Annotated in this window: 88 protein-coding genes; 40 read left to right on the top strand and 48 right to left on the bottom strand. The window is 36.9% G+C overall.

The genetic code is table 11. The features are described 5' to 3' along the window. Positions 1 to 147: 147 nt before the first annotated feature. From H7U22_RS06850 to H7U22_RS06825, 6 genes are all read right to left on the bottom strand, one after another. Positions 148 to 582: a hypothetical protein gene (locus tag H7U22_RS06850; protein WP_187070609.1), complete on the bottom strand. Its 435-nt coding sequence runs from the start codon at positions 580 to 582 to the stop codon at positions 148 to 150. A gap of 246 nt (positions 583 to 828) precedes the next feature. Continuing rightward, complete coding sequence (locus H7U22_RS06845) at positions 829 to 1,077, bottom strand: DUF6952 family protein (RefSeq protein WP_187070608.1); 249 nt, start codon at positions 1,075 to 1,077, stop codon at positions 829 to 831. After that, entirely contained in the window at positions 1,077 to 1,385 is a 309-nt protein-coding gene (locus H7U22_RS06840; protein WP_109925589.1) for a thioredoxin family protein, read from the bottom strand. The genes H7U22_RS06845 and H7U22_RS06840 overlap by 1 nt, the downstream gene beginning before the upstream one ends. 14 nt (positions 1,386 to 1,399) lie before the next feature. Beyond that, positions 1,400 to 2,032: a peroxiredoxin gene (locus H7U22_RS06835; protein WP_131563058.1), complete on the bottom strand. Its 633-nt coding sequence runs from the start codon at positions 2,030 to 2,032 to the stop codon at positions 1,400 to 1,402. A 596-nt stretch (positions 2,033 to 2,628) separates the two neighbouring features. Beyond that, positions 2,629 to 5,022 (bottom strand): S9 family peptidase, encoded by a 2,394-nt coding sequence (locus H7U22_RS06830; RefSeq protein WP_187070607.1) that lies wholly within the window; start codon positions 5,020 to 5,022, stop codon positions 2,629 to 2,631. Positions 5,023 to 5,262: 240 nt separating this feature from the next. Further along, entirely contained in the window at positions 5,263 to 6,447 is a 1,185-nt protein-coding gene (locus H7U22_RS06825) for a hypothetical protein (RefSeq protein WP_187070606.1), read from the bottom strand. Positions 6,448 to 6,639: 192 nt separating this feature from the next. On the opposite strand from H7U22_RS06825, the gene H7U22_RS06820 reads away from it, so the two are divergent. Together H7U22_RS06820 and H7U22_RS06815 are read left to right on the top strand one after the other, a co-directional pair. After that, positions 6,640 to 8,037, top strand: coding sequence for an aldehyde dehydrogenase family protein (locus H7U22_RS06820; RefSeq protein ID WP_187070605.1), 1,398 nt, complete (start codon positions 6,640 to 6,642; stop codon positions 8,035 to 8,037). 201 nt (positions 8,038 to 8,238) lie between these two features. Then, positions 8,239 to 8,766, top strand: a complete 528-nt coding sequence (locus H7U22_RS06815) for a YfiT family bacillithiol transferase (RefSeq protein ID WP_187070604.1) — start codon at positions 8,239 to 8,241, stop codon at positions 8,764 to 8,766. A gap of 48 nt (positions 8,767 to 8,814) precedes the next feature. Here the strand turns inward: H7U22_RS06815 and H7U22_RS06810 are convergent, their stop codons facing one another. From H7U22_RS06810 to H7U22_RS06775, 8 genes are all read right to left on the bottom strand, one after another. After that, positions 8,815 to 9,534 (bottom strand): heavy-metal-associated domain-containing protein, encoded by a 720-nt coding sequence (locus tag H7U22_RS06810; RefSeq protein ID WP_187070603.1) that lies wholly within the window; start codon positions 9,532 to 9,534, stop codon positions 8,815 to 8,817. 487 nt (positions 9,535 to 10,021) lie between these two features. Beyond that, on the bottom strand, positions 10,022 to 10,846 hold the full coding sequence (gene ygiD, locus H7U22_RS06805; protein WP_187070602.1) for a 4,5-DOPA-extradiol-dioxygenase: 825 nt from the start codon (positions 10,844 to 10,846) through the stop codon (positions 10,022 to 10,024). Positions 10,847 to 10,960: 114 nt separating this feature from the next. Next, positions 10,961 to 11,533 (bottom strand): YceI family protein, encoded by a 573-nt coding sequence (locus H7U22_RS06800; RefSeq protein WP_187070601.1) that lies wholly within the window; start codon positions 11,531 to 11,533, stop codon positions 10,961 to 10,963. Positions 11,534 to 11,849: 316 nt separating this feature from the next. Then, positions 11,850 to 12,410, bottom strand: a complete 561-nt coding sequence (locus H7U22_RS06795) for a helix-turn-helix domain-containing protein (protein ID WP_187070600.1) — start codon at positions 12,408 to 12,410, stop codon at positions 11,850 to 11,852. Beyond that, the gene (locus tag H7U22_RS06790; RefSeq protein WP_187070599.1) at positions 12,410 to 12,913 is read right to left on the bottom strand and encodes a DUF3347 domain-containing protein; all 504 of its coding nucleotides are present in this window, start codon (positions 12,911 to 12,913) and stop codon (positions 12,410 to 12,412) included. Before H7U22_RS06790 ends, H7U22_RS06795 begins: the two co-directional genes overlap by 1 nt. 5 nt (positions 12,914 to 12,918) lie before the next feature. Continuing rightward, the gene (locus H7U22_RS06785; protein WP_187070598.1) at positions 12,919 to 13,728 is read right to left on the bottom strand and encodes a transporter family protein; all 810 of its coding nucleotides are present in this window, start codon (positions 13,726 to 13,728) and stop codon (positions 12,919 to 12,921) included. Between the two features lie 2 nt (positions 13,729 to 13,730). Next, positions 13,731 to 14,267, bottom strand: coding sequence for a heavy-metal-associated domain-containing protein (locus H7U22_RS06780; RefSeq protein ID WP_187070597.1), 537 nt, complete (start codon positions 14,265 to 14,267; stop codon positions 13,731 to 13,733). A 126-nt stretch (positions 14,268 to 14,393) separates the two neighbouring features. Continuing rightward, positions 14,394 to 14,798: an HYC_CC_PP family protein gene (locus tag H7U22_RS06775; RefSeq protein WP_187070596.1), complete on the bottom strand. Its 405-nt coding sequence runs from the start codon at positions 14,796 to 14,798 to the stop codon at positions 14,394 to 14,396. A gap of 94 nt (positions 14,799 to 14,892) precedes the next feature. On the opposite strand from H7U22_RS06775, the gene H7U22_RS06770 reads away from it, so the two are divergent. Beyond that, a complete protein-coding gene (locus H7U22_RS06770) occupies positions 14,893 to 15,606 on the top strand; it encodes a peptidylprolyl isomerase (RefSeq protein ID WP_187070595.1) in 714 nt (237 codons plus the stop codon). A 276-nt stretch (positions 15,607 to 15,882) separates the two neighbouring features. Here H7U22_RS06770 and H7U22_RS06765 read toward each other — a convergent pair whose 3' ends face one another. Beyond that, positions 15,883 to 16,110: a hypothetical protein gene (locus H7U22_RS06765; protein WP_187070594.1), complete on the bottom strand. Its 228-nt coding sequence runs from the start codon at positions 16,108 to 16,110 to the stop codon at positions 15,883 to 15,885. Between the two features lie 88 nt (positions 16,111 to 16,198). Between H7U22_RS06765 and H7U22_RS06760 the strand changes: the two genes are divergently transcribed. The 3 genes from H7U22_RS06760 to H7U22_RS06750 all read left to right on the top strand — a co-directional run bounded on the left by H7U22_RS06760 (position 16,199) and on the right by H7U22_RS06750 (position 19,273). Beyond that, entirely contained in the window at positions 16,199 to 16,966 is a 768-nt protein-coding gene (locus H7U22_RS06760; protein WP_187070593.1) for an exodeoxyribonuclease III, read from the top strand. A gap of 83 nt (positions 16,967 to 17,049) precedes the next feature. Beyond that, positions 17,050 to 18,288: an imidazolonepropionase gene (gene hutI, locus H7U22_RS06755; protein ID WP_187070592.1), complete on the top strand. Its 1,239-nt coding sequence runs from the start codon at positions 17,050 to 17,052 to the stop codon at positions 18,286 to 18,288. Next, on the top strand, positions 18,281 to 19,273 hold the full coding sequence (locus H7U22_RS06750) for a formimidoylglutamase (RefSeq protein ID WP_187070591.1): 993 nt from the start codon (positions 18,281 to 18,283) through the stop codon (positions 19,271 to 19,273). Before hutI ends, H7U22_RS06750 begins: the two co-directional genes overlap by 8 nt. Positions 19,274 to 19,594: 321 nt before the next feature. Here the strand turns inward: H7U22_RS06750 and H7U22_RS06745 are convergent, their stop codons facing one another. Then, positions 19,595 to 19,753 (bottom strand): hypothetical protein, encoded by a 159-nt coding sequence (locus H7U22_RS06745; protein ID WP_187070590.1) that lies wholly within the window; start codon positions 19,751 to 19,753, stop codon positions 19,595 to 19,597. 10 nt (positions 19,754 to 19,763) lie between these two features. After that, positions 19,764 to 20,324, bottom strand: coding sequence for a 5-formyltetrahydrofolate cyclo-ligase (locus H7U22_RS06740; protein ID WP_187070589.1), 561 nt, complete (start codon positions 20,322 to 20,324; stop codon positions 19,764 to 19,766). A 144-nt stretch (positions 20,325 to 20,468) separates the two neighbouring features. Between H7U22_RS06740 and H7U22_RS22830 the strand changes: the two genes are divergently transcribed. After that, positions 20,469 to 20,609, top strand: coding sequence for a hypothetical protein (locus H7U22_RS22830; protein WP_222621809.1), 141 nt, complete (start codon positions 20,469 to 20,471; stop codon positions 20,607 to 20,609). A gap of 221 nt (positions 20,610 to 20,830) precedes the next feature. On the opposite strand, the gene efp is transcribed toward H7U22_RS22830, so the two are convergent. The 7 genes from efp to H7U22_RS06700 all read right to left on the bottom strand — a co-directional run bounded on the left by efp (position 20,831) and on the right by H7U22_RS06700 (position 27,822). After that, positions 20,831 to 21,391 (bottom strand): elongation factor P, encoded by a 561-nt coding sequence (efp, locus tag H7U22_RS06730; RefSeq protein WP_187070587.1) that lies wholly within the window; start codon positions 21,389 to 21,391, stop codon positions 20,831 to 20,833. Positions 21,392 to 22,054: 663 nt separating this feature from the next. Next, on the bottom strand, positions 22,055 to 22,669 hold the full coding sequence (locus H7U22_RS06725; protein ID WP_187070586.1) for an ABC transporter ATP-binding protein: 615 nt from the start codon (positions 22,667 to 22,669) through the stop codon (positions 22,055 to 22,057). A gap of 22 nt (positions 22,670 to 22,691) precedes the next feature. Beyond that, positions 22,692 to 23,162 (bottom strand): GNAT family N-acetyltransferase, encoded by a 471-nt coding sequence (locus H7U22_RS06720; RefSeq protein ID WP_187070585.1) that lies wholly within the window; start codon positions 23,160 to 23,162, stop codon positions 22,692 to 22,694. A gap of 50 nt (positions 23,163 to 23,212) precedes the next feature. Further along, entirely contained in the window at positions 23,213 to 23,998 is a 786-nt protein-coding gene (lpxA, locus tag H7U22_RS06715) for an acyl-ACP--UDP-N-acetylglucosamine O-acyltransferase (RefSeq protein ID WP_025141731.1), read from the bottom strand. Then, the gene (locus tag H7U22_RS06710) at positions 23,998 to 25,410 is read right to left on the bottom strand and encodes a bifunctional UDP-3-O-[3-hydroxymyristoyl] N-acetylglucosamine deacetylase/3-hydroxyacyl-ACP dehydratase (RefSeq protein WP_187070584.1); all 1,413 of its coding nucleotides are present in this window, start codon (positions 25,408 to 25,410) and stop codon (positions 23,998 to 24,000) included. Before H7U22_RS06710 ends, lpxA begins: the two co-directional genes overlap by 1 nt. Continuing rightward, complete coding sequence (gene lpxD, locus H7U22_RS06705) at positions 25,400 to 26,476, bottom strand: UDP-3-O-(3-hydroxymyristoyl)glucosamine N-acyltransferase (RefSeq protein WP_187070583.1); 1,077 nt, start codon at positions 26,474 to 26,476, stop codon at positions 25,400 to 25,402. The genes H7U22_RS06710 and lpxD overlap by 11 nt, the downstream gene beginning before the upstream one ends. Before the next feature lie 122 nt (positions 26,477 to 26,598). Further along, positions 26,599 to 27,822: an HD domain-containing protein gene (locus H7U22_RS06700; protein ID WP_187070582.1), complete on the bottom strand. Its 1,224-nt coding sequence runs from the start codon at positions 27,820 to 27,822 to the stop codon at positions 26,599 to 26,601. 110 nt (positions 27,823 to 27,932) lie between these two features. Here H7U22_RS06700 and porX point away from each other — a divergent pair, with 110 nt between their 5' ends. From porX to H7U22_RS06680, 4 genes are all read left to right on the top strand, one after another. After that, entirely contained in the window at positions 27,933 to 29,486 is a 1,554-nt protein-coding gene (gene porX, locus H7U22_RS06695) for a T9SS response regulator signal transducer PorX (RefSeq protein ID WP_187070581.1), read from the top strand. Positions 29,487 to 29,670: 184 nt separating this feature from the next. After that, positions 29,671 to 30,087 carry a tRNA (adenosine(37)-N6)-threonylcarbamoyltransferase complex ATPase subunit type 1 TsaE gene (gene tsaE, locus H7U22_RS06690; RefSeq protein WP_187070580.1) on the top strand — a complete coding sequence of 139 codons (417 nt, stop codon included), beginning with the start codon at positions 29,671 to 29,673 and terminating at the stop codon, positions 30,085 to 30,087. 72 nt (positions 30,088 to 30,159) lie between these two features. Beyond that, positions 30,160 to 31,389: an alanine dehydrogenase gene (locus H7U22_RS06685; protein ID WP_187070579.1), complete on the top strand. Its 1,230-nt coding sequence runs from the start codon at positions 30,160 to 30,162 to the stop codon at positions 31,387 to 31,389. 97 nt (positions 31,390 to 31,486) lie between these two features. After that, a complete protein-coding gene (locus tag H7U22_RS06680; RefSeq protein WP_187070578.1) occupies positions 31,487 to 32,170 on the top strand; it encodes a M15 family metallopeptidase in 684 nt (227 codons plus the stop codon). On the opposite strand, the gene H7U22_RS06675 is transcribed toward H7U22_RS06680, so the two are convergent. From H7U22_RS06675 to H7U22_RS06635, 9 genes are all read right to left on the bottom strand, one after another. Next, positions 32,165 to 32,665 carry a phosphoglycerate mutase family protein gene (locus H7U22_RS06675; RefSeq protein ID WP_187070577.1) on the bottom strand — a complete coding sequence of 167 codons (501 nt, stop codon included), beginning with the start codon at positions 32,663 to 32,665 and terminating at the stop codon, positions 32,165 to 32,167. The genes H7U22_RS06680 and H7U22_RS06675 overlap by 6 nt on opposite strands. Before the next feature lie 122 nt (positions 32,666 to 32,787). Continuing rightward, positions 32,788 to 34,038, bottom strand: coding sequence for a YdcF family protein (locus tag H7U22_RS06670; RefSeq protein ID WP_187070576.1), 1,251 nt, complete (start codon positions 34,036 to 34,038; stop codon positions 32,788 to 32,790). 75 nt (positions 34,039 to 34,113) lie between these two features. Continuing rightward, complete coding sequence (locus H7U22_RS06665; RefSeq protein WP_187070575.1) at positions 34,114 to 35,484, bottom strand: RagB/SusD family nutrient uptake outer membrane protein; 1,371 nt, start codon at positions 35,482 to 35,484, stop codon at positions 34,114 to 34,116. 85 nt (positions 35,485 to 35,569) lie between these two features. Beyond that, positions 35,570 to 38,881, bottom strand: a complete 3,312-nt coding sequence (locus H7U22_RS06660; RefSeq protein ID WP_187070574.1) for a SusC/RagA family TonB-linked outer membrane protein — start codon at positions 38,879 to 38,881, stop codon at positions 35,570 to 35,572. An 89-nt stretch (positions 38,882 to 38,970) separates the two neighbouring features. Then, positions 38,971 to 39,993 (bottom strand): FecR family protein, encoded by a 1,023-nt coding sequence (locus H7U22_RS06655; protein ID WP_187070573.1) that lies wholly within the window; start codon positions 39,991 to 39,993, stop codon positions 38,971 to 38,973. Between the two features lie 33 nt (positions 39,994 to 40,026). After that, positions 40,027 to 40,581, bottom strand: a complete 555-nt coding sequence (locus tag H7U22_RS06650; RefSeq protein ID WP_187070572.1) for an RNA polymerase sigma factor — start codon at positions 40,579 to 40,581, stop codon at positions 40,027 to 40,029. A gap of 95 nt (positions 40,582 to 40,676) precedes the next feature. Beyond that, positions 40,677 to 41,717, bottom strand: coding sequence for an aminotransferase class I/II-fold pyridoxal phosphate-dependent enzyme (locus H7U22_RS06645; RefSeq protein ID WP_187070571.1), 1,041 nt, complete (start codon positions 41,715 to 41,717; stop codon positions 40,677 to 40,679). Then, positions 41,717 to 42,508, bottom strand: coding sequence for an alpha/beta hydrolase (locus H7U22_RS06640; protein ID WP_187070570.1), 792 nt, complete (start codon positions 42,506 to 42,508; stop codon positions 41,717 to 41,719). Before H7U22_RS06640 ends, H7U22_RS06645 begins: the two co-directional genes overlap by 1 nt. Positions 42,509 to 42,520: 12 nt before the next feature. Beyond that, positions 42,521 to 43,765 (bottom strand): D-alanyl-D-alanine carboxypeptidase/D-alanyl-D-alanine-endopeptidase, encoded by a 1,245-nt coding sequence (locus tag H7U22_RS06635; protein ID WP_248284693.1) that lies wholly within the window; start codon positions 43,763 to 43,765, stop codon positions 42,521 to 42,523. 179 nt (positions 43,766 to 43,944) lie between these two features. Between H7U22_RS06635 and H7U22_RS06630 the strand changes: the two genes are divergently transcribed. The 6 genes from H7U22_RS06630 (at position 43,945) to H7U22_RS06605 (ending at position 50,623) form a co-directional block, all read left to right on the top strand. Then, complete coding sequence (locus H7U22_RS06630) at positions 43,945 to 45,150, top strand: aspartyl protease family protein (protein WP_187070568.1); 1,206 nt, start codon at positions 43,945 to 43,947, stop codon at positions 45,148 to 45,150. A 93-nt stretch (positions 45,151 to 45,243) separates the two neighbouring features. Further along, a complete protein-coding gene (locus tag H7U22_RS06625) occupies positions 45,244 to 47,766 on the top strand; it encodes a zinc-dependent metalloprotease (protein WP_187070567.1) in 2,523 nt (840 codons plus the stop codon). A gap of 87 nt (positions 47,767 to 47,853) precedes the next feature. Further along, positions 47,854 to 48,723, top strand: a complete 870-nt coding sequence (locus tag H7U22_RS06620) for a phosphodiester glycosidase family protein (RefSeq protein WP_187070566.1) — start codon at positions 47,854 to 47,856, stop codon at positions 48,721 to 48,723. A gap of 71 nt (positions 48,724 to 48,794) precedes the next feature. Continuing rightward, a complete protein-coding gene (locus tag H7U22_RS06615) occupies positions 48,795 to 49,718 on the top strand; it encodes a hypothetical protein (RefSeq protein WP_187070565.1) in 924 nt (307 codons plus the stop codon). A 104-nt stretch (positions 49,719 to 49,822) separates the two neighbouring features. After that, positions 49,823 to 50,014, top strand: a complete 192-nt coding sequence (locus H7U22_RS06610; protein WP_025141747.1) for a cold-shock protein — start codon at positions 49,823 to 49,825, stop codon at positions 50,012 to 50,014. 81 nt (positions 50,015 to 50,095) lie between these two features. Continuing rightward, complete coding sequence (locus H7U22_RS06605) at positions 50,096 to 50,623, top strand: RBBP9/YdeN family alpha/beta hydrolase (RefSeq protein ID WP_187070564.1); 528 nt, start codon at positions 50,096 to 50,098, stop codon at positions 50,621 to 50,623. A gap of 292 nt (positions 50,624 to 50,915) precedes the next feature. On the opposite strand, the gene H7U22_RS06600 is transcribed toward H7U22_RS06605, so the two are convergent. The 3 genes from H7U22_RS06600 to H7U22_RS06590 all read right to left on the bottom strand — a co-directional run bounded on the left by H7U22_RS06600 (position 50,916) and on the right by H7U22_RS06590 (position 52,772). Further along, entirely contained in the window at positions 50,916 to 51,398 is a 483-nt protein-coding gene (locus tag H7U22_RS06600; protein WP_187070563.1) for an anti-sigma factor family protein, read from the bottom strand. After that, positions 51,395 to 51,976, bottom strand: a complete 582-nt coding sequence (locus H7U22_RS06595) for an RNA polymerase sigma factor (RefSeq protein WP_187070562.1) — start codon at positions 51,974 to 51,976, stop codon at positions 51,395 to 51,397. Before H7U22_RS06595 ends, H7U22_RS06600 begins: the two co-directional genes overlap by 4 nt. A gap of 475 nt (positions 51,977 to 52,451) precedes the next feature. Next, on the bottom strand, positions 52,452 to 52,772 hold the full coding sequence (locus tag H7U22_RS06590) for a DMT family transporter (protein WP_187070561.1): 321 nt from the start codon (positions 52,770 to 52,772) through the stop codon (positions 52,452 to 52,454). 163 nt (positions 52,773 to 52,935) lie between these two features. On the opposite strand from H7U22_RS06590, the gene H7U22_RS06585 reads away from it, so the two are divergent. Then, positions 52,936 to 53,304: a DUF6249 domain-containing protein gene (locus H7U22_RS06585; RefSeq protein WP_187070560.1), complete on the top strand. Its 369-nt coding sequence runs from the start codon at positions 52,936 to 52,938 to the stop codon at positions 53,302 to 53,304. 228 nt (positions 53,305 to 53,532) lie between these two features. Here H7U22_RS06585 and H7U22_RS06580 read toward each other — a convergent pair whose 3' ends face one another. From H7U22_RS06580 to H7U22_RS06570, 3 genes are read right to left on the bottom strand one after another with little or no spacing between them, the layout of a single operon-like run. Further along, positions 53,533 to 53,955 (bottom strand): hotdog fold thioesterase, encoded by a 423-nt coding sequence (locus H7U22_RS06580; protein WP_187070559.1) that lies wholly within the window; start codon positions 53,953 to 53,955, stop codon positions 53,533 to 53,535. Further along, the gene (locus H7U22_RS06575; RefSeq protein WP_187070558.1) at positions 53,945 to 54,454 is read right to left on the bottom strand and encodes a DinB family protein; all 510 of its coding nucleotides are present in this window, start codon (positions 54,452 to 54,454) and stop codon (positions 53,945 to 53,947) included. The genes H7U22_RS06580 and H7U22_RS06575 overlap by 11 nt, the downstream gene beginning before the upstream one ends. Beyond that, positions 54,435 to 55,640: a sensor histidine kinase gene (locus tag H7U22_RS06570; RefSeq protein ID WP_187070557.1), complete on the bottom strand. Its 1,206-nt coding sequence runs from the start codon at positions 55,638 to 55,640 to the stop codon at positions 54,435 to 54,437. Before H7U22_RS06570 ends, H7U22_RS06575 begins: the two co-directional genes overlap by 20 nt. A gap of 226 nt (positions 55,641 to 55,866) precedes the next feature. On the opposite strand from H7U22_RS06570, the gene gltX reads away from it, so the two are divergent. The 8 genes from gltX to H7U22_RS06530 all read left to right on the top strand — a co-directional run bounded on the left by gltX (position 55,867) and on the right by H7U22_RS06530 (position 65,423). Further along, positions 55,867 to 57,375 (top strand): glutamate--tRNA ligase, encoded by a 1,509-nt coding sequence (gene gltX, locus H7U22_RS06565; protein WP_187070556.1) that lies wholly within the window; start codon positions 55,867 to 55,869, stop codon positions 57,373 to 57,375. Positions 57,376 to 57,542: 167 nt separating this feature from the next. After that, positions 57,543 to 58,382: a KPN_02809 family neutral zinc metallopeptidase gene (gene ypfJ / locus H7U22_RS06560; protein ID WP_187070555.1), complete on the top strand. Its 840-nt coding sequence runs from the start codon at positions 57,543 to 57,545 to the stop codon at positions 58,380 to 58,382. A gap of 104 nt (positions 58,383 to 58,486) precedes the next feature. Continuing rightward, a complete protein-coding gene (locus H7U22_RS06555; RefSeq protein WP_187070554.1) occupies positions 58,487 to 59,620 on the top strand; it encodes a sensor histidine kinase in 1,134 nt (377 codons plus the stop codon). Between the two features lie 43 nt (positions 59,621 to 59,663). Then, positions 59,664 to 63,254, top strand: a complete 3,591-nt coding sequence (locus H7U22_RS06550; protein WP_187070553.1) for a response regulator — start codon at positions 59,664 to 59,666, stop codon at positions 63,252 to 63,254. A gap of 16 nt (positions 63,255 to 63,270) precedes the next feature. Beyond that, positions 63,271 to 63,642 carry a response regulator gene (locus tag H7U22_RS06545; protein ID WP_187070552.1) on the top strand — a complete coding sequence of 124 codons (372 nt, stop codon included), beginning with the start codon at positions 63,271 to 63,273 and terminating at the stop codon, positions 63,640 to 63,642. Positions 63,643 to 63,645: 3 nt separating this feature from the next. After that, complete coding sequence (locus H7U22_RS06540) at positions 63,646 to 64,464, top strand: CheR family methyltransferase (RefSeq protein WP_187070551.1); 819 nt, start codon at positions 63,646 to 63,648, stop codon at positions 64,462 to 64,464. Beyond that, positions 64,449 to 65,033 (top strand): chemotaxis protein CheB, encoded by a 585-nt coding sequence (locus H7U22_RS06535; RefSeq protein WP_187070550.1) that lies wholly within the window; start codon positions 64,449 to 64,451, stop codon positions 65,031 to 65,033. The genes H7U22_RS06540 and H7U22_RS06535 overlap by 16 nt, the downstream gene beginning before the upstream one ends. Positions 65,034 to 65,057: 24 nt before the next feature. After that, the gene (locus tag H7U22_RS06530) at positions 65,058 to 65,423 is read left to right on the top strand and encodes a response regulator (protein ID WP_187070549.1); all 366 of its coding nucleotides are present in this window, start codon (positions 65,058 to 65,060) and stop codon (positions 65,421 to 65,423) included. On the opposite strand, the gene H7U22_RS06525 is transcribed toward H7U22_RS06530, so the two are convergent. From H7U22_RS06525 to H7U22_RS06510, 4 genes are all read right to left on the bottom strand, one after another. Then, positions 65,420 to 66,376, bottom strand: coding sequence for a DUF3137 domain-containing protein (locus H7U22_RS06525; RefSeq protein WP_187070548.1), 957 nt, complete (start codon positions 66,374 to 66,376; stop codon positions 65,420 to 65,422). The genes H7U22_RS06530 and H7U22_RS06525 overlap by 4 nt on opposite strands. Further along, positions 66,376 to 66,933 (bottom strand): LemA family protein, encoded by a 558-nt coding sequence (locus tag H7U22_RS06520; RefSeq protein ID WP_187070547.1) that lies wholly within the window; start codon positions 66,931 to 66,933, stop codon positions 66,376 to 66,378. Before H7U22_RS06520 ends, H7U22_RS06525 begins: the two co-directional genes overlap by 1 nt. Positions 66,934 to 66,982: 49 nt before the next feature. After that, positions 66,983 to 68,800 (bottom strand): hypothetical protein, encoded by a 1,818-nt coding sequence (locus tag H7U22_RS06515; RefSeq protein WP_187070546.1) that lies wholly within the window; start codon positions 68,798 to 68,800, stop codon positions 66,983 to 66,985. Between the two features lie 102 nt (positions 68,801 to 68,902). Then, entirely contained in the window at positions 68,903 to 70,696 is a 1,794-nt protein-coding gene (locus tag H7U22_RS06510) for an AsmA family protein (RefSeq protein WP_187070545.1), read from the bottom strand. 376 nt (positions 70,697 to 71,072) lie between these two features. On the opposite strand from H7U22_RS06510, the gene miaB reads away from it, so the two are divergent. The 10 genes from miaB (at position 71,073) to H7U22_RS06460 (ending at position 86,122) form a co-directional block, all read left to right on the top strand. Continuing rightward, a complete protein-coding gene (gene miaB / locus H7U22_RS06505; RefSeq protein WP_187070544.1) occupies positions 71,073 to 72,488 on the top strand; it encodes a tRNA (N6-isopentenyl adenosine(37)-C2)-methylthiotransferase MiaB in 1,416 nt (471 codons plus the stop codon). 151 nt (positions 72,489 to 72,639) lie between these two features. Continuing rightward, positions 72,640 to 73,890, top strand: a complete 1,251-nt coding sequence (locus H7U22_RS06500) for a sigma 54-interacting transcriptional regulator (protein ID WP_187070543.1) — start codon at positions 72,640 to 72,642, stop codon at positions 73,888 to 73,890. Next, the gene (locus tag H7U22_RS06495) at positions 73,887 to 74,384 is read left to right on the top strand and encodes an LptE family protein (protein WP_187070542.1); all 498 of its coding nucleotides are present in this window, start codon (positions 73,887 to 73,889) and stop codon (positions 74,382 to 74,384) included. Before H7U22_RS06500 ends, H7U22_RS06495 begins: the two co-directional genes overlap by 4 nt. A gap of 91 nt (positions 74,385 to 74,475) precedes the next feature. After that, complete coding sequence (locus H7U22_RS06490) at positions 74,476 to 75,939, top strand: ICP22 family protein (protein WP_187070541.1); 1,464 nt, start codon at positions 74,476 to 74,478, stop codon at positions 75,937 to 75,939. A gap of 14 nt (positions 75,940 to 75,953) precedes the next feature. Then, positions 75,954 to 76,316 carry a preprotein translocase subunit SecG gene (gene secG, locus H7U22_RS06485; RefSeq protein ID WP_187070540.1) on the top strand — a complete coding sequence of 121 codons (363 nt, stop codon included), beginning with the start codon at positions 75,954 to 75,956 and terminating at the stop codon, positions 76,314 to 76,316. Between the two features lie 384 nt (positions 76,317 to 76,700). After that, positions 76,701 to 76,991 carry a co-chaperone GroES gene (locus tag H7U22_RS06480; RefSeq protein ID WP_056086646.1) on the top strand — a complete coding sequence of 97 codons (291 nt, stop codon included), beginning with the start codon at positions 76,701 to 76,703 and terminating at the stop codon, positions 76,989 to 76,991. A 73-nt stretch (positions 76,992 to 77,064) separates the two neighbouring features. Further along, positions 77,065 to 78,702, top strand: a complete 1,638-nt coding sequence (gene groL / locus H7U22_RS06475) for a chaperonin GroEL (RefSeq protein ID WP_187070539.1) — start codon at positions 77,065 to 77,067, stop codon at positions 78,700 to 78,702. A gap of 327 nt (positions 78,703 to 79,029) precedes the next feature. Next, complete coding sequence (locus tag H7U22_RS06470) at positions 79,030 to 84,417, top strand: PKD domain-containing protein (RefSeq protein ID WP_187070538.1); 5,388 nt, start codon at positions 79,030 to 79,032, stop codon at positions 84,415 to 84,417. Further along, positions 84,414 to 85,436, top strand: coding sequence for a PorP/SprF family type IX secretion system membrane protein (locus tag H7U22_RS06465; RefSeq protein ID WP_187070537.1), 1,023 nt, complete (start codon positions 84,414 to 84,416; stop codon positions 85,434 to 85,436). Before H7U22_RS06470 ends, H7U22_RS06465 begins: the two co-directional genes overlap by 4 nt. A 26-nt stretch (positions 85,437 to 85,462) precedes the next feature. Continuing rightward, positions 85,463 to 86,122 carry an MgtC/SapB family protein gene (locus H7U22_RS06460; RefSeq protein WP_187070536.1) on the top strand — a complete coding sequence of 220 codons (660 nt, stop codon included), beginning with the start codon at positions 85,463 to 85,465 and terminating at the stop codon, positions 86,120 to 86,122. Positions 86,123 to 86,129: 7 nt separating this feature from the next. Here the strand turns inward: H7U22_RS06460 and H7U22_RS06455 are convergent, their stop codons facing one another. Continuing rightward, on the bottom strand, positions 86,130 to 87,131 hold the full coding sequence (locus H7U22_RS06455) for an energy transducer TonB (RefSeq protein WP_187070535.1): 1,002 nt from the start codon (positions 87,129 to 87,131) through the stop codon (positions 86,130 to 86,132). Positions 87,132 to 87,257: 126 nt separating this feature from the next. On the opposite strand from H7U22_RS06455, the gene H7U22_RS06450 reads away from it, so the two are divergent. Then, on the top strand, positions 87,258 to 88,685 hold the full coding sequence (locus H7U22_RS06450; protein WP_187070534.1) for an L-serine ammonia-lyase: 1,428 nt from the start codon (positions 87,258 to 87,260) through the stop codon (positions 88,683 to 88,685). A 587-nt stretch (positions 88,686 to 89,272) separates the two neighbouring features. On the opposite strand, the gene H7U22_RS06445 is transcribed toward H7U22_RS06450, so the two are convergent. From H7U22_RS06445 to H7U22_RS06435, 3 genes are all read right to left on the bottom strand, one after another. Then, positions 89,273 to 90,184: an AEC family transporter gene (locus H7U22_RS06445; RefSeq protein WP_187070533.1), complete on the bottom strand. Its 912-nt coding sequence runs from the start codon at positions 90,182 to 90,184 to the stop codon at positions 89,273 to 89,275. 78 nt (positions 90,185 to 90,262) lie between these two features. Then, positions 90,263 to 90,733, bottom strand: a complete 471-nt coding sequence (locus H7U22_RS06440; protein WP_187070532.1) for a Dps family protein — start codon at positions 90,731 to 90,733, stop codon at positions 90,263 to 90,265. Positions 90,734 to 90,815: 82 nt separating this feature from the next. After that, a complete protein-coding gene (locus tag H7U22_RS06435; RefSeq protein ID WP_187070531.1) occupies positions 90,816 to 92,036 on the bottom strand; it encodes a DEAD/DEAH box helicase in 1,221 nt (406 codons plus the stop codon). A 372-nt stretch (positions 92,037 to 92,408) separates the two neighbouring features. On the opposite strand from H7U22_RS06435, the gene H7U22_RS06430 reads away from it, so the two are divergent. Both H7U22_RS06430 and H7U22_RS06425 read left to right on the top strand, forming a co-directional pair. Continuing rightward, on the top strand, positions 92,409 to 93,569 hold the full coding sequence (locus H7U22_RS06430; protein ID WP_187070530.1) for an acyltransferase family protein: 1,161 nt from the start codon (positions 92,409 to 92,411) through the stop codon (positions 93,567 to 93,569). Positions 93,570 to 93,611: 42 nt separating this feature from the next. Next, entirely contained in the window at positions 93,612 to 94,634 is a 1,023-nt protein-coding gene (locus tag H7U22_RS06425; protein WP_187070529.1) for a LacI family DNA-binding transcriptional regulator, read from the top strand. 2 nt (positions 94,635 to 94,636) lie between these two features. Here the strand turns inward: H7U22_RS06425 and uxuA are convergent, their stop codons facing one another. Further along, positions 94,637 to 95,806, bottom strand: a complete 1,170-nt coding sequence (gene uxuA, locus H7U22_RS06420; RefSeq protein WP_187070528.1) for a mannonate dehydratase — start codon at positions 95,804 to 95,806, stop codon at positions 94,637 to 94,639. Positions 95,807 to 96,055: 249 nt separating this feature from the next. Here uxuA and H7U22_RS06415 point away from each other — a divergent pair, with 249 nt between their 5' ends. Then, the gene (locus H7U22_RS06415; protein ID WP_187070527.1) at positions 96,056 to 99,049 is read left to right on the top strand and encodes a SusC/RagA family TonB-linked outer membrane protein; all 2,994 of its coding nucleotides are present in this window, start codon (positions 96,056 to 96,058) and stop codon (positions 99,047 to 99,049) included. Positions 99,050 to 99,082: the final 33 nt, after the last annotated feature.

Genomic DNA, 99,082 nt, shown 5'->3' with positions numbered 1-99,082 from the left:
TCGTTTCCCTCTCTTCAAGGAGAGGGATGCGATGCCAACCCAAAAACCACAAACTTTCATAGGGAGAGGTTAAGAAGTAGATGTAAAACAAAATTTTATTCTGTTTAACCGTAGCGATTTTTCTTTTTGAGACAGCCTCTTTTTTTATTATGTGTTTAAAATTTTCAAAGACGCATTCGATTTAAAATATTTATGTCTTACCGGTCTCGTCAAGAAGATAATCAACGTAAAAAAATAAAAAAATAATGGATTCACAGAAAGCCTAACAAGCGTACTTAAAGGGGATGCTATAAAAATAAGAGAAACTCCAAGACCAAAATCCATTTTTGTTGGACTGCTCGCTTGGGGTGCATAAGCAAATAAATCAAATAGGCCATACATGCACACAAATACCATAAAAAGCCAAGATAGCCAGTTACGATGAAAAATTAAAAGCACTATAAAAAGAAGTAGTGGAATATGTGAGTGATATACCCATCTTATGAGACTATTACGTTCAAATCCTTGTGTGATTTCTAGAACGGCAACAGCCATAAAAATTGTTATCCAATACCATTTTCCTATTTTGAGTAGCGTCTTCATTCCTAAAAGTAAAAATTTTATTTCTAAAATATTGCTATAGTCTTAATCATCAAAGGCCATTTTATACGCCAAATATGAACGCTCGTCACCTTGAATTTATTTCAGGGTCTTAATGGTATTATGGGCAAGCAGGAAAGATGCTGAAATAAATCCAGCAAGACGATGAAAAGAAAAAAATGCCAAAGAAAACCCTCGTAGATTCATCATCTACGAGGGTTTTCTATTGTAAAGCCTGATTAAAGAAAACTACCGATCAATCGAACCCATTACCTTTTGGCCGAAAGCATTTAGTGCATCTTTTTCAACCGCACCATCTTTAACCATTTGATGCACTTCAAGCGCACCGCAAATATTGGTAATCATTTCGCCTGCAACATCAACTTCATGCTCACTAACGCCTCTAAATTCGCAGAAAGCCTCTAAAACCTCTAAAGTTGTCTCCAATTGTGCTGGAGTTGTGTTTTGAAATAATTGTCTTATAACCGGAATCTTCATTACTTTATCTTGTTAAATAGTTCAATTAAACCTTCTGCTTTGTTGGTTTGCACTTGATCTACCAAATTACCGCCTTCAAAAGCTGCGAAGGTTGGTAAATTATCAACGTTTGCAAATTTGCGTGAGTTTGGAAGTTTCTCGGCATCAACAATTAAGAAAGCTACGTCTTCATTTTCTGAAGCCAATTTTTTAAACTTCGGTTTCATGATTCTGCAGTTACCGCACCAAGATGCAGCATACTGAACCATAACCTTAGAGTTATCGGCCAAATATTGTTGAAGATTATCTTCTGTCAATTCTAAAAACATAATGTTTTGTTTAATTAGTTAGCGGCTAAATATTCAGCAACGCCAGTTCTGTTTGCGTTCATTGCTTCTTTTCCTTCTTCCCAGTTTGCAGGACAAACTTCGCCATGTTTTTGCACGTGAGTATAAGCATCAATTAAACGTAAATATTCTTTAACATTTCTACCCAATGGCATATCGTTAACACTTTCGTGGAAAACTTTACCAGTTTCATCAATTAAGTATGTAGCTCTGAAAGAAACATTTGAACCAGAAAACGATTCATTTCCTTCTTCATCATAATTAACTTCTTGATCCAAAATATCTAAAATACCAGATAATTGTCTGTGTGTATCTGCTAAGATTGGATAAGTAACACCTTCAATACCACCGTTATCTTTTGGAGTATTTAACCATGCGAAGTGAACTTCGTTAGTATCACAAGATGCACCAATTACAATTGTATTTCTTTGTTCAAACTCTGGTAAAGCAGCTTGGAAAGCATGTAATTCTGTAGGGCAAACGAAAGTAAAATCTTTTGGATACCAGAATAATAAAACTTTACTGTTTTTATTTACAGCTTCTTCAAATACGTTGATTTTCAAATCATCACCCATGTCTGACATTGCATCTATACTAACACTCGGGAATTTTTTACCTACTATTGCCATAATTTTTTGTCTTTAATTTTGTGGCACAAAGGTACGGCGAAATCATTTCTCAATCAACCCAGTTTTATTAATAGTTAATTGTATTTATTGATAACGATATAGTTAAAAACTATAATTGTTTTGATATGTATAAAGTTTGACTATTTTAAGTATTTGGAAACAAATGGATGATGCTTTTGGATACTGAAGTCCCGCCATTCGTTGCAATCTTTTTGGCGTCCTATTATACTCAATTGTCGTCATTGCGAGGAGGAACGACGCGGCAATCTATTTTGTTTGCACAGCAAAAAGTATTTTCACTTCTGTCAGGTTTATTTAACTTAGGTTTAGGTTTCTTGGGATAAAACCACCCCCTTTAATTCCCCCGCCAGCGGGGGATACAGGATGCAAATAGCAACAAGTATAATAATGTTCCAAAATTATAAAGGTTCTTTGAATTTTATGGCGATCGCTATCCCTTTTTGGAGGGGGATAGAATTTAACTAAATAAAACCCCCCAATGCTTTGTTATACATCTCGGTTTTATTTCATTGCCATCGTGCTTCAGCCGACGAAAAAAATCCCTCTTAATTTTCATCAAGAGGGACTCTAAAATCCTATTTCTTCAACGTACTTTCATACAGTTTAAAAATCCTTTTGTATTCATCAGTCCAACTGCTCGGCTCAATAAATCCGTGGTCTTCAACAGGGAAAACAGCAAGCTCCCAATTATTTTTTCCGAGTTCTATAAAGCGTTGTGTTATGCGAACAATATCCTGAAAATGAACATTAACATCAACCATCCCGTGCGCCATCAATAAATTCCCTTTAAGCTTATCAGCAAAGTAAATAGGCGAACTTTGTTTGTAAGCAATTGGATCGTTAAAAGGTTCATTTAAAATATTCGAGGTATAACCATGATTATAATGAGCCCAATCGGTAACAGAGCGTAATGCGGCGCCACTCGTAAATACATCCGATTCGTTAAACATAGCCATTAAGGTAATAAAGCCACCATAAGAACCACCGTATAAACCAACATGCTTCGGATTAACGCCATACTTTTCAACCAAAAATTTAACACCATCGGCCTGATCGGTTAAGTCTTTTCCGCCCATGTGGCGATAAATTCCTGTACGGAAATCTCTACCATAGCCAGAACTTCCTGTATAATCGATATCTATAACCGTGTAACCATTATCTGCCAACAAATTATTAAACATAAACTCGCGGAAGTAAGTGCTCCAACCAAAGTGAACATTTTGCAAGTAACCTGCTCCATGAACAAAAACGACCGCTGGGTGATTTGGATGCGGATTATCAGATTTATAAACCCTCGCATAAACATCAGTTCCATAACGGTTTTTAAAAGTAACCATGTCGGGTTGGCGCCATTTGTAAGAATTAAATTCTGCCGATGTAGATTGTGTAATTTTTACCGCTTTTGCACCCGGTTTGTTTGCCTGTAAATACAATTCGGCAGGTTTATCCATAAAAGAATAATTTATGGTAACCCATTTTTCATCTGGAGAAAGCGTTATCTCATTCAAACCTTTCATGCTGGTTATTTGAACGGGCTCACCTCCATTAACTCCAATTTTAAAGAAGTTTGTAATACCCGGATGCTCTTTATTTGCTGTAAAATAAAATGTGCTTTTATCTTTAGAAAGCTTTAAAGTTTGTACTTCCCATTTGCCAGTGGTTAATTGCTTTTTATCTCCAGTTGCAATGTTCGCTATATAAAGATGAGAATATCCTGTGGCTTCGCTTTGATAGTAAATGCGATTATTATCTATCCAGCCTGTGCTGCCTTGAAAGAAGCCGCTAATGCCAGGGCCACCAATCCAAGCTTCATCATGCTGACGATCGATTAAGGAAAGTTTCCCGGTAGAAGCATCAAGTTTTAAAATCCAACGATCTTTATTGTCAATAGATGTGGCCACCAAAACTCCAGTAGTTCCGTTCTCATTCCAAACAGGACCAAAGAAATTTATAGGTCTATCTTCATTTTTCTTTTTAAGTGCTTCTAATTCCTTTGGATAATCTTTGTAAAAATCTGGCAAATCTTTTATCCCAGAGATGGTAGAAAACTGGATAGAATAAATAGAATCTTTCTGTGTATCGTAAATAAAACCTTCAGAAATATTTTCATTCTCACCAACTTTTGTACGACCAGGAATATCTTCGGTATAACCAGAAGAAGTTACATAATTTGGTACAATTGTACTGTGGTTGTTTAGTGCAGGAGTAGTGAGTTTATAAGTGATATAATGCCCATCAGGACTAATCGTTACCGCATTTAAAAATTTATCATCTGCATAAATTTCTTTAAGAGATTTGGTATCGCCAGTTGGAGCGCCGAAACGACCTCTTCCGCCTCCAGCACCTCTTGCACCACCTCGTCCTTCGGCATTTCTTTTCTTGATAATATCAAACAGTTCAGTTTGTTCGGCCCTTAACCATTTATCTTGATCCGTAACTGGTTTTGCATCTGTTCTGCCTGGCTTCTTTCCCTTTACAAAATTGGTAAGCTGTTTGGTTTCTGCCGATTTAAGATTTACTTCATAAAGATTATCGCCCAGTTGATAAACAATATCACCATTGGTTAAGAAAACAGGATTGCTTTCTCTTTCCATGGTATTGGTTATGCGGATTTCTTTATTAGTTTTAAAGTTTTGCAGGTAGATATCACCACTTTTTTCAACTAAGCCTAAAGAATTGTCTTTATTGTAACTGAAATTTGTGGCTAATAATTTCTCATCTTCCTTATCTATAGCTTTAACAGGCTTAGTAGAAGCAGTTGAAATTTTATATAATTCTTCTTTTGGCTTGTTTTCTGGATTCCAATTAAAGTAAACCGTTTTGCTATCAGCCGTCCAACGGTAATTTGTTGGTGCAATTCCCATCCATTTTGGGTCTCGCATAATTTTTTCTACAGTTAATGGAGCAATTTGTTGCGCAAAGGAGTATTCGACAGCAAAAACCGAAAGGAAAAGTAAATATTTCTTCATGAATTTTAGTTTGGATGCTGCAATTTAGAGAATGTAGGGGCTAAATTGGCAAGGAAATGGAAATGTTACAACTGGCGGTTTAACTAACCACAGGTGAAGAGGATTAACACTGATAATTACGTTAAAAAATTGCCACGGAAACGCGGAAGACACGGAAAAAAAGGTTAAACCCTATTCTGTGTAAATCTGTGTTTCCGTGGCAAAATATCCTCTTTAATCCGCGTTTATCTGTGGTTAAGACTAGCGAATTACTCGACCAGTTTTATCGACATTTATATCATCAAAAGGCTTCAAGTATTCATTTATGATAACTGAAAATTCTCTTCGAGTTAAGTTCTTTTTTAGATCGTATTTGGAAGGAAATTTATAGTTTTTGTTCCACTTTTTTTGCAACTCCGTTTTGGTAGCTTCTACTGATTTGTTGCCTACGTAAGAAACAAGAGAAACTGTGTTTTCTAAATTGATGGGAATATTTTGATGATCATCAAACCAGATTTGTGCTTTGTAATAGTAGTCTTTTAAAGGTTGCTTAATCTCCTTATAAGTAACCAATGCCTCTGGATTAAAATGAGCCTTGCCACTTTTGATTTCAGCTTTCAAAATGCCAGTAATACCAATTTTTTGAATGGCCAACCAGTTAGAATCTATAGGCTTAACATCATCAAAAGGCATTAAAGCCAATTTATAACTTAAAAGTTCACCTTGAATTCGTTTAAGGTTTGATAAGCTTGTTTTGGTTTCAAAAAATGCTGCATAAGCTGCGGTTGCACCGGCTGCCTGTCCAAGCTCAATATTTCCTGGAGGTATAAATAATAAATTTTCCTGATTTGGAATGAGCAAATTATATAAGGAAAGGTATCGAGGCTCTGAAGCCGAAATGCCCGCAAGCGTAGTTCTGTAAATGTTTTTATCATAGCTTAAAATTTCAGTTTCAGCAGAAGCTAGTGTTTTAATTTTTAATGCACTTAAAAGCTTCGCAGGATCATCAACTAAAACTAAAATTTTAGCTTTTAAACTTTGACCGTTGCCCAGTTTAAGTTCCCATCCATTCCCTGATCTGTTAATTTCTGCGTATTGTATGTTGTTAATTACATTTAAAAAAGTAGAGCTGTCTATTGTTTTTTTTGTGCCCTTCGTTTTAACTTTTGAATCTATTTCTCCTAATTGACCTAATTTTTTTTCCTCCCAAATGGACAAATTTTTATAAAGCTTTTGAATTTCTGTTGATTTTGTGGAATACGATTTTTGACTGGTAAATCCTTGATCTTGAGTTAAAACTATGGTTCTAACACCTGATTTATAAGATTGCATTCCAGCTGCAAGGGCGGCATCACCATTTCCAATAACCAGCACATCTGTTTTTAGGGTTTGGGCGTGAATAACAAGTGGAATTAAGAATGCGAAAACAAAAAACAATCTCTTCATTTGCGAAATTTAAATTTTAGTGCAATATGCTTTAAATGAATGAATTTTTAATGAAATGAGCTGATTTTAACTAAATTTAAACAGAAACATAGCGCATCTAACTGAGCACGTAAGACATTTATGATTTAAATAGCTCAACAGTCTAATGGTTTCTTACATTCCTTAAATGGTAAATAACGAGCATTGATAAACATGGAAGAGACAATAAAATCTGTTTTTGATTTACAACAGCAACACAAATTCGATTTACGTAAAACGGATGCAAAAACACGAATAGCAAAACTGAAAATACTTAAGCAAGCTCTAGAAAATTCTGAAGAAGAAATTTACGAAGCCCTGCAAATGGATTTGCGAAAAAGCAGATTTGAAACCGCTGTAACCGAACTGTTTTTTACTTATGCGGAAATAGATCATGCCGTTAAGAACTTAAGTAAATGGATGAAACCAAAATCGGTTAGAAGAACAATCAGCAATCTTTTTGCGAGCAATAAAATATACTATGAACCTAAAGGTGTCTGTTTGATTATTGCTCCATGGAATTATCCATTACAATTGATTATGAGCCCGCTGATCTCTGCAATTTCTGCTGGTAATTGTGCGATTTTAAAACCATCAGAATTGAGCAGTTCAACCGCCAATGTTATCAATAAAATTATTTCTGAAAATTTTGAGAAAAAAGAAATTGCTTGTTTTGAAGGTGATGCTGAAGTTTCAACCGCACTGTTAAAACTCCCTTTCGATCATATCTTTTTTACAGGAAGCACTGCAATTGGAAAAGTTGTAATGGAGGCCGCTTCCAAAAACCTAACTTCTGTAACTTTAGAATTAGGTGGTAAATCTCCTGTAATTGTAGATGAAACCGCCGACTTAAAAACATCAGCAGAAAAAATTGCTTGGGGCAAGTTGGTTAATGCCGGTCAAACTTGTATTGCGCCAGATTATGTTTTAATTGAAGAGAAACTTCAAAATAAATTTATTGAATATTATAAAGGAGCGGTACAAAAAATGTTTTTCAATGGAGCCGAAATCAATAAAGAAGTGTATGGAAAAATTATTAACGAAAAGCAATTTCAAAGGTTAAGCTCGCTTTTAAAAGATGCAATTAAAGATGGCGCAAAATTAGAATTTGGAGGAGAAACTATCGAAAAGGATTTAAGTATGTTGCCAACAGTTTTAACTTCTTTAAATGTAGAAAGTGCCATAATGCAAGAAGAAATTTTCGGGCCAATTCTGCCAATAATCACTTACAGAAATTTACAAGAAGCAATTGATTTTATCAATGCAAAAAGTAAACCTCTGGCGCTGTATATTTTCTCGAATAATTCTAAAAATCAAGATAAAATTATCAACGAAACCAGTTCTGGTGGAGCTTGTATTAATAATGTTTTAGTACACATTAGTAATCCTAATCTGCCTTTCGGTGGTGTAAACAATAGCGGGATGGGAAGTTGTCACGGCATTTTTGGATTCAAAGCATTCTCTCATGAAAGGGCTGTGGTTTTTCAATCGAAACTCGGTATGACGAAAATGATTTATCCGCCTTACAGCGAAAAGATGGGTTTATTAAAGTGGCTGAAAAAACTGATGTAGAGCAGGATTTAAAGATTTTATAATTCACAGGATTAAGGTTGCCACGGAAACACAGATTTACACGGAATATGGTTTCTATGTATAAATTTTTCTGTAGCGCAATAGATTTAAAAATCTGTGTGCATGTGGTTAATAATATATTTTCCGTGATTTCTGTGTTTCCGTGGCAAAGTATATGGCAAAAATGCCTAATTTGCTTTCATGGATTTAGAACAACTTAAATACCCAATTGGCCAATTTATGATGCCCGAAGTTTTCGATGAAAAGCAAGCAAAAGTCTGGATATCTGAAATTGAAAGTTTGCCCGAACAAATCAAAAACGCAACCGAAAACCTAAGCAAAGAGGAATTAAATCAAACTTATCGGCCAAAAGGTTGGACTTTAAGGCAGGTTATTCACCATATTCCAGATAGCCACATGAATGCGTATATCCGTTTCAAGCAGGCCATAACAGAAGAAATTCCAATCATCAGACCCTATTGCGAAGAACGCTGGGCAGAAACCGAAGAGGCAAAAAATGGTGATATTCAAATGTCTGTTGCGCTTTTAACAAGCTTACATCAGCGTTTGGTTGCATTCCTCAAGACACTAAAAATCGAAGATTTCCAACGTAAATATATCCATCCCGCACTAGGAAAAGAGCTTACTCTTGCAAATATGTTAGGCATGTATGCTTGGCATGGGAAACATCATTTGGCGCATATTACAAATACCATTTCGAAAACTTAGCCTTATATCTTCTTAAATTCCTTATATGGTAAAATTGAAATGAGGAACTTACATCAGCACCAACATCGTTGCGCTCATCGCAATCATAATCGCATCCTCAACAATGGTAACGGTGCTCATTGGTAAATTAAAAACAGCGCCAAGACAAGCACATTGAATTTTTTTCTTATTTAAAACACTTTCCAAAACCCCGAGAATACTCACCGTCATCACAATTAAAGTAATCCAATTTACAATGGCCGGCGATAAATTAAGCGCAAAACTTAGTCCTAATCCAAGTTCAATTAGTGCATAAATATAACCCCAGGCGCTAAATTTTTTGGCAACAATATCGTACATCGCATAACTTTCCGCAAAGCCTTTCAAATTTAAAAGCTTAAAAAATGAAAAGGTTAAGAAAAAGCCAGCCATAAATATTCGCATAAATATCATAAAATCTAGTGCATTTCCTTGCCATGAAGAGATTAGAGCAATTGCAGTAACATAGCCGAAAATTAATAGAATTGGTTTATAGGTTTCTACCCAAGATTTAGATTGCTCTATAACTTCGCTGTGCAATGTCGCCGAAATTTGATATTTACTCTCTTTGCCACCGAGTGCTTGTTGCAGTTTATCTAAGCCAATATGTTGATCCATACTAATCGTAGCGGAATTAGTATCTTTCGAAACCTCAACTGAAGTTACCTCAGGCAGAACCAATAAATTGCTTTTAACTTTATTTTCGCAACCACCGCAAGTCATGCCAGTGAGTTGATAAGTGTGTGTCATAATCAAAATTTATACAAATTTACTCCATCCTCAACGGAAAAACGTTACAGAATAATCAGAAAGTGTTATAGAATTTTGAGCACTACACCATAACGCAAGAACCTTGTTTATGAGAAGACCAGAAATTTTGCATCCAACTTTGTGTTCTTTGTGCCTAAGTGGTAAAAGGTTATGGAAATGAATGTTCAGTATTCCATCGGGAACAGTAGTCCCGCTTTCCTTACTGCCGAAGAAAAATCGGCATTCATCCAATCGGGTTTATGAACAAAAGAAATTCGTTCTGTCCCAATTAACCTGCTGTGTACCCAACTTTGTGCGCTCTAGTGTAAACCAGCCATTGAAATTGTGGGCTATATTTTTGATTCAACAATAATCACACGCAATTTAGCCCAGTCGTATAACCCACCATTTTAATCATGGCATAAACCTGTTATCAACCCAGCTTTGTGTCCTTCGCTTTAAACTCTGCGTACTTTGCGGTTAAATCTTACCCAACTAAAACTGAAGTCATGGTTAACGAACCGCCAACCGCTTTATCGTTAAAAAATGAAATTTCTTCCTTATCATTTGTAAGGCCCAACGTGTAAATTAAAGGCAAATAATGTTCTGGAGTAGGGATGGCCAACATTGCATCTGTACCTAAATTACGGTAATTTATCAATGGTTTATGATCGCCATTGGAAATTAGATTTTTGAATTTATCATTCATTTCATTCGCCCAATCGTAACCGCCACCATTAATCATTTCCCAGCTGATCATCCGCAGGTTATGAACCATATTGCCACTGCCAAGAACAAGAACCCCTTTCTTGCGTAAAGCGTAAATTTCTTTAGCAATTTCATAATGCTGTTCTGGCGATTTGGTGTAATCAATACTGAGCTGTAAAACCGGAATATTTGCATCAGGATACATATGTTTTACAACAGTCCAAGTTCCGTGATCTAATCCCCAATCGTGGTCTAGCCCTACGTGGGTAGAATGTACTAGACTAGGTATTTCGCTTGCCAATTTAGCATCGCCAGGCGCAGGATATTGTACATCAAAAAGTGCTTGAGGAAATCCTCCAAAATCGTGTATTGTGCTGGGGAAATCCATCGCAGTAACAAAAGTTCCGTGAGTGTACCAATGTGCGGAAACAACCAAAACAGCTTTAGGAACGGGAATGTTTTTTGCCAAATCGGCCCAACTCTGACTAAACTCATTGTTTTCAATCCCGTTCATTGGCGAACCATGACCAATAAAAAGAGTAGGCATTAGCTCTGTTTGGGCTAAGCCTTGAGTAAAGTTTCTGAATTGGGATAAAGTAGACATGATATTGGATTTTATTAAAAACCGTCATTTCGACCGAAGTGGAGAAATCTTTTAAATTAGGTTCAAAGATTTCTCGGTTTCACTACGCTTCACTCGAAATGACGGCTAATATTTTTATTTTGCTTGAACAAATTCCAAGTTTAATTTTATCATAACATCTTTTGCAACACCAGCACCAGTTGGATCGTATTTAATGTTATAATCTAAACGATTAATTGTTGTTGTTGCGCCAAAACCAGCTTTAGTATTTCCTTGTTGATCTTTGGCGGTTCCGCCATAAACAACCACGAATTTTACCTCTTTAGTTACATCACGAATAGTTAATTTACCATTTAGCTCGTAATTGTTTCCGCTTAATTTTTTGAAAGAAATACTCTCAAATTTCATTGTTGGGTAAGTTGCTACATTGAAAAAATCATCTGTTTTAAGGTGACCATCTCTCATATCAACCCCTGTTGTAATGCTATTTACATCCACAGTAAAAGTAATTTTAGCATCGGTTAAATCTGGTTTTGTTGCGGTAATTGTACCATCAAATTTTTTGAATGAACCATCCACAAACGAAATCCCCATGTGTTTAATAGAGAAATTAACAAAGGAGTGCATTGGATCTATTTTCCAACTTGTTTGTGCAAATGATGCCACGCTGATTGAAGTAGCGATAAGGAATAGGAATAATTTTTTCATGTCTTGCGAGTTTTTCTTTAAACAAAAGTACGCTGACAATCAAAATTAGGTCTTGATGTATGTTAAGAAAGTAGAATTAGGCTAAAGCCAATTATTTTCTACTGTTAACCGTTGACTAAAGTCAACGGCAATGAATAGGATGGTGTCAAAATGGTCATTATTATTTTATGTTGTTCGCTTTTGCTGTTCGTTGTCGTCGGTTTCTTAAGTTAATGGCAATGATAGGATTGCGCTAAGCCGACATTGATATTTAGTCGATTGGTATTTCCAACTCGCTATTCCTTGCCGTAACTTTTAACTGACGGAACTCGAAAAATCAAATCTCATCCAAAGTTTTTCGCTTATCGGAAGTTTCAGTTTTAAATCCTGATGGCGTTAAACCGGTAACTTTTTTAAACTGAGAAGAAAGGTGTGCAACACTGCTATAATTTAGTTGGAAAGCAATTTCGCTTAAAGTAAGTTCGCCGTAAGTAAGCATTTCTTTGGCCTTTTCTATTTTTTGTGCGATAAAATACTTTTCTATGGTTTGATTTTCAATCTCAGAAAAAACTGCGCTTAAACTCGAATATTCTAAATTTAACCGCTCACTCAAGTACAAAGAAAGATTAATTTTTAGTGGTTCTTTTGTATAATGAACCAAATCTATTATAGTAGTTTTTACCTGTTCGGCTATCTGCGTTTTCTTATCCTCCAGCAATTCAAAACCAAAAATATTTAGCTTTTCTGCAATTTTCAATTTATCGACTGCAGAAATGTTTTCCGCTATTGAAACTTCGCCTAATTCAACAGAAATAGGGTTAAAGCCGAGTTTTTCCAACTCAGCTTTAACCACCATTTTACAACGATTGCAAACCATATTTTTGATATGGAGTTTCATTATTTAGCTTTTATCGTTTCGGCAACATCGCCACATTCAAACATCATGCTTCCATAATAAGGATTTTCGATATTTTCTTTTTCATTTAACCAACTCGCTTTTGCCATTGGGCAATGTTGAACGTAAACTGTGCTGGTGTTAAACTTGATGGTTCTTAACGTTTTAATCATCGGATAAGAAATTCCTTCGAACGCTTTTCTTTGAACTTTAATGTCTTTCGCATTTGCCAATTCAGTTGCTTTAGCCTTGATAATAGAAGCCTGTTCCATCCAAAATTTGTGCTGATCTGCAGATAAATCTTTGTGTGGAACGGCATCAATTTTAACTAACAATGCTTTAGCCTTTTCTGAAGCAAGCTCTTTCTTATCAGTTGCTAATGCATTTTTTAAATCGAAATAAGCTGTCAAAACTTGGTTGAAAGCGCCATCAGTTTTACTTTGTGCAAAGCTGAATTTTGTTGTTGCAATCGAGATGATTGCTATAAATAAAAATATCTTTTTCATTACTATTATTTTAAAACGTTAAAAAAATTAAATTCTGCCCTAACCAGATACATATTTTTAGTGTATCGATTTTCAATATTACCTGTCGCTTGGAAGCGATATCCCAGATCGATCCGTGTTTTGCTATTCAAAATTACCTGTACTGCCGGCGCCAAATCTAAGTAAGACTGACCCGAACTGGGGTCGGTTTTGCCAAGTATTTCGAAGTACAAATTAAAATTTGGCTGTTTGTAATCTTTGTAAACAAAAGGTAAAACCAAATATCCCGAAGATAAGCTATACGATAGCATATTATTAGGGCGAGGCATTCCAACGATTTGCCGATCTTGATTTTCAAAAGCGTGGGCATAACCAAGTGTTGCCGAAAGGGCGAGTTTATGCAAAAGTTGCGTAAAAATTAAACCGCCTTGTAAGCCACTATTATCACCTTCAAGGTTAATATCTCTTGTGTAGGTTGGTCTTTTGCTTGTACTTACTCTCCCAAATGCCGAAGCCCTAAAATGGCTGTGTGCTTCATCAAGCGATAAGAATCGGTACTTTGCATATAAACTCCCACCTTCTAATCGATATTTTCCATCCATATCCGATAAAAAAGCCTGCGCATGCATCATCAAGTTTTTATTAAAGCCGATCATTACTTCAGGGATGGTTCTGCTCATAAAATCGGGATTATTCATTCCCTCATTTGTAATTCTTACACCAATTGATTTTGTGGGCATATTGCTTGCCGGTTCAGTAAAAACATAGAGTTCCTGACTATGAGCATTTATTTTGGCGCAGAAAATTATCAGCGCCAAAAAGAATAGTTTCTTCATCACTAAGAAATACTTAAGTGATAAATGCGTGTTTTCTTGCCGTTAACCAAGCCACTTCCGCTTGCATACGCATCAGAATTTGCTGTTGTTGCTTGTTTCTTAAAGGCCGAACCCGATATGAAATTCTTATCAACTACGCTTACTTTTACCGGTCCGTTTAAGGTTTTATTTTTTGCATTAACAAAGCGATAAACGTTTCCATCAACAATCGCCTGGCCTTTATCATCAACCTTTACCTGATTAAAATTGAAGTTGGCCGTTAATCCACCAACAGAAAAGCCTGCATCTTGAACTTTTTTACGAACCAGATCCAAGCTGATGTCTGCATCCTTTTTAAAGGTTAAAACGAAGATGTTTTTATTTAAATCTGGCTTTACAGAGCTAATAAAATCTAAAGTTTCTAAAGATTTTTGTGTCGCATTTGAACACATAGAGCAGGTTAATCCGGTTACCTGTAAATCTGCAGAAGTGATTTTTTGTGCCGATACATTAACGGCAAGGAAGAGCATAATAATGCTGAATAATTTTATAGTTTTCATGATTTTTTTGAATTAGAATAAACCTTACGCTATCGAACGCTGAATTTAATTCAGAGCCTTTACAGCAGAATAGTTGATGAATTAACCCCGATAATTATCAGGGCAGCAAAACAGATTTATTTAATCCTAATTCCTAAAAATACAATTGAAAATATGAAGGGGAATTTTGGCCGATAATGGTGGCGCTTTATTGGCAATCTTGCTTATAAAAGCTGGCGTGATGTTAGAAAGAAATTCTAAAACTGGAGGATGCAGGAAAAGCTGGATAGAAAACAACTTCGGCATCTGAATTTGCGCCTCAATTTGGTGACTATCTATTACTTTAACGGTTACCTGCGTGTTTTTGCAACAGCCATCATCTTTTTTCTTTTCAGCAGGAATGTCCTTGCAGAATTTACAGGAAACCTCGTTACTAAATAGCTGTACATTTTCTAGCTTGCCACCACAAAAATGTAAACTTAAAGCCAAACCCATAACACTAACCGCATAAAATACGGCCAAAGAAAGTGCTATTTTTTGTTTTAACTTCATCACTACAAAGGTAAAGCAAAAAAAATCTAATTACAGTGGTAAATATTTATTCAATTTCATTTTTTAACTTAAATTAGCCTCAAACACCAATCCGATGAAGAAACTATTCTTAATAATTTGCACATTTTCGATATTATCGGCATTTGCTGCGAAGCCAAAAAATCAATATATCCGCATCAAAACTGAGTTTGGAGAGTGTATAGTTAAGCTTTATAACCAAACTCCACTTCATCGGGATAACTTTTTAAAATTGACAAAGGAAGGTTTTTATAATGGAACTTTATTTCACAGAGTGATTAAAGATTTCATGATTCAAGGCGGCGATCCAGATTCTAGAAACGCCAAACCTGACTCCCTTTTAGGAGAAGGCGGATTAAAATATACTATTCCCGCAGAATTTAGAGATAGTTTATTTCACAAAAAGGGTGTGTTGGCGGCGGCAAGAGATAATAATCCTGAGAAAGCATCGAGCAGTTGCCAATTTTATTTGGTGCAGGGAAAGGTTTTTACAGATGAACAATTAAATAGTGTTGAAGAAAAACGGCTGAAATTTAAAATTCCCGAATGGCAAAGACAGGTTTACAGGACCATCGGTGGTGCTCCACATTTAGATCGGAATTATACGGTTTATGGCGAAATTGTTCAGGGATTAGATTTGGTTGATAAGATTGCTGCTCTTCCAACGGATAAAAATAACCGCCCAAAACAGGATGTAAAAATGGACATTACTATTTTGAAAAAAAGAGAGGCGAAGAGGTTGGAGAAAAAGTTGGCGGGCGACCCATTGGGGGATAAAAAAACTATGTAATTAACGGCTCTTGTCTATTATCCCAAAAATATAAAAGGCGTATTTGGTTGTCTTGAATCTCGTAAAACACAGAAGTTTGACTTGTAATTCTCCCTTTTCTAAATCGATTAGAGGAAAAAGCTTCAAAAATCTCTGGTTGGAATATTATAATAGCCACAACCTTATTGGTTTGCTTGATAAACTTTTTAGCTGATTTCTCTCCAAATTGATTAAAAATGAACTAAAAAATTGCGGCGAATGTTTCCTTTGCTTCATCACTCCAGAAAATCGGCAAGCTCATAAATAATTGCTATATAATTTCATTACTTCATCATGTGGTGTCAGTTTTCCCTCTTCTGCCTGTTTCATGCCCCTCTTAATGCCCTCTTGAACATGCTTTGGTAAATCTTCTAACACAACTTTTTCCTTGTTGCTTAAAAGCATATCTACTTCGGAGAGAAGATTCTCATCATCAATTTCGAAAACTTTTTTAGCGATTTCAATTTTTAATTCATCAATGCTCATAAACAAATTTAACGAAAGCAAATCTCAATAGCCAAGCATTTACTCAATTAATTTCTAAATTTACCGTACAACATAATGAAATTTTTGAATGAAAATCATCTCTTACAACGTTAACGGAATTCGGGCAGCAAGTACCAAAAACTTTTTCGGTTGGTTGCAGGCTACCAATGCCGATATGATTTGCCTGCAAGAAGTTAAGGCCTTGCCTATCCAAATTCCTGAAATTATCGCTTTAGTTGAGCAGTTGGGTTATCATCATTATTGGTTTCCAGCAGAAAAGAAAGGATATAGTGGTGTTGCAATTCTTACTAAAATAAAACCAAACCATGTAGAATATGGTTGCGGTGAAGAATGGATTGATCGGGAAGGAAGAATTTTACGAGTCGATTTTGATGATTTTTCGTTAATGAGCCTTTATATGCCTTCTGGATCTAGTGGTGATGAACGACAGGTTAAAAAATACGAATTCATGTCTTTTTTTGATACCTACATTGGAGCTTTAAGAAAGCAGTTCCCCAGCTTAATTGTGAGTGGCGATTACAACATTTGCCATACTTCCATTGATATTCACAATCCAAAATCCAATGCAAATTCATCAGGTTTTTTGCCTCAAGAAAGAGAATGGATGCAATTGTTTTTAGATAATGGATTTATTGATACTTTCAGGCATTTTAATAAGGATCCGCATCATTACACTTGGTGGAGTTACCGAGCAGGCTCAAGAGGTAAAAATTTGGGTTGGCGAATCGATTATCATTTGGCAACCAAACCAATGGAAAGCCGCTTAAAAAATGTGCGGATTTTGCCCGATGCGATTCACTCTGATCATTGCCCGGTATTGTTAGAGATGGAATAAAATTAAATGGAAAATGTAAGATGGAAGACGGATGAGGATGCAGGCGGTCTTGATAATTGATTCTCACTACTTAATACTAAAAAATGCTAATCACAAATATTAAAGGCCTCGTAGGCTTGCATCCTAAAGAAAAACTGGTTCTTCGCGGAAGTGAAATGAGCAATTTACCTGTTTTGGAAAACGCATGGCTTTTAATAGAAAATGATTTAATTAAGGATTTCGGCGAAATGGATTCAATTCCACCTTCCATTTCATGTCTTCCATCCACCGACGCAGTTGATAAATACGTTTTTCCTTCTTGGTGCGACAGCCATTCTCATATTGTTTTTGCAGCATCTCGGGAAGAAGAGTTTGTAATGAAAATTCAAGGGAAAAGCTATGAAGAAATAGCTTCAGCAGGCGGCGGAATTTTAAATTCAGCAACTAAATTAAGAGAAGCTACTGAAGATGATTTGTTTGAAAGTGCTTTAGTAAGATTAAATCGAATGATTTTAAATGGAACTGGAGCTTTAGAGATTAAAAGCGGTTACGGTTTATCGGTTGAGAGTGAGATTAAAATGTTAAAGGTAATTCGCAGATTAAAAGAGAACTTTCCAATCCCAATCAAAGCAACATTTTTAGCGGCGCACACTTATCCAATAGAATATAAGGGCAATCATCAGGGATATATTGATTTAATTATTGATGAAATGTTGCCTCAAATTGCAAAAGAAAATCTAGCCGATTACATAGATGTTTTTTGTGAGAAAGGCTTTTTCTCTGTGGAAGAAACCGACCAGATTTTAAAGGCTGGCGCTCATTATGGTTTAAAGCCAAAAGTTCACGCAAACCAGCTTTCCATTTCAGGAGCAGTAGAAATAGCCGTTAAAAATAACGCGGTTTCTGTCGATCATTTGGAAGAAACGAATGCCGAAACCATTCAATCTTTATTAAACAGCAACACAATTGTAACGTTATTGCCTTCTTGCTCGTTTTATTTAGGGATTCCATTTGGCAATGCAAAGGGCTTTATGGAAGCTAACTTGCCAGTTGCGCTGGCTTCCGATTACAATCCAGGCTCAACGCCATCTGGAAATATGAATTTTGTAGTTTCTTTAGGGTGCATAAAACTTAAAATGCTGCCTGAACAGGCTATTAATGCAGCTACGCTTAATGGTGCAGCAGCCTTGGAACTTAGTGGCGATTTTGGGAGCATTGCAATCGGGAAAAAGGCGAACTTATTTATCACCAAACCGATGCCTTCAATTGCTTATTTGCCATATAGTTTCGGTGAAACCCAAATAGAAACAGTTATTTTAAACGGCGAAATTTATAATGGATAAACTAAAAATATATTCGCAAAGCGAGATTAACAACTTGATTATTTATCGTGATGGCGAAACCAAGCTTGGGGAAAAGGTAGAAATATATCGTCATAGCGAGGGAGATTCTTCATCGACTGTGGCAATCTCATTCGAGAGTTTAATGAAAAGCAAAGCCAAGTTCGTGCTTTTAGGCATCCCAGAGGATATTGGAATTCGGGCAAATGCTGGTATTGCAGGCGCCTCTACAATATGGCGGCCGGCATTAATGGCTTTCCTTAATATCCAAAGTAATCGCTTCTTACATGGAGAAGAAATTTTGGTTCTGGGGCATTTTGAAATAGAAGAACCTGAAGATTCATCGATTGGTGGTCTGAGAAATAAAGTAGTTGATATTGATGATTTGGTTTTCCCTGTAATTGAAAAAATCGTGTCTGCAGGCAAAATCCCGATCGTTATCGGTGGCGGACATAACAATGCTTTCCCAATCATAAAAGGCACTTCGCTGGCGAAAAAGCAAGCCATTGATGTTTTGAATATCGATGCTCATGCCGATTTACGCAAGCAAGAGGGAAGACATAGTGGAAACGGGTTCACTTATGCTCTAGCTGAAAATTATTTGAATAATTATTTCATGTACGGTTTACATCAAAACTATAATAATGAGGAGATCTTGAATCAAAATGAAACCAATCCAAAGCTTAAAGCGGTGTTTTTTGATGAAATTTTAAAGTGTGCTAATGACAAAGATTTCTTTTTTGGAATTGGTTCAACGGCAGGTTTAGAAATTGATTTAGATTGCATTCAGAATGTGCTTTCGAGCGCAGAAACACCATCTGGTTTTGCTGTTAATGATATTCGAAAATTGATTTTAACGAGTAAAAGGGAATTCTCTTACTTACACATTAGTGAGGGCGCAACGAGGCTGCTTGATGGTAGAGTGAGTAAATTGACTTCGAAACTGATTGCATATTTGGTAAGTGATTTTATTAAGGCACAAGTTTAATGTTTTGACTGTACTTCTGAGCGTTAATTTATTTGGTATAATAAATATATAAGAGTGGCATTTAGGCCGGTCGTCATTGCGAGTTCCGATTTTTCATCGGGACGTGGCAAACTCATTTGTTTAAATAATCTCACGAATGAGATTGCTTCAATCGATGAAAAATCGATTTCGCAATGACGGAAAATAAAACAGCAATCATAGCGAAAGCTAAAAATTTCTAGACGATTGGCGACTAAAGAGTACTAATCAGTATACTGTATTTCATTGCTTGCGGATTCTATATTTCATTCAGAATGACAGAAACTCGAAAAACACAACTTCCTACAAATGCTCTTCCTCGTACTTTTCTCCAGCCTTTAGCATTAACTCAATTTGCTTTAAATCTTCAGCAGTAAGTTCTTCTTTTTCCTGTAATTCGAATACCGCAATCATGTTGTCTTCGTATTGTTTTTCGGTTTTGATAACGATTTCTTGTGGCATGATCTTGAGCTTAAAATTTAATAGTTTCTGTAGGTGTAATGCAAAAATCTAAACGAATATCATGTTGATTAACGTCATCGATTTTATCTATTGCAGGCGATAAAGATAAGCCTATTTTTTGAGCATTTATATTTTCAAGAAAGCGATCGTAAAAGCCTTTCCCATAACCTACGCGGAAACCTTGCGCATCAAAAGCCAGTAATGGAATTAAAACCAGATCCACTTCTCCATTATGAATAATCCCTTTTTGTGGTTCTAAGATATTGTACAAATTTTTCTGTAAATCAGCTACGCCCAAATATTCATGATGCGTCATTAAGGCCGTTTCAAAATCCGCTTTTGGAACAATAATTTTAATTTCGGGATGATTTTCTACTAGCCATTCGATTAACAAAAAAGTATTGGGTTCTTTCTTTTCCTTGATAGGCAAAAAAATATGGAGCGTTTTCACGGCGCTAAAATCCCGAGCTGCAAATTGATATAGCAACCCTTTGTTTAGCGATTCGTATTCTTCGTCACTTATTGCTAATCTATCCTTTAAGGCTGTTTTTCTGATTTCGGCTTTTAACATAATTTCAAATTTATGATTTTTATAACAATTTGAAATGGAGCTGGTTTTGGCGCTTAACTACTGAACATAGTTGTACTGACTTAATTTCTAAACCCGATAGCCGTGGAAATACTTTTTTATTGCAGCAACCCTGAATATGCTGTTATGCTGAGGCACGAAGCATCTGCAACCGATGAAACAGATGCTTCGTGCCTCAGCATGACAGTATCTTTAAAAAAGATTGGAACAAATAGCGGGGCTGCTGTTTCCGAAGAACTGCCGACATTCATTTTCAAAAGAAAATAATAATATCCCTTTTCTGTGTAAATCTGTTTTTCCGTGGCAATAGTAAAATAAACACCCCGTCCTGCGGACACCCCTCTGAAAGAGGGGAATATATGTCTCAAAACTAAAATATTGCAAGCAATTTGAATGCTTTTTTTAGAAGACTTGTATTTCAGTGGCAAAACCCAAAACAAAAAAGCCCTTGAAAACAAATTCAAGGGCTCCTTTTAAAATTTTATAAACTATTTTACACGCTCCACATATTCGCCAGTACGCGTATCAACTTTAATTTTATCGCCTTGGTTCACAAACATTGGAACTTTAACCTCAACGCCGTTTTCAAGCGTTGCAGCTTTCAGTGCATTTGTAGAAGTATCACCTTTAACAGCAGGCTCCGAATACGTAATTTCGAACTCTGCAAAGTTTGGTAACTGACCCATAATTGCTTCTTCGCTTTCCATAGAAACAATTACACTCATGCCTTCTTTTAAGAATTTGATCGCCGAACCAAACAACGTTTTTTCAACATTATATTGCTCGTACGTGGTGTTATCCATTACCACCAAATAATCGCCATCTTCGTATAGATATTGATAATCGCTGGTTTCCACGCGACAAATTTCAACAGCCTCGTCGGTACCCATACGAGCTTCAACAATTCTGCCCGATTTAATGTTCCGGAATTTACCAGTGTAAAAAGCGCCACCTTTACCCGGTGTACGGTGATTCCATTCGTCAACAGTAACCAATTCTCCATTTAAACGAAGGATGTTACCATTTTTAATTTCTGATGCTTTTGCCATATTATTTTATCCTATTTGGATTTTGTATTTCAGTTTTTCGTGACGGCAAAGGTAAAATTATTTTAGTAAAAAAGCATAAGGAAATATTGCAACTGAAGTCTGAAAAAAAAACCAGTCTATTAACATTAGGATTAAATAGGAAAATTGATTTGGAAAGCAATACCTGCATTAATCGGCTGCTGCGGCCTCGCTTTTACGCTCCCGATGAAACCTGTGAAACAAGCAAGCATACCATAAAATTAAACTACGGAGGCTTAAATCGGGATTTGTGCAATCGGGTTTATATCACTTGGGTTTGTGCAAGAAAGATAGGCCTGCTTTTGTAAAGCGCCTTAACTTCGTGCCTAGCAATAATAACTTTTCTAGCTAAAAACACCGTATAAAAGAAATGCCTTTGGGAACCACTCCAAAGGCATAATCAACCTAAACCTCAAACTAAACTATGAAAAAACTTTTTGCCTTTTAAGGGCTTATATTTTTGATTCCGCAATGCGGAAAATAAGATCATTTACTTGAAGAGATAAATTAAATAATTGTTTCTCTTTTTGGTGGTGCAAAGGTAAGAACTATTTATCAATTACCAAATGTTTTTTTAGATATTTATTTATAGTACAAATGCATGACAAATCAAGCTCGTTTGGAAACTGAAAATTTTAATTTAAACTACTTGTAATCAAATATTTGAATGTGTTCTGAACAAAATTCATATTCTTGAATCTGGTTAGAACCAATTATTGTAAGCTTCTCTTTGGTGAATTTTTCGATCAGTTCTTGATACCAATTTATTCCTTGAACGTCTAAATTGCTGGTTGGCTCATCTAAAAATAATATTGGTGAATCAGAACAGCAAGCCAAAGCTAGTTTGGTTCTTTGTTTCATTCCCGACGAAAAATACTTAATTTCCTTGTTAGCCGATTTTTCTAATCCTAATAGGGTAATCAAATTTTTAGCATCAATACCTGGGGCAAAGTTTTTAAATTTGAAGTGAAATTCTATAATTTCTTTCAACGTAAAAGTTTCGATTAGTTCAAGATATGGAGCCGCTAAGCTGATATATTGATAAATGTTTTCAACTGGGATTTCTTTGGAATCGGCAAAAGTAATTTCGCCTTCTGATGGGGTTAAACTACCGGTAAGCACACTCAGTAGTGTAGATTTTCCTGAACCGTTGGGCCCCAAGATCGCATAACTCTTACCAGAAACAAATTCAGTGCTTAGATTTTTAAAAATCCATTCTTTGTTAAATCTTCTACCAACGTTATTTAAAGCAATCTTCATTCTCCTATATCAATATTGTGGATCAGTTATCAAGACTTGATAGCACCTTAGCCATGCAAACGCTGTTTTCTACACCAATATACTGTCCGTAGTTTGGTGTAATTTGATAACCAACTTTTTGATATAAATGGATGGCTTCGGGTTGTTTTTTACCCGTCTCTAAAACACATTCAGAAAAGCCAAGTTCTGCAGCCCAACTTTCCAGCTCACTTAGGATTTTGGCTGCAATACCCTGCTTTCTAAAATCTGGATGAACAAACATGCGCTTAACTTCTGCCACAGATGCTGAGAAAGGTTTTATCGCTCCGCAAGCGACCGGAATTTCATTTTGATAAGCAACTACAACTTCTTTAATTGCATCAACTTTGTTAAATTGAGCATAAAAAGTATGTTCATCTCCATCTCTAACGGCTAAGTCCTTATCCAACAGTGTAACCAATTCTCTGAAATCGGTATTCTCTGAATTTGTTCTTTTTAGCGCTAAATCATTCATGAATTTATTTTGAAGTATAAGATTATAATACCTTTACCCTCTACCTAAAATTAGCTTCCCATTCCGAAGCCCTTCATTACACCACGGTTAGAGTTGCGGATAAAATCTACAATCTCATCACGAATTTCCGTTGGCTTAAATTCAGCTTCAATCATATCTAAAGCCTTGGTTACGTTATTGTGCTTAACAAAAAGTACGCGGTAAATTTCTTGGATCTCGTCAATCTGTTCGTTGGTAAAGCCTCTTCTACGTAAACCAACAGAGTTGATTCCGGCATAAGAAAGAGGCTCACGAGCAGCCTTAACATAAGGAGGAACATCTTTACGCACCAATGAACCACCGGTTACAAACGCATAAGAACCTACCTTAACAAACTGATGAATAGCCACCAAGCCAGCCAAAACAACATTGTTGCCAATAGTAATGTGACCAGCCAAAGTTGTGCTGTTAGAAAAAATACAGTTGTTACCAACTTCACAATCATGCGCAATGTGAGAATAAGCTTGGATTAAGCAATTGCTTCCAATTGTTGTTTTCCATTTATCTTTCGTGCCACGATTAATGGTTACACACTCTCTAATTGTAGTATTATCGCCAATTTCTGCGGTTGTAATTTCGCCAGCAAATTTCAAATCCTGAGGTTCGCCAGAAATAACAGCTCCAGGAAAAATACGACAATTTTTACCAATACGAGCGCCATCCATAATGGTTACGTTAGAACCAATCCATGTTCCTTCGCCAATCACAACATCTTTATGTATTACTACAAAAGGCTCGATTACCACGTTTTCGGCAATTTTTGCCTGAGGATGTATATATGCTAAAGGTTGTATCATTATTGGGCGGGTTCTGCTTGTTTAATTTTGGTAATTTGAGCCATCATCTCGGCTTCGACAACAATTTTTTCTCCAACCATTCCTACACCTTTCATCTGGGCAATGCCCCGTCTAATTGGTTCTAGTAAATCGCATCTGAAAACAATGGTATCGCCAGGTAAAACCTGAGCTCTAAAACGTACGTTATCTATCTTTAAAAAGTAAGTTAAGTAATTTCTTGGATCTGGTACAGTGCTTAATACAAGAATACCTCCAACCTGAGCCATCGCTTCAATTTGAATTACCCCCGGAAAAACAGGTGCGCCAGGAAAATGGCCTTTAAAAAACTCTTCATTCATGGTAACGTTTTTAACGCCAACCACATGGTTTTTTGAAAGTTCTAATATTTTATCTACAAATAAAAAAGGTTGGCGATGAGGCAAAATGTCCATTATCTGAACAACGTCGTATAATGGTTTTGCGCTTGGATCATACACCTTTTGAATTTTTTTATTTTTCTCTTTTTTTATTGCCGCCTTAATTTTTTTGGCAAAAGCAACATTTGCAGCGTGCCCAGGTCTAGCAGCCATAATGTGGCCTTTTAAGTGCATACCAACTAAAGCTAAATCGCCAATCATATCCAAAAGTTTATGGCGGGCGGGCTCGTTTTGATAACGCAGCTCCATATTATTTAAAATACCCTGAGGTGCTACATCAATATCGGCACGATTGAAAAGTTTAGCCAAATGGCTTAATTCATCTTTCGTTACTTCCTTATCAACAATAACTATAGCATTATTTAAATCGCCGCCTTTAATTAAATTGTGCGATAATTGGTATTCCAATTCGTGTAGGAAACAGAATGTGCGGCAAGAAGCAATTTCCTTTTTAAACTCGGCAATTGTGTTGATGCCTGCATGCTGGCTCCCCAAAACAGGAGAATTGTAGTCGATCATACAAGTGAAACGATAGTCATCCAAGGGCATGGCCACGATTTCTACTTTTCTATCTGCTTCTGTATAAGTAATGTTATGAGGGATGGTAAAATACTCGCGATCTGCATTTTGCTCAATGCTTCCTACTTCTTCAAGTAAATCTATAAACTGAATAGAACTACCATCCATAATTGGAGTTTCAGGCCCATCTAACTGAATTAGAACGTTATCAAGATCCATTCCGACCAACGAAGCCATAACATGCTCAACAGTACTCACACTTGCGCCATTTTGAGTAAGCGTTGTGCCACGAGAAGTATCGGTTACGTTATCTGCATCAGCATCAATCATCGGGTGACCATCTAAATCGACACGCTGAAATTTAAAGCCATGATTTTCTGGTGCAGGGCAAAAAGTAAGGGTAACATTTGCGCCGGTGTGTAAACCAACTCCAGATACAGATGTTTCTTTTTTAATCGTTTTTTGTCTAACGTTCATTTTGTATTGTATTCTTTTCCAACTCGGATGTAAGTCTTTTTATTTCTTCTTCGAGCGTATTTATTCTCTTTTCAACATCTGGGAGATGTTTAAAAATAACTGAAGCACGCATCCAGTTCCTTAAAGGTTGTGCTGGACTACCATGCCATTGTTTGTTTTCTTCGGTTATGTTGAAATTTAATCCAGCTTGGGCACCAATCTGAGTTCCTTTTGCCAACGTTAAATGACCAGCAATACCAACTTGCCCACCAATAACGCTATTAGGGCCCACTTTAGTACTTCCAGAAATTCCAGATTGAGCGGCTAACACCGTGTTTTCGCCAATTTCTACATTGTGTGCAATCTGAATCAGGTTATCAATTTTGGCGCCTTTTTTAACAATTGTCGATCCCATTGTAGCACGATCAACCGCTGTATTAGCACCAATTTCAACATCATCTTCTATAATTACGTTTCCGATTTGAGGGATTTTATTGTAAGTGCCATCTTTTTGAGGGGCAAAACCAAAGCCATCACTTCCAATAACAGTATTGGAGTGAATGATAACCCGAGCGCCAATTACAGAGTTGTGGTAAATTTTAACACCTGGATAAAACGTAGAATTCTCGCCAATTTTTGAATCTGCGCCAATAAATGTTTGAGTATTAATTTTACAGCCATCAGCGATTTCAACATTTTCGCCCACGTATGCAAAGGCATCAATAAAAACATTTTTACCAATTTTTGCTGAAGGATGAACGAATGCCAATTTATCAATTCCAGATTTTGCAGACTGCGCATTTACAGCTTCATTGTACTTATCCAAAAGAATGGTAAAAGAGCTATAAGGATTATCTACACGGATTAGTGTGCTGGTATAATTTTGAGTTGGATTAAAATCTTTTGAAACGATAACTACCGATGCCTGAGTAGAATACAAAAAGTTTTCGTACTTCGGATTGGAAAGAAAAGACAAAGAGCCTTCTTTCCCATCTTCTATTTTAGAGAGTTCGGTTACGGCTACATCAGGGTTACCATCAATGGTCCCGTTTAAAAACTCGCTTATCTGCTTGGCAGTAAATTGCATCGTACAAAGGTAAATGTTAAATTGATATGAACAAAAAAACCTACATAGGTTAATTAGTGTATATTCTACACAATAATAAGACTTAAAACGGCACTAAAAGTTAAATATTTTGTTAAAAAAACTTAAATCCCCCTTGGGTAGCAGAGGATGTATTTCTCAACGGTTTTTTGTAGCGATTCCAAGTTCGATAAATCTGATGCTTTTGCAATATCAACAATATCGTTATTTTTCATCAATATCTTAATATTCCCAACGCCTGCATTATAAGCCCGGTTTTGGATAGAATCTGTAAAAACAAAATACCTTGCTTCCTCAGGTTTAATATTTAAAAGGTTAACGGCTGCGGTCTGCAAGAACTCAATTCTATCTTGGTCGGCCATTTCGTTACCCATTTCTACCTTGTAAAGATTTCTTGAGGTAAGCATTTGGCAAAGTGTAGAGAGTATTTTATCGGGATGCTCTACCCAAACTTTTACCGCAGCGTAAATATCCTGATCATCCAGATTGGTAAAATGCTTTAAATGGATGTCTTTTTCAAAAAAATCAACCTCGTTTATATCGTTCTTTAAAAAATGATTTAAGGATGGAGATGCAAATAAATTTTCGCCTGCGGCGGATAACTGTTTCGCTCTTTCTAAAAGCTTAACTAAAATCATTTCGCCAGCAATTACTGTTTTGTGCAAATAAACCTGCCAATACATTAGCCTGCGGGCGATTAAAAATTTTTCGATTGAATAAATTCCCTTTTCTTCGATGACCAGATCATCATCGTAAACGTTAAACATTTTGATAATCCGATCAAAACTGATTACGCCTTCGCTTACTCCGGTAAAAAAACTATCCCGATTTAGATAATCCATTCGATCTAAATCCAGCTGACCAGAAATTAACTGATGAAGAAACTTTTTAGGATAGGTGCCATTAAAAATTTCTATTGCATGGGTGAGTTTTCCATCGAAATGCAAGTTCAGTTCCTGCATCAGCTTTGCTGAAATATCTTCGTGCTTAATACCGGTAACCAGCGAATGTTCTAGAGCATGCGAGAAAGGTCCGTGGCCAATATCGTGCAGTAAAATGGCCAAAATTGCAGATTCTTCTTCACCCTCGGTAATTACATGATCTTTACTTTTTAATAATCCAATGGCCAAGCTCATTAAATGCATGGCGCCTAAAGCATGGTGAAAACGAGTATGTAAAGCACCGGGATAAACCAAATGCGTCATCCCAAGTTGCTTAATGTAGCGCAAACGCTGAAAGTAGGGGTGCGAAATTACATCGTAAACCAATTCAGACGGGATGCTGATGAATCCGTAAACCGGATCATTTATTATTTTCTTCTTATTCAATCGTTAAAAATAGTTAAATACGCAGATACGGTACAAAAATTGCTATTTTTATTTATAGTTTGATTTACCTGCCAAAATATAATGGCAATCCTTATTTATTTTACAAAAACATGCAAGAAACTAAAATATTGTGGGCCGATGACGAGATCGACTTATTAAAACCTCATATATTATTACTGAACGATAAAGGTTACCACGTAACCACATTTACCAATGGTAATGACGCCCTCGAAGCTTTTGGAAAATCTCATTTCGATCTTGTTTTCTTAGATGAAAATATGCCAGGCATGAGTGGGATTGAAACCCTTTCGGCAATAAAAAATTTAAATCCAGAAGTTCCTGTGGTTTTAATTACCAAAAGCGAGGAAGAAAACCTAATGGAAGATGCTATTGGGAGCAAAATTGATGATTATCTGATTAAACCCGTAAATCCAAAACAGGTTTTGTTAACCATAAAAAAACTGATCGATAATAAACGTTTGGTGAGCGAAAAAACTTCGATGGCTTATCAACAAGATTTTAGACGCTTAGGAATGACTTTAAGCGACAGATTAAATTACGATGAGTGGATTGAGGTGTACAAAAAAATTGTTTTTTGGGAACTTGAGTTAGAAAAATTGGATGATCCACAGATGCATGAAATTTTAACCATGCAAAAGCAGGAAGCAAATACCCAGTTTTCGAAATTTATTGAAGAGCATTATTTAGGCTGGATTAAGGATAAAGATAAATCGCCTCTGCTTTCTAACGAGTTGCTTAGAAAAAAAGCGTTTCCACATATTAATGATACCACACCGGTATTTTTTATTCTGATTGATAATTTACGTTACGATCAATGGAAAATTATCAATCCATTAATTTCTGAATATTTCCGTATTGATGAGGAAGATATGTACACCAGTATTTTGCCGACTGCAACTCAGTATGCTCGTAATGCAATTTTCTCTGGCTTAATGCCTTTGGAAATGGAGAGGCGTTTTCCGCAACTGTGGCAGAATGATGATGATGAAGGTGGAAAAAATATGCACGAAGAAGCTTTCTTGGCCGATAACATTAAACGGAACATAAGGAAAGATTGCAAATTTAGTTACAATAAAATTTTAACTTTTGAGCAAGGAAAGGATTTGGTAGAACAAACCAATAACTTATTGCAAAATGATTTTAATGCAATTGTTTTCAACTTTGTTGATATGTTAAGTCATGCTCGTACCGATATGCAAATGATTCGTGAGCTTGCAAATGATGATGCCGCTTATCGTTCGTTAACCTTATCGTGGTTTGAACATTCGCCACTTTGGGAGCTGCTGAAAAAAATCTCGCAGAAAAAGGTTAAAGTGGTAATTACAACTGATCATGGAACCATCCGCGTTAAAAAACCAGTTAAGGTTATTGGCGATAGAAGTACCAATACAAACCTGCGTTACAAACAGGGAAGAAATCTTAATTTTAATGCGAAAGATGTTTTTGCTATTAAAAATCCGCATGATGCGATGTTGCCAAAAATTAACATCAGTAGCAGTTATATTTTTGCAAAAGAAGACAGCTATTTCGTTTATCCAAATAATTACAATCAGTTTGTAAATTACTATAATGAAACTTTCCAACATGGCGGAATTTCTTTGGAGGAAATGATTATTCCGGTAATTACATACTCGCCGAGGTAACCCCCAACCCCTAAAGGGGAGTGAAAGACATGTTGGCTTGGCGATGGACATAAGCGCAAAGACCAGAAAAAAATGTAGGGATAATGTGAACACTTTGCTATAAAATGCGAAGACAGTTCATGAAAATAAGGTTTAGGCAAAAGCGATACAATTATGTATTACTTTTGCCTTTATTCTTTTTAAAATGAAGATAGAAGTTAATAGTCTTGCAGATTTATCAAGTGTTGCAAAACAGCTAATTGAGTTTGCATCTACAGCAAAAATATTTGTTTTTGAAGGCGATATGGGCGCCGGTAAAACCACTTTTATTAAGAAGCTTTGCGGAGCTTTAGGCGTTACGGATGTTGTTTCTAGTCCGACGTATTCCATTGTAAATGAATACGAAAGCCCCAATGGACAAATTTTTCATTTTGATTTTTATCGGATAAAAGATATTCAGGAAGCTTATGATTTAGGTTACGAAGAATATTTTTATGGTGGTGGGATTTGCTTGATAGAATGGCCGGAAAGGGTAGAAGAACTCTTGCCCGAACACTACATTAAAGTAGAGATTTCTGTGATAGATGAAAACGAGAGATTATTCAATTTTTCGAAGGTATAACATTTAGTTATCAATATTTTAACAGAATTTCCGTATCTTGAACAACCTAAAACAAATACATTTTTAAGCATCATGGCTACAGGATTACGCGAAGGAATGGCCGATATAGCTCGCCAGGGTTTATTGCAAACACAGGAGGCGACGCTAGAAACCAGAAATAAAAAGAACAATTTAAATATTGGAATCCCAAAAGAAATTTCTTTTCAAGAAAATAGAATAGCACTTACGCCTTTATCTGTTGCGCTATTGGTAAACAATGGCCATAGGGTTATTTTGGAAAGCGGTGCAGGTATTGCAGCCAATTTTTCTGATTCTGAATATGCCGAACAAGGCGCTAAAATAGCTTACGATAAAAAGGAAGTTTTTGATTCTGATATCCTTGTGAAAATTGCACCACCGATGCTTGAGGAAATTGCAATGATGCATAAAGGGCAAACCTTAATTTCTTCACTTCAAACGGGAACGCTAAAGCAAGAATATTTAAAAGCTTTAATGCAGAAAAAAATTAATGCATTGTGTTTCGAAAACCTACGGGATGAAGGAAATGTGTTAAGTGTGGTTAGGGCAATGAGCGAAATTGTAGGCTCTACCTCTATACTAATTGCTGCAGAATATTTAAGCAATGTTACCGGCGGTAAAGGCTTAATGCTTGGTGGCTTTACAGGTGTGCCGCCAACCGAAATTGTAATTTTAGGGGCTGGAACGGTAGGGGAATATGCGGCCAGAACCGCTTTAGCTTTAGGTGCCGAAGTAAAGGTTTTTGATAGCTCAATTTATCGTTTACGTCGCTTACAAAATAACTTGGGAAATAGCAGGGTTTTTACTTCGGTAATGCAACCTATTGTTTTAAATAAAGCCATTGTAACCTGCGATGTGGTTATTGGCGCCATTCGTGCGAGTCATGGTAGAAGTCCATGCGTGGTAATGGAAGAAACCGTTGCAAGGATGAAACCGCATTCTGTTGTTATTGATGTAAGCATTGATCAAGGCGGATGTTTTGAAACATCGGAAGTAACCAATCACACCAACCCTGTTTTTAGAAAATACGATGTAATTCATTATTGCGTTCCAAATATTGCTTCTCGTGTTCCAAGAACAGCATCTTATGCATTAACCAATATTTTTGCTCCGATTTTGTTGGATATTGGTGAGTTCGGCGGGTTAATGAACATGGTTTGGAATAATCCGGGTATCCGTGAGGCGCTTTACATTTATCAAGGCAATGTAACCAATAAGGATTTGGCCGATATGTTTAATCTGCCTTTTAAAGATTTGGAACTTTTGGTGGTTTCCAATCAGTAATCTCATTTATCATCATTGCGAGGCACGAAGCAATCTCACTCGTTAAATAGATTGCTTCTTACCTCGCAAATAACGACCTACTTTTACAAATGCCTACATGAAAATCAAACTCCTCTTTTTATTCCTGATCATATCATTTTCAATCTGTGCTTTTGCTCAGACCAAACCAGCGAAAAAACTCGTAGTTATCAATTCTTACAATCAATACTTGGCTTCTATAAAAATAAACCCAAATAACGAATTAGTGGAGATTAAAAAAGCGATTCCGAGTATAAAACTTGATATTCGCTATGCAACCACAAATAATTTTATGAAGCAGGTAATGTATCAGCAGGCTAGAGCTTTTGCAAGGAAACCTGTTGTAGAATCGTTAAAGAAAATTCAAGCAGAGTTAAAAAAGAAAGGCTACGGATTAAAAATATTTGATGGCTACAGGCCTTATGCCGTTACTGTTGCATTTTACCAAAAAGCCAGCGATAAAAACTTCGTGGCAAACCCAGCCAAAGGCTCCAAACACAATAGAGGATGCGCTGTAGATTTAACTATAATTGATTTAAAGACAGGAAAAGATTTAGTTATGGCAACACCTTACGATAGTTTTTCAGCAGCAGCTGCGGCTAACTATATGCCTGTTTCATCAGCCGTAAAAAAGAATAGAGATTTCTTAATTGCTTCGATGCAAAAATACAATTTTACAGTGTTGGATAACGAATGGTGGCATTTCGATTTTAATGGCTGGCAATACTACGCTTTAATGGATATTCCTTTTGAGAAACTATAAATGATGTGGCCTCCCGTACTGATCCACCTTTACTTTGGCTTTGTCGCCTTTAACGGTTAAGTGAAAAATATAGTCGTAATCATCATCTGTTAATTCTTCTTTTGGTTTTTTGCCCCCAAAAGCCTCCATAATTTCAAGAACGGTATTGGAATGACCAGCTACAATAATGGTTTTGCCCACATAACTTTTATTAACCGAGTCAACCAATGATTTGGCGTCTTTATAATCGATAACTTTTTGAATGATTAACGAATCCAAAGTTTGATGTGTTCTTTTATAAGGTGTGCTAAAGGCTGCATCGAACTTTACTTTTTTAAGGTATTTAGCCAAATCTCCTGCTCTGATTTTTCCCTCTTCAGATAGGTTTGGATTTTTATCTTCTGGATTTGATTTATCCTTTTCTGCATGTCTAACAATCCAAATTTGAGTAGTTTGGGCAACAACAAATTGTGAGGCGAAAAACGTTAAGGATAAAATTAAGATCAGTTTTTTCATCTGTATATAATTGTTTTTTATAGGTGATGAAGCTCTCAAGATTTATTCATCCCATTGTGTGATTTGAAAATCATGATGGTTTCATGCGATAAAGATTAGAAAATATAGCGACTATACGAAATTTAAGGATCCATTGGCTCATCGAAATCAATTTGTAAAGAATTTACGTTCGGGTAAAACTCTAAAGCAGTATCTGAAAGCCGATTCCCATTTTTGTAAGGATCATAACCCAACTCCTTTATACAACGCAGATGCATGATCTCGCTAATATAAAAACTTTGCGATTTAACGGTAACAACAAGTCCTGGTTTATTAATCGGCATACCATAACGAAAAATTAAACGAGCGGCATTTCGCAAATTAGTTGTAGTATGGCGAGCATGAGGTTCCATAATAATCACACTCTCGGGTATTTGAAGTGTATTCATGAAAAATTTTTTCATTTCGTAAGCCTCACTATATTTGGTTTTATAAGGATGAACCCTGCCACCTGATACCATAATAAATGGCGCCAAACCTTTGTGAAATTGTTCTGCAGCTAATCTGCAGCGCAGCATTCCGCCGGCACTAAGTTCTACACCATTCTCTTCAGGGCCCTCACCAGGAACAAGTATTGTGGAGTACTTATAATTTGCAAAATTTGTTTTTTTTATGGATAAAAGAGCTGCTTTGTTTACCGTAGAAATCATGGGTTCGTAATCTGCCGCATCATTTCGCTCGTTAATTTCCAAAGCCACTAATGCAACCTGCATAGAAGGTTCAAAAAATAAATTATTGCTAGAATTTAGGCTTAAAATGGCATTTGTGGCCACTATTTCCGGATAGCTTTTATCCTTCACATTAAAGCTTATCGAATCTATTGCGGCATAATTTGGTTTTTGTCCTTCAACATAAACCGAAATAATATGGTTAATTGCTTTTGCATCTTGTTCCCATGCTTTTCTTAACGATTCACTTGCATTTAAATCAGCATAAAGATTATAGCATCCTGATGGAATAACATGGTTTTTAATCAGTAAACCAAGCGAATTATCTTTTGTATACAAAGTCGCCAACCTATTTCCAACCTGTTCGATTTCCGAATCGCTAAATTTTAAGGCTTTAGTAAAACAACCAATATCCTTGTTGCAGTTTTTAACTGCATCTGTAATATTTTCCTTTTTGGCTTGGAGTATTTTGCTTAGAATATCATCCTTTAATAGCAAGTTTTTTACCTGTGGTTCTTTTTGAAATAGTGTTAAAAGGTAAAAGTTTTTATACTGAACGGAATTATGCGTGGCAATAAGAACATAATCTTTTTTTGCACCAACTTGTTGTCCAAACGATATTGTTGTAAAAGATAGAAGCGCAAATATTATAAGTTTAATTTTCATAGCGATTTAAATATAAAAAACCGATACTGCATTTAAGCAATATCGGTTTAGATTTAATTTAAAGATATCATAAAATTAATATCCCTGATTTTGCCATCCGGTTTTATTCGTTACGTTATCAATTTCAGCCTGTGGAACAGGATAAATACTTCTAAACGCAGGAATTCCAGGAAATACTATCGGCATTTGAGACGTTCTTACAATATCAAACCAACGATCTGCTTCCAGAGCAAGTTCTAAGCGTCTTTCCAAATAAATAGCTGTTCTGAAATCTGCTTGCGAAACAAGTGTTGTAGCCGTTTTATTTGTTGCATTTGCATTAGTTCTAACTGCATTTAAGGCTTTAAATGCTTCGGTATTGCCATAAGCAACTTCGTTAAGTGCTTCAGCATACATTAATAAAACATCAGCACAACGGAGGATAGGGAAATCGCCACTAATTTCTGTTGAATTGGAAACTGCGCTATTAAATTTTCCTGGACGAAGCCCGATGTTGGTAGGGGCGACTAACGCTCTGCGATTATCGCCTGCTTCAAATATGGATTGAGGTATTGTTATCGTATTGGTGTTATTGTTATTTCTATAACGGTTATCTTGATTTACCGCTTCTTTGACACCACCATTTAAATATAACACCGCGAAGATAATATCCTTGCTTGTTTTTAAACCGCTAGGGAAAGTTGTAGTTTGCGGAACAACAGAAAGCGTAGTTCCGGCGTAAATTGCAGTCGCTATTGGCTGTAAGGTTGAAACAACCATAGGGTAATTCTTTTGATATAAGTATACTTTGGCCAGCAACGCTGATGCAGCATATGTTGTTGCCTTACCACGTTGAGCATCAGTCCAGGTTGTTGGAAGTTTTGAAGCTGCATCTGTTAAATCGCTTACAATTTGCTGGTAAACCTGCGCCGAAGTTGCACGGGTGTTTGCTCTTGCTTCGTCTGTTTTTTGAACAGTTAATATCAAAGGAACATTGCCCCATAAACGTGTTAAGTTGAAATAACTCAGCGCTCTGATAAACTTGGCCTGACCAATAATTTGATTTTTAGTCGCATCGGCCATGCTGATTGCCGGTGCCCGGTCTAAAATAATATTGGCTCTGTAAATTGCTTTATAGTGCCCTTGCCATGCACCTGATAATATGTTATTGGCAGATGTTTCAGAAAATACTTCGATAGAATTACGTACACCAGCACCAGAACCGGGATCATTATCGGTAACGTTATCGCCGCGAATTTCGCCCAAAGTAAGCATATTGTTTCCATACAAACTATCGGTTTGCAAAGCATCGTAACAACTTACTAAACCACCTTGTAAACCTTTTTCATCAACATAAAAAGTATTTTCTGTGTACGAATCAAGGGGTTTCAAATCTAAAAACTTCTTGCAAGATGTAGCCGTAATAATTAGGCCACATGTTAAGATTGATATAATATATTTTTTCATCTGATTATGATTTTTTTTAAGGTGATGAAGCTTGTAAAAGCTTTAAAATATAATGTTGTTGCTTTTATAGGTTTCATCGTCTTAATTATAAAGTAATGTTAATACCGATTGATGTTGTTTTTGCAGTAGGGTAAACGCCATAATCTTCCCCATTTGTAGTTGCTTCAGATCTGTTTGTTACCTCAGGATTGTAGCCTGTATATTTTGTAAAGGTGAAAGGGTTTTGCATGGAAAAGTAAAGCCTAACCTTAGTTAAAGTTAATTTTTTAACTATGGCTTCAGGGAGAGTATAACCCAGAGCAATATTACGAATGCGTAAATAAGAACCATTTTCGATATGCCATGTAGATGTTGTACCATTGCTCCCTTTGGCTACACGATTTGCCCTAACATCTTGTCCGCTGCCTGGATTGCTTTCAGAAACCCATCTATCTAAAGAGCTTATCATGTTGTTCATGTTTCCTTCTTTGTTGGCGAAATACCTGCGGGAAAGGTTCAGGATTTTATTACCATAAACACCTTGCATGGAAACATTTAAATCAATGCCTTTATATTCTGCCGATGTAGCAAAACCATAGGTAAATTTAGGAAGGTAATTACCCACAATTTCACGGTCTTTTGTTAAATCGATTACACCGTCACCATCAACATCTTTGTATTTAAAATCTCCAGGTTCAGACGTATTCAAATCATAATTACCTTGTGTATCAGTATAATGTGGGTACGCATTTACTTCAGCCTGGTTTTTGAAAACACCCAAAACAACAGGCAAGTAGTAAGAACCAATTGGCTCACCAACTCTGGTTAAGAAATATGCATTGGCCACAGAACCTGTTCTGATAATGTCTGCATTGCCAGGGCCTAACTCTACAACTTTATTTTTGTTTTTAGAGAAGTTAGCGTTTGCGCTCCATTTTACAGCACCAAATTGCTGTGTAGTACCCAAGTTTATGTCGATACCTTTATTGTTTACTTTACCTATGTTTTTAAGTTCTGTAGCAAAACCTGTAGATAATGGCACGGGGACATTTAACAATAAATCGGTGGTATTACTGTTGTAAGCATCAACAGATAATGTTAATTGGTTATTCCAAAAAGCAACATCCAAACCAACGTTTAACTGTGCTGTTTTTTCCCATCTCAAGTCATCATTTGGAGAAGCATAAGTTGCCGCACCATTAACAACAGAAGGCGTTGCGCCCCCGAAAACATAACCATAACTGGTCATCGATCCTTGCGAACCATAAGTTGGAATATTAAAGTTGCCTGTTAAACCATAACTGGCTCTTAATTTTAAATCAGAAATTGCTTTAACTTCTTTTAGGAAATTTTCTTCAGATAATCTCCAGCCTACAGAAGCAGACGGGAAGTAGCCCCATTTATTGTTTTTGCCAAATTTAGATGAACCATCCGCTCTTACCGAACCGGTAAATAAATATTTGCCTTTATAGCTGTACTGCAACCTTGCAATGCCCGAGGCTAAAGCCCATTGAGATCTGGTTGAACCGCCACTTGTAACAATACCTGCGTTTAGATATTCAATCTGATCACTAATAAAACCTCTTGATGCAATTGCGTAGTTGCCACTCAAATCGTCTTTTTGGTTAGACCAGCCTAATAGTGCCGTTAAACTATGATCACCAAAAGTTTTGGTATAGTTTAATGTTTGCTCCAATAACCAATTGGTTTCTTTTATCGTTCTCGAACTGCCTGAAGCATCCGTTAGGGGGTTGCCAGCCGTATTTGACTGAGGGAAAACAGAAGGCCGGAAAGTATCTTCCGAGCTGTTAAATAAATCGATGCCTAACTGAATTTTATATTTTAAATCTTTTAGAATAGTGGCTTCTACAAAGGCACTACCAGTCAACCTGTTCGAGCCTACATCATCTTTTTGAAGCATAGCAAGCGCTACCGGATTCCACGCCTGTGTTGCGCCATTTCCTGATATTAACGAACCATTAGGCAGTGCTGTAACCTGACCCGGACTCCAGGAGTTTTGTGCAAAACTGTAACTTCCATCATTGTTGTAAACAGGAAAGATAGGCGCATAATGTAAGGCGGAAGCAACTATTCCACCCTGATTAACACCTCCGGAATTAAATGCGGTATATGCACCATTTGCATTTACTCTTTTTTCTTTAATAACCGATGGAGTTAAATTTACACCGTACCTGAAATGACCTTTTGTTCCTTCAAGATTTAACCTAGCACTATAACGTTTAAAACCGCTGTTTAAAATCACACCATCCTGATCAAAATATTCCATGGAACCGTAATATTTCAAAGTTTCGCTACCGCCTGATGCAGAAACCGAATGGCTTTGAATTTTTGCAGTTCTGAAAATTTCATCCTGCCAATCGGTATTGGTTAAACCCTGCTGTCCTTGTAAATATGGCAATACTTCCGTTGGGATTACAGCACTCGTATTGTTTCCAGAATTTACTAAACGTTGGGCATTGCTATCATTAATATTGTAGGCTATAACTGGTAATCCGGTTGCTGCATTTTTACGATTAATTGCATCCATGGCATCAGAATATGTATTGTTTCTGGATTCTAAAACCATTTGAGAGTATTGGTACGCATCCATCATATCAATTTTATGGGCTAAACTTTGCCAGCCAGTATAGCTATTTACACTGATGGTTGCCGCACCGCTTTTCCCTTGCTTTGTTGTAATTAAAACAACACCATTTGAACCTCTCGACCCATAAATTGCGGCCGATGATGCATCTTTTAAAACCTCAATCGATGCGATGTCATTTGTATTAAGCGTATTAATATTGTCTCCCGAAATCGGCACACCATCAATTACATAAAGCGGGCTAGAGCCGGCAGTGATGGTGCCCACGCCACGAACTTTAATGGATAATGCAGCGCCAGGTGTTCCTGATCCTTGCGAAACCTGAACGCCTGCCATTTTACCAACCATTGCTTCTGCCGCATTATTAATCGGCTGGTTTTCTAAATCCGAAGCTTTTATACTCGCTATTGCTGTTGTAACATCTTTCTTTTTCTGACTGCCATAACCCACAATTACCACATCAGTTAAAGATGATGAAGCAGGAACAAGCTGAATCATTAAAGTTGCTTGCTCACCTGCTTTTAGCAGATAATTTTCAATTGTTTTGGTTGTATAACCGATAAAAGATGCACTAATGTTATAAGGAACATTTGCAGATAAGCCGGTAATTAAAAATTTACCATCTGCATTCACCATAATCCCTTTTTTCTCTTGAGTTTTGGTGTTCAGTAAAAGAATGGAAGAACCGATGAGTGGTTGTCCTGTTTCGTCTTTTACAATCCCGGTAATCTCCGATGTTTGAGCCCGAGCAGTTGCGGCGACTGTAATTAACAGCACGCAAAAGAACAAGTGTTTTGTAAGTTTTCTAAGCATAGTTATAATTATTAGTTTGTTTTTTTGGGCAAAAAAATCCCTGTTCGCTATTTTAAAGCAAGTTGAGATTGTAAAAATATATGGTGGTTTTATTTGCTTATGATATAGCCGTAAGTTGTTTTGGTTTGGTTCAGTTTGTTTAATTCGGTTATTTCTTTAAGTATTTTTTCTACTTTTTGATTTAGGTTAATGGTCCCAGTAAAAGAAATTTCATCCACATCCGCTTCGCTGTAAATAATTTCAATTTTATAATGTGTCTTCAATTTCTCAAAAACATCTTTTAACGATGCTTGTGTAAAGTTTAACTCATTTGATTTGGCCAGCTCTTTAGCAAGTAAAGTTTTGTCAATTACTTTAACCTGTTGTTTTACAATATTATAAACCAACTCGTTGCCAGGTGTCAAAATTTTACTGAATGATAAAATATTTTTTGATTCTGATATATTTTTAATCCAAACTTTACCGGTATGCAATTCAATTTTTATGAGCTTGCTTTTTTCTGGGGCTGTAATGGTAAAAGAAGTTCCCAATGCTGTTGTCGATATTCCTTTTGAATAAACGATAAACGGATGTTTCTTATCCTTTGCAACCTGAAAAAAACTTTTACCCTTTAAATAAATTTCCCGATTTTGCTTTATAAATGGTATTGCATAGCTTAATTCTCCTCCCGGATAAACTTTTACTTCAGAACCATCGGGCAATTCAAGCGATTGATTATTATCGGTGTAATTCACAAATGATTTCCAAACAATTGGTGCTTTATCTTCTTTCTTGTTTGTTTTAGCTTTTGCTACACTAAAATTTGGTTCGGCTTGGTTTAACATTAACAAACCAATGGTTAACATCACTAAAACAATGGCCGCGGCCGAAATTATTTTTAAGCGCTTTAATTTTAATGTTTTTGAAATGGTTTGCTTTTTTATTGCAGCAAATAATTCATCACTTTTTTCATCAGAGATTTTTGCATCCTCTGCATCATCCCAATCATCTTTACTAAGTAAATGATCTGGTAAGGCATCAATTCCATTTAAATAATTCACTACCGAAAGCCTTTCTTCCGGGGTACAATCACCTTTAAAATACCTGGCTAATAGCTCCTCAGATATACTCATATTTACTAATACGATTCAATTTGGCAATAACCCTTAATGGGAATGAAATAAATTTATCAGGACGATAAAGGTGGGTAAGTAGGCATAGCCATTAAGTTGTTTTATGGCAAGAGAAATGTGTTTTTCTACCGTTCTGGGCGATATTGAAAGTTGTTCGGCAATTTCTTTATAAGAATAGCCTTGAAGCCGGTTTAAAACGAAAACCTGTTTTCGGGTTGGAGGTAAGCAATTTAAAACAACTTCAAGCTGTTTATTTATATCAAACTGAAGACTTTGTTCGGTTGCTTTATTAGAGATCTCTTCGTAATAAAGGTTAAGATTACGCTCGTCGTTTGCCTGTTTTTTGAAATAATCAAGAAGCGTAGTCTTGGCAATTTTAAATAATTGCACATCCAAAGGATAATCTTCTGTAAGTGTATGTTTAAATCGCCAAAGCTTTACAAAAGCCATTTGAGTTAGCTCTTCGGCAATATCATCTGACGCAGTTTTCTTAAAAAAATAGCCATACACTTTCTTATGCCATAGTTTAAAAACTATTTCAAATGATTTATGGTTTCCCTGCCGTATATTTTGGATATAGTCTGACAATGGCTAAAAAATACTTGGTTAATGTAAGCTGTAAATAAATATAGCGTTATTTTTAGCATTTGTTCAATAATAAATTATAAGGAATAAAAATATTTTTAGGCAATGGCCGATGCAAGTTTCAGAATATCAGCTTCTTGATGCCAGCTGCTTAATACGATTCTGTTTATTGGCTTACTATTTTGAGTGGGATAGGGGAAAGAAGAAATGAGAATGTTCTGTTTTAAAAGCTTTTGATCAATTTCAGAATCATGGATTAAAAATGCTGGAAAATTGGGTGCAAAATTCCATCTCGAATCTAAATGATCAACCAGAAAAGAAATATTCTGCTGAAGCTTTTCCCATTCTTTTTGGTAAATTTCTGCTGCATGGATAAAAGCGTAAGCCCCGGCAGCTGCGGATGGCGATGCCCCGTTAAATTCGTTTGTGTTTTTAAGTTTATTGATCATTTCTTTTGATGCTAGGATTAAACCTGCATCAACACCGAGCGCTTTAGCCATAGAGGCAACTACGATTCGTTCTATATTTTCTTGCTGAGGTAGAAGATCATAAGCGCTCCTGCCAAAATTGTTCACGCCAATGCCGTGCGAATCATCGACAATTAAAGTTAATTTTTTGTCTTGATCAATCTGTTTTAAAAAGCCAAAATCATAAATCTCTGGGAATAGATTGTTCATAGAATTGCTAATCAATACCCAGTTTTTTTCGTCGGAAGTATTAATAAGCTGAAGAGTTTGTAGCGCCCAAGCTGTAAAGGAACGGGAATCTGATTCTTGATTTTTAAGCCACAGAGCGGGGTGGGTTGCAGGTGCATAAAGTACTTTTCCTTTTTGGCTCAAGGTTTTTACCGCAAGTTGTGCAGCTAAGTAACCACTGGATATAATCAAAGCCGATTCCGATTTAAATCTTCCGGCGGCAACCTGTTCCGCATCATTATAAATGCCAAGTTGAATATTATTGCTTCGGCTTGTGCCATTATTTAAGCCGTATTTTTTAATGCCTTTGAGATACAATTCTAAAAATTCGCGGTTTTGCGGAATGCCCAAATAGGCGGTGCCTCCAAAATACAAATAGGTTTTACCATCAATACTAATCTGATTAGAAAAAGGTTGATCAATCGAAGTAAAATCTGGAGACATTAATTAAGAATTTGTTTTTGAAAGAAATCAAACTGTTGCTGAATAGATTTTTTCCAATAGTTAGAATTGTGGCTGCCGGGTTGAGAAATGTAAGTCGCGTTAATTTTTAAGCTATCGCATTTTTTCTTCAAGGCATTGTTCGAAACGTAAAAGAAATCATCTGATCCACAATCGAAAATAATTGGTTTTTTATTTCCAGCAAGGTTTTCAATATTGGTAATTACCGAATATTTTAGCCAAATATCACTGTCTTTATCTGGGTTTCCTAACAATTCGGGCACGCCAAATTTTCCAATCGCATCGCGAAGATTAACACCTCCACTGGTACTACCGGCGCTTAAAAATAATTCTGGGTGTTTTAAAAATAAACTTAAAGCACCATGCCCGCCCATACTTAAGCCCGTTATGCAAATTTTTGAAGGATCTATAGGGAAATCGGTTTTCATTTTTGGCAATAGCTCATCAAAAAAGAAACTTTCATATTGCCAATCTGGCTTTGCCGGACTATTCATATACCAGCTTTTGTACAAACCGTCGGGACAAATCAAAATGTAACCATACGCATCTGCATATTTTTGAGCATCCATAATATTGTTCCATTGTTTGTAATTGCCACTAAAACCATGAAGTAAAATAACCGCAGGTAACTTTGCTTTCTTGCTTATTTTCTTTGGCGTAAATACCCAAACAGTATCTGCTTGAGGTAGGTTTTTCGAATTAAAAACAATTTGTTTTTGTGCAGAAGCTGAAAAGCAGAAAAATATAACTACGGAAATTAAAAAGAGTTTCATGCTTAAAAAGAGTTAAAAATTATCGTGAATATAAGTCACAATTCTGACCATTTCATTTCTAATATCTGCTGTTGGTCTAACAAAATTATTATTCATAAAAGAATAGATATAAATTTTTCCCTTTTTAGTGAGTACATAACCACTTTGATTGTGAACTCCACTTAAAGAACCGGTTTTTCCGTAAACAAATGGCGTATCCGTTTTTGGGTAGGCATTTCTCAAAGTACCACTTTTCCCACCGGCAGGCAACATATCAAATAATTTTTCTCTATTATTTACTTGCTTATAAATGGTATCCAGAAGAAAAACCAAATCTCTCGGCGTAAATAAATCTTTTCTCGATAAGCCAGATCCATCTACCCATCTTGGCTTATCGGGTAAAAAAGAAAGATAGTTTTTTACGGAATAATTTATGGCTTTATCTGTGCTAAGCGTATCGCCCAATTGATTAGAACAAACCAGTAATAAATGTTCAGCAATAAAATTATCACTTGGCAACATCATGTGCTTTAAAACTGAATCGCGTTTCGCTCCATAAAATGTTTTAGCGTCAGCCGGGATATTCATCTTAACTAAGCTTACCTGCTTATGCAAAGTATCCGTTAATACATCAACCGTGGTTTGTGCTGTCGTTTTATAAGGAATCTGTTGGTTATAATTTGGTTTTACGTTAATTAACGGCGTTACAAAACTGTTCGTTAAAAAATCTCTGACCACATAAAAATCACCTTTGGTTTTTGTAGAATCTGTTTTAAATAGCGGTGCAAACATTTTGGGTTCGATACTAATTTTGTTTGAGCCGATATACTTCGTTGCAACCATGTTATCGGTAATTGGAAATTCGTTTATTTCTGGTTGGTAGTAGGCGTTATAATCATCCCAAGCCCACCCATCGCCATAAAAATTTCCTTCGTAACGGCCAGGAGCAAAGAATAATTTTTTACTGCTTGAAGCTAAGAAATTGTACGCGTTTTTACTTTTTAAGGTACTGTGTAAGAACGATGGATCGCCTGTTCCCCAAAAAATTAAGGAGTCATTTCGTTCTATGTATTTAAGCGAAGGCATATCTTCTGGCAACATCTTTAAGCTGGTGTAAAAAGTAAAGAGCTTGGTGTTGGATGCTGGCGTAAAATATTTATCGGCATCTTGTTGATAGAGCATTTTTTTACTTTCCATATTGTAAAGCGCAAAACCAACCATATATTCTTTAATGATTTTTGAATTTTTAAATTGTTTTGCAACTTTTTTGGAGATCATTTTATCTGTGGAACAACCAGAAATAAAGACAGCGAGCATTAAAATGAACGAAAAGAAAAATTTTGGGGATATTGAACGAAACATGTTTTGAGGTTGTGGGTGATAATATCAACTAATTTATTAAATTTAATTTAATGTTAACCAAGTATAGGCCTGTAACACTTTTGTGCTGCCGCAAAATGTCATTTTGTGTAGGCCTAATATTGTTCTTTTCTACTTGGGCACTTGGGCAGGAATTCTTTTTTTCTGGGAATCAGGTTAAGCAATCCATGCCTTTTAAATGCATTAAAAACTTAATCGTTATCCCTGTTTTTATTAACGGAAAGGGACCTTTCGATTTTGTTTTAGATACAGGGGTTGGCCCTATGATTGTGACCGACCCATCCATTATAGATTCTCTAGATTTTAACCTACTCCGTAAAATTAAAGTAACAGGTTTAGGCGTAGAAACTGTAGAGGCTTATGTATCTCAAAATATAAATGCTAGTATAGGGCGGGCAAAAATTGAGCACATTCCAACGGCAATTTTAAAAGAAGATCTTTTTAACTTATCGGGGCATTTAGGGATCAAGGTTTATGGATTAATCGGCTTTAATTTCTTTAATAGTTTTATGGTTGATGTGCGCTATAGTGAAAGTAGAGTTATCTTTTCTTATCCTTATTCGAGAATTAAATATAGAGGCAAAAAAGTACCTATCGAAATTGAAAATCTTAAACCTTACATAACCGCTGAAGTGCAGGTTCAGGATAGCGGGGCCATTAGGGGCAAGTTTTTGATGGATACAGGTGCAAGTCATGCGCTTTCTATGGAGATGATAGGTGGCGGAGCGGTTACCGTTCCTGAGAAAAAAATTAAAGCTAATTTGGGCATGAGTTTGAGCGGACAGATTAAAGGCTATATTGCTCGGGTGCATCAAATTTCTGTAGGAGACCAAGTTTTTACAAATGTAGTTGCTGGTTTTCCTGATTATAAAAGTATTGCAGATAAGATAGATTTAACACAGCGAAATGGAAATTTGGGTGCAGATTTACTTCGAAAATTCGATATTCAATTTAATTATCAACAGCAATTTATTTATTTAAAACCTAATAAATATTCAAGACTACCATTTGAACACGATATGGTTGGAATGGTGGTTTACCTCGATCAAAATGAATACAAACGCTTTTTGATTGGCGAAATAGATGAAAATTCTCCAGCAGAACGTGCAGGTCTTTGTTCGCAGGATGAAATTATTGGTGTAAATTTTAAGCCAGTTGATTTTTATACGCTGAACGATTTAACAGAATTATTCAAGTCGACAAGTGCCAGAAATGTAATCTTCGAAATTTACAGAGATCAAAAAGTATTTTATGTAGTAGTTAAGTTGGAGAAAAGAATTTAATGCCCATGGGTAATTTTATAGTTACACGTAAACTATACTGTAACAAGGCCTTAACTTCGGCCTCTTATCATCATAAAAAACCAATAAACACACATGAACAAAAAAGTTAGCATACTTGCTTTTGCAGGTATTGTTGCATTTGGTGTGGCCGGTATAAATACGGCATACGCACAAAAATGGCCAAACAAAAAAACCACGAAAAAAACTACAGCCCCAGTTCAGTCTGCAGCAACCCCAGCAGCAGCAAAAAAGGAAGGAATTAAGCCTTTTTCTGAGGTAATTACGTCTAAAGCTAAAACCACAACCGGACTTTTCAAAACTCATAAAGTAGATGATAGATGGTATTTCGAGATACCAGATTCGATGATTAACCGCGAAATGTTAGTGGTTACCCGTTTGGCAAAAGTTCCAGCTGGTGTAAAAGTTGGAAACCAACAATATGGAGGCGAAGAACTAAATGAACAAGTTTGGAAATGGGAACGTAGAGGAAAGCAGATTTTTATCCGCGTACCGAGTTACGCTACCAAAGCTGATCCGAAAAGTGATATGTCCGAATCGGTAAAAAACTCAAACCTCGATCAAATTTTGGCAAGCTTTGACGTTAAGGCTTACAATAAAGATACAACAGGTGTTGTTATCGATGTTACCGACTTTTACAACGGCGATATTATGGCAATTGGCGCTACGGATCAAATTCGGAAAATGTATAAAGTTACCATGTATGATGCAACTCGCTCTTACATTGATACCGTAAAAACATTCCCTATTAATATCGAGGTTAAAACCGCCAAAACTTATCGTGCACTAGAATCTCCAACAGATAATAGCAATGCTGCGGTAACATTCGAATTTAATACTTCGATGTTGTTGTTGCCAAAAATCCCTGTAAAGGCAAGGATTATGGATAGCAGAGTAGGTTATTTTGGTCAATCTCAAATTGATTATGGAACCAATGCGCAAAAGGCAGAACGTACAGCATATATTCACAGGTGGAATTTAGTTCCGAAAGATACCAATGCCTACAAACGCGGCGAATTGGTAGAACCGGTAAAACCCATTATTATTTATATTGATCCGGCAACGCCGAAAAAATGGGTTCCTTATTTAATTGAGGGCATAAACGATTGGCAAGTCGCTTTCGAAGCCGCAGGCTTTAAAAATGCAATCATCGGAAAAGAAGCACCGACACTTCAACAAGATCCTCAGTTTAGTGTAGAAGATTCTAGATATTCGGTTGTGCGATATTTTGCCTCAGATATTGCGAATGCTTACGGTCCTCATGTGAGTGATCCACGAACTGGTCAGATTTTAGAAACCCACATCGGTTGGTATCATAATGTAATGAGCCTATTGCGCAACTGGTATTTCGTTCAAACGGCGGCTATTAACCCAGCTGTTCGTAAAGCGCAGTTTACAGATGATCAAATGGGCGAATTAATTCGTTTTGTATCATCGCATGAAATTGGGCATACTTTAGGTTTGCCACATAACTTTGGCTCAAGCTACGCTTATCCGGTAGATTCATTACGTTCTAAAACTTTTACAGATGCACACGGAACGGCACCATCTATTATGGATTATGCCCGTTTTAATTACATTGCTCAACCAGGTGATGGCGTTACTAAACTTCATCCTCAAATTGGCGAATACGATAAATGGTCTGTAAAATGGGGATATACTTGGTTCCCTGGAAATAAATCTTCAGAACAGGAAAAAGAAGTTTTAGATCAATGGACATTAAAAAATGCAGGTAATCCATTATATTTTTATGGTCGTCAGGGCACTACTTTAGATCCTCGTTTACAAAGTGAAGATTTAGGTGACAACGCAATGAAGGCAAGTAATTACGGTATTGCAAACCTAAAACGCATTTTGCCAAATGTAGAAAAATGGACCTATCAAAAAGGAAAAGACTACAGCGATTTAAAAGAAATTTATACTGAAATTGTTGGTCAATATAATCGTTATATGGGTCATGTTGCCACAAACGTTGGCGGGATGAGCGAAAACTTTAAAACCTACGATCAATCTGGCCCCGTTTATTCTTACTTGTCAAAAGCAAAGCAGAAAGAAGCAATTACTTTCTTTAATCAGCAGTTATTTACTACGCCACTTTGGTTAATCAGCAATGAGCAGTTGGGTAAATTTGATAATGGAGTTTTATTAAACAGAATAAAAGCCGTACAGTCAAACACTTTGGTAAGCCTTTTATCTGCATCGCGAATTGCTCGGTTGTTAGATAATGAAACAAAAAATGGCGCAGCTAAGGCATACACTTTGCCAGAATTATTTACAGATTTAAAAACTTCGGTTTTTGTAGCCGGCAGGGCCGATGGTTTTAAACGTAATCTGCAAAGAGCATACGTAGATCGCTTAGGTTCTTTAATGACAACTGAATCTGAATTGCCAGTAGGTTATCCTGTTGAGGCTGCTGCAAATTATGGCTTAACGCCGATTAACATAAGCCTATCGGATATTAGACCATTGGTTAGAGCAGAACTTAAATCGTTGTTGGCTACTGTAAAGGCAAGATCAGTTGGCGGAGATGCTATTACGAAAGCGCATTATGAAGATTTAAGTATCAGAATTAAAAATATTCTTGATCCAAAAAAATAAGGTTGTTTTCTTATTGTTACAAAAACGGAGCAGATCATTCAGTTGGTTTGCTCCGTTTTTTTTTAATTTTAATCCAAATCTGTTCCTATGTTTAAAAGACTATCATTCTTAACGTTACTGTGTATTTGGGCGTTTTCTGGCAATGCTCAAAACACCGATTCGATAACATTGGTTAAAACCAAGTGGCAAAAAACGCGAATAGCCAAACAAGTGCGCTTATTTCAATATCATTTTAATCAGAAAAATCTTTTTAATGCAAATGAGAATATCTCTTTTTTAGAAATTAAAAACACAGGAAGAAAGGCTGTTTTTGCATTGGGTGCCGAAGAAAGGGAATTAATAACAACGAGCAATTTTGGTTTAAGAGATACCGCTGTTGCTGCCGTTAATGGTAATTTCTTCGATGTTAAAAATGGAGGATCAGTTGATTTTGTGAAGGTAAATGGCAAAATTATCAATACAGTGAGGTTAGATAAAAACGGAATTAGAGCTCGGCATCAGCAAGCAGCAGTGGTGATCGAAAACGGAAAGCTTGCCGTAAAAAAATGGGATGGCGCCACCGATTGGGAAACTAAATTACCAGAACAAAACGTTTTGTTAAACGGACCATTATTAACTTTTAATGGCATAAACGAAATGTTGGATACAACCAGTTTTACCTATTTGCGCCACCCAAGAACCTGTTTGGGCGTTAAGCCCAATGGAAGGGTAATTTTATTAACTGTGGATGGTCGAAATGAAAACTCTGCAGGAATGAGTTTACAAGAGTTAACGAAGCTAATGAAATGGCTGGGTTGCACAAACGTACTCAACTTTGATGGCGGGGGTTCTACCACATTGTGGGTAAGTGGTTTTCCTGATGGCGGAGTGGTCAATTACCCTACAGATAACAAAAAATGGGATCACGCAGGGCAACGGAAAGTGGCCAACGTGGTTTTAATCAAAAGGAAAAAATAAATATTGTAGTACAAGGCATCTTTGGGGTGTGATTAAATTATTTATTTTAGCCGAAGATTTTAGTTTTAAAAATGATCAATAATATTATAAAGCTTTTCTTTTTAGTGATGCTCTTTTCTGCATGTACGAGAACCAAAAGCACAGATGCAACGCTAAGAGATTTTACTTTTGCACCGGTAAAAGGCATTCGTTATGTAGAAGTAAAAAGGCGTTTTAGCGATGGATTATCTTTTAATAAGGATGGCTTTATGCAGAAACCATCGTGGATAATAGAAGTTGCAGCAGAAGATACAATGATGGCTTGGAGTCCGCAGAAGCAGATTATGCAAAAGTTTTATCTTCAGTACGATCATGGAAACGTGTATAACTTTGCCGAAGAATTTTTTAAGGTTAAGCACATTAGCAAAGATAGTTTGGTTTTTCAACGCGTTCAGGTTGATGGAAAAGTAATCGCTGCGGATATCCGATCGGATGTTAACATGACTTTTTACGCCCAAAGCTATATTAAAAATCAATTAAAAGTTTCGGCAGCGGAATTGCAGAAAACGACTAAACAAGACACTCTATTTATTCAGAAAAGATCGGCACAGGTTAATTCGAATAGCGATAGTGCCTTTGCGGCTGTAAATCCGGTACAGTTTATTCCGAAAAGTAAAATTATAACGGTAGAGAAAATTAGCACAGTTGATAAACTATCTAAAAGGACGGAAGCTTACGATTATATGTACCCACAATACAAAATCGTGATAGATCGGGCTTATAAAGATTTTGCCTTCCAATGTTCTGCCGTGGTTGGATACAACGGATTAATTAGAATTCAGAATGCTTATGGTGTGCTCCCGGAAGATATGGAGCCACGTAAAAAATTGATCCAGGGCGTGGCGGATATTTACCTTCGAAACCTTTTTAAAGTAGTACCTGGAACCACCCTCGGAATACCACATAACAGCGAAATTACATTGAGTATAATTGGCAAGGCAATTAAAAAGCCTTAGTAATCTGCTGTTTACAAAATTTTAACGTTAAAAAAATGTTAAAATTTATTTTGATTTTAAAAATTAAAACTTACCTTGCACACTTAATTTTAATATTTAATACAATGCAAGAAGGCACAGTAAAATTCTTCAATGTAACTAAAGGTTTTGGCTTTATCGTACCAGCTAACGGCGATAGCGAAATTTTTGTTCATTCAACAGGTCTTATCGACGAAATCCGTGAAAACGACAAAGTTCAGTACGAAGTTGCTAACGGTAAAAAAGGCTTAAACGCCGTTAATGTGAAAGTAATTTAATTTATTTATCATATTTATGGAAAGGGTTGCTCTCGCAAGATGGCAACCCTTTTTATTTAAAAAAAATTTGAAAAACCTTTTATGACTAACTATTTCGTTGTTCCAGGTTTGGGTAATTCTGGCCCGAATCATTGGCAAACTTATTTCGAACAGCAAGAGCCAAATTTTAAGCGAATAGAACAAAGGGAATGGGATACTCCAGCCTCAGCAGATTGGATCGAGAATATAGATCAAGCATTGTCAGGTTATGATCTATCTACAGTGGTTTTAATTGGCCACAGTTTAGGCGTTACTGCAATTGCAAATTGGGCAAAGCACTATAAAAAAAGAATTAAAGGTGCTTTATTGGTTGCTCCAAGCGATTTAGAAGCACCAAAATATACTTTCTCAACAGAAGGCTTTGATAAAGTCCCTTTGGAAAAAATTGATTTTAAAACGATAGTTGTGGCAAGCGAAAACGATGAATGGGTAACTTTAGAGCGGGCAAAATATTTTGCAGATCATTGGGGAAGCAAGTTTGTCAACATCGGAAATGCTGGGCACATTAATACAGATTCTGGTTTTGGTGAATGGAAAGAGGGATTGGAAATTTTGAAAACTTTAGAGTAGAAAGGTTGGTATAATCACCAACCTAAAAATCAACTTATGTTTTCTTCAACGATTTCTTTCTCAAAAAATAATCGATAAAAAACAGCCCGATTGATGGTTTGTGTAAGAAAAAAACATCTGCGTGAATCCCTTTAATCTGCGGGAAAAACCTAAACTTGGTTCTAATCAGATTTCCCTTTTTCCCTATTATGTCGAAATAAAGCAGCGCTTTAATGGCTTCCGCAGATTTCGCTAATCTCGCAGAGTAAAAAATATTTATGTCAATCCCACAATCGCAGAGAGAAAATATCTCTTATAATTGTTTCTTCAACGATTTCTTTCTCAAAAAATAATCGATAAAAACCAACCCGATAATCAAATCTACAAACAAAAAAATGTTGATTGTTGTTGGAGTTATAATTTTACTGGTATCAAAAGCTAAATCAAAATTGAAACTAGGCATCGTAAACTTAGTATTATAGGCAATAAAACCTAAAATAGCCAAGATAGACAAAACAAAAAAGCCACCAATACCGTAGATAATTCGCGTGTCTACTTTGGTTTTTAGCGAAATTGGTGCAGGTAATAAGGCTACATCTTCCATCACATTTCTAGTGAAAGACATGGATGGTTCCTCTAATTCTAGGTTGCTAAAAGTGAGGTTAAACTGTAATAATTCCTCATACTGAAGCCTGATTGTGGGGTCTGTATTAATTTTTTCTTCAATGATATTTCTATGATTTTCATCTAAATTACCATCAATATAATCCCAAAGCTGTTGTTCTATTGTGTTCATAGTAACTCCTTTACTTCATCTTTTAATAAATATTGTAATTTTTCTTTAAGTCTTTGCCTAGCTCGGTGCAATTTTACTTTCACCGTATTTGGTTCTATATGTAAAGCCTCGCCAATTTCTTCTAAACTTTGCTCGCCTTGATAAAACATGGTAATAATCGTGGCATCATCAGGCGCCAAAAGTGTAATGGCCTGATTTAAAAAAGCATGACTGTTCTGTTTTTCATAACCATTTGCATTAAAGCTCGAGGTATGGTTTTCAAGCTGAATTAGCGTTTCTTCATCGTTAATGGATGATGTATCTAAACGCTTTTTTCGCAGAAAAGTCATGGCTGTGGTGTACGTAATGGTATAAAGCCAAGTGCTAAACTTTGCGGTTTGTTTAAAGGTTCCTAATGCTCTGTAGGCTTTTACAAAGCAATCTTGTGCAATTTCTTCCGCATCTTCTCTATTTTTTGCAAACCGCAGGGCAAGTGTAAATACAAATCGCTGATGCTGTTTCACCAACAATGCGTACTGTCCGGTTTCGCCGTTCAGTACATTTTGGATCAGCTCTAAATCTGTAAGTTTTTGCCCCATTCTAAATCTAAGACTACATTAAAGATAGACAGGTTACAGGCAAATAAAACTATTTGCATCTTTCATTTTGAAGATTTTGTTTGAACATCATTTTTTTGAAAACGAAAGGACAGCACATTTTGGAGGCCTGCAGTCCCGCTGTTCATTACAAGTCCTCGCTACGCTGTGGGCTTTTCATTGCCATCAGGTTTAGGAACAATGTTAGGCTTTTCAAAATGTCTAACTATTAAGATACAACATTTAGCTTTGACAACTCTCTTTCTAACACATTAGTAGAGTTGTCAAAACTACATTAAATGGTCTAGTTTTATGCTTTATGATGCTTCCAGATTATTACAGACCTTCCCATCTAGCCCCGGGTGAAGCGTTACCCTGCAGGGCAGAGGTACGATGTCCGAAGCGTATAAGCGAAACACGGGAACAAATTTGTTTGCTTACACAGGTTTTGCGCTTCAAAAAAATTAATCTCTATGATTTAGTGCGATGCAAAAAACTTTAGTCCGGCGATAGATCCAATAAGGGTACAGATAAAAAAGATGCGCCAGAAAGTTGCCGGCTCGTTAAAGTAAACAATCCCGATTATTACGGTTCCTACGGCGCCAATGCCTGTCCAAACTGCATAAGCGGTTCCCATTGGTAAAGTTTGGGTGGCTTTATTAAGTAAGATAAAGCTTAATGTAATGGAAATTAAAAAGCCGATGCTCCATTTTACGTTGGTAAAATTATTTGAAAGTTTTAGGCAAGTTGTAAAGCCAACTTCGAAAAAGCCAGCTATAATTAATATAATCCAGTTCATGCTCCAAAGTTAGAGAAGTTTTTTACCACGATTTGAAAATCGATTATTATTTATTAAATATTTTCTCTCTTGGGTGTAACCTGATTAAAAACCATGTCGTCATAATACTCAGAACACGGTTCAATACACAGAAACAAAAATATTAACAATAAAAATTATAATTATGGAAGGCATATTAGTACCCATATCAATGTTCTTAGGAGCATTCGCGATGGTATTTGGAATCAGATATTTATCGAACAAAGAAAAAATGGCGATGATTGAAAGAGGCATCGACCCTAGACTTAACCGCGCTTCGGTACCCAAACCTTATTTGAGTTTAAAATTCGGATTATTAATGGTTGGCGTAGGTTTAGGGTTATTGGTCGCTTTATTTACAGTTCGAGGCGTTTTTGGTGGCGACATGACACAAACAGAAGAAGGACAAGCGGTTGCAATTTACTTTGGTTTCGTTGGAATTTTCGGAGGCTTAGGTTTAATAACTTCATTCTTGATTGAAAAGAAGGCTATCGAAAAGGATTATAAAATTTAAGGAGCTTTAAAAAAATGACTTAGTTCAATGGTACGTGGAGACACGTACCATGGCTTCAGAGCTTTATAGAATACTAGTTAAATGGTATTTGGAGACACGTACCATGGCTGAGGCTAAGAAGTATTTTAAATTTAATACTCCGAGGCTCTGTTATTCTCGTTGAGTCTGTAGAAACGCCTTAATTATATGCGCCTTTGTAGGGCCAACATGACTTCTATATATCTTTCCTTATTGGGGTTTGTTAATTATTGCAACGGTAAGTCTGCTGATGCAGTTCATTTTTCCACGCTCATCGTAAATTTTAATTTCCCAAACCTGAGTTTTTGCACCAACGTGTAAAGGTTTACAAATGCCTTTAACCAAACCGCTTTTAACAGGACGCAAATGGTTGGCGTTAACTTCTAAACCTACGGCGACATATTTTTCTGGGTCGATGCACATATAGGAGGCAATACTCCCGAGCGTTTCTGCCAAAACAACCGATGCACCGCCATGTAAAATTCCGGCAGGTTGATGGGTTCTTTCATCAACTGGCATGGTTCCGGTAATAAAATCTTCGCCAATTTCAGTAAATTTAATATCAAGCAAAGCGCCCAAATGGTTTTTAGGACGGTTATTTAAATCATCAACGGTGAAGTTTCTAAACCACATGGTAGCGCTCTTTTAAAATGGAAACATGGTGAATAATGTGGCCTGCTGCGATAAATAAAATAGATTTCACAGTGATTTCTCTTGTCGAAGCAACTCCTTTTCTATTCAGTTCTTCTTCGTTAAGGCTTTTAAAAAAGTAAAGATTGGCTTTACGTAAGGCTGCAAATTCTTCAATCATATCTTCGTAATTACGCTCACCAAATCGGGCATTTGCAACATAATCGTCTTCTTCAAAACCAGGGAGATGTTGTTGCTCATTTCTTGCAAAGCAAGTCATGCGGTAAACAAAAATACGTTCACAATCGATAATATGGCCAAGCATTTCTTTCAGCGTCCATTTCCCATCCGCATAGGCGAAATTTTCTTTTTCCTTATTTGCTTCAAACATTGCGGGAATGCTAAAAACCTGTTCTTCCAGAATTTCGAGAATATCTCCTTCAACTTTACTGATGTAGGTTTCTCCCCAAATTGGATATTCGTTAGGCTGTGGTCGGTTCATATGTTAAACTGCTTTTTAATATTATTCTGAAAGTTGTGCCTTTGCCAAGTTCGGAGTCTTTAACAAAAATTTCTCCGCTGTGGTAGTTCTCTACAATCCGTTTGGTTAAAGATAACCCTAAGCCCCAACCACGTTTTCTGGTGGTATATCCAGGTTGAAAAACGGCATCAAATTTTGATCTTGGAATTCCTTTTCCGCTATCGGTTACATCGATAAATACCTGTTCTTTTGCCAAATTCTCGATAATGTTAATGGCAATTGAACCTTCATTTTCAATGGCGTTAGCCGCATTCTTTAAAAGATTTTCAATTACCCAATCAAACAACGGAATATTCAACATCGCCCTAACTTGATCATCGCCCGTGATGCTGAATTTAACTTTATCGGATGTTCTTACTTTAAAATAATCGATAAAATTGCTGATTACAATGTAAACCGTATGATCTTCTAAAATAGGTTTTGAGCCAATTTTGGAGAAACGATCGGTAATAATTTCCAGTCGCTTAATGTCGTTTTCCATTTCGGCAATCAGCGGATCATCTTCAGCATCAAACTTAGATTTCATTAACTCCGTCCAGGCCATGAGTGATGAGATTGGAGTGCCCAATTGGTGAGCAGTTTCCTTTGCCAAGCCCACCCAAACATGATCTTGTTCTGCTCTTCTGGAAGAACTAAACGCTGCATAAGCCGTTAGTAGAAAGAGAAAGATTACAATCATCTGGATGTATGGAAAATATCTCAACTGTGTTAGAATAAACGAATCTTTGTAGTAGGCTTTATATGATGTTCCAAGAATGTTCATTTCCAAAGGCATGTGCTGCGCTTTCATTTTGCTTAATTGATGAACAAAGTAGAGACTATCGTAGGTTAATTTGTTGTCTGTAGAGTAATTTGTTTTTGTAGAATCCAAACCAAAATAAGTAGTAATATGGCCAGAAGAATCTACTACTACTACAGGCGCTTTTGTGTTTTTTCGTACGCTTTCTACGATTTCTGTGAAATTGTCATTGTCCATCAAAAACATAGAGCGTTCTTGGATTTTAACCCAAAGTTGAATTTGATTCGCTTCTTCACGTTCCATTTTTTTAACAAATGAATCGGTGTAAAATACTGAGGCAATGCCAATTAAGATGGCAAAAATGAGGAGGAAAAATTTCCAGCGGCGTTTCTTTTCGTATGGATTCATGCTTTGGATAGGCAAAATACAATAACAAAACGGAAAAAACATAAAACGATTATGCTTTTTCAAAAACCATGAAGCAATAATTTTGAAAGCACAATAGATTCATAACTGATGTGAACAAGATAAAAACAGATGAAAAACATATCTTTGTGCCGAGCATAGTGCTTAGCGCAGGGCGCATGGATTGTACCAGACCCTTTGCCCTAAACTCCCTGCTCTTTGCCAAAACATGGATAAAAAAGTTAGAGTAAGATTTGCCCCAAGTCCAACTGGTGGCCTGCATTTAGGCGGTGTTCGTACCGCACTGTTCAATTATTTGTTTGCTAAAAAAAACAACGGAACTTTCGTTTTACGTGTTGAAGATACCGATCAAAACCGTTTTGTAGAAGGTGCTGAAGAATATATTGTAGATTGCTTAAACTGGTGTGGCATTACGCCAGATGAAAGCCCGAGCAAACCCGGAAATTATGGGCCATATCGCCAAAGCGAGCGTAAACCGAGTTATAGAAAGTTCGCTGAGCAATTAATTAGTGATGGATATGCCTATTATGCATTCGATACTACTGAAGAGCTGGATGCTAAAAGAAAGGAAATTCCAAACTTTCAATATGGGCAAGCAACGCGATTGCAAATGCGCAATTCCTTAACGCTTACTGTTAGCGAAGTTGAAGATCTTTTGGCATCGAAAACACCTCACGTAATTCGCATTAAAGTTCCAGAAAATGAGATTGTTCACTTTAACGATTTAATTCGTGGCGATGTAAGTTTTGAAACTGCACAGGTTGATGATAAAGTTTTATTAAAAGCCGATGGTATGCCAACTTATCATTTAGCAGTTGTTGTTGATGATAAGGCGATGGAAATTAGTCATGCTTTTAGAGGTGAAGAATGGTTGCCTTCTGCACCGATCCACATTTTACTTTGGAAATATTTGGGTTGGGAAAGCGATATGCCTCAATGGGCACATTTGCCATTGATTTTAAAACCCGATGGTCATGGAAAACTGAGCAAACGCGATGGCGATCGTTTAGGTTTCCCGGTGTATGCCATGAACTGGACAGACCCAAAAACCGGAGATATAACTAAGGGCTTTAATGAAATGGGATTTTTGCCAGAAGCTTTTGTAAATATGTTAGCCTTATTGGGTTGGAATGATGGAACTGATCAAGAATTATTTGCTTTGGCCGAACTAGAAGAAAAATTCTCTATCGAAAGAATCAGCAAAGCAGGCGCAAAATTCGATTTTGAGAAGGCCAAGTGGTATAATCACGAATGGATTAAAGTACAAACTGCTGAGCGTTTATCGCCAAGCGTTAAAGAAGAATTAAAAGGCGCAGGAATTGAAATTAAAGATGATGTTTTCTTAAATATCATAATCGATTTAATTAAAGATCGCTGTACTTTAATGCCAGATTTTGTTGCGCAAAGTGGCTACTTCTTTACAGCACCTGCTGAATATGATTTGGCATCTGTAAAACCAAAATGGACAGCAGAAAAGGCTGATTTCTTTAAAGTTTATGCAGAAAATATAAATTTAACCGATGCCGTTATTGCAGAAACTGCTTTTAAAGCATTGGCCGAAGAAAAGGGATTTAAACCGGGAGAATTAATGCTTCCATTCAGAATTATGCTTGTTGGCGGTAAGTTTGGTCCTGGTGTATTCGATATTGCCATTTTACTTGGCGCCGAAGAAACCAAAATGCGAATAGAAAAGGCAATTGCTGTTTTTAGCAGTTAGCTCTTTATAAACTTAAGTTAAAGCCCAAGTTAACCGCTTGGGTTTTTTTGTTTAAAGCGGATACAACTCAAAAGAATAAAATCATATTAATAAAATAAAATAATTTATACTTTAGTATAACAATTTCAAATAATAGAGGTTATTCATAAAACTAAAAATATATAAACATGCAGTGGTTTGGTAAAGGAAGTAATAATGTAGAAGATGGAAGAAGTGGAGGCGGAGGCAAAACCGTACTTGGCGGAGGTATAGGGATTATTATTGTTGTTTTAGGTTTGTTTTTTGGTAAAGATTTAAGCGGTTTGGTGAGCCAAATTCCTGCAACTGATAATACCGAAGTTAAGCAAGGTGTACCACAAAATGATCCTCAGGCACAGTTTGTTTCTGGTGTTTTAGAATCTACAGAACAGGTTTGGGATCAAGAATTTAAAGCTATGGGCAAGCAATACGAATATCCAAAATTGAGATTGTTTAGACAAGCTGTACAAACTGCATGTGGAAATGCCAGTGCCAACGTTGGTCCATTTTATTGTCCAGGCGATCAAAAGGTGTATATCGATTTATCATTCTACGATGAATTAAAAAACCGATTTGGCGCTGCTGGCGATTTTGCTCAAGCCTATGTAATTGCGCATGAGGTTGGTCATCATGTACAAAATCTTTTGGGAATTTCAGAAAAATTAGATCAAGCTCGCGGACAAGTGAGTGAAAAAGAATACAATCGCTTATCCGTAAAACTAGAACTTCAGGCGGATTTTTTTGCTGGCCTTTGGGCACATAATGCCCAAAATTTAAAAGATTTTAAACTAGACGAAGGAGATATAGAGGAGGCTTTAACTGCGGCTAATGCTATTGGTGATGATAAATTGCAAAAACAGGCAACAGGAGATGTACAGCCAGATTCTTTTACCCACGGAACTTCGCAACAACGCATGTATTGGTTTAAAAAGGGCTTTGAAACAGGAGATATTAAACAGGGCGACACCTTTAATTCGAACAATTTGTAAAAAGTTAAAACCTTTTTAAACTACTGCTGTTTGTTTACAGTTACCGAGAATTTTTTCTCTAAACCAAGCATAATTATCCCGGCTTCTTATTTGTTTTATCAAAGATGATCCTTATAGTTGATGACAGGCCCGAAAACCTGATCTCTTTATCAAAAGTACTCCAAGCACACAATTTTGAGGTTGATACCGCATCATCCGGCGAAGAAGCGTTAAAAAAAGTTTTAAAAAATAATTACGTTTTAATTATTCTGGATGTTCAAATGCCAGATATGGATGGCTTTGAAGTTGCAGAAGCAATCTCAGGATTTAGCAAAGCAAAAGATACAGCCATAATTTTCTTATCGGCTGTAAATACCGAGCTCAAATTTATTACCAAAGGCTATTTAAGTGGCGGGTTAGATTATATTACCAAGCCTGTTGATATTAATGTGCTTCTGCTCAAAATAAAAACCTTTTATCGCATTTACGAACAGAGCCGTAAGCTAAACGAAGTACAGGAAAAACTGCTCGAAGAAATTGAATTCCGAAAGCAGGCTGAGCATAAAAAAGATGAATTTATCAGCATTGCAAGCCATGAATTAAAAACACCTTTAACCAGTGTAAAGGGTTATATTCAGTTGCTTCAGCGGAGCATTAATAAGGATGATAAAGTAACTGCTCAAAATCATTTGAACAAGGCCAGCATCCAACTGGAAAAACTAAATGATTTGATTGTTGATTTACTCGACATCTCCAAAATTGAGAGCGGAAAGCTTAAGTTTAATATGCAATCATTTTGTGCAGATAATATGGTAAACAACGCCATAGAAATGTTGCAACAAAATTATTCAGATTTCAAAATTACCAAGCTCGGTAAAACAGAAGAAATGATTTTTGGCGATGAGGTTAGATTGGAACAGGTGGTGATTAACTTTATTACCAATGCCATTAAATATGCGCCAGGAACCAATCAGGTAAATGTGACGATAAACATTAAGGATGGTCAACTTTATTTGGCTGTTAAGGATTTCGGCATCGGAATTGGAGCTGAGCAGCAACAAAAAATATTCGATAAATTTTATCGCGTAGAAGAAAATAGCAATCGTTTTAATGGCTTAGGTATCGGATTGTACATCTGCTCTGAAATTATAAAAAGACATGGTGGAAAAATCGGCGTGAATAGTGTTCTAGATGAGGGATCTGAATTTTATTTCATCATCCCGATTACCGAAGAAGAAATTCTTAAGGCAGAAGATTAACCGATCAATTTTACCAATCATCAAAAAAAATACTTCCCAATAAATGAAAACAACTCTTAAAAATAATTTACGCTTAGGCTTGGGCTTATCGCTAATTATTCTTTTTATCAGTTCGCTGGCTTCTTATGTTAGCATCAGCAATCTTATTAAAAGCACCGAACTGGTAAAGCATAGTGATGAGGTTATCCTAAACGTAGAGGGAGTTATTTCTACGTTAAAAGATGCTGAGACTGGTCAGCGGGGATATCTTTTAACCGGAAACAAAATTTTTTTGGAGCCCTATAATGGCGCATCGGATAAAGCTTTAAAAACCCTAACCGATATTGAGGTAGAAACCAAAGATAACCCGGTTCAGCAAAAGGATATTGCAGAATTGCGAAATATAATGACGCAAAGGATGAACATCATTAAATCTACAATAGAGATTAAATCTTTAGGTGGACAGGTAGATCCAACGGTTCTGTTTCAGGGAAAAACTTATATGGATCAAGCCAGAGCCGTGGTTAACAGAATGGTTAAGGAAGAAAGAAGGTTGTTGGATGTTAGAACGATAGAGCTAAATAAATTAACCTCTTACACCCCAATGCTGATTTTAATTGCCGCGGTTTTGGCAATCTTAATCACCCTGTTTTTCTATAGAAAGGTGTCTGTAGATTTTGATGAGCGTGTTGGACTTCAAAAGGAGATTGAGGACAAAAAATACGAAATGGAAAAACGCATTGCTGCCATTAAGGAAATTGCCCAGCAAATTTCTAACGGTAACTATGGGGTTAAATTAAATGAGCAATCTAAAGATGATATTGGCGAGCTTTCTGAATCTTTAAACACGATGTCGCTTTCACTTAAAAAATCTTTTGATACCCTTGCTGAAAATGAGTGGTTGCAAACCGGGGTAGCCAACTTAAATGTTAAAATGGTTGGCGAAAAGGATGTTTTCCATTTAGCGGATGATATTATAGAGTTTTTGGTTTCTTACACAAAAAGCCAAATTGGAGCAGTTTATTTATTTAAGGATGATGGATATCTGCATTTAAAGGGTCAATACGCTTTGCACAAACAAGATTTAGCACAAACCATTGAGCTTGGACAGGGTTTAATTGGTCAGGTGGTAAAATCTGGAAAATCTATACTATTGGAAGATGTTCCGCAGGGCGAAATTACCATTAGTTATGCCACTGGAAATATTAAGCCTGCTCAGTTATTGGTGCTGCCAATTGTAAGAAACGGAATTTCTATTGGCGGTTTGGAGCTGGGTACCATTACCCATTTTTCAGATTTGCAATTACATTTTTTAAACCTAGTTTTAGGTGATGTTGGTACGGCTTTGTTGGGGGCACAAAACAGATTGAAACTTCAGCAGTTATTAGAGGAAACTCAAGCTCAATCTGAGGAGTTACAGGTACAGCATAACGAACTCGAAGGAATGAATGCCGAGTTGGAAGCACAATCACAAAAACTTCAGGCATCCGAAGAAGAGCTTCGTGTACAACAAGAAGAGCTGTTGCAAAGCAACCAAGAACTTGAAGAAAGAAGCAGTCTTTTAGAAGAGAAAAATGAACTTATTGAAGAACGGAATGTAGAAATTCAACAGAAAGCGGAAGCGCTGGAATTGAGCACGAAATATAAGTCGGAGTTTTTAGCCAATATGTCTCATGAGTTGCGCACCCCATTAAACTCCATTTTGCTTTTATCAAGATTAATGGCCGAAAATGAAGAGATAGAGAAAGAACATCAGGAATATGCAGAAGTTATTCAAAGCTCTGGTCAAGGTCTGCTAAGTTTAATTGATGAAATACTAGATCTTTCGAAAATTGAGGCCGGTAAAATGGAGCTTGATCGGGCAAATATTAAAATAGATGAGGTTATAGGGAACATGCGTTCGCTGTTTAACCCAGTAGCAAAAGATAAAAATCTAAAGCTTGTTCTCGAAAAAACAGAAGAGGTTCCAGAGTTTTTCCATACGGATAAAATGAGGCTAGAACAGATTCTGAAAAACCTTTTATCCAATGCAATCAAGTTTACAACTCAAGGTTCGGTAACACTAAACATCAATAAAAACGAAAAGTTAAACGCTTTAATTTTTAAAGTTACCGATACTGGCGTTGGCATTGCACCAGAGAAGCAGGCTATGGTTTTTGAAGCTTTCCAGCAGGCCGATGGATCTACCAGACGTAAGTTCGGTGGTACCGGTTTGGGCTTATCTATTAGTAGAGAATTGGCCAAGCTTTTAGGGGGGTATATAGATTTAAAAAGCACCGAAGGAGCAGGAAGTACCTTTACTTTAACATTGCCGATTGATAAGAACAAAGGCTTTGAAGGCGTCTCTAATCCTTGGGAAAAACAAATGGAAGTTGTGGTGCCAGAGGTATCAGTTAAAAAGACAAATAACTTAACGGTAGCCAATATTCCGAAAGAAATTGAAGATGACCGCGATAATATTCAGCCAGATGATAAGGTGATTTTAATTGTAGAAGATGATACGCCTTTCGCTAAAACCCTGCTTGATTTTACACGTAAAAGGAACTACAAAGGGCTTGTAGCCGTACGTGGTGATGTTGGGATTGAAATGGCTAAGGCTTACAAACCTGTTGCAATTTTATTGGATATTCAATTGCCGATTAAAGATGGCTGGCAGGTAATGGAAGAGTTAAAATCGAATCCCGATACTCGGCCAATTCCGGTTCACATTATGTCTTCATTGCAGGTAAAAAAGGAAAGCTTGCTAAAAGGAGCGGTAGATTTTATCAATAAACCTTTTGCTTTCGAGCACATGCAAGAGATTTTCCAAAAACTGGAGCATGCGTTAAGTCGCCACCCTAAAAAGGTTCTTATTGTTGAGGAAAATGAACAGCATGCAAAAGCTTTAAGTTATTTCTTAAGCAATTTTAATATTCAAACGGAAGTCGTAAATCAAGTTAATGAAGGGGTTTCTGCACTCAATAAACCAGAAATCAATTGCGTAATTTTAGACATGGGTATTCCGGATAAACACGCTTACGAAACTCTGGAAGTGGTTAAGAAAACCCCAGGTTTGGAGAACTTGCCCATTATAATTTTCACTGGTAAAAGTTTATCCAAAGGAGAAGAAAATAGAATTAAACAGTACGCAGATTCTATCGTTGTAAAAACCGCTCATTCTTACCAGCGCATTTTGGATGAGGCTGGCTTGTTCCTTCACCTTGTAGAAGAAAAAAGTAAAGACACCATAAAAGCGCCTAAAAAATTCTCTGAATTGCAGGATGTTTTAAAAGGAAAAACGGTATTGGTGGCAGATGATGATGTACGGAATATTTTTTCGTTGACCAAAGTGTTGGAACAGCACCAAATGAAAGTACTTACTGCTACAGATGGTAAAGAAGCCCTAAAATTATTGGCCGAAAATGCCGAAGTAGATGTGGTTTTAATGGATATGATGATGCCTGAGCTAGATGGTTATGAAACAACTACAGCCATTAGACAGGATTTTAAATACAGAAACTTACCAATTTTAGCCGTTACCGCAAAAGCGATGATGGGCGATCGGGAAAAATGCATCGCAGCAGGCGCATCAGATTATATTAGCAAACCGGTAGATATGGATCAGCTTGTTTCTCTTTTACGGGTATGGCTTTACGAAAATCATCATAACTCTTAACCTCTTTTTTAAAATTATGCCTAAAAAATTAATCCTCATAATTGATGATGACAACCGAAACATTTTCGCATTAAAAGCTGTTTTAAAAGCCAAAGGTTTCGATTGTGTATCTGCTACGAGTGCTAAAGAAGGTTTTTCCATCATGGAAGAAAACGAAAATATAGCAATCGTATTAATGGATATGATGATGCCGGATTTGGATGGATATCAAGCCATTTCGGTGATGAAGAAATCGGCGAAGATGCAGAATACGCCAGTTTTGGCTGTAACGGCTCAAGCCATGGTTGGAGATAAGGAGCGCTGTTTATCTGCAGGGGCTTCCGGATACATCTCTAAACCCATAAATGTAGATGAATTATTAATACAGATAGATAACTTTACAAAATAGCTGGTGATAAGTGATGCGATAGATAATGAACAGGTAGAGATTCTATTAAACGATGTTTTAGAAGCTCATGGATACGACTTTCTGGAATATTCTCATGCATCTATAAAACGAAGAATTACGCGTTTGTATGCCATAGATAACTTTGTAAGTTTTGCTGAGTTTAGGTACACCGTTAAAAGCGATAAACAATATTTTAAGCGGTTTTTAGAAGAAATTACGGTTAATGTTACGGAGATGTTTCGCGATCCATCTTTCTATAAGGCCCTTAGAAATGATGTTTTACCAGTATTGGGAACTTATCCGTTTATAAGAATTTGGGTTGCAGGCTGTTCAACCGGAGAAGAGGCTTATTCACTTGCGATAGTTTTAAAAGAACTTAACCTTTTAAATAAGGCACTAATTTATGCAACTGATATAAATCCTTCAGTTTTGGAAAAAGCTAAGAAAGGAATGTTCCCGTTAAATTATTTAAAGCAATACTCTGAAAATTATGTAAACTCTGGCGGGATTAAAGATTTTTCGAGTTATTACACGGCCAATTATTCGTTGGCAAAATTTGATGAAACTTTGGGGTCAAAGATGATTTTTTCTACTCACAATTTAGTTTCTGATCATTCTTTTAACGAGTTTCAGCTAATCTTATGTAGAAATGTGTTGATTTATTTTGATAAGGATCTTCAGCATAAAGTATTCAACTTGTTTGATAGCAGCATAGAAAAACTGGGTTATATTGCATTGGGTAGTAAGGAAAGTTTGGAGTTTTGGCCAAAAGCGAAAGAGTATAAAAGAGTTAAAACCGAAAAAATATGGCGGAAACTTTAACCTTCTCTTGTAATGCATTAATTATTGGAGGCTCTGCCGGAAGTTTAGATGTACTTTTAGAAATATTTCCAGCATTAAGAAGTGAAATTGATTTTCCAATTGTTTTGGTTATTCATCGCAAAGCGAATAACGAAAGTTTGCTAACCGATCTTTTGCAGGCAAGAACAAGTTTAAAAGTGAACGAGGCAGAAGAAAAAAAGGCTTTAGTGGCTGGTAATATATACATTGCGCCAGCAGATTATCATTTGTTGATAGAAGAAGATAAAACAATTTCATTGGATTACTCTGAAAAAGTAAATTATTCCAGACCTTCAATCGATGTTACCTATCAATCGGCAGCAGAGGTATATAAAGAGAGTTTAGTGTGTATTTTGCTCTCTGGCTCTAACGCCGATGGAGTAAATGGCCTGAAAATTGTAAACAATTACGGGGGTAGGGTGGTTATACAGAATCCAAGTACAGCAATTATGCCGTACATGCCTCAACAAGCCATTAATAATGTACATACAGATCAGGTTTTACATGGTAATGAAATGGCGGAATATATTAACAATTTAATTAAACGATAAAGATTGCCTTTCTGGAGATAGATTATGATGGTTACAAAGAAAGTATTTGTTTTTGATGATAATAGGGATATTCTGGATCTTTGCACTTTCATTTTGGAAGATGCAGGTTATCAAATTAAAACATCCGAAAACGCAAATAATATTGAGGAACAGGTTGCGGCTTATATGCCTGATTTAATTTTTATGGACAACTGGTTGCCAGATTTGGGCGGAATTCAAGCTACTAAAGCTTTGAAAAATCACCCAGATTTGAAACATATTCCGGTTATTTATTTTTCAGCAAATAACGATATCTCAGCCTTGGCCAACGAAGCTGGTGCAGATAGTTATTTATCAAAACCTTTTGATATTGCTGCTTTAGAAGAAATTGTTAGAAAGCATTTAAGTTAGTTTTTGCCCCAAATTCTGGTATTTAAATCCAGTTCTTTAATAATATCATACATGAAATTAATTGTGGAGATATCTTCATCTAGTAATTCTGGATTTAACAAGGTTTTAAATATAGGTGCTTCAAAATAATTTCTATCCAGGGGGAAACCAATGTACATTTTTGAGCTTATAAAAGACAGTGTAACGGTATATTTTGCCCGTCTGTTTAATTCCAAAATCCTTTCCATCATAGCAGGTGTTAGAATATATCTGGCCTCAACTTGGTCATTTGCATAAGTTATAAATTCTTTGCAAAATGTTGGGTTTTCAAGCTGTACCACATCATTATCTCCAAAGGAAAATAAATTTTTAGAGAACCATGCGCCAATGGAACTGCCGATATCTTTGGGTCTAACTATGGTTATGCCATTAAAGTTTTTGTTAAAATCGGCGACAAAAATAATTCCTTTAAAAATATCATGCCACTCGGTACGGGTTCCATTTTTGGTTTGTACTTCTGTTTTGTATTCTGCATGTACCTCTGCGAAATAGAAGCCTGTTTTGCCAGCTGTTCCACAAACTAAATCTTCGGTTTTATAACGATCTGGATCTGTTTTAAAAAGTTGAGCGTCGATAAATTCTTGTTCATAAATTCCTTTATATGGATCAATCGTTAAGCTTTGATCTAAGTTTTTTAGGGCAGAACCAATCACATCTCGTTTAAAAGAATCTTTATAAGCATTCAATTCATCACTGATGCGGTAAAGGGTAACCCCGCCAAAAATTATAGGAACTAAACCAGCTAGGATTGAGGGGATTGGAAAACCAAGAACTGAGCCCAAAATCCCCAATAAAATACCGCCACCAATAAAGAGATAGCCTTTGGTTTGTGTGGATGCAATTTTTTTACGCTCAATTTCTAATGTTGCCAGCACACTTTGCAAAGCAACATTACCATCAATCTCCAAACCCATTAACTATTAAAAAGATCTTTGGCACTTACGTTTTTGCGTTCTTCTTCGGCTGTGGCTAAAACAGAAATTTGTTGATATCCCAACATACCCGCAAACATGCTGCCTGGGAACATCATAATTGCATTGTTATATTCGGTTACAGAAGAATTATAGGTTCGTCTTGCTGCGGCAATTTGCTCTTCACTTTCTGTCCAAGTGGTTTGCAGATTAATGAAGTTGGTATTTGCTTTTAAATCAGGATAATTTTCTACGTTAACCATTAAGCCTTTTACGCTTGTGCTTAATTGAGCGTCTAACGAAGCTTTTTCGGCATCGCTAACATTGCCTGAAGTGGCTTTAGATCTAAGCTCAACAATTTTCGATAATGTGCTCGATTCGTAAGTAGTATATTGTTTTACAACCTCAACGAGGTTCGGAATTAAATCGAAACGTTTTTTCAGCATTACATCAATGGCAGAAAACGCATTGGTAACTTGATTCTTCTTTCCGATAAGCGAATTGTAAAAGAAAATTCCGATGATGAATAGGAACGCGATAATAACGAGGGCAATAATCATAGTTGTAGGTTTTGGTTTAGAGAATAAATATAGAAAAACGTTACAAGTTTTAGCGCTTTTCATTTTGTTCTCGTTCCTCTTTTTGATGACGACGTTCCAATCTTTTCAATTTGCGTAACCGATGACTTTCTCTCATTGCTTTAAACTTGGCAATATGATCCCGCATTTCGCTCTGTTTTTCTTCCGTAATGCCAATACTATATTTTATGCCAACAAAGAGACTTTTCCATATTAAATTAAAGAAAGAGGTATTTGCTGGTCTATCATAGCTTACATTTGCAGAAACTAATTTTCCATCTGGCCCTGGGTTTTCAGATTTAATAATCAAGGCATTTGCCAAAAATGAAAGCAGGCCACGTTTTACAAGATGATCTTTTTCTGGATCGTTTTTCATTAACGCAACCGATAAATCAAAATAAGCAAAATCTACCTTTCCCTTTGCGCCAACATCATTTGCCTTAAAATTAAAGGAGAGCTTATCTACGTTTCCTCGGTTAATTCGAACCATGCCCAAAGGTTTTGTAATTTGATTTAACACCCTTGCATTAAAATTTTGCAACTCACCTTTGTAAGAAAATGCGCCATCTTTTGCAGTTAGATTAAAATTAAAATCTAAATCAAGCTTGCCCTGGCCCATTAAATAGGTTGTTAAATTGGCATTCATAAAGGGATTAATAGCCTTAATTTTTTCTACGTTCGTAGCATTACTAATGGTTCCAGATGTGTTTTCGAAAGATAACCGTCCCCGCTGTTTACTTTCTTTATCAAACAGGGAATAAACAATATTTATATCCTTAAGCTTGATTTTTTGAATGAGTATGGGCACACCCAACAATTGCAACAGTTGGTGTGGAAACTTGCCAACTTTGCTTTCTTGTTCTCGCTGAGGCAATTCATTATTGTTAAATACCGAAACATAGCCATTTGCAACAGCCATTTCTTTGGCCCACAATTCCTGCTTGCTGATGTAAAGCGGGAGATCTATTCCATTTAAAGAAATATCGCTCATTTGAATGTCGAAACGATCTTTTGCATAACCTGCAACACGACCGAATTTCATTTCATCATACAATGGCTCTAGAGCGAATTTTTTAACTCTTAATTTGCCCGTAGAAGCTCTAAAATCGAGCTGATTTAAATTAATGTTATAAAGTTTATCTGGGGTTGGATACGAGTAATTCTTTAAGTTAATGACTACATCTTTTAACAAATAAAACCGAGTAGGGTCTTCTGCAGAAGTCGAATCTACAAGCAAATCCGTTAGGCCAATATTTAAATCATCAATAGAAAAAACTTCTGGCTTGGCCACATTTTTATTAATGTATTTAAAGCTTGCATCTCTAAATAAAATAGATTGAATATTAAAAGAGGTTAGGTTTTTTGAGATAATATCATAGGGAGATTTAATAGGTCTTGGAGGTCGATTTTCGTTAAAAACAAATTGTTTATTCGTCATTAACACCTCAGGCTTATCAAACAACACCTCTTCAATTTCCAACTTATGCTCTCGGTAAAGAATCAGCGGATGAAAATGTTTTACTACTAATTTTTTTAATGAAACCTGATAGAGATTATTTGGTGCTCTTTTTAATAGAATTAATTGTTTGTATCGATTCGTATCTGGTTTAATCACCACGTTTTGTAGCGTGGCATTGCCTGTTAAAATGTTGGTAGAAACTTTGGTAAAACTGATTGTGTATAAGCTATCGGTAGATTTATAGAGCAATGTTTTAATTCTATCGGTAAGCATTGGCCTTGATTTTACATTCAAGAACCAAGCGATCCCTGCCAGTAAAATAAAAACAATAAAAACTACGCTGGCAACCCATTTTAAAAATCTATAACGATGTCTTTTTGTATCTGGCATTAATGAAAGGGCTGGTTTTCATTAGCAATATACGCTTATAAACCTATTTGAAAAAAAATCAGTCTCAATTTTGCTGTAAAACCGTATTATTTCTGGTTTTGGCTAGCGCTTATTCTGCTCTTGCCTTGCTTTCCTAGCTTCTTTTCGGTCTTCTCTTTTTTGCTGGCGGATTTTTTTTGCCACATTCTTCTGTTGCTTTATTGGGTCTTTTTCTGGAACAACGCCCACGCCAACAATATCCTTTATACCGACAAAAACCGTTTTCCACATTAGATTAAAAAAGGAGGCCGAATTAATTCGAGTATTCGTCATGGTGGCGGTTCTTGGTGCTTCACCCTTTTTAGGGTTTTCGTCTTTTACCAAAATGGTATTGGCTAAAAATGATAAAAGTCCTTTTTCCTTTGTGCCTTCTCCATCAATATTATCAGACAGCAGTTTAACTTTTAAATTGGTATAAAGCATATTCATAGAGCCTGTGGCCGTTCTCGTATTTCCTGTTGCTTTAAAATCTATCTTCTGCACGTTTCCGCTTTCAATCTCCACTAATCCTAGGGCTGTGGATAAGGGATTGAGCTTGGTGAAATCGAAATTGCCCATGTTTCCACTATAACTGAAAGCACCATTTTTATCTGTTAAGTTAAAATCTATCTTCAAATTTAGTTTCCCTGAGCCCATCAATAACGTATTAAAATTTGCAAGCGCATGATTGTTTTTAGCCAGTTTTAAACTGTCGTTTGTTACATTTAGGATATTTCCGGTTAGCGATTTAAAATCAACAGAACCAATTTTTTTACTTGCTGGATTGTATTCTGAATATTTTAAATTGATGTTTCTAATTTTTACGGTATCAATAGCTATAGGGAAATCCAGTCTTTTTAGAGCTAAATGAGGGAAATTCCTGGCTTTGTCCAAACCTGGGGGTGGAAGCGATTCTCTACTCATAAAAACCTCCACTTTAGCAGGGCCAATCCTCAATGATTTTGCGTGTAATTTTTGGTCGGTATTTAATGCCATAAAATCAACGCCGTTAAATTCTACTTTTTCAAAGCTCAAATTATATCTGTCTTTTTGAACGTTGTATTTTCTAGCGAAAGTTAATTCGGGATACATCGGAATGAGGTTAAATCCCTTTATGGTTATTTTTTTTGAGGCTAGTGATCCGTTAATGGTATCCACCTTCATGGTGTACATTTTATCTTTCGTTAGGGCTTTATAACCAGCAACCTGAAAAGAAATGTCTTTGGTATAATAAAAGCGACTGGTATCGTTTTGCGAAAGAGAATCTAACAGGAAATCGTTCACATTAATATCGAGATGCTTGATTGATTTTTTGGTTTTTTTTGCCAAGCTTCTGTTGATGTAATCGAAATCGGCATCAACAATTTTTATCGATTTAATGTGTAGTGATTTAAAAGTATTCGAAATTTGTTGATATAAGGTTTTTTCTTCTTTAACAGTATCTATAGTTTTTGGAACCTTATTAAAAACCATGTTGATAGAAGGTTTATCTAATAGGATTGCATTTACTTCCGCCCGCTTTTTAAAGTAGGCTGTCAAAATTCCAACCCCGGTAACTTGGAGTTTTTTTAGCTTGATTTCAAAGGTATGTGCGGGAGCAAGTCGTTTTGCCTTTAAAGAATCAAAAACAAGTGTATCTGGCGTTAAGGTTACGTCGCGAAGCGCTAAACTTCCAGTAACTAGGTTTAAATTAATGCTTTTAAAATCTATCTTATATAAATGATGTGAGCCATTATAAACTCCTTCTTTAATTTTTTCGGTTAAAAGCGGTTTCCATCTGGCGCTTAAAAACATAGCACCAAAGGCCAAAATTAAAATTAGAGTACCGAAAATGCTACCAATCCAAATCCAAACTTTTTTACTTTTTTGAGCGACCATAATTTTTCCTTACCAGAGTAGAACATATTGCTAGCCAAAAGGTTTGTTCTGGGAGTTGCTATTCATTGTCGTCTGTTCAGCTGACGGATTTTATGGGTTAAAATTTGTTCCAAAGGAACTCCTGTGGAGCGATCCTGTCCTTTTTGAACTGTGCATTTGAAATCCACATAAACGATGAAATGCGCTAGCTAAATAAGACGGAGTCCTTTCGCTTGCTCTTAGTACAATCTGCTATTCATTGCCGTCTGCTTCAGCTGACGGATAATTTGCCAGTGATTATAAATAATCGCTTTGTAAACATTCTAACTAAACCTGTCAAATTGTCATTTTTAATTTAATTTATGTATTTTTGCTCTCCCAAAATCTTTTTTTAATAATGATTGATTTACAAGTACAGGATAAGACGCATGATGAAGCTAGGCAAGGTGAAGCCGTAATTTTGGACAAACCCATAAAGGCCGACGCTCGCAAATTATATATTGAAAGTTATGGTTGCGCCATGAATTTTGCAGATAGCGAAATTGTAGCTTCAATCCTTTCAGAAACCGGTTTTGAAACCACTGGAGATTATCATCAAGCCGATGTGATTTTCATTAATACTTGCTCTATCCGCGAGAATGCAGAAACTAGAGTAAGAAATCGCTTATCGCAATTTGGTGTAGAAAAACGCCGTAATCCGAAGTTAATTGTTGGGGTTTTGGGCTGTATGGCAGAGCGTTTAAAATCTAAATTTTTAGAAGAAGAACGTTTGGTTGATGTGGTTGTTGGTCCAGATGCTTATCGCGATTTACCCAATTTAATTGAGCAGGTAGAAAGTGGACATAAAGCAGTTAATGTGCTTTTATCTCGTGAGGAAACTTATGCAGATATTAGTCCTGTTCGTTTAAACAGCAATGGAATTACAGCATTTATCTCCATTACGCGTGGTTGTAATAATATGTGTTCATTCTGTGTGGTTCCATTTACTCGTGGTCGCGAGCGTAGTAGAGATGCACATTCTATTGTTGCCGAAGCACAAAGCTTGTTCGAAGCAGGTTATCGTGAGGTAACTCTTTTGGGCCAAAACGTGGATTCTTACACTTGGACATCAGAAGGTGGAACGGAGACCGTGAACTTTGCCCAACTTTTAGAAATGGTAGCATTGATTAATCCAGATTTAAGGGTTCGTTTTTCAACATCTCATCCGAAGGATATTACCGATGAAGTTTTATATACCATCGCTAAATACGATAATATTTGTAATTACATTCACTTGCCTGTTCAATCTGGAAATACGCGTATCTTAGATTTAATGAACAGAACTTATACTCGTGAATGGTACATTAACCGTATCGATGCAATTAAAAATATTATTCCTGGTTGTGCAATTTCTACGGATATCATCGCAGGCTTCTGCACCGAAACAGAAGAAGAACATCAGGATACTTTGAGCATGTTGGATTACGTGAAATACGATTTTGCTTATAATTTCACTTACTCAGAAAGACCGGGAACTTTGGCGGCTCGTAAACTGGCAGATGATATTCCAGAAGAGGTTAAAAAACGTAGACTTGCAGAAATTTTAGCTAAACAACAGGCACATTCTTTATTGCGTTTACAGGAATGGGTTGGTAAAACAGTTAGAGTTTTAATTGAGGGCACATCAAAAAAATCAGATCAAGATTATTGCGGAAGAGGAGATAGTGGTGCAATGGCAATTTTCCCTGCAATTGATGGGGTTAAGCCTGGTCAATACGCAAATGTATTGATCGAGAAATGTACATCGGCTACGCTGATTGGAAAAATAGTTTAGGGTTTCTTCATTGCGAGGCACGAAGCAATCCTAATGCGTTTGCTATAACTCAAAAGGGAGATTGCTTCGTTCCTAGCAATGACGGAGCTGGTTAGATTGAGTTAACAACACCCAGTCTTGATACCTAATACTAAATACTTGATATTAATAAATGGATACACAAAATATAAAACAGCGGTTCGGGATTATTGGCAATTCGCCTTTGCTTAATCGTGCCATAGATATTGCTAGCCAAGTTGCCCCAACGGATATGTCGGTTTTAATTACTGGCGAAAGCGGAAGTGGTAAGGAGGTTTTTTCTCAAATTATCCATCAAATGAGTGCTCGTAAACACGGCGCATTTATCGCTGTAAACTGTGGTGCAATTCCTGAGGGAACTATAGATTCAGAATTATTCGGTCATGAGAAAGGTTCGTTCACCGGCGCCCACGAAGCCCGAAAAGGCTATTTCGAAGTAGCCAATGGCGGAACAATTTTTTTAGATGAAGTTGCAGAGCTTCCATTAGGAACACAAGCTCGCTTACTTAGGATTTTAGAAAGTGGAGAATATTTGCGTGTAGGTTCATCTAAGGTTCAGAAAACAGATGTAAGGATTATCGCAGCGACCAATGTGGATGTGTACAACCGCGTAAAAAATGGAAAATTCCGTGAGGATTTATATTATAGATTAAATACAGTTCCATTACGAATTCCTGCCTTGCATGAACGTAAAGAGGATATTTACCTTCTGTTTAGAAAATTCTCTGCAGATTTTAGTGATAAATACCGAAGTCCGGCTTTGCATTTAGAACCAGAAGCCGTGCAGATTTTAACCAATTACAGTTGGCCAGGAAATGTACGTCAGTTAAAAAATATTGCTGAACAGATTTGCGTTTTGGAGAAAGAGCGCAATGTAACTGGTCCGGCAATTTTAAATTACATTCCGAACGAAGCAGGCAGTAATTTACCAATGACGATTAACTCCAACTCGAAAGAAGATTTTACAGAAAGAGATATTTTGTACAAGGTGCTTTTCGATATGAAGAAGGATATGGTAGAGCTTAAAAAACTTGTTGCAGAAATTATTCAGCATGGTGGCAATACGGCAACAGTTTTGGCTGATAATCCTCAATACATTAATCAACTTTATAGAGATGTAGAATTGCCAGCAGGGCAGGAGCATGCTTTTACCATTCAGCAACCTACCCCAAATAATAACAACAACATTAATGGGAACAACAATTCTGATTATTTTGCACATGATGCAGAAGAAGTAGAAGAATCCTTATCGTTGGTTGATAAGGAATCAGATTTGATAAAAAAGGCACTGAAAAAGCATAAAGGGAAGCGTAAATTTGCAGCTCAAGAATTGGGAATCTCTGAACGGACACTTTACAGAAAAATTAAAGAATTAAATTTATGAGGAAATTATTCGGATTTCTACTCGTTGCAGTATTAAGTTCTTGCGCATACTCTTTCGGTGGAGCATCTACCGTAGGATTAAAAACAGTAACCGTTAGGGTTTTTGAAAACAATGCACCACTTGTTATACCAACGTTGAGCAATCAATTTACGGAAGCTGTAAAAACGAGAATTCGTAATCAAACTAGCTTAAGCATTACCGCGAACGATGGTCAGGCAATTTTTGAAGGCCGTATTACAGGCTATGACATTAAACCCGTTGCTTTACAATCTAGCGCTACGCCAACGGCTGGTGCCAACCGTTTAACCATTACGGTTGCTGTAAAATTTACCAATACAGTAAGGGCTAAAGATAGCTTTGAAGAAAGTTTTACAAGATATTTTGATTTCCCTTTAAATGGAGGTTCTATCCAGTCTCTTTTGCCTGGAGCGATAGAAAACATCAATAAGCAGTTAACTGAAGATGTTTTTAACAGAGCTTTTGCGCAATGGTAATTCTGTTTCTGATTTAAAATTTCCAAAACTAAAGACCAATTGAGCCTTTAAAAAAGCCGAAACATTTTTAACTTAGCAGCAAACCTCAATAATGGATAACAAAAAGCTACTGGCAGATTTACTTGCACAACCCGGAAAGGTTGGGTCAGAGCACGTTCCCATGTTGCAGGAAATGCTTAAAGAATATCCATACGCACAACCCATTCATTTACTTTTGGCAAAAGCCGATTCGCAGTTTGTGCCAAAAGCATCACTTTATAGCAATGGAAATGTGCTGTATAATATTCTTCAATCTGTAAAGGCTGAAGAGTTGATTGAGACTGAAGTTGAAGCTAGTTCAGAAGAAACTGAGCAAACCGGATCTGAAAGTTTCGCTGAAGTCGATGCAGAAACCACTCAAGATGAGCAAGATATTTTTGATGAAATTGGTGAGCCGGTAGAGACTGAAGTTGAAGCTAATTCAGAAGAAACTGAGCAAACTGGATCTGTAAGTTTGGCTGAAGTTGATGCAGAAACCACTCAAGATGAGCAAGATATTTTTGATGAAGTTGAAGAGCCGGTGGAGACTGAAGTTGAAACTAATTCAGAAGAAACTGAGCAGGCTGAATCTGAAAGTTTCGCTGAAGTTGATGCAGAAAGTACTCAAGATGAGCAAGATATTTTTGATGAAGTTGAAGAGCCGGTGGAGACTGAAGTTGAAACTAATTCCGAAGAAACTGAGCAGGCTGTATCTGAAAGTTTCGCTAAAGTTGATGCAGAAAGTACTCAAGATGAACAAGATATTTTTGATGAAATTGGTGAGCCTGATGAAAATCCAGCACCTCAAATTACACAACAAGTAAATATTGAAACGCCAAATAACCTGCCGGGGATAGATCGTCATTTAATGGATTTGCCTGCCGATGCCGATTCGTTTATTGAGCGGGTAGAGCACACCGATTTTTTTGCTTTTGAGCAGAAGCTGAGTACCGATGTTATATCTGAAGCACCTCACATAGAAACGGTAACTCCAGATGAACCAGAGGTAAACTTTGTATCTAAATACGATGATGACCAATTGCCTTATACTTTTTTGTGGTGGCTGGCCAAAACCCGTAAAGAGCACGAGCAGATTTTTCAGCCTTATGCACAGCCAAAACCTGGAGTAGCAAAACAACAGCAACAGCAGAAACAAAACCAAGAAAGAGCAGAGTTTCAGCAACAGTATGTTGAGCACATTTTCCACATTCAAACGCCTTTCGAAGTCGCTGATCATTTAGCAGAATATCCATCAACAGAGATTAAGGATGCAAAGGGTGCAGAGATTATAGAAAAGTTTTTAAAGGAAGACCCGACAATAAAACCACCAAAGCCAGAGCAGATTGATAATGAGAATAAGGCGAAAAAGAGCGCTGAAGATCATTACGACCTTGTTTCGGAAACTTTGGCGAAAATTTATATCGAGCAAATGCTTTATCACAAAGCCATAGATACTTATAAAAAATTAAGTTTGAAATATCCGGAAAAAAGCCGTTACTTTGCCGACCTTATCCAATCTATAGAAAAGAAATTTTAAAATATAATATTATCATGATAACGTTTTTAATCATTTTGTTAATTGTTGTGTGTGTAGCTTTAGGTTTATTTGTTTTGATCCAAAATCCTAAAGGTGGTGGTTTAGCTGCAGGCGGTGGCGGTAGCAATATGTTTGGTGTACAACGTACAGGCGATGTTTTAGAAAAAGGATCGTGGGTTTTATTGGCTGCGATTGTTGTTTTAACCTTATCAATTACTACAATTGCTAAAACTAGCGGTGGCGCAACTGCTGTTGGCGGAACATCAACTATACAAGAGCGATTAGATAAAACACCTTCTCCATCTCCAATTGGTGGCGGTTTAAACAATGCAGCACCTGCAAAACCAGCAACTACAACAGATACTACAAAGAAATAAATTAATAATCATTAGCATTTCGAAAGCTTTCCTCAAAAGGGAAAGCTTTTTTTAGGTTTTGGAGATTGTGAAAGATAGCTTCAATTTATAGATCTTGTTAAGATTACTTCGTATCTCGCAATCACGAAATGTTTGCAGTTTTTCCGCAAAAGTTAAAAAAGGCTGTGTTAACCCAGAAGAAGATTCTTTTAAATCTCAATTATTGGCAATTGCGAAAAATATCTCCTGCCAAGCTGACACTTAAAATTTTGCAATATTCTTTAAATGTTTAAAAAATTGACAGTACGGGTGTAAATTTGTCCCTAGAAAGCTATTGGCATAAAAAATGTTAATTGTATGCGTAGTTAAAAAACTTAAAATCAAAATAAAAAAATAATAAAAGTTATGGCGTTAAACCTTAAACCAATTGCTGGCAGTTCGAACAGAGTAATCGTTGAACCGGCTGCGGCAGAAGAAAAAACTGCATCGGGTTTGTATATCCCTGATACTGCTAAAGAAAAACCATCCAAAGGAACTGTAGTTTCTGTTTCTGAAGAAGATTCTGAAGGTAAAAAAGCTACTGTAAAAGTTGGTGATGTTGTTATTTATGGTAAATACGGTGGTACCGAATTCCCTTACGAGGGTAAAGATTACTTAATTATGCGTGAAACTGATATCTACGCTGTTGTTGGATAAATAAAAATTAGCAGATGCGATAATTAGTTAATTAGCTAATCATCAAATCATCATATTATCAAATTTTAAAAAAATGTCAAAACAAGTAAAATATAACGTAGAAGCACGCGACGCCCTGAAACGCGGTGTTGATATTCTTGCAAATGCAGTAAAAGTAACTTTAGGCCCAAAAGGTCGTAATGTTATTATCGATAAAAAATTCGGTTCACCAGCAATTACTAAAGATGGTGTAACGGTTGCTAAAGAAATCGAATTGAAAGATGCGGTTGAAAACATGGGCGCTCAAATGGTTAAAGAAGTGGCTTCAAAAACAGCAGATATTGCTGGTGATGGAACAACAACTGCTACGGTTTTAGCTCAAGCTATTATTACTACTGGTATTAAAAACGTTGCTGCAGGTGCAAATCCAATGGATTTGAAACGTGGGATCGATAAAGCGGTTATAGCGGTTGTTGCTAATTTAAAAGCACAATCTCAAGCTGTTGGTGATGATAATAATAAAATTAAACAAGTTGCATCTATCTCGGCTAACAACGACGAGAAAATCGGTTCGTTAATTGCTGAAGCAATGAGCAAAGTTGGTAAAGATGGTGTAATTACTGTTGAAGAAGCAAAAGGTACTGAAACTGAAGTTAAAACAGTAGAAGGTATGCAATTTGATAGAGGTTATTTATCTCCATATTTTGTTACCAATGCAGATAAAATGGAAGCTGAATTAGAAAATCCTTACATTTTAATCTACGACAAAAAAATTAGCAACATGAAAGAATTGTTGCCAGTTTTAGAGAAAACTGTTCAAACTGGTAAGCCTTTAGTAATTATTTCTGAAGATTTAGATGGTGAAGCTTTGGCTACTTTAGTGGTAAACAAAATCCGTGGATCACTGAAAGTTGTTGCTGTTAAAGCTCCAGGTTTTGGCGATAGAAGAAAAGCAATGTTAGAAGACATCGCAATTTTAACTGGTGGTATTGTTGTATCAGAAGAAAGAGGTTATAAATTAGAAAATGCTGATTTAACTTATTTAGGTTCTGCTGAGAAGGTTGTTGTTGATAAAGACAATACAACTGTAATTAACGGTGCTGGTAACTCTGATGATATTAAATCTCGTGTTAGCCAAATTAAAGCTCAAATTGAAACGACTACATCTGATTACGATAAAGAAAAATTACAAGAGCGTTTGGCTAAATTAGCCGGCGGTGTTGCAGTTCTTTATGTAGGTGCAGCGAGTGAAGTTGAAATGAAAGAGAAAAAAGACCGTGTTGATGATGCTTTACACGCAACTCGTGCAGCTGTAGAAGAAGGTATTGTTGCTGGTGGTGGTGTTGCTTTCATTCGTGCAGTTGAAGCTTTAGCTGATTTGAAAGGTGCTAACGAAGATGAAAATACTGGAATCCAGATCATTCGTCGTGCTATTGAAGAGCCATTACGTCAAATTTGCGAAAACGCAGGTATTGAAGGTTCTATTGTAGTTCAAAAAGTAAAAGAAGGAACAGGCGATTTCGGTTATAATGCACGTACTGATGTTTACGAAAACTTAATTGGTGCTGGTGTTATCGATCCAACTAAAGTAAGTCGTGTAGCATTAGAAAATGCAGCATCAATCGCAGCGATGTTATTAACCACAGAAGTTGTATTAGCAGACGAACCTGAAGAAGGTGGTGCTGGCGCTCATCCTCCAATGGGTGGCGGTGGCATGGGTGGTATGATGTAATCAACGCCTAACTGTCTATTGCGAAATACTTTCGTGTAATATTATTCCCCCGAGCTTAAAAAGCTTGGGGGTTTTTTTATGCCCAAATAGGCTTCAATATGGGTTTTGTGGATGTTTGAGGGCTTTTTACCTCCCTCGATTCGTGTAAATATTTGATATTGTAAGCAAAAAATTACGTTCTTTGAAACAGATTATTTAAAGAATAAATATAGAAGATATTTTTATCCAACATCCCCTTTTAAGTTACTCTCTCAGAAGAGCACACCAAACAGCTTCTGATTCTTAAAAGGTGCGCTCTTTAAATGATTCCCTTAGTGTTAGAGATTTATGAAGACCAGTTGTAGAAGGAAGTGGCCTTATGTTGCCCTATTTTTTGGGGTATTGTTTTTTACCTCATCTTGTTTCGCTCAATTAACCATCACAACTGTTGATGCGGGTCCATATACTCCAGGGAGTACAATTGCAGCTGCATTTGATATCGATCCTGCAACCTGCATCACTCCAGGAAATACATTTCAATTATATCTATCAGATGCGAGTGGTAATTTTGCTACAGAAACGTTAATCGGCACCTATAATAGTTTTTACAGTACCTATGTTAATGGAGTTATTCCAATTGGCACACCTGCAGGAACAGGTTATCGGGTTAGAATAAAATCGACCACGCCAGCAATGATCAGTTCAATTTCTGGTCCTTTTGAGGTTAAGGCTGGTCCTACGGTTTCCGCAAAAATTTCTTCAGCTCCCTTATTGAATGCCTCAAATCAGGAAACATTTGGAACCTGTATCCCATCGGCCAATAAGGATTTCTTTTTTAATGATTTATCTACAGTTGGAAGTACCGTTACAGCAACCGTTACCGATGAAATTAATGGCGGAGCACCAGCAAATTTAAATTTTACTTCGGGCGTGCCTACGTTCAAAGCTCAACTGGCACATTATACAGTTTTTGCCAAAGCCGTAATGCCAAATGGAACTGTTGGTACAAAAGCTTATTTAATTGTGAACAATACTGTGGTAACTGCTTTTGCAACTAGCGGGAATAATATTGTTTGTTTACCAGCGGGGTTTTTAGAATTCACGGTTACAACTTCTGGTACGGGCGGAATCCAAAATAACTTTCCGGGAGATATTTATAAAATTAATTGGGGAGATAACACCACTTCGACCTATACTTTATGCGATATTTTAACCAATTCGGATAAGGTTAGGCATCTCTACACCAAATCATCATGTGGAATAAACTCAACAGGAAGTAGCGGAACAATTTATAATGTTTTTGATGTTGTAGTAAGCGTAAATAACAGTTTTTGTGGTGATGTTGGAACCGCGGTTTCTACAACGGCAAAAGTTGTAGTTAAGCCCGTAAACTCTTTCGCTTTTAGTACGCCAGGCTGTACCGCAACCAATATCACATTTGTAAATACATCAATTGTTGGAGAAAACCCCAACACGAATACACCGGGTTGTACGCCAAATAATGTAACCTATAATTGGTTTGTGGATGGTGTGCTCGAAAAAGCCAACCAACCTAGATCATTTAGTTTAGTTAAAATCTTCGCAACACACGGCCCTCATGTTATTCGGCTAGAATCTAACAGTAATGGAGCATGTAATGCAGATCCTGTTGAAATGCCCATCTGTATTCAAGATCCTCCGAAGCCGGCGTTTACACTTCCTTCACATACTGTATGTGCGCCAAGCACGCTTAAGGCGACAGATATTTCGATTATAGATCCAATTTGTAGCGCAACAAATAATTACTCGTGGACCGTTACTCCTGCCGTTACTTTTGCGAACGGAACAACAGCAACGAGTAAAGAGCCTGAGTTTAATTTTACTGTTCCTGGAAACTATGTGATTACGCTAAGCATTTCATCAGCCTCTTGTGGAAATATCGTTTCAGCGCCACAAACTGTTGTTGTAAACGCAAGTCCTACTGCTGTTTTATCTCCAGATATTGTTCTATGTAATTTAGCTACTTACGATTTTAATCCAACCACAACTGGTCCTACAAAAACTACTCTAACAGGAAGTGCTCCAGGAGCCGTAACGCCATATTTGTGGACCGTTACCGGTGGAAGTTTCACTTTTACGGGCGGAACAAGCGCAACCTCACAATATCCATCCATAAAATTTAATGATTATGTAGAATATACAGTAACCGTGACCCACACCAACAATTGTGGAACGGCTACCGCATCACAAAAACTAACTTTTATTACAGCACCTGTTGTAAATGCCGGACCAGACCAAACAACCTGTTTTATTGGGGCAAGCTTTACTTTAAATGGAGTAATAACCGGAACCACTACGAGCCAAAGTTGGATAGGTGGGTTAGGAACCTTTTTGCCAGATCGAAATACATTAACTGCAACTTACACACCAACAGCAGCCGAAAAAACAGCAGGAAGTGTTAATTTAATTTTAAGAGCAATTACAGGTTTAACTGGGCCATGTGCGCAGGTTGATGATGAAGTTGTTTTAAAAATTGAACCAAATCTCACCATCACCAGCCCAGCAACAAAAACAATTTGTACAGAAACAAACGTTAACTACACACCGATAAGTAGCCCTGCTGGCGCAACATTTACTTGGACAGCAACAGGCTCTACCACGGCCTCTGGTTTTACGGCCTCTGGCTCAGGACCCATAAATGATTTAATAACCAATAGCGATTTATCAGCCGATGCTACAGTAACTTACCTAATTACGCCTCGATTAAATAACTGTGACGGTGTTCCTTTTACACTGATTGTAACCGTTAGAGCGCAAAGCTCTGGCGGAACAACAAGTGGAGATGTAGCAGTTTGTAGTGGAACAAATGGTGGCAATATTGGCTTAGTAGGTCAAATTGGAAATATCATTCGCTGGGAAAGATCGGTTGATAACGGGGTGAGCTGGATTCCGATTGTATCGACAGCAAATCCTTATGTTTTCTCAAACTTAACGGTGACAACCAAATTTAGGGCAATTGTATCTAATGGAGTATGTGCGGAGGCTAGTTCTACAGTAAGCACCATAACCGTTAATGCAGGTACAACGGCTTCTAATGCTGGAGCCAATCAAAGTTTATGTAGTGGAAATCAAGCCACGTTAAATGGAAATAATCCTGCGCCATATACGGGAACATGGACTTTAGTTTCTGCTCAAACTGGCGTTACCATTACAGATCCAACTTTATATAACACAACGGTAACAGGCTTGATTCCCGGAGAGAATTACACTTTTAGATGGACAATAACTGGTTTCGCAACCTGCCCCACCACTTTTTCTGAGACAATGGTTACTTATTATCCAAGTTTAATAAATACCATAACCTCTACCTTTACAACGGTTTGTTCTGGATCTAATATCTCCATTATTGGCAATACGCCAACCGGCGGAAGTGGCACTTATACTTTCCAATGGCAAAGTAGTCCTGATGGGGCAACCTGGGCTAATGTTAATGGACAAACAGGAAAAGATCTAACAATACCCATTACGGCTTCCACTTTTTATAGAAGGATTGTAAACAGTAATACGTGTACCTCAAACAGCAATTCAATTCAAATTCAGACCTTGCCGGGTTTGGGAAACAATACAATTTCTGCCGATCAAAGTATTTGTGTTGGCGGTGTTGCGAATCAAATTACGGGTTCTACACCAACTGGTGGAAGTGGGACTTACCTTTATCAATGGCAATCTAGTTTAGATAATGGTGTAACTTGGGTTGATGTTAATGGCGCTACCGGAATTAACTTTACACCTCCAGCACCAACAGCAACTGTTTTATATAGGCGATCGGTTTCCAGTGGAGCTTGTTCTGGTAATTTAAGCAATCAAGTTAAAATCACTTTAAATCCTCCGGCTAGAGCAGAAATTACTTATACTTCTGATACGGGCTGTCCGCCATTTGTTTTAACCCCTACCAATGTTAAGGCAACGCCATACCCCGATAGAAACAATACTTATACTTGGTTTGCAGATAATGTTCAAATTGGAACAGGAATTACTTTCCCTGGTTTTACCATTGTTGGCGATAATAAAAGTGTTATTATCAAACTTGTTGTTACCAGTAGTTTGGGCTGTATTGGTGCAGAAACTTCACACACATTTTCAACCCAGCAAAGTGTAACGGCGAGTTATACACAATCTGCAACCCAAGGTTGCGGGCCATTATCGGTTAATTTTACCAATACCTCAAACTCTCTAACTGCTTCTGCCTTTAAATGGGATTTTGGTAATGGAACTACATCAAACCTGGCTCAACCACCAGCTGTAATTTATCAGGCAGACCCGACAGGAAAAGACGTTACCTACACCGTAATTCTAAGTGCAGTTACCCCTTGCGGAACAACAACTCAAACCTCAACGGTATTTGTTCAAGGAAAAGCCGTTTCAATTTTTAGTCCTGATAAAACCGCAGGCTGTTCGCCTTTGACGGTTAATTTTAGTAATACATCTCCGGAGAGTTCTGGAACAACATATACCTTCGATTTTAATGATGGTTCTCCACTTGTAACCACGACGGATAGAAGTACGGTTAGCCATTTATTTACCACTTTGGTCGTTCGCGATTATGTAATTACCATGACGGCCGAAAATGCCTGTGGTAAAAGCACTTCGAATTACACCCTTCGGGTTTCCCCAAATAATATTACGCCAGAAATGGTAGTAAATGCTGGCGAGTTGCAGGGTTGCGCACCATTAACCGTTAATTTTTTCAACAACACCAAAGGTGCTAATCGTTTTGTTTATGATTTTGGTGATGGAAGTGGGACACAAGTTACCAATTCTGCACCAGAAGTTGTTCAGCATGTATTTACAAAAGCTGGTGTATATACGGTTACGTTATATGCCTCGAACAATTGCTCGAATGCACAAACAACAGAAACGATAACGGTCTTGGATCAGCCAACAGTTGGCTTTACATCAGATAGAACGATAGGTTGTGATGGAACTTTGGTGAAATTTAAAAACAGCAGTAAAAATGCGATTGGTTACCTATGGGATTTTGGAGATGGAACCACGTCAGCAGAATTTGAACCTCAGCATACTTACAAAGGTTCGGGTGTAAATTATACAGTTACCTTAACTTCAACTAATCTTTTGGGCTGTAAAAATACTGTAACGGTACAAAATTACATCAGTATAGTTGCGCCACCACAAGCATTTTTTACAATAAGTCCCGGTAATGAAACATCGATTCCTAATTATACTTTTAGTTTTAAAGATACCAGTTTAGGTGCCGTAAGCTGGGAGTGGAGTTTTGGAGATGGCTCTGTTTCTACGCTTCAAAACCCAATTCATACCTATGCTGAAGAAGGCGTTTATAATGTAACGCTCAAAATTTTAAGTAAAGAAGGTTGCTCTTCAAATACTTTCCAATCGGTGCGGATTATTGGTGTACCAGGCTTTTTAAATCTGCCTAATTCATTTATGCCCGCAAGTGCTAAAAACGAACTTCGAATTTTTAAGGCAAAGGGGAGAGGAATTCAGGATTGGCACATGATGATCTTTAATAAGTGGGGGCAAATGCTTTGGGAAACCACAAAACTTGATGATAATGCACCAATGGAGGGCTGGGATGGAACTTACAATGGACAACCACAACAACAAGGCGTTTATTATTGGCGCATAGAAGTAAAATTTATTAATGGAAGCGATTGGAAAGGAATGACATATGATTCTTCTCCACCGAGAAAAACAGGCTTAATATATTTAATAAGATGATGATGAGGAGGATGATGTTTTTTATGCTTGTGCTGAGCTTGCCTTTAATTTCTTTTGGGCAAGATCATATATTCTCGCAATTTTATAATGCACCGATTTACTTAAATCCGGCACTAACAGGACAGTTCGAGGGCGATATTCGGTTTAATGCTTTGTATAGAAATCAATGGACAGGCTTAGCCAGCGATTTTTCGTACATGAGCGCATCGGCAGATTTAAACCTGCAGAAGATTAACAGTGGCTTAGGCATAATTTTTAACCGAAGTAGTGAGGGAACAGCTTATTTAGTCAAAAATAATGTAGCCCTAAGTTATTCTTATATTATTGGAGGCGATGATTTTACGCTGTCTTTTGGTTTGCAAGGCGGTATCACCAATCAAAAGTTAGATTGGAGTAAGCTTGTTTTTGGCGATCAGGTAGATTTGAGTCAGGGTTACATTCCGGGCAGTGTGTCTGGTGCAGAAAGGCCGAGTGTAGATAGTCGCTTTTACTTCGATGCAAATGCCGGCGCCAATTTGGTATATGGAAAATTTATGCTGGGAGCAGGAATGCATCACCTCAATCGCCCAGACGAATCTTTAAGTGGTTTTCAATCTAAGCTCCCGATCCGTATTTCTGGAAACTTGAGTTATAAACTTTCTTTGATTCCGGATCAATATGATCGAGATGGAACCTATCTAATTCCCTCTGTGGTGGTTTATAAACAGCAGAATGTGATGTCGTACAGTTTTGGTACTCAGTTTAAATACGCAGGTATTAATGCAGGCATTTGGTATCGTAATGATGGAAATTCTAACGGCAACGATGCAATTGTATTTTCGGTAATCTTCGATATTTTTAATCGTAGAACCAATGGAGAGAAATTTAGATTAGGAATTAGTCACGACGCTACAACCTCGAAACTTAACTATACCAATACCAGCGGATCTACAGAAATTGGAGTTGGCTATGAAAAATATTTTCCAAATAGTTCTAATGGTGGTAGAGCAAATGGCTTAAGATGTTACGATTTTTATTAATTTGGCTTTGTTAAATTGAAGCCAAAATGAACGATCTACTAGATAGCAACCATTTTATAACGCAAAGCGAAGTCAATAAATTTCTTTTAGCTACACTCCTTTGTGGCTTAATTGGCGCTGAACGCGAATATCGAAGTAAATCAGCCGGGCTAAAAACCATGATGATGATCGGCTTGGGCGCCACATTATTTACAATTCTTTCTATAAAAATAGGCGCCACAAGTCAAGATAGAATTGCCTCAAATATTGTAACCGGAATAGGATTTTTAGGAGCGGGAGTAATTTTTAAAGAGGAAAACAGAGTTAAAGGTTTAACAACCGCTTGCATCATCTGGATTGTTGCAGCCATCGGCATGGCAATAGGTTCGGGCTATTATGAACAGGCAATCGGCGTTACCATCGTTGTGCTTTTGGCGCTAATTATCTTTCCTTTCCTAGAAGAAATTGGCGATCGCCGTTTTACAAAACGTATTTATCGAATCGTTAAAAAACAACATGCCCACGGCGATTTGGAAAGCTATGAAGAAGTTTTTAGAGAGAACAAACTTAAGCCCCAACGCGGAAAGCATCAACTGGTAAATAACATTATTACAGGAAATTGGGTAGCTACGGGAACACCGAAGAACCATCAAAAATTCGTTGAAAAAATGTTAAAGGATAATGAAATTATAGAGTTTGATTTTTAAAGGCTAACTAAAAGTTGAAATTAATATTCTGATTATATTTCACTCTAACGGGAATTCCTTTTTGTTTAGCTGGTTTCCAACGTGGAGCCGAACTTAATACCCGTCGTGCTTCTTCATCTATAGAGGGGTAAACGGATGAGATTATCTTAATATCGACAAGATTTCCCTTTTGATCAACCACAAAGATTGCCATAACTTTTCCTCTAACACCCGCTTTTTGCGCATCAGCAGGGTATTTGGTCGCTGAGCCTAAATAGTTATTCCATGCTTTTTGTCCTCCCGGAAATTCGGGAGCCTCCATGTTTGTAGTATAAGAGTAAGTTTTGCCTTCTTTAGTACTTTCTCCTGAGATCAATTTATTAGCATCGTAGGTTTCTTTATAGGTATCTGTATTTTTAGAAAACTTTCCGGTCCAGATGCCTTGCTTAAATCCGTTAACATAATCGCCTTCCTCTACAAGCTCGTCATCTTTGTATTTCGTAATTTCTTTTAAATGGCCGTTTCCATCCACAATATTAGCCACACCATTAGAATCTGCATCGTAAATAATTTTGGAATTTGTATTGAATATGAATTCGTTTAATGATGAACTAATTCCAATCATTTGGTTATCTATGGGTGTATTCTTAATGTACTCTGCTCTTCGTTTCTCTTTGCCATTGCTGTGATAAAATATGGAGGTTCCAGAGAGAACACCTTTATCATAATTCATAATTTGAGTTCTTCTACCTGTACTATCAAAACTTAAAACAGGCCCCTCAAAAATTAATCTGGGCTCGAAAGCACTTACATACCCCTGAGATTTCTTTTTTCCATTTTTAAAAAATTCTATTAATTTGAAACGGGTATCTCCAGAATCCGGTTCTTGAATAACCCTTATAAGATCGGCTTCTTTTTGGTCTAAAACCTCTTTTCCATTATCCTTTAGATAATAAATATTTTGTTTTTTCTGTGCCTGAACAGATAAACATAATGCAAATAATACGGTGGTGAGGAAGCGTAATTTCATTTGGTAAATCTAATTAGAATTGATAAATATTAAAACGGATTAAATTAAATTCTTGTAAAGAAGACATTATATTCAGAAGATAATTTTATTAAAACAAATCTTAGCTTTGTACAACTAACTAGCTTCATGATTAAAGAACAGATTTCGGTTTTCGATATTTTTAAAATAGGCATTGGCCCATCAAGTTCTCACACGCTTGGTCCGTGGCGAGCTGCCCAACAATTCACCGCATCACTTAAAGAAAAAAATCTTCTAGAGGATGTGGAGATGGTTAAAATATTGCTTTACGGCTCACTTGCTAAAACAGGTAAAGGCCATGGAACAGATGTTGCTATTCTTTTGGGCTTAACTGGAGCAGATCCTGTAACTTTTGATGTTGATGCAGTTACACCAACTTTTGAAGGAATTCAAACCAGTAAAAAACTAAATTTAGCAGGGCAGTTAATTATTAATTTCGATTACAATAACGATTTACTTTTCCTTTTTGCCGAAAGTCTCCCGTTTCATCCGAACGCGGTTACTTTTCAAGCCTTTTTAAAAAGTGGTAAGGCTTTTTCTGAAACTTATTATTCCATAGGTGGTGGCTTTGTAGTTAAAGAGGGGGAAGATAATAGCCAAAAGGTGCAGGTTGATTTGCCCTTTCCGGTTGAAAAAGCAAAAGAACTCTTGCATTGGTGTTTATCTACAGGATTAAAAGTGAGCGAAATAGTAATGGAAAATGAAACTGCCTGGCGACCAGAATCGGTTACCAAAGCGGGCATACTTCAACATTTCGCCGTAATGCGAGATTGCACTTACCGAGGTTGCCACACTACAGGTTTTTTACCGGGTGGATTGGATGTTGCCAGAAGAGCGTTTCCATTAAATAAAAGGTTGATTGGCAAGAGTGAATACCACGATTATGATAGCTGGTTAACCGCGATCAGAAACGGTGGAAATGGCTTCAATTATATATTAGATTGGGTAAGTTGCTTTGCACTTGCTGTTAACGAAGAAAATGCTTCATTCGGACGAGTAGTTACAGCGCCAACAAATGGTGCAGCAGGTGTAATTCCAGCTGTTTTACAATATTATATCGCTTTCTGTGATGGTTATTCTGATGAGAAAATCATTCAGTTTATTGCTTGTGCATCAGAGGTTGGAAGCATCTTCAAAAAAGGAGCAACCATCTCAGCTGCGATGGGTGGTTGTCAGGCAGAAATTGGAGTTTCTTCTGCAATGGCTGCTGCAGCATTAACCGAATGTTTAGGCGGTTCTCAAAGACAGGTTTTAATGGCTGCGGAAATCGCTATGGAGCATCACTTAGGTTTAACCTGTGACCCAATCGGTGGACTAGTTCAAATTCCTTGCATCGAAAGAAATACCATGGGGGCAATAAAGGCGATTACCGCAAGTCAGTTGGCTTTACAAAGTAATCCTGATAAAGCAAAGGTAAGTTTAGATGCGGTAGTGAATACGATGTGGGAAACAGCCTTAGATATGAATGCTAAATATAAAGAGACTTCTGATGGTGGTTTGGCTACGAATATCCCGATTAGTTTGCCTGAGTGTTAAAAGGCCTCACCTATTTAAAGGTAATGGTTTGGGTGGGTTTGTGCTGTCCCTCTCCGGAAGAGAGGGATTTCAAGGACAGAATTTAAACCAAGTTATCAATATCTGTGTTCATCTTTTCTTATCTGTGGTTAAATTCTCTTTAAGTTTTGTGTTCTTTTGTGGTTAAAAGGCCTCACCCTATTTAAAGCTAGTGGATTGGGTGGGTTTGTGCTGTCCCTCTCCGAAGGAGAAGGATTTGAAGTGTAGCAATTTAAACCAAGGTATCAAGGATTTAGAGGGCAAGAAGTTAAACCTAGTGGTTAAATTCTCTTTAAGTCTTTGTGTTCTTTTGTGCCTTTGTGGTTAAAAGGCCTCACCCTATTTAAAGGTAGTGGATTGGGTGGGTTTGTGCTGTCCCTCTCCGGAAGAGAGGGATTTCAAGGACAGAATTTAAACCAAGTTATCAATATCTGTGTTCATCTTTTCTTATCTGTGGTTAAATTCTCTTTAAGCCTTTGTGTTCTTTTGTGCCTTTTTGGCTAAAATCTCTGCATCCAACTTATATTTTCTTAAATGCCTTATATCGTAAAACCCTTTTGCCGGTAAACCTAAAACAAACCCGAATAATTCAACACCAACCACCAAAGCCCCGTTGTAATAAACGATAACAAAATCCCTATCCCAACCACCAGATTAGAAACCTTTGGATTTAAATTATATTGGTCGGCAACAACGCCAGCGGTTAACAATGTCGGCATTGCCATTTCGAAAATCGTGATTTTGGTAATCATGCCGTTCATCCCTAAAAGCAAAGCGATAACCAAAATTGAAAGTGGTGCCAAAATCAATTTGTATAATAAAGCAAAGCTGATGTGTTTGATTTCACTAAACCATCCTCCAAATTTCAATTGTAATCCAATAGAAAATAAGGCCAGCGGACCAACAGTTCCGGCCAGTTTATCAAAGAGAATATCCAAAGAAGATAAGTTTAAATATCGAGGTAAAATCAAGGCCAAAACGCAACCAATCAATGGGGGAAAAGTAAGCACTTTTTTAAGTACAAGTTTAGCACTTAATTTCTGCTGTTGCGAAGAACGAATTGCAACAATAATACCAATGGTAGATAATAACGTAAAAGTAACCTGGTCGCAGATTATGGCAATAGCCAATTCCTTTTCGCTGAAATAGGCGATAATTAACGGAAAACCAATAAACGAAGTATTGCTCAACGAACTCACCAGTTTCAATCCACCAGAAGTGGCCCTGCTAATTTTTGTAAACTTCGAATAAATGGTGATGAATAACCAACCCAACATCCAGATACAAATCGGGGCCAAAGCAGGAAATAATAAGTCTTTTGTCCAGGTAATATGCGGGAGATATTTAAATGAAACCGCAGGAAGAGCGATGTAAATTATCCAAGCATTAATGCCCTTATGAGCGTCTTTTGGTAAGGTTTTACTTTTGCGGAAAAGAATTCCCGCGAGGATACATAGTCCGATTAAAATGAAATTTGCCATTGAATACGGCAAAGATAGCGATAAAAGAAAAACGCCAATAAGAATTAATCCTATTGGCGTTTCGAAAAGAAAATTATTTTATAAATGCGCTCTTAAAATCCAGGCCATTTCTTCATGCTCTTCCATTAAACCAGTCAAATAATCGCTGGTTCCGGCATCGCCATACTCATCAGCAATTGGATTAATATTTCCTCTTATGAATTCAATAATGGTTTCGTGGTCAGCTAATAAATCCTTAATGTAGCCAAGGCTATCATTTTTTCTTTCGCTGTATTCTGTTAAATGCGTTAGCGCTAAAAAGTTTTTAAGGGTAGCAGGAGCATAATGTCCAATCTTACGGATTCGCTCTGCAACGCTATCGATAAACCCCTCTAATAAACCGTATTGTTCCTCAAAAAATTTGTGCTTTGATAAGAAATCAGCGCCTTCAACATTCCAATGAGCGTTACGGGTTTTGGTATATAAAACATATTCATCGGCTAATAATTTAGCCAATTGTTCTGAAACTGCTTGTCTGTTTTCGGGCGATATTCCAATATTTGTTTTCATGATTTTTTCTATTTTGATAAATTAAATTTACTCTTAATAGTTTTAAAACAAGAAAGTTAATATCATGCTTTTGTTAAATAATTTAGCTGGTTGGTTTCGGCTTTTTCTTGTGCCAAACCTTTTTCTTGCCATTATTTTGATGCGGTCTTTTCTCCTCAACATGGGTAATTTCCATTGCTGAAATATGCTCAGGCAAAGTCATTTTCGGAACTTCCTTTTCAATCAATTTCTCAATATTATCAAACTTGCGCTTATCCTTACCGTTAACTAAAGTAATTGCAGTTCCTTTTGTCGAAGCTCTGGCCGTTCTTCCAATTCTATGCACATAATCTGCAGGGTCGCCCGGAACATCGTAATTGATCACCAAATCGATTCCCTCTACATCAATACCGCGAGATAAAACATCCGTTCCAATTAAAATTGGCAATCTTCTATTTTTAAAAGCAAGTAAAATATCTTCGCGTTCTTTCTGCCCTAAATCTGAATGGAAAGCCTCCGCTTTAATTCCTAAACTTTTAAAAGTTTTGTACAGTGCTTTAACTTTATCCTTTGTAGAAACAAAAATGATACTGCTTTTATAAGTACCATCCTTAAAAATATCAGTCAATAAAGCCTGTTTTTGCTGGTCATGTATAAGGTATGCCTGTTGGTTAATTCCCTCAGCAGGTTTAGCAATCGAGATGGTAATTTGTTGTGGTTCGTGCAAAATCTTGCCCGCCATTGCCCTAATTTTTGGCGCCATTGTAGCCGAGAACAAGAGTGTCTGGCGTTTTTCTGGCAAGTAACTGATGATGCGAATAATATCGTCATAGAAACCCATGTCCAGCATTCTATCGGCCTCATCTAAAATTAAATGCTGCAAATGTTCCAATTTTAAAACACCAGAAGAAAGGTGCGCCATCAAGCGACCAGGGGTTGCAATAATTACATCAACACCATCACGCATCGAGCGTTTTTGTTGTTCGTAAGCAATGCCATCACCACCGCCATAAACAGCAAGCGAGCTGATGTTGGTGAAATACGCAAGCGCTTCAACCTGTAAATCAATCTGTTGAGCAAGCTCACGCGTTGGCGCTAAAATTAAAGTATTGTTGTGCCTATCTTTCGCCCTCATTATTTTATCCATCACCGGAAGTAAATAACTGGCTGTTTTTCCAGTCCCTGTTTGGGCGCAGGCAATAAGGTCGTGATTATCTAAAATTACGGGAATGGCTTGTTCTTGTATCGGAGTAGCGCTTTTATACCCCATCGCCATCAGGCCTTCGTATAAGTCGGGGTTAAAATTAAAGTCGTTAAAATTCAATCTGTTGTGTTTATTTATTTTAGCAAAAGTACCTTAAAATACGGCGAATAGCAAACCGGAGTTAAAACTCGATATGTTAAAGGATTTGGAAAGCAATGTTCGGTGTAAATCGGTTGCGATAGTCCCGCCCTCTCTTCTGCCGAAGAAAAAATCGGCATCCGTTAAATCGGGTTTAGATAACTCGGGCCTTTGCAAATAAGTCTGGTTTTCTAGTGAGTTTAAATTAAAATTTCTTAAGAATTTAAACCTCGTAGTTTTTCAAAACCTGCGAGGTTTGTCGTGACAACCCTAAACTTAGTAAGTCGATTCAACGATTTATTTCTCATTATAAAAACAAAGCTCTAAATTAGTTTTCTTAACCAAGCCCAAATCATGACCGAACCCAAACAACGCCTGCTCTCTTTAGATTTTTTTAGAGGCTTAACCGTAGCCGCCATGATTTTAGTAAACAATCCTGGAAGTTGGGGTCATATTTACGCCCCTCTAGAACATGCAGAATGGAATGGTTGTACACCAACAGATTTAATTTTCCCTTTTTTCTTATGGATCGTTGGGGTTTCCATTGCCTTTGCCATGAGCAGTAGTAAAGCCGATCCATCAACGCACAATAAAACAATTTTCAGAGCAGTTAAAAGAGGCTTAACACTTTATTTTTTAGGTTTTTTCCTAGCTATCTTCTCTAAAATTATAAATGCAATAATTGATCATAGATCCATTTGGGAGGCTTTTGAAACGGTAAGAATCCTCGGAGTATTACAAAGAATTGGAATTGTTTTTATCATCAGCAGCATCATTTTTATTAAAGCATCAGAAAAAGCAATTTTCAAAACCTTAATTGTAATTCTTGCAGTGTATTGGGCTTTAATGACGTTTGTTCCCGTTCCTGGAGTGGGTTACGCAAATTTGGAAAAAGAGACTAATTTGGCGGCATGGATTGATCGTGGTATTCTAACCGAAGCACATACTTGGGCGTCTTCAAAAACCTGGGATCCTGAAGGTGTTCTAAGTACTTTACCCGCCATCGGAACCTGCCTGTTTGGGATACTCGTTGGGGTTTGGATGCGCAGGAAAGATGTGGATCAGGCAACCAAAGTTTCTTGGCTCTTCACCGTTGGGCTTCTATCCGTTATTGCCGGTTTATTATGGGATTTACAGTTTCCAATAAACAAAGCATTGTGGACAAGCTCCTACGTTTTATATGCAGGAGGCCTTGCATCCATTGGTTTAGCCCTTTGCTATTGGCTTATTGATGTGCAGGGATATAAAAAATTTACCATACCTTTTGTGGTTTATGGGGTAAATGCAATAACGGTTTTTTTCCTCGCAGGCTTAATGCCCCGAGTATTAAATATGATTACCGTTACCCAGGCAGATGGAACTAAAACACCATTGCTGGTTCATTTTTATGCCACCTGTTATCAACCCTTTTTCTCCCCAATAAATGCATCATTAGTTTGGGCAATTACGTACGTTCTTGGGTTTTATGTGCTCCTTTGGATTATGTATAAAAAGAACATCATAATTAAAGTATAATTACTAAATTGGCCAAAGCAACCGATTGAATTAAGCTGAAGATTGAAAAAGAAAACTACCATATATGATATTGCCAAGGAGCTAAATATCACAGTTTCAACTGTATCTAGAGCCCTCAGCGGATTTCCTGCCATAAGCGACGCCACAAAGAAAGCGGTAATTGAAACGGCAAAAAAACTAAATTATAGCCCAAATAGATTAGCATCAGCATTAAAATCTGGTAAAACGCATATTATTGGGGTAATTGTTCCAAGCGTTCAGGCACATTTTTTTGCATCAATAATTCACAGCATAGAGGAAGGCTTGAAAGATAGCGGTTACCGAATAATTCTGTATCAATCTAACGAATCTGTCGAGAACGAAATTAATGGGGTTAGAACACTTTTAGAGGCACAAGTAGATGGGATTATGGCTTCTCTCTCCTTAGAAACTCAGGATGTTTCTCACTTCGCAGAAATTGTAAAACAAAATAAACCACTGGTGCTTTTTGATCGAGTAAACCCGGCTTTAAAGGTGCCAACTGTTACGCTTGATGATTTTGGCGCCGGATATCTAGCTACTCAGCATTTAATAGATCAAGGTTATAAGAAAATTGCTTTCATTACAACCATCCATCAAATTAAAATTTTTAACGATAGATTAAAAGGTTATAAAGCGGCGCTCGAAGCAAATAATTTGCCGGTGCTTGAGGAAAATATTGTTTATGGAGGCTTATCTATTAAGGATGGTAGATTTGGTGCAGGAAAATTATTACGTGGAGCGGATAAGCCTGATGCAATTATCGCTGGAGATGACTTTACTGCTTTGGGCGTGATTAAAAAACTGAAGGAAGTTGATGAAACACCACCAGAAATAGGTGTTATTGGCTTCGCGAATGAGGCTTTTTCGGCATACATTACGCCAAACCTTTCTACCATAGATCAGCATGCCAACCAAATGGGAAGTGAATGTGCAAAAATGTTTTTAAAAATGATTGCTCAGCAAAATCCTTATCAAAATATAGATCACGTAGTGCTTAACCCAACAGTTGTAGAAAGGCAATCTACTACTAAATTGCCTTCCTAAATTTATTCGAACAAACTTTTTCTGATCCCCATTTCCAATCCGCGGATTTCTGCCAAACCCTTTAAACGACCAATAGCCGAATAACCGGGGTAAGGATTTTTAGCAAGATCATCCATCATTTGGTGCCCATGATCCGGTCGCATTGGGATAGATCGATTTTCTTTTTGCATTAATTTTACCGCCTCTTTAACCAAAGCAAACATATTGGCATTACCCTCTAAGTGGTTGGCTTCAAAAAAGTTTCCTTCATCGTCTCTTTCGGTACTTCTCAGGTGCAGAAAATAAATTCTAGAGCCCAGTCGTTCAAGCATTCCGGGTAAATCATTATCTGGCCTTGCGCCAAAAGAACCACTGCAAAAACATAAACCGTTTGATTTTGCAGGCACTTTATTTAAAATGTATTGCGCATCTGCTTCGGTACTCATAATTCTTGGCAAACCTAATATTGGATAAGGTGGATCATCTGGATGGATGGCCATTTGCATTTCATGCTGATCGGCAGTTGGTGTAATTTCCGACAGGAAAGTAGTTAAGTTTTCTCTTAAAATATCTGCTGTAATTCCTTTAAAACCATCTAATAGTGCTAAAACTTGTTCAGGGGTAAAATGGTCTTTACTTCCTGGCAGACCCTGTAAGCAATTACCCATTAATTCAGTTCTGGCTTCATCATTTAGCTGTTCAAAGTAAGTTGTGGCCTTATTTATTTCTTCCCCCGAATAGTCATCTTTGGCATTTGGCCTTTTAAGCAAGAATAAATCAAAGGCAATAAAGGCTGTTTTTTCAAATCTTAAGGCCAAAGCGCCCGTGATGGTTTTGTATTTTAAATTGGTTCGCATCCAATCTAGTACGGGCATAAAGTTATATGTGATGATTTTTATCTCACAAGAAGCAAGATTTTCTAGACTGATTTTATAATTTTCGATATAGGTTTTGTAGTTTCCTGCTCTTTTTTTAATGTCTTCGTGTACGGGTAAGCTCTCAACAACACTCCAAATCAGGTTAAATTTCTCTATTTCTACCTTTCTTTTTTGAATTTCTTCTGTAGTCCAAATTTCGCCAACTGCGATGTGATGTAAGGCTGTTACCACACCGCTACATCCAGCCTGTTTAATGTCTGTAAGGCTTACAATATCATCTGGCCCATACCACCGCATGGTTTGTATCATATTCATATTTTTTGTTAGTTTAAATTATTAATGCAATCGGTACAGTATAAAAATACACCATTTTTATCTATCTGTGGCGCAAAAAAATAAAAAATAAAAATATTTTATGCAATCGGTTGCAAATTAATTTTTTAATTTCTACTTTTAACCTAACCAAATATACTTAAGCTCCGTTCTCCACTTCTAACCAGGCGAATAGAACCTTAAGGTTATTTAAATGGCAGGCCAAAAACTGCAAATTAAAATGAACCTTTTATGAGAAAACCTAGACAAAAAACTTTTCTAAAGTGTGTGGTGTTGCTAATCCTATTATTAGGTCTGACGCCATCCCTGCTTTTCGCTCAAAAAATTTTAAAGGGAAAAGTATTAGATGAAAAAAATCTGCCCTTGCCCGGTGCAGGTATTAAACTTAAGCTTTCTGGAAAAGCTACAGTTACTGGAGATGATGGAACTTTTACCATCAGCGCTCCAGAAAATGAAAAAACAATTATCGTATCATTTATTGGTTATCCGGCCCAAGAAATCGATATTAAAAATGGTGTAACTACTTACAATGTAACCCTCACGCCAGATTCGAAGAATCTTAATGAGGTTGTCGTAATTGGTTATGGTACACAAAAGCGTAGAGACGTAACCGGTTCGGTAGTTTCTTTGAGTGGCGCCGCCATTAAAGAAGTTCCTGTTGCGAACATTCAACAGGCATTGCAAGGAAGAATGGCTGGGGTAGAAGTTCAAGCGGTAGGTACAAGGCCCGGTGCTGGTGCACAAATTCGAATTCGTGGAGAAAGATCTATCAATGCCTCAAACGACCCACTTTTTGTGGTTGATGGAATTCCTTACAGCGGAACATTGAACGACATTAATCCTGATGATATTGCAAGTTTAGACGTATTGAAAGATGCATCAGCAACTGCAATTTATGGATCTCGTGGTGCAAATGGTGTAGTTTTAATTACAACCAAGAGAGGAATCGCTGGCGATACCCGCGTTTCATTTAATACTTATTATGGTGTAAGTAAAATTACCAATAAATACAATGTTTACGATGCTGACCAATACAGAGCATTACGGGATTATTCCATTTTTACTCAAGATTATTTGGCCGACGAAAAAGCAGGTATTGCAAGTGGTAGAAATACAGATTGGCAAGATTTGTTGTATAAGGATGGTTTCATGACCGATAATAACCTAAGCATTTCTGGTGGAAGTGAGCAAAGTCAATTCTCAGTAGGAGGAGGTTATTTCAAACAAACTTCAGCTTTGCCTAGTCAGGATTTTACCCGTGCTTCTATGAAAGCAACGGGCGATTTTAAGGTTGGTAAACGTGTAAAAATTGGTTTTAATAACTTAACCAATTTTAGCATTACCAATGGTTCTCAATTTGGGTTGAATGTATTTCCCTTGTTATCATTGAGTCCACTTACCTCTCCTTATAATGCTGATGGAAGTGTAAACCTTAAACCCTCAGGAAATTTAGACGATTTAAATACAACCTACAATCCATTGATGCTTCTTACAAATGAAAATCAATGGGTAGATCGAGTTCGTCGTTTCCGTACATTTAACAGTCTTTATGGTGAAGTTCAAATCATCGATGGATTGAAATATCGTTTAAATGCAGGGTTAGATTTTAACCAAGAGGAGGGTGATCAATTTAGAGGTGCAAACAGTTATTTCAGACCAGGATTAGGAAACACAGCATCTGTTAACAACGGAACAGGAACAAAATATTCGTTAGATAATTTAGTTACTTACGATAAAACCTTTGCCCAAAAACATCGCGTTTCGGTTACCGCATTATTTGGTTTCGAACGTGAGCAATATCACAATACTTCAGTTAGCAAAGATTCCATCACTGCGGATTTCGTTCAGTTTTACAATCTAGGTCAATCTTCAGTTGGGCCAGTTGCCATCTTGGGCGGAAGTGAATCATCAGCTACGCTAATTTCGATGATGTTAAGAGCAAATTATGTGTACAACGATCGATACATGATTACTTTAACTGGTCGTAGAGATGGATCTTCACGTTTAGGAGCAGGAAATAAATGGAAAGAATATCCTGCAGTTTCTGCAGGTTGGAGCATCACAAACGAAGAGTTTATGAAAAACTTAAAGGTTATTTCTAATTTAAAACTTCGTGCAGGTTTCGGAATTACCTCAAATCAGGCTGTGCCCGCTTACAGTACTTTGGGCGGTGTTGCATCCAATAATGTTCGATACAATTATGGACCATCATCACAAATTGGATATTATGTAACTAAAATTGTTGATCCGAAATTAGATTGGGAATATACACGTACAACAAACATCGGTTTAGATTTTGGAGTTTTAGATAACCGCATTACAGGTAGTGTAGATTATTATACGGCAAAAACGGATAAACTTTTATATGGTGTTCCTTTGCCTCCAACTTCTGGAATTTCTGAGCCATACCTAACCAACATTGGAAACGTAACCAACAAAGGTTTAGAAGTAGCAATCTCAAGTCAGAATATTAAAACCGAAAGTGGTTTTTCTTGGGGAACTGATTTAAACTTTTACTTCAATAGAAATAAATTAGTGGCCTTAAATGGCAGCGTTACACAGGTTACGAACGCACAGTTATTTGTGGGCCAACCGTTAACGGCAATTTTTGATTACAATAAAATTGGCATCTGGCAAACTAACGAAGCGGCTGAGGCAGCGAAATATGGATTTGTTCCTGGTCAGCTTAAGTTGGAAGATCACAATGGTGATGGAAAATTAACTGTTGATGATAAATATGTAATCGGTAATGCACAAGCCAAACTTCAAGGCGGTATTACCAACCGTTTTAATTATAAAGGATTCGATTTCTCGTTTGTACTTTATGCACGTTTCGGTGGCACATTAATTAGTCAAATTCATCAGCCACTTGCAGGTTATTTAACCATTAATGATGGACGTAGAAACCAATTGGCTGTAGATTATTGGACCCCAACTAACCCTACAAATGTATTCCCATCACCAAACGTTTCTGGCGGACAAATTACATCAGCCTTAACCAGTGATGCAGGAAGTACTTTGGGTTATTACGATGCCAGTTTTATTAAAATGAGAAGTATAAACTTCGGTTACTCATTAAGCAATAAACTCGCAAATAAATTAGGTGCTCAAAAAGTAAAAATTTATGTAACAGCTCAAAACCCTTTTATTCTGTACTCGCCATATGTTAAAGCTGGTGGTTTAGTGGATAAACCGCTTCAAATTGACCCCTCTTCGCCAATCTAAAAAGTTCCCCTTAGCCGAGTTAATTTGATAAGG

Origin of the sequence: Pedobacter fastidiosus (genome assembly GCF_014306625.1) — a bacterium.
Lineage (GTDB): Bacteria > Bacteroidota > Bacteroidia > Sphingobacteriales > Sphingobacteriaceae > Pedobacter > Pedobacter fastidiosus.
The sequence above is the reverse complement of the archived record's forward strand: the minus strand, read 5'-3'. Positions and strand labels throughout refer to the sequence as shown.

Bases quoted from the DNA above. Each gene is read 5' to 3' on its own strand.
- H7U22_RS06785 (WP_187070598.1), bottom strand. From the start codon at position 13,728: ATGAAGAAACTATTCTTTTTGGCGCTGATAATTTTCTGCGCCAAAATA.
- H7U22_RS06820 (WP_187070605.1), top strand. From the start codon at position 6,640: ATGGAAGAGACAATAAAATCTGTTTTTGATTTACAACAGCAACACAAA.
- H7U22_RS06620 (WP_187070566.1), top strand. From the start codon at position 47,854: ATGTTTAAAAGACTATCATTCTTAACGTTACTGTGTATTTGGGCGTTT.
- H7U22_RS06835 (WP_131563058.1), bottom strand. From the start codon at position 2,032: ATGGCAATAGTAGGTAAAAAATTCCCGAGTGTTAGTATAGATGCAATG.
- H7U22_RS06545 (WP_187070552.1), top strand. From the start codon at position 63,271: ATGCCTAAAAAATTAATCCTCATAATTGATGATGACAACCGAAACATT.
- H7U22_RS06495 (WP_187070542.1), top strand. From the start codon at position 73,887: ATGAGGAAATTATTCGGATTTCTACTCGTTGCAGTATTAAGTTCTTGC.
- H7U22_RS06670 (WP_187070576.1), bottom strand. From the start codon at position 34,038: ATGAAAATTAAACTTATAATATTTGCGCTTCTATCTTTTACAACAATA.
- H7U22_RS06490 (WP_187070541.1), top strand. From the start codon at position 74,476: ATGGATAACAAAAAGCTACTGGCAGATTTACTTGCACAACCCGGAAAG.
- H7U22_RS06610 (WP_025141747.1), top strand. From the start codon at position 49,823: ATGCAAGAAGGCACAGTAAAATTCTTCAATGTAACTAAAGGTTTTGGC.
- H7U22_RS06795 (WP_187070600.1), bottom strand. From the start codon at position 12,410: ATGAAACTCCATATCAAAAATATGGTTTGCAATCGTTGTAAAATGGTG.
- H7U22_RS06480 (WP_056086646.1), top strand. From the start codon at position 76,701: ATGGCGTTAAACCTTAAACCAATTGCTGGCAGTTCGAACAGAGTAATC.
- H7U22_RS06595 (WP_187070562.1), bottom strand. From the start codon at position 51,976: ATGGGGCAAAAACTTACAGATTTAGAGCTGATCCAAAATGTACTGAAC.
- H7U22_RS06530 (WP_187070549.1), top strand. From the start codon at position 65,058: ATGATGGTTACAAAGAAAGTATTTGTTTTTGATGATAATAGGGATATT.
- H7U22_RS06830 (WP_187070607.1), bottom strand. From the start codon at position 5,022: ATGAAGAAATATTTACTTTTCCTTTCGGTTTTTGCTGTCGAATACTCC.
- H7U22_RS06550 (WP_187070553.1), top strand. From the start codon at position 59,664: ATGAAAACAACTCTTAAAAATAATTTACGCTTAGGCTTGGGCTTATCG.
- H7U22_RS06605 (WP_187070564.1), top strand. From the start codon at position 50,096: ATGACTAACTATTTCGTTGTTCCAGGTTTGGGTAATTCTGGCCCGAAT.
- uxuA (WP_187070528.1), bottom strand. From the start codon at position 95,806: ATGAATATGATACAAACCATGCGGTGGTATGGGCCAGATGATATTGTA.
- H7U22_RS06580 (WP_187070559.1), bottom strand. From the start codon at position 53,955: ATGTGGTTTAGAAACTTCACCGTTGATGATTTAAATAACCGTCCTAAA.
- lpxA (WP_025141731.1), bottom strand. From the start codon at position 23,998: ATGATACAACCTTTAGCATATATACATCCTCAGGCAAAAATTGCCGAA.
- H7U22_RS06510 (WP_187070545.1), bottom strand. From the start codon at position 70,696: ATGGTCGCTCAAAAAAGTAAAAAAGTTTGGATTTGGATTGGTAGCATT.
- H7U22_RS06800 (WP_187070601.1), bottom strand. From the start codon at position 11,533: ATGAAAAAATTATTCCTATTCCTTATCGCTACTTCAATCAGCGTGGCA.
- gltX (WP_187070556.1), top strand. From the start codon at position 55,867: ATGGATAAAAAAGTTAGAGTAAGATTTGCCCCAAGTCCAACTGGTGGC.
- H7U22_RS06500 (WP_187070543.1), top strand. From the start codon at position 72,640: ATGGATACACAAAATATAAAACAGCGGTTCGGGATTATTGGCAATTCG.
- hutI (WP_187070592.1), top strand. From the start codon at position 17,050: ATGCTAATCACAAATATTAAAGGCCTCGTAGGCTTGCATCCTAAAGAA.
- H7U22_RS06585 (WP_187070560.1), top strand. From the start codon at position 52,936: ATGGAAGGCATATTAGTACCCATATCAATGTTCTTAGGAGCATTCGCG.
- H7U22_RS06470 (WP_187070538.1), top strand. From the start codon at position 79,030: ATGAAGACCAGTTGTAGAAGGAAGTGGCCTTATGTTGCCCTATTTTTT.
- H7U22_RS06590 (WP_187070561.1), bottom strand. From the start codon at position 52,772: ATGAACTGGATTATATTAATTATAGCTGGCTTTTTCGAAGTTGGCTTT.
- H7U22_RS06745 (WP_187070590.1), bottom strand. From the start codon at position 19,753: ATGCCACAAGAAATCGTTATCAAAACCGAAAAACAATACGAAGACAAC.
- miaB (WP_187070544.1), top strand. From the start codon at position 71,073: ATGATTGATTTACAAGTACAGGATAAGACGCATGATGAAGCTAGGCAA.
- H7U22_RS06680 (WP_187070578.1), top strand. From the start codon at position 31,487: ATGAAAATCAAACTCCTCTTTTTATTCCTGATCATATCATTTTCAATC.
- H7U22_RS06845 (WP_187070608.1), bottom strand. From the start codon at position 1,077: ATGAAGATTCCGGTTATAAGACAATTATTTCAAAACACAACTCCAGCA.
- H7U22_RS06760 (WP_187070593.1), top strand. From the start codon at position 16,199: ATGAAAATCATCTCTTACAACGTTAACGGAATTCGGGCAGCAAGTACC.
- H7U22_RS06455 (WP_187070535.1), bottom strand. From the start codon at position 87,131: ATGAAATTACGCTTCCTCACCACCGTATTATTTGCATTATGTTTATCT.
- H7U22_RS06555 (WP_187070554.1), top strand. From the start codon at position 58,487: ATGATCCTTATAGTTGATGACAGGCCCGAAAACCTGATCTCTTTATCA.
- H7U22_RS06840 (WP_109925589.1), bottom strand. From the start codon at position 1,385: ATGTTTTTAGAATTGACAGAAGATAATCTTCAACAATATTTGGCCGAT.
- H7U22_RS22830 (WP_222621809.1), top strand. From the start codon at position 20,469: ATGCTGAGGCACGAAGCATCTGCAACCGATGAAACAGATGCTTCGTGC.
- H7U22_RS06790 (WP_187070599.1), bottom strand. From the start codon at position 12,913: ATGAAAAAGATATTTTTATTTATAGCAATCATCTCGATTGCAACAACA.
- efp (WP_187070587.1), bottom strand. From the start codon at position 21,391: ATGGCAAAAGCATCAGAAATTAAAAATGGTAACATCCTTCGTTTAAAT.
- H7U22_RS06810 (WP_187070603.1), bottom strand. From the start codon at position 9,534: ATGACACACACTTATCAACTCACTGGCATGACTTGCGGTGGTTGCGAA.
- H7U22_RS06430 (WP_187070530.1), top strand. From the start codon at position 92,409: ATGACCGAACCCAAACAACGCCTGCTCTCTTTAGATTTTTTTAGAGGC.
- H7U22_RS06640 (WP_187070570.1), bottom strand. From the start codon at position 42,508: ATGAAACTCTTTTTAATTTCCGTAGTTATATTTTTCTGCTTTTCAGCT.
- H7U22_RS06675 (WP_187070577.1), bottom strand. From the start codon at position 32,665: ATGAAAAAACTGATCTTAATTTTATCCTTAACGTTTTTCGCCTCACAA.
- H7U22_RS06415 (WP_187070527.1), top strand. From the start codon at position 96,056: ATGAGAAAACCTAGACAAAAAACTTTTCTAAAGTGTGTGGTGTTGCTA.
- H7U22_RS06630 (WP_187070568.1), top strand. From the start codon at position 43,945: ATGTCATTTTGTGTAGGCCTAATATTGTTCTTTTCTACTTGGGCACTT.
- H7U22_RS06515 (WP_187070546.1), bottom strand. From the start codon at position 68,800: ATGCCAGATACAAAAAGACATCGTTATAGATTTTTAAAATGGGTTGCC.
- H7U22_RS06660 (WP_187070574.1), bottom strand. From the start codon at position 38,881: ATGCTTAGAAAACTTACAAAACACTTGTTCTTTTGCGTGCTGTTAATT.
- H7U22_RS06615 (WP_187070565.1), top strand. From the start codon at position 48,795: ATGATCAATAATATTATAAAGCTTTTCTTTTTAGTGATGCTCTTTTCT.
- H7U22_RS06685 (WP_187070579.1), top strand. From the start codon at position 30,160: ATGGCTACAGGATTACGCGAAGGAATGGCCGATATAGCTCGCCAGGGT.
- H7U22_RS06740 (WP_187070589.1), bottom strand. From the start codon at position 20,324: ATGTTAAAAGCCGAAATCAGAAAAACAGCCTTAAAGGATAGATTAGCA.
- H7U22_RS06635 (WP_248284693.1), bottom strand. From the start codon at position 43,765: ATGATCTCCAAAAAAGTTGCAAAACAATTTAAAAATTCAAAAATCATT.
- tsaE (WP_187070580.1), top strand. From the start codon at position 29,671: ATGAAGATAGAAGTTAATAGTCTTGCAGATTTATCAAGTGTTGCAAAA.
- H7U22_RS06710 (WP_187070584.1), bottom strand. From the start codon at position 25,410: ATGAACGTTAGACAAAAAACGATTAAAAAAGAAACATCTGTATCTGGA.
- H7U22_RS06770 (WP_187070595.1), top strand. From the start codon at position 14,893: ATGAAGAAACTATTCTTAATAATTTGCACATTTTCGATATTATCGGCA.
- H7U22_RS06850 (WP_187070609.1), bottom strand. From the start codon at position 582: ATGAAGACGCTACTCAAAATAGGAAAATGGTATTGGATAACAATTTTT.
- H7U22_RS06645 (WP_187070571.1), bottom strand. From the start codon at position 41,717: ATGTCTCCAGATTTTACTTCGATTGATCAACCTTTTTCTAATCAGATT.
- ygiD (WP_187070602.1), bottom strand. From the start codon at position 10,846: ATGTCTACTTTATCCCAATTCAGAAACTTTACTCAAGGCTTAGCCCAA.
- H7U22_RS06440 (WP_187070532.1), bottom strand. From the start codon at position 90,733: ATGAAAACAAATATTGGAATATCGCCCGAAAACAGACAAGCAGTTTCA.
- H7U22_RS06460 (WP_187070536.1), top strand. From the start codon at position 85,463: ATGAACGATCTACTAGATAGCAACCATTTTATAACGCAAAGCGAAGTC.
- H7U22_RS06520 (WP_187070547.1), bottom strand. From the start codon at position 66,933: ATGATTATTGCCCTCGTTATTATCGCGTTCCTATTCATCATCGGAATT.
- H7U22_RS06465 (WP_187070537.1), top strand. From the start codon at position 84,414: ATGATGATGAGGAGGATGATGTTTTTTATGCTTGTGCTGAGCTTGCCT.
- porX (WP_187070581.1), top strand. From the start codon at position 27,933: ATGCAAGAAACTAAAATATTGTGGGCCGATGACGAGATCGACTTATTA.
- H7U22_RS06525 (WP_187070548.1), bottom strand. From the start codon at position 66,376: ATGGGTTTGGAGATTGATGGTAATGTTGCTTTGCAAAGTGTGCTGGCA.
- H7U22_RS06825 (WP_187070606.1), bottom strand. From the start codon at position 6,447: ATGAAGAGATTGTTTTTTGTTTTCGCATTCTTAATTCCACTTGTTATT.
- H7U22_RS06815 (WP_187070604.1), top strand. From the start codon at position 8,239: ATGGATTTAGAACAACTTAAATACCCAATTGGCCAATTTATGATGCCC.
- H7U22_RS06625 (WP_187070567.1), top strand. From the start codon at position 45,244: ATGAACAAAAAAGTTAGCATACTTGCTTTTGCAGGTATTGTTGCATTT.
- ypfJ (WP_187070555.1), top strand. From the start codon at position 57,543: ATGCAGTGGTTTGGTAAAGGAAGTAATAATGTAGAAGATGGAAGAAGT.
- H7U22_RS06780 (WP_187070597.1), bottom strand. From the start codon at position 14,267: ATGAAAACTATAAAATTATTCAGCATTATTATGCTCTTCCTTGCCGTT.
- secG (WP_187070540.1), top strand. From the start codon at position 75,954: ATGATAACGTTTTTAATCATTTTGTTAATTGTTGTGTGTGTAGCTTTA.
- lpxD (WP_187070583.1), bottom strand. From the start codon at position 26,476: ATGCAATTTACTGCCAAGCAGATAAGCGAGTTTTTAAACGGGACCATT.
- H7U22_RS06655 (WP_187070573.1), bottom strand. From the start codon at position 39,993: ATGAGTATATCTGAGGAGCTATTAGCCAGGTATTTTAAAGGTGATTGT.
- H7U22_RS06575 (WP_187070558.1), bottom strand. From the start codon at position 54,454: ATGAACCGACCACAGCCTAACGAATATCCAATTTGGGGAGAAACCTAC.
- H7U22_RS06665 (WP_187070575.1), bottom strand. From the start codon at position 35,484: ATGAAAAAATATATTATATCAATCTTAACATGTGGCCTAATTATTACG.
- H7U22_RS06445 (WP_187070533.1), bottom strand. From the start codon at position 90,184: ATGGCAAATTTCATTTTAATCGGACTATGTATCCTCGCGGGAATTCTT.
- H7U22_RS06720 (WP_187070585.1), bottom strand. From the start codon at position 23,162: ATGAATGATTTAGCGCTAAAAAGAACAAATTCAGAGAATACCGATTTC.
- groL (WP_187070539.1), top strand. From the start codon at position 77,065: ATGTCAAAACAAGTAAAATATAACGTAGAAGCACGCGACGCCCTGAAA.
- H7U22_RS06775 (WP_187070596.1), bottom strand. From the start codon at position 14,798: ATGAAGTTAAAACAAAAAATAGCACTTTCTTTGGCCGTATTTTATGCG.
- H7U22_RS06450 (WP_187070534.1), top strand. From the start codon at position 87,258: ATGATTAAAGAACAGATTTCGGTTTTCGATATTTTTAAAATAGGCATT.
- H7U22_RS06600 (WP_187070563.1), bottom strand. From the start codon at position 51,398: ATGAACACAATAGAACAACAGCTTTGGGATTATATTGATGGTAATTTA.
- H7U22_RS06765 (WP_187070594.1), bottom strand. From the start codon at position 16,110: ATGAGCATTGATGAATTAAAAATTGAAATCGCTAAAAAAGTTTTCGAA.
- H7U22_RS06570 (WP_187070557.1), bottom strand. From the start codon at position 55,640: ATGAATCCATACGAAAAGAAACGCCGCTGGAAATTTTTCCTCCTCATT.
- H7U22_RS06535 (WP_187070550.1), top strand. From the start codon at position 64,449: ATGGCGGAAACTTTAACCTTCTCTTGTAATGCATTAATTATTGGAGGC.
- H7U22_RS06725 (WP_187070586.1), bottom strand. From the start codon at position 22,669: ATGAAGATTGCTTTAAATAACGTTGGTAGAAGATTTAACAAAGAATGG.
- H7U22_RS06750 (WP_187070591.1), top strand. From the start codon at position 18,281: ATGGATAAACTAAAAATATATTCGCAAAGCGAGATTAACAACTTGATT.